97 protein-coding genes, 4 tRNA genes, 1 other RNA gene and 1 pseudogene (2 of these 103 running past the window's edge) are annotated in these 113,432 nt (G+C 73.5%); 56 read left to right on the plus strand and 47 right to left on the minus strand.

Annotated features, from left to right (window positions below):
- Window positions 1-637 carry the 5' end (the start) of a serine/threonine-protein kinase gene (locus AC07D6_RS15795; protein WP_479044768.1) on the minus strand. It extends 740 nt beyond the left edge of the window, so the window shows 637 of its 1,377 coding nt (coding positions 1-637); its start codon is at window positions 635-637; its stop codon lies beyond the left edge, outside the window.
- A 102-nt stretch (window positions 638-739) separates the two neighbouring features.
- Complete coding sequence (locus AC07D6_RS15800; protein WP_315877019.1) at window positions 740-1,288, minus strand: helix-turn-helix transcriptional regulator; 549 nt, start codon at window positions 1,286-1,288, stop codon at window positions 740-742.
- Window positions 1,289-1,437: 149 nt separating this feature from the next.
- Here AC07D6_RS15800 and AC07D6_RS15805 point away from each other — a divergent pair.
- The 3 genes from AC07D6_RS15805 (at window position 1,438) to AC07D6_RS15815 (ending at window position 3,788) form a co-directional block, all read left to right on the plus strand.
- Window positions 1,438-1,510, plus strand: a tRNA-Ala gene (locus AC07D6_RS15805).
- A gap of 332 nt (window positions 1,511-1,842) precedes the next feature.
- A complete protein-coding gene (locus tag AC07D6_RS15810; protein ID WP_479044771.1) occupies window positions 1,843-3,207 on the plus strand; it encodes a glycoside hydrolase family 26 protein in 1,365 nt (454 codons plus the stop codon).
- A gap of 176 nt (window positions 3,208-3,383) precedes the next feature.
- The gene (locus tag AC07D6_RS15815) at window positions 3,384-3,788 is read left to right on the plus strand and encodes a DUF6344 domain-containing protein (RefSeq protein WP_479044773.1); all 405 of its coding nucleotides are present in this window, start codon (window positions 3,384-3,386) and stop codon (window positions 3,786-3,788) included.
- A gap of 260 nt (window positions 3,789-4,048) precedes the next feature.
- Here the strand turns inward: AC07D6_RS15815 and AC07D6_RS15820 are convergent, their stop codons facing one another.
- Window positions 4,049-4,750: a DUF5324 family protein gene (locus AC07D6_RS15820; RefSeq protein WP_479044775.1), complete on the minus strand. Its 702-nt coding sequence runs from the start codon at window positions 4,748-4,750 to the stop codon at window positions 4,049-4,051.
- Between the two features lie 193 nt (window positions 4,751-4,943).
- On the opposite strand from AC07D6_RS15820, the gene AC07D6_RS15825 reads away from it, so the two are divergent.
- Together AC07D6_RS15825 and AC07D6_RS15830 are read left to right on the plus strand one after the other, a co-directional pair.
- Window positions 4,944-5,471, plus strand: a complete 528-nt coding sequence (locus AC07D6_RS15825; RefSeq protein ID WP_315877023.1) for a peptidylprolyl isomerase — start codon at window positions 4,944-4,946, stop codon at window positions 5,469-5,471.
- Between the two features lie 109 nt (window positions 5,472-5,580).
- Window positions 5,581-6,459 carry a rhomboid family intramembrane serine protease gene (locus AC07D6_RS15830; RefSeq protein ID WP_479044779.1) on the plus strand — a complete coding sequence of 293 codons (879 nt, stop codon included), beginning with the start codon at window positions 5,581-5,583 and terminating at the stop codon, window positions 6,457-6,459.
- 264 nt (window positions 6,460-6,723) lie between these two features.
- On the opposite strand, the gene crgA is transcribed toward AC07D6_RS15830, so the two are convergent.
- Window positions 6,724-6,981 (minus strand): cell division protein CrgA, encoded by a 258-nt coding sequence (crgA, locus tag AC07D6_RS15835; RefSeq protein WP_023587669.1) that lies wholly within the window; start codon window positions 6,979-6,981, stop codon window positions 6,724-6,726.
- Window positions 6,982-7,125: 144 nt separating this feature from the next.
- Between crgA and AC07D6_RS15840 the strand changes: the two genes are divergently transcribed.
- The 5 genes from AC07D6_RS15840 (at window position 7,126) to AC07D6_RS15860 (ending at window position 10,927) form a co-directional block, all read left to right on the plus strand.
- Complete coding sequence (locus tag AC07D6_RS15840; RefSeq protein ID WP_315877025.1) at window positions 7,126-7,893, plus strand: DUF881 domain-containing protein; 768 nt, start codon at window positions 7,126-7,128, stop codon at window positions 7,891-7,893.
- A 91-nt stretch (window positions 7,894-7,984) separates the two neighbouring features.
- Window positions 7,985-8,146 (plus strand): hypothetical protein, encoded by a 162-nt coding sequence (locus tag AC07D6_RS15845; RefSeq protein ID WP_315877026.1) that lies wholly within the window; start codon window positions 7,985-7,987, stop codon window positions 8,144-8,146.
- Window positions 8,143-8,781, plus strand: a complete 639-nt coding sequence (locus AC07D6_RS15850; RefSeq protein WP_315877027.1) for an aminodeoxychorismate/anthranilate synthase component II — start codon at window positions 8,143-8,145, stop codon at window positions 8,779-8,781. Before AC07D6_RS15845 ends, AC07D6_RS15850 begins: the two co-directional genes overlap by 4 nt.
- Window positions 8,778-10,226 (plus strand): class E sortase, encoded by a 1,449-nt coding sequence (locus tag AC07D6_RS15855; protein ID WP_479044783.1) that lies wholly within the window; start codon window positions 8,778-8,780, stop codon window positions 10,224-10,226. Before AC07D6_RS15850 ends, AC07D6_RS15855 begins: the two co-directional genes overlap by 4 nt.
- Window positions 10,227-10,249: 23 nt before the next feature.
- The gene (locus AC07D6_RS15860) at window positions 10,250-10,927 is read left to right on the plus strand and encodes a class E sortase (RefSeq protein WP_315877029.1); all 678 of its coding nucleotides are present in this window, start codon (window positions 10,250-10,252) and stop codon (window positions 10,925-10,927) included.
- Window positions 10,928-11,100: 173 nt separating this feature from the next.
- On the opposite strand, the gene pknB is transcribed toward AC07D6_RS15860, so the two are convergent.
- From pknB to AC07D6_RS15890, 6 genes are all read right to left on the minus strand, one after another.
- Complete coding sequence (pknB, locus tag AC07D6_RS15865; protein ID WP_479044786.1) at window positions 11,101-13,176, minus strand: Stk1 family PASTA domain-containing Ser/Thr kinase; 2,076 nt, start codon at window positions 13,174-13,176, stop codon at window positions 11,101-11,103.
- 145 nt (window positions 13,177-13,321) lie between these two features.
- Window positions 13,322-14,782, minus strand: a complete 1,461-nt coding sequence (locus tag AC07D6_RS15870; RefSeq protein WP_315877031.1) for a peptidoglycan D,D-transpeptidase FtsI family protein — start codon at window positions 14,780-14,782, stop codon at window positions 13,322-13,324.
- Window positions 14,779-16,221, minus strand: a complete 1,443-nt coding sequence (locus tag AC07D6_RS15875; protein WP_315877032.1) for an FtsW/RodA/SpoVE family cell cycle protein — start codon at window positions 16,219-16,221, stop codon at window positions 14,779-14,781. The genes AC07D6_RS15870 and AC07D6_RS15875 overlap by 4 nt, the downstream gene beginning before the upstream one ends.
- A gap of 28 nt (window positions 16,222-16,249) precedes the next feature.
- Window positions 16,250-17,746, minus strand: coding sequence for a Stp1/IreP family PP2C-type Ser/Thr phosphatase (locus AC07D6_RS15880; RefSeq protein WP_315877033.1), 1,497 nt, complete (start codon window positions 17,744-17,746; stop codon window positions 16,250-16,252).
- Between the two features lie 126 nt (window positions 17,747-17,872).
- Window positions 17,873-18,367, minus strand: coding sequence for an FHA domain-containing protein FhaB/FipA (locus AC07D6_RS15885; protein ID WP_315877034.1), 495 nt, complete (start codon window positions 18,365-18,367; stop codon window positions 17,873-17,875).
- Between the two features lie 10 nt (window positions 18,368-18,377).
- Complete coding sequence (locus tag AC07D6_RS15890; protein ID WP_479044792.1) at window positions 18,378-19,250, minus strand: FhaA domain-containing protein; 873 nt, start codon at window positions 19,248-19,250, stop codon at window positions 18,378-18,380.
- A 527-nt stretch (window positions 19,251-19,777) separates the two neighbouring features.
- On the opposite strand from AC07D6_RS15890, the gene AC07D6_RS15895 reads away from it, so the two are divergent.
- From AC07D6_RS15895 to AC07D6_RS15910, 4 genes are all read left to right on the plus strand, one after another.
- A tRNA-Leu gene (locus tag AC07D6_RS15895) sits at window positions 19,778-19,864 on the plus strand.
- 234 nt (window positions 19,865-20,098) lie between these two features.
- Entirely contained in the window at window positions 20,099-21,616 is a 1,518-nt protein-coding gene (locus tag AC07D6_RS15900) for a DUF2252 domain-containing protein (RefSeq protein WP_479044794.1), read from the plus strand.
- A gap of 34 nt (window positions 21,617-21,650) precedes the next feature.
- Entirely contained in the window at window positions 21,651-22,598 is a 948-nt protein-coding gene (locus AC07D6_RS15905) for a hypothetical protein (RefSeq protein ID WP_479044796.1), read from the plus strand.
- Window positions 22,599-22,603: 5 nt separating this feature from the next.
- Entirely contained in the window at window positions 22,604-22,948 is a 345-nt protein-coding gene (locus AC07D6_RS15910) for a rhodanese-like domain-containing protein (protein WP_315877037.1), read from the plus strand.
- A 141-nt stretch (window positions 22,949-23,089) separates the two neighbouring features.
- Here the strand turns inward: AC07D6_RS15910 and AC07D6_RS15915 are convergent, their stop codons facing one another.
- Genes AC07D6_RS15915 through paaA form a run of 5 tightly spaced genes read right to left on the minus strand, consistent with a single transcriptional unit; the run spans window position 23,090 to window position 26,653 of the window.
- Complete coding sequence (locus tag AC07D6_RS15915) at window positions 23,090-24,151, minus strand: 2Fe-2S iron-sulfur cluster-binding protein (protein WP_479044798.1); 1,062 nt, start codon at window positions 24,149-24,151, stop codon at window positions 23,090-23,092.
- Window positions 24,152-24,649 carry a 1,2-phenylacetyl-CoA epoxidase subunit PaaD gene (gene paaD / locus AC07D6_RS15920; RefSeq protein ID WP_315877039.1) on the minus strand — a complete coding sequence of 166 codons (498 nt, stop codon included), beginning with the start codon at window positions 24,647-24,649 and terminating at the stop codon, window positions 24,152-24,154.
- Window positions 24,643-25,383 carry a 1,2-phenylacetyl-CoA epoxidase subunit PaaC gene (gene paaC, locus AC07D6_RS15925; RefSeq protein WP_315877040.1) on the minus strand — a complete coding sequence of 247 codons (741 nt, stop codon included), beginning with the start codon at window positions 25,381-25,383 and terminating at the stop codon, window positions 24,643-24,645. Before paaC ends, paaD begins: the two co-directional genes overlap by 7 nt.
- Window positions 25,380-25,667, minus strand: a complete 288-nt coding sequence (gene paaB / locus AC07D6_RS15930) for a 1,2-phenylacetyl-CoA epoxidase subunit PaaB (protein WP_255138154.1) — start codon at window positions 25,665-25,667, stop codon at window positions 25,380-25,382. The genes paaC and paaB overlap by 4 nt, the downstream gene beginning before the upstream one ends.
- Entirely contained in the window at window positions 25,664-26,653 is a 990-nt protein-coding gene (gene paaA / locus AC07D6_RS15935) for a 1,2-phenylacetyl-CoA epoxidase subunit PaaA (protein WP_479044802.1), read from the minus strand. Before paaA ends, paaB begins: the two co-directional genes overlap by 4 nt.
- Before the next feature lie 112 nt (window positions 26,654-26,765).
- Here paaA and AC07D6_RS15940 point away from each other — a divergent pair, with 112 nt between their 5' ends.
- The 3 genes from AC07D6_RS15940 to AC07D6_RS15950 are packed head-to-tail and all read left to right on the plus strand — an operon-like array spanning window position 26,766 to window position 29,376.
- On the plus strand, window positions 26,766-27,491 hold the full coding sequence (locus tag AC07D6_RS15940) for a DUF5819 family protein (protein ID WP_479044804.1): 726 nt from the start codon (window positions 26,766-26,768) through the stop codon (window positions 27,489-27,491).
- Complete coding sequence (locus AC07D6_RS15945) at window positions 27,488-28,711, plus strand: HTTM domain-containing protein (protein WP_479044806.1); 1,224 nt, start codon at window positions 27,488-27,490, stop codon at window positions 28,709-28,711. Before AC07D6_RS15940 ends, AC07D6_RS15945 begins: the two co-directional genes overlap by 4 nt.
- Complete coding sequence (locus AC07D6_RS15950) at window positions 28,708-29,376, plus strand: TrmH family RNA methyltransferase (RefSeq protein ID WP_315877044.1); 669 nt, start codon at window positions 28,708-28,710, stop codon at window positions 29,374-29,376. Before AC07D6_RS15945 ends, AC07D6_RS15950 begins: the two co-directional genes overlap by 4 nt.
- 89 nt (window positions 29,377-29,465) lie before the next feature.
- Here the strand turns inward: AC07D6_RS15950 and paaN are convergent, their stop codons facing one another.
- Complete coding sequence (gene paaN, locus AC07D6_RS15955; protein WP_479044809.1) at window positions 29,466-31,160, minus strand: phenylacetic acid degradation protein PaaN; 1,695 nt, start codon at window positions 31,158-31,160, stop codon at window positions 29,466-29,468.
- Window positions 31,161-31,283: 123 nt separating this feature from the next.
- On the opposite strand from paaN, the gene AC07D6_RS15960 reads away from it, so the two are divergent.
- Entirely contained in the window at window positions 31,284-32,834 is a 1,551-nt protein-coding gene (locus AC07D6_RS15960; protein ID WP_479044811.1) for a 3-hydroxyacyl-CoA dehydrogenase, read from the plus strand.
- Window positions 32,831-33,430, plus strand: coding sequence for a TetR/AcrR family transcriptional regulator (locus AC07D6_RS15965; protein WP_315877047.1), 600 nt, complete (start codon window positions 32,831-32,833; stop codon window positions 33,428-33,430). The genes AC07D6_RS15960 and AC07D6_RS15965 overlap by 4 nt, the downstream gene beginning before the upstream one ends.
- A 144-nt stretch (window positions 33,431-33,574) precedes the next feature.
- Here the strand turns inward: AC07D6_RS15965 and AC07D6_RS15970 are convergent, their stop codons facing one another.
- Window positions 33,575-34,120, minus strand: coding sequence for an Lrp/AsnC family transcriptional regulator (locus AC07D6_RS15970; RefSeq protein WP_315877074.1), 546 nt, complete (start codon window positions 34,118-34,120; stop codon window positions 33,575-33,577).
- A 196-nt stretch (window positions 34,121-34,316) separates the two neighbouring features.
- Between AC07D6_RS15970 and pdhA (AC07D6_RS15975) the strand changes: the two genes are divergently transcribed.
- The 7 genes from pdhA (AC07D6_RS15975) (at window position 34,317) to AC07D6_RS16005 (ending at window position 42,247) form a co-directional block, all read left to right on the plus strand.
- Window positions 34,317-35,459 (plus strand): pyruvate dehydrogenase (acetyl-transferring) E1 component subunit alpha, encoded by a 1,143-nt coding sequence (gene pdhA, locus AC07D6_RS15975; RefSeq protein ID WP_479044815.1) that lies wholly within the window; start codon window positions 34,317-34,319, stop codon window positions 35,457-35,459.
- The gene (locus AC07D6_RS15980) at window positions 35,456-36,472 is read left to right on the plus strand and encodes an alpha-ketoacid dehydrogenase subunit beta (RefSeq protein ID WP_315877049.1); all 1,017 of its coding nucleotides are present in this window, start codon (window positions 35,456-35,458) and stop codon (window positions 36,470-36,472) included. Before pdhA (AC07D6_RS15975) ends, AC07D6_RS15980 begins: the two co-directional genes overlap by 4 nt.
- Window positions 36,472-37,851, plus strand: coding sequence for a dihydrolipoamide acetyltransferase family protein (locus AC07D6_RS15985; RefSeq protein ID WP_479044817.1), 1,380 nt, complete (start codon window positions 36,472-36,474; stop codon window positions 37,849-37,851). Before AC07D6_RS15980 ends, AC07D6_RS15985 begins: the two co-directional genes overlap by 1 nt.
- Before the next feature lie 92 nt (window positions 37,852-37,943).
- Entirely contained in the window at window positions 37,944-38,786 is an 843-nt protein-coding gene (locus AC07D6_RS15990) for an NTP transferase domain-containing protein (protein WP_479044820.1), read from the plus strand.
- Window positions 38,783-40,126, plus strand: a complete 1,344-nt coding sequence (locus tag AC07D6_RS15995; RefSeq protein WP_479044822.1) for a molybdopterin molybdotransferase MoeA — start codon at window positions 38,783-38,785, stop codon at window positions 40,124-40,126. The genes AC07D6_RS15990 and AC07D6_RS15995 overlap by 4 nt, the downstream gene beginning before the upstream one ends.
- Complete coding sequence (locus AC07D6_RS16000) at window positions 40,114-41,247, plus strand: potassium channel family protein (RefSeq protein ID WP_479044825.1); 1,134 nt, start codon at window positions 40,114-40,116, stop codon at window positions 41,245-41,247. Before AC07D6_RS15995 ends, AC07D6_RS16000 begins: the two co-directional genes overlap by 13 nt.
- 10 nt (window positions 41,248-41,257) lie before the next feature.
- Window positions 41,258-42,247, plus strand: coding sequence for an NAD(P)H-quinone oxidoreductase (locus tag AC07D6_RS16005; RefSeq protein WP_315877054.1), 990 nt, complete (start codon window positions 41,258-41,260; stop codon window positions 42,245-42,247).
- Between the two features lie 86 nt (window positions 42,248-42,333).
- On the opposite strand, the gene AC07D6_RS16010 is transcribed toward AC07D6_RS16005, so the two are convergent.
- The 6 genes from AC07D6_RS16010 to AC07D6_RS16035 form a co-directional block, all read right to left on the minus strand.
- Window positions 42,334-42,879 carry a bacterial proteasome activator family protein gene (locus AC07D6_RS16010; protein ID WP_315877055.1) on the minus strand — a complete coding sequence of 182 codons (546 nt, stop codon included), beginning with the start codon at window positions 42,877-42,879 and terminating at the stop codon, window positions 42,334-42,336.
- 96 nt (window positions 42,880-42,975) lie between these two features.
- Entirely contained in the window at window positions 42,976-45,852 is a 2,877-nt protein-coding gene (locus tag AC07D6_RS16015; RefSeq protein WP_479044828.1) for an FtsX-like permease family protein, read from the minus strand.
- Window positions 45,849-46,661, minus strand: coding sequence for an ABC transporter ATP-binding protein (locus AC07D6_RS16020; RefSeq protein ID WP_391653045.1), 813 nt, complete (start codon window positions 46,659-46,661; stop codon window positions 45,849-45,851). The genes AC07D6_RS16015 and AC07D6_RS16020 overlap by 4 nt, the downstream gene beginning before the upstream one ends.
- A 240-nt stretch (window positions 46,662-46,901) precedes the next feature.
- Window positions 46,902-47,522 (minus strand): PadR family transcriptional regulator, encoded by a 621-nt coding sequence (locus AC07D6_RS16025; protein ID WP_479044830.1) that lies wholly within the window; start codon window positions 47,520-47,522, stop codon window positions 46,902-46,904.
- Window positions 47,523-47,618: 96 nt separating this feature from the next.
- Window positions 47,619-47,819: a hypothetical protein gene (locus tag AC07D6_RS16030; RefSeq protein ID WP_479044832.1), complete on the minus strand. Its 201-nt coding sequence runs from the start codon at window positions 47,817-47,819 to the stop codon at window positions 47,619-47,621.
- Window positions 47,820-48,723: 904 nt separating this feature from the next.
- Entirely contained in the window at window positions 48,724-50,409 is a 1,686-nt protein-coding gene (locus AC07D6_RS16035) for a protein kinase domain-containing protein (RefSeq protein WP_479044834.1), read from the minus strand.
- A 311-nt stretch (window positions 50,410-50,720) separates the two neighbouring features.
- On the opposite strand from AC07D6_RS16035, the gene AC07D6_RS16040 reads away from it, so the two are divergent.
- A complete protein-coding gene (locus tag AC07D6_RS16040; RefSeq protein WP_479044837.1) occupies window positions 50,721-52,499 on the plus strand; it encodes a protein kinase domain-containing protein in 1,779 nt (592 codons plus the stop codon).
- Between the two features lie 159 nt (window positions 52,500-52,658).
- Here the strand turns inward: AC07D6_RS16040 and AC07D6_RS16045 are convergent, their stop codons facing one another.
- Entirely contained in the window at window positions 52,659-53,657 is a 999-nt protein-coding gene (locus tag AC07D6_RS16045) for a phosphotransferase (RefSeq protein WP_315877076.1), read from the minus strand.
- 586 nt (window positions 53,658-54,243) lie between these two features.
- On the opposite strand from AC07D6_RS16045, the gene pdhA (AC07D6_RS16050) reads away from it, so the two are divergent.
- From pdhA (AC07D6_RS16050) to AC07D6_RS16070, 5 genes are all read left to right on the plus strand, one after another.
- Complete coding sequence (pdhA, locus tag AC07D6_RS16050; protein ID WP_315877061.1) at window positions 54,244-55,446, plus strand: pyruvate dehydrogenase (acetyl-transferring) E1 component subunit alpha; 1,203 nt, start codon at window positions 54,244-54,246, stop codon at window positions 55,444-55,446.
- Between the two features lie 2 nt (window positions 55,447-55,448).
- Window positions 55,449-56,429 (plus strand): alpha-ketoacid dehydrogenase subunit beta, encoded by a 981-nt coding sequence (locus AC07D6_RS16055; protein ID WP_315877062.1) that lies wholly within the window; start codon window positions 55,449-55,451, stop codon window positions 56,427-56,429.
- A 29-nt stretch (window positions 56,430-56,458) separates the two neighbouring features.
- Window positions 56,459-57,907, plus strand: a complete 1,449-nt coding sequence (locus AC07D6_RS16060; RefSeq protein WP_479044971.1) for a dihydrolipoamide acetyltransferase family protein — start codon at window positions 56,459-56,461, stop codon at window positions 57,905-57,907.
- Window positions 57,908-58,152: 245 nt separating this feature from the next.
- On the plus strand, window positions 58,153-58,806 hold the full coding sequence (locus AC07D6_RS16065) for a GntR family transcriptional regulator (protein ID WP_479044840.1): 654 nt from the start codon (window positions 58,153-58,155) through the stop codon (window positions 58,804-58,806).
- Complete coding sequence (locus tag AC07D6_RS16070) at window positions 58,803-60,116, plus strand: MFS transporter (protein WP_479044842.1); 1,314 nt, start codon at window positions 58,803-58,805, stop codon at window positions 60,114-60,116. Before AC07D6_RS16065 ends, AC07D6_RS16070 begins: the two co-directional genes overlap by 4 nt.
- A gap of 158 nt (window positions 60,117-60,274) precedes the next feature.
- Here AC07D6_RS16070 and AC07D6_RS16075 read toward each other — a convergent pair whose 3' ends face one another.
- Window positions 60,275-61,099: a maleylpyruvate isomerase family mycothiol-dependent enzyme gene (locus AC07D6_RS16075; protein ID WP_315877065.1), complete on the minus strand. Its 825-nt coding sequence runs from the start codon at window positions 61,097-61,099 to the stop codon at window positions 60,275-60,277.
- A gap of 200 nt (window positions 61,100-61,299) precedes the next feature.
- Here AC07D6_RS16075 and AC07D6_RS16080 point away from each other — a divergent pair, with 200 nt between their 5' ends.
- Both AC07D6_RS16080 and AC07D6_RS16085 read left to right on the plus strand, forming a co-directional pair.
- Window positions 61,300-62,118: a carbon-nitrogen family hydrolase gene (locus tag AC07D6_RS16080; RefSeq protein ID WP_479044844.1), complete on the plus strand. Its 819-nt coding sequence runs from the start codon at window positions 61,300-61,302 to the stop codon at window positions 62,116-62,118.
- A gap of 59 nt (window positions 62,119-62,177) precedes the next feature.
- On the plus strand, window positions 62,178-64,004 hold the full coding sequence (locus AC07D6_RS16085) for an NHL domain-containing thioredoxin family protein (RefSeq protein WP_479044846.1): 1,827 nt from the start codon (window positions 62,178-62,180) through the stop codon (window positions 64,002-64,004).
- A 347-nt stretch (window positions 64,005-64,351) separates the two neighbouring features.
- On the opposite strand, the gene AC07D6_RS16090 is transcribed toward AC07D6_RS16085, so the two are convergent.
- Both AC07D6_RS16090 and AC07D6_RS16095 read right to left on the minus strand, forming a co-directional pair.
- The gene (locus AC07D6_RS16090) at window positions 64,352-64,585 is read right to left on the minus strand and encodes a hypothetical protein (protein WP_479044848.1); all 234 of its coding nucleotides are present in this window, start codon (window positions 64,583-64,585) and stop codon (window positions 64,352-64,354) included.
- 79 nt (window positions 64,586-64,664) lie between these two features.
- Complete coding sequence (locus tag AC07D6_RS16095; protein ID WP_479044850.1) at window positions 64,665-65,960, minus strand: M18 family aminopeptidase; 1,296 nt, start codon at window positions 65,958-65,960, stop codon at window positions 64,665-64,667.
- Between the two features lie 125 nt (window positions 65,961-66,085).
- Here AC07D6_RS16095 and AC07D6_RS16100 point away from each other — a divergent pair, with 125 nt between their 5' ends.
- Window positions 66,086-66,574: a DUF6083 domain-containing protein gene (locus AC07D6_RS16100; RefSeq protein ID WP_315877070.1), complete on the plus strand. Its 489-nt coding sequence runs from the start codon at window positions 66,086-66,088 to the stop codon at window positions 66,572-66,574.
- A 95-nt stretch (window positions 66,575-66,669) separates the two neighbouring features.
- Here the strand turns inward: AC07D6_RS16100 and AC07D6_RS16105 are convergent, their stop codons facing one another.
- Together AC07D6_RS16105 and AC07D6_RS16110 are read right to left on the minus strand one after the other, a co-directional pair.
- Window positions 66,670-68,499: an acyl-CoA dehydrogenase gene (locus AC07D6_RS16105; RefSeq protein WP_315879323.1), complete on the minus strand. Its 1,830-nt coding sequence runs from the start codon at window positions 68,497-68,499 to the stop codon at window positions 66,670-66,672.
- Window positions 68,500-68,616: 117 nt separating this feature from the next.
- Complete coding sequence (locus AC07D6_RS16110) at window positions 68,617-68,811, minus strand: hypothetical protein (RefSeq protein WP_479044853.1); 195 nt, start codon at window positions 68,809-68,811, stop codon at window positions 68,617-68,619.
- 113 nt (window positions 68,812-68,924) lie between these two features.
- On the opposite strand from AC07D6_RS16110, the gene AC07D6_RS16115 reads away from it, so the two are divergent.
- A complete protein-coding gene (locus AC07D6_RS16115; protein ID WP_479044855.1) occupies window positions 68,925-69,785 on the plus strand; it encodes a helix-turn-helix domain-containing protein in 861 nt (286 codons plus the stop codon).
- On the plus strand, window positions 69,766-70,044 hold the full coding sequence (locus AC07D6_RS16120; RefSeq protein WP_479044857.1) for a DUF397 domain-containing protein: 279 nt from the start codon (window positions 69,766-69,768) through the stop codon (window positions 70,042-70,044). The genes AC07D6_RS16115 and AC07D6_RS16120 overlap by 20 nt, the downstream gene beginning before the upstream one ends.
- Window positions 70,045-70,047: 3 nt before the next feature.
- Here AC07D6_RS16120 and AC07D6_RS16125 read toward each other — a convergent pair whose 3' ends face one another.
- Window positions 70,048-70,710 carry an SMI1/KNR4 family protein gene (locus tag AC07D6_RS16125; RefSeq protein WP_479044859.1) on the minus strand — a complete coding sequence of 221 codons (663 nt, stop codon included), beginning with the start codon at window positions 70,708-70,710 and terminating at the stop codon, window positions 70,048-70,050.
- Between the two features lie 55 nt (window positions 70,711-70,765).
- Here AC07D6_RS16125 and AC07D6_RS16130 point away from each other — a divergent pair, with 55 nt between their 5' ends.
- From AC07D6_RS16130 to AC07D6_RS16145, 4 genes are all read left to right on the plus strand, one after another.
- A complete protein-coding gene (locus AC07D6_RS16130; protein WP_479044861.1) occupies window positions 70,766-71,098 on the plus strand; it encodes a hypothetical protein in 333 nt (110 codons plus the stop codon).
- Between the two features lie 77 nt (window positions 71,099-71,175).
- Window positions 71,176-71,628, plus strand: a complete 453-nt coding sequence (locus tag AC07D6_RS16135; RefSeq protein WP_315879329.1) for an SseB family protein — start codon at window positions 71,176-71,178, stop codon at window positions 71,626-71,628.
- 843 nt (window positions 71,629-72,471) lie between these two features.
- Window positions 72,472-73,446, plus strand: a complete 975-nt coding sequence (locus tag AC07D6_RS16140; RefSeq protein WP_315879330.1) for a pirin family protein — start codon at window positions 72,472-72,474, stop codon at window positions 73,444-73,446.
- 76 nt (window positions 73,447-73,522) lie between these two features.
- Window positions 73,523-74,581, plus strand: coding sequence for an AI-2E family transporter (locus AC07D6_RS16145; RefSeq protein WP_479044865.1), 1,059 nt, complete (start codon window positions 73,523-73,525; stop codon window positions 74,579-74,581).
- On the opposite strand, the gene AC07D6_RS16150 is transcribed toward AC07D6_RS16145, so the two are convergent.
- Complete coding sequence (locus AC07D6_RS16150) at window positions 74,551-76,647, minus strand: SpoIIE family protein phosphatase (protein WP_479044867.1); 2,097 nt, start codon at window positions 76,645-76,647, stop codon at window positions 74,551-74,553. The genes AC07D6_RS16145 and AC07D6_RS16150 overlap by 31 nt on opposite strands.
- A 171-nt stretch (window positions 76,648-76,818) precedes the next feature.
- Here AC07D6_RS16150 and aspS point away from each other — a divergent pair, with 171 nt between their 5' ends.
- The 3 genes from aspS (at window position 76,819) to AC07D6_RS16165 (ending at window position 80,436) form a co-directional block, all read left to right on the plus strand.
- On the plus strand, window positions 76,819-78,585 hold the full coding sequence (aspS, locus tag AC07D6_RS16155; protein WP_315879333.1) for an aspartate--tRNA ligase: 1,767 nt from the start codon (window positions 76,819-76,821) through the stop codon (window positions 78,583-78,585).
- Between the two features lie 289 nt (window positions 78,586-78,874).
- A complete protein-coding gene (locus AC07D6_RS16160) occupies window positions 78,875-79,411 on the plus strand; it encodes a hypothetical protein (protein ID WP_315879334.1) in 537 nt (178 codons plus the stop codon).
- Between the two features lie 233 nt (window positions 79,412-79,644).
- The gene (locus tag AC07D6_RS16165; RefSeq protein ID WP_479044871.1) at window positions 79,645-80,436 is read left to right on the plus strand and encodes a L,D-transpeptidase family protein; all 792 of its coding nucleotides are present in this window, start codon (window positions 79,645-79,647) and stop codon (window positions 80,434-80,436) included.
- 165 nt (window positions 80,437-80,601) lie between these two features.
- On the opposite strand, the pseudogene AC07D6_RS16170 reads toward AC07D6_RS16165, so the two are convergent.
- The 3 genes and pseudogenes from AC07D6_RS16170 to AC07D6_RS16180 form a co-directional block, all read right to left on the minus strand.
- Window positions 80,602-81,492 (minus strand): annotated as a pseudogene (locus AC07D6_RS16170) (DMT family transporter); the annotation flags it as partial.
- A 438-nt stretch (window positions 81,493-81,930) separates the two neighbouring features.
- A complete protein-coding gene (gene metG, locus AC07D6_RS16175; protein ID WP_479044873.1) occupies window positions 81,931-83,550 on the minus strand; it encodes a methionine--tRNA ligase in 1,620 nt (539 codons plus the stop codon).
- A gap of 275 nt (window positions 83,551-83,825) precedes the next feature.
- Window positions 83,826-85,634: a VWA domain-containing protein gene (locus tag AC07D6_RS16180; protein WP_479044875.1), complete on the minus strand. Its 1,809-nt coding sequence runs from the start codon at window positions 85,632-85,634 to the stop codon at window positions 83,826-83,828.
- A 269-nt stretch (window positions 85,635-85,903) separates the two neighbouring features.
- On the opposite strand from AC07D6_RS16180, the gene AC07D6_RS16185 reads away from it, so the two are divergent.
- Complete coding sequence (locus AC07D6_RS16185; RefSeq protein ID WP_479044877.1) at window positions 85,904-87,955, plus strand: PhoX family protein; 2,052 nt, start codon at window positions 85,904-85,906, stop codon at window positions 87,953-87,955.
- 284 nt (window positions 87,956-88,239) lie between these two features.
- Here the strand turns inward: AC07D6_RS16185 and AC07D6_RS16190 are convergent, their stop codons facing one another.
- Both AC07D6_RS16190 and AC07D6_RS16195 read right to left on the minus strand, forming a co-directional pair.
- On the minus strand, window positions 88,240-89,232 hold the full coding sequence (locus AC07D6_RS16190) for a hypothetical protein (RefSeq protein ID WP_315879404.1): 993 nt from the start codon (window positions 89,230-89,232) through the stop codon (window positions 88,240-88,242).
- A 133-nt stretch (window positions 89,233-89,365) separates the two neighbouring features.
- Window positions 89,366-90,850 (minus strand): APC family permease, encoded by a 1,485-nt coding sequence (locus AC07D6_RS16195; protein ID WP_479044879.1) that lies wholly within the window; start codon window positions 90,848-90,850, stop codon window positions 89,366-89,368.
- A 705-nt stretch (window positions 90,851-91,555) separates the two neighbouring features.
- Here AC07D6_RS16195 and cbiE point away from each other — a divergent pair.
- The 4 genes from cbiE (at window position 91,556) to AC07D6_RS16215 (ending at window position 95,736) form a co-directional block, all read left to right on the plus strand.
- Window positions 91,556-92,761, plus strand: coding sequence for a precorrin-6y C5,15-methyltransferase (decarboxylating) subunit CbiE (gene cbiE / locus AC07D6_RS16200; protein WP_479044973.1), 1,206 nt, complete (start codon window positions 91,556-91,558; stop codon window positions 92,759-92,761).
- Window positions 92,758-93,510, plus strand: coding sequence for a precorrin-4 C(11)-methyltransferase (gene cobM / locus AC07D6_RS16205; RefSeq protein WP_479044880.1), 753 nt, complete (start codon window positions 92,758-92,760; stop codon window positions 93,508-93,510). Before cbiE ends, cobM begins: the two co-directional genes overlap by 4 nt.
- 208 nt (window positions 93,511-93,718) lie before the next feature.
- The gene (locus AC07D6_RS16210) at window positions 93,719-95,029 is read left to right on the plus strand and encodes an LPXTG cell wall anchor domain-containing protein (RefSeq protein ID WP_479044882.1); all 1,311 of its coding nucleotides are present in this window, start codon (window positions 93,719-93,721) and stop codon (window positions 95,027-95,029) included.
- A 212-nt stretch (window positions 95,030-95,241) separates the two neighbouring features.
- On the plus strand, window positions 95,242-95,736 hold the full coding sequence (locus AC07D6_RS16215) for a hypothetical protein (RefSeq protein WP_315879342.1): 495 nt from the start codon (window positions 95,242-95,244) through the stop codon (window positions 95,734-95,736).
- Between the two features lie 141 nt (window positions 95,737-95,877).
- On the opposite strand, the gene AC07D6_RS16220 is transcribed toward AC07D6_RS16215, so the two are convergent.
- From AC07D6_RS16220 to AC07D6_RS16240, 5 genes are all read right to left on the minus strand, one after another.
- Complete coding sequence (locus AC07D6_RS16220) at window positions 95,878-96,519, minus strand: response regulator (RefSeq protein ID WP_479044884.1); 642 nt, start codon at window positions 96,517-96,519, stop codon at window positions 95,878-95,880.
- Window positions 96,512-97,840 carry a sensor histidine kinase gene (locus AC07D6_RS16225; RefSeq protein ID WP_479044886.1) on the minus strand — a complete coding sequence of 443 codons (1,329 nt, stop codon included), beginning with the start codon at window positions 97,838-97,840 and terminating at the stop codon, window positions 96,512-96,514. Before AC07D6_RS16225 ends, AC07D6_RS16220 begins: the two co-directional genes overlap by 8 nt.
- Window positions 97,841-97,847: 7 nt before the next feature.
- Complete coding sequence (locus AC07D6_RS16230; RefSeq protein WP_315879345.1) at window positions 97,848-98,636, minus strand: ABC transporter permease; 789 nt, start codon at window positions 98,634-98,636, stop codon at window positions 97,848-97,850.
- Window positions 98,633-99,535: an ABC transporter ATP-binding protein gene (locus AC07D6_RS16235; protein WP_479044890.1), complete on the minus strand. Its 903-nt coding sequence runs from the start codon at window positions 99,533-99,535 to the stop codon at window positions 98,633-98,635. Before AC07D6_RS16235 ends, AC07D6_RS16230 begins: the two co-directional genes overlap by 4 nt.
- Before the next feature lie 107 nt (window positions 99,536-99,642).
- Window positions 99,643-100,092 carry a hypothetical protein gene (locus AC07D6_RS16240; RefSeq protein WP_315879347.1) on the minus strand — a complete coding sequence of 150 codons (450 nt, stop codon included), beginning with the start codon at window positions 100,090-100,092 and terminating at the stop codon, window positions 99,643-99,645.
- Window positions 100,093-100,508: 416 nt separating this feature from the next.
- Between AC07D6_RS16240 and AC07D6_RS16245 the strand changes: the two genes are divergently transcribed.
- Complete coding sequence (locus AC07D6_RS16245) at window positions 100,509-101,006, plus strand: MSMEG_6728 family protein (protein ID WP_479044892.1); 498 nt, start codon at window positions 100,509-100,511, stop codon at window positions 101,004-101,006.
- A gap of 368 nt (window positions 101,007-101,374) precedes the next feature.
- Here AC07D6_RS16245 and AC07D6_RS16250 read toward each other — a convergent pair whose 3' ends face one another.
- The 3 genes from AC07D6_RS16250 to AC07D6_RS16260 all read right to left on the minus strand — a co-directional run bounded on the left by AC07D6_RS16250 (window position 101,375) and on the right by AC07D6_RS16260 (window position 103,179).
- On the minus strand, window positions 101,375-101,722 hold the full coding sequence (locus tag AC07D6_RS16250; RefSeq protein WP_479044894.1) for a MerR family transcriptional regulator: 348 nt from the start codon (window positions 101,720-101,722) through the stop codon (window positions 101,375-101,377).
- Between the two features lie 689 nt (window positions 101,723-102,411).
- Window positions 102,412-102,591, minus strand: coding sequence for a hypothetical protein (locus tag AC07D6_RS16255; protein WP_315879350.1), 180 nt, complete (start codon window positions 102,589-102,591; stop codon window positions 102,412-102,414).
- A gap of 500 nt (window positions 102,592-103,091) precedes the next feature.
- Window positions 103,092-103,179: transfer RNA gene (locus AC07D6_RS16260), tRNA-Ser, on the minus strand.
- Window positions 103,180-103,251: 72 nt separating this feature from the next.
- Here AC07D6_RS16260 and ffs point away from each other — a divergent pair.
- The 6 genes from ffs (at window position 103,252) to AC07D6_RS16290 (ending at window position 112,555) form a co-directional block, all read left to right on the plus strand.
- Window positions 103,252-103,350: signal recognition particle sRNA small type (ffs, locus tag AC07D6_RS16265), an RNA gene on the plus strand.
- Window positions 103,351-103,404: 54 nt separating this feature from the next.
- The gene (locus AC07D6_RS16270; protein ID WP_479044897.1) at window positions 103,405-105,690 is read left to right on the plus strand and encodes a DNA polymerase III subunit gamma and tau; all 2,286 of its coding nucleotides are present in this window, start codon (window positions 103,405-103,407) and stop codon (window positions 105,688-105,690) included.
- Between the two features lie 61 nt (window positions 105,691-105,751).
- A complete protein-coding gene (gene purD, locus AC07D6_RS16275; RefSeq protein WP_315879352.1) occupies window positions 105,752-107,005 on the plus strand; it encodes a phosphoribosylamine--glycine ligase in 1,254 nt (417 codons plus the stop codon).
- A gap of 291 nt (window positions 107,006-107,296) precedes the next feature.
- Window positions 107,297-109,132 carry a M48 family metalloprotease gene (locus AC07D6_RS16280; RefSeq protein ID WP_479044975.1) on the plus strand — a complete coding sequence of 612 codons (1,836 nt, stop codon included), beginning with the start codon at window positions 107,297-107,299 and terminating at the stop codon, window positions 109,130-109,132.
- 864 nt (window positions 109,133-109,996) lie between these two features.
- The gene (locus tag AC07D6_RS16285; protein ID WP_479044900.1) at window positions 109,997-111,568 is read left to right on the plus strand and encodes a N,N-dimethylformamidase beta subunit family domain-containing protein; all 1,572 of its coding nucleotides are present in this window, start codon (window positions 109,997-109,999) and stop codon (window positions 111,566-111,568) included.
- A gap of 84 nt (window positions 111,569-111,652) precedes the next feature.
- Window positions 111,653-112,555 carry a phosphoribosylaminoimidazolesuccinocarboxamide synthase gene (locus AC07D6_RS16290; protein WP_315879354.1) on the plus strand — a complete coding sequence of 301 codons (903 nt, stop codon included), beginning with the start codon at window positions 111,653-111,655 and terminating at the stop codon, window positions 112,553-112,555.
- A gap of 145 nt (window positions 112,556-112,700) precedes the next feature.
- Here AC07D6_RS16290 and AC07D6_RS16295 read toward each other — a convergent pair.
- The 3 genes from AC07D6_RS16295 to AC07D6_RS16305 form a co-directional block, all read right to left on the minus strand.
- A tRNA-Gly gene (locus AC07D6_RS16295) sits at window positions 112,701-112,773 on the minus strand.
- Between the two features lie 22 nt (window positions 112,774-112,795).
- Window positions 112,796-113,404, minus strand: coding sequence for a response regulator (locus AC07D6_RS16300; RefSeq protein ID WP_315879355.1), 609 nt, complete (start codon window positions 113,402-113,404; stop codon window positions 112,796-112,798).
- A protein-coding gene (locus tag AC07D6_RS16305; RefSeq protein ID WP_479044903.1) for a sensor histidine kinase crosses the window boundary here: on the minus strand, window positions 113,401-113,432 show its end. 1,381 nt of this gene lie beyond the right edge of the window; the window shows 32 of its 1,413 coding nt (coding positions 1,382-1,413); its start codon lies beyond the right edge, outside the window; its stop codon occupies window positions 113,401-113,403. Before AC07D6_RS16305 ends, AC07D6_RS16300 begins: the two co-directional genes overlap by 4 nt.

Below are 113,432 nucleotides of genomic sequence, written 5' to 3' on the forward strand. Positions count from 1 at the left end.
CCACGAGCGCCTGGGAGTCCGGCTTCCGGCCCTGGAGCAGGTACAGGGCGACCAGGCCGACCGCGAACAGGTCGGCCGGGAAGTCCGGTTCGGCGCCCATGAGCTGCTCGGGTGCGAAGTAGCCGGGCGTGCCGACCACGTAGTCGGTCTCGGTCAGGCGCGGTTCGCCCTTGCGCATGGAGATGCCGAAGTCGGACAGCCGAAGGTGGGGCCGTCCCGTGCCGGTGGCCTCCAGCAGGATGTTCGCCGGCTTGATGTCGCGGTGCACGACCCCCTCGGCGTGCACGGCTGCCAGGCCGGACAGCAACTGGTCGAGCAGGGTGCAGACGAACCGCGTCGGCAGCGGGCCGTAGTCCCCGATCACGTGCGCCAGGGAGCCGCCGCCGACGAGGTCCATGGTGAACAGGACCTTGTCGTCGTCGGCGGCCCAGCTCGCCGGGGCGAGGACGTGGGGGTGGTCGATGCGCAGGGCCTGCTCGCGCACGAAGCGCAGCAGCGTGTGCGCGTCGCCCTGCTGGAGCACCTTCGCCGCCACGTACCGGCGGCGGCGCCGGTCCCAGGCGCGCCAGACGGCTCCCACGCCGCCCCGCCCGACCGGGTCGACCAGCTCGTACCGCCCCGCGAAGACCTCGCCCATCGCGCTGTACCGCTCCCCGTCCCGTGGCCGCGCCGCCGTCCGCCGCCGCGGCGGTCCGCCGCTGCCGCCGTGCCGTCGCCGCCCTCGCCCTGTCCGCCGCCGTCAGCTCTGGTGCGACTCGTAGTGCGCGACCGCGTCCGCGGTGCGGCCGGCGCCGTACACCCGGAGGAACTCTGCCAGTTCGGGGTGGGTGGGGGCGAGCGAGTCGGCGGCGTCGATGATGTCGCCGGCCGCCGCGACCGAGCGCAGCAGCGACTGGATCTCCCGGACGACGCGGCGCACCGTGGGCGCGCCCGAGCCGGCGGTGGCCTGGCCGGACGCCGTCAGCACCGAACCGCCCTGCGACTTCTTGATCTCCTCCATCCGGTCCGTCGCCTCGACGGCGCTGACGCTGCCGTCGGCGACCTGGCCGGCGAGTTCCTGGAGGGCCTGGACGCGCTGAACGACGGCCGGGTTGCCGATCTTCGCGCGCTGACCGCTCATCAGCTGCGACAGCATGGGGGCGGAGAGCCCCAGTATGGCGGCGAGGCGGGCCTGGTTGAGGCCGAGGTCGTCGATCAGCCGGCGGAAAAGCGCCCCCAGCGGTTCCCCGTACCAGTTGCGCTGGAGCTCTCTGGCTCTGGCGGTCGCTTCCTGCTGTGCAGCATCCATTGCGTCTCCCCATCGCTTCGGTTCGCTGCTGCGAACCTCGCGGAGCATCTTACGGAGGGCGGTTGCCGACGGGGAGTCCTTATCCTTTTGCGGTGCACCCCCCGCCACCCGGTACCCTGGTCTGCGACCGCCGGGGCCCGGCGGTCTCCGGGGCCTTAGCTCAGTTGGTAGAGCGCTGTCTTTGCATGGCAGATGTCAGGGGTTCGACTCCCCTAGGCTCCACAGGACAAGAGGCCCTCCGGCCTGCGGAAACGCGGCCGGGGGGCCTCTTTGTGCGAGTGGACGCGCGCACCGCGCGGGGCCCGGTCGGCGTGCTCGGCATTGCGTACACACAGGAGCGAATCCGCGCGGGGGGAGAGGGCTCGTGCCCCGTCCGGCGCGGGCGGGGGGTCCCGGGAGCGACGGCCCCGGAGGGAGCGCCGGTCCGGCGGCGGGCCCGTCCGCGACCCGCCACCGCCGCCCGCCGCGGACCCCACGGAGACCACAGCCCTGTCCCGGAAGTCGGCCCGGCCATAGCCTGGGGAAGATCCACTCCCTTCCTCGGAGGTCGAGCCTTGCGCAGGCGTACGTTCGTCACCGCCCTCGGCGCCGCAGCCGCCGCGTCCGCCGTACCGGGAGTGGCGCGGGCCGCCGCCCCGCTCATCGCGCCCACGCTGACGGGCCGGGACCCGGCGGCGTCGGCGAACGCGCGGGCGGTCTACCGCCACCTGGTGTCGCTGGAGAACGCCGCGCGCTCCGGGAACCGCCCGATGACGATCATCGGGCAGCACATCGAGACCCAGCAGGAGCTGTACAACGCGAGCTACGGGGACACGGGCGGCACGACGTTCTCCGGCTACTACTACAAGAAGGCCCGGGACATCACGGGCAAGCTGTCCGGCTTCATCGAGATCGACCTCGGACCCGGGTACGGCGCGACCGGCTGGGGGACGTACGGGGACCGCTCCTACCACCGGCCGCTGGGGCTGCCGACGGGGCAGCGGCAGTGGCAGTACGCGGACGACGCCGTCGACCTCGCCTTCGGCGTGTGGAAGGGGCTGCCGCGCGCGGCGGACGGCACGTACAACCCGGACGGCACCATGGTCCGGGCCGACGGCACCGCCGCGGCCCTCGCCAACGGCGGCGCGGCCTCCGGGATCGTGGGCATGAGCTTCCACCAGCCGTACCCGGGCTCCCCGACGAAGTCCTGGAGCCGGGTCCTCGCCCAGGTCGAGGGGGAGCACCCGGGCGGGAACGCCTCCCATCCGGTGGCCACGCTCACCACCGACCAGGCGTGGTTCGACCGCGTGGTCGACTGGGAGTCGGACACCCCCGAGTACCGGGCGCTCCTCGCGGACCTGCGCTTCCTCGCGGCGGCGCTCTCGTACTTCGCCGCGTGGGACGTTCCCGTGCTGCTCCGGCCGTACCACGAGATGAACGGCCGCTGGTTCTGGTGGGGAGGGAAGACGCCGGCCTCCTACAAGAAGCTGTGGCGCATCACGTACGACTACCTGGTGAAGACGAAGGGCCTGCACAACCTGGTCTTCGTCTGGTCGCCCAACGCCTGGAAGCCGCAGGGGGACGACGTGCCGTGGGACTACTACCCCGGGGCCGACCTCGTCGACGTCGTCGGCGTCGACGACTACGCGCCGGCCGCCTCGGACCTCACGCACACGTGCTACACGGGGCTGGCCGGCTACGCGAAGCCGCGGATGCTCGCGGAGACGTTCAACGTGCCGATCACGGCGGGCGGTTCGAACGCGCTGACCCGCAGCCCGTGGGTGATCTGGAGCACCTGGGGCTCCGCGCTGACCAAGACGGGGATCAACACGAACGCGGACGTGAAGGCGACGTACTACGCCACCGACCAGGTGTACACGGGAGGTTCGGGCACCGGGTTCGGGCAGAACTTCGCCTGGGGCTCGATCCACGCCCACTGACCGGCGCCATGGGGCCCGGCAGGCGGAAGCGCAAGCCGGGCTGGTCCGTACGGGTGGTGTTCATCGGAAGATCCGCGTGCGGACGGCGTCGCTCCCCCGGATCCCGAGATGCGTACACATCATGAGAAAGGTATGTAGATCGACCAATCCGCAACACGTCGGGAAAGCGAGGGGCCATGGCCGCCGGCAAGGTCAAGCAGTTCTGGACCGCGATCGTCTCCTTCTTCTGCGGGCTCCTCGCCTCCTTCAGGCCCGCGGCGCCCGTCACGCACCGGCGCCCCGGTGCCGGCGCCGAAACCGCCGCCGCCCGTACGGCCCGCACCGGTGCCGTGGCCCTGCCGCCGCAGCGGACCGCAGCGGCACCCGGGATCGGTGCCGGACGAGGACGACGGGCGCCGCGCGGGCGGGCCCTGCCACCCACGATCAAGCAGCGGATCCACGCCGAGGCGCACGGCACCTCCCCCGCCGTGCGGCGTCTGACCACCGTCGGCGCCCTGGCGGCGGACCACCGGGCCGACGGCGGGGGCACCGACGCGGAGGCCGAGGCGGCCGTCCCCGCGGGCGCGACCGCCGCGCGCTAGCCGGCAACCGGCGGCGGGACGGTCACGGACCGACCGCGTGCCGACCGACGACCGGCCGTGTCGACTGACGACCGACCGCGCGCCGACCGACGACCGACCGTACGCCGTCTGACCGCGCGCCGACCGACGACCGGCCGCACCGATCACCGACCGGCCGTACGCCGACCGACGACCGACCATACGCCGTCTGACCGCGCGCCGACCGGCCGTACGTCGACCGACGACCGGACGCGCCGACCGCCGTCCCTCGTCCGCCGGGGTCAACGGAGCTCGTCGCCGTCCTCCGGCTTCTCCCTCTCGATCGCCTCGACCGTGCCGTCCTCGATCATCTCGGTGCCGGCCTCCGCCCTCGCCGTGGCGGGCTCGCTGCCGTCGACCGACGTGAGCGTGGCGCCCTCGGAGACCTCCGTGGGGGGCTCGACCAGCCAGTCCGGGTTGGCCTGGTTGTCCCACCACTTCCACACGGCCACGGCACCGCCGAAGACCACGCCCAGGACCGCGATCCCCCGCACCGTCCGCCTGGTGCGGGCGCGGCGCTCGTGCCGGCGGACCAGCTTCCTGACCTCCTCCGCCGTCACCTGGCCGCGCAGCGCGGCGAGGGCGGCGGTCGAACGGGACACGGCCTCCTCCCGTACGGGACCCGCCGCGGCCCTCGCCAGCTCCAGCCGGGGCGCGGTGTAGTAGGCGGCCTGACGTGCGGCCCTGCGGGTGTGGTGCGCGGCGCGGTGCGCGGCCGCGTCGAGCTTCGGCGGTACGTGCGGCGCGACGTACACGCCGTACTGGACACGGGCCTGCTGGGTGGCCTTGGAGACCTTCGGCGCCATCCTGACGCGTGCTTCGCGCGCGTAATGCGCGGCCTGTTCCCTGGCCGCGCCGGCGTAGGGCGCCACCACGTCCGCGGCGTGCAGCACGCTCTCCTTGGCCGAATCGGTGGCGGCGCGCACGCTGTCCATGCGGGTCACGGGATCCTCCTCCTCGGTGGCGGTTCGATACCTCACCTTTCCGCCGTTTTGGAAATCATGCCCCGGTGGATCGCGGTCGGCATGCGGTGCGGGCATCCGGGGCATTCCCGTGCGACCCTCCCGGCTTTTGTCCCCCGCCGCGGCTTCCGTGCGAGGATCGGACGCGTAAGAGAAGACCTAAGGAAGGCACATCGTGGCCGAGCAGCTTTACGCCACCCTGAAGACGAACCACGGCGACATCGAGGTCCGGCTCTTCCCGGACCACGCGCCGGTCACGGTCCGGAACTTCGTCGAGCTCGCCAAGGGTGAGCGCGAGTGGACGAATCCGGCGACGGGCCAGAAGACCACCGCCCCGCTGTACGACGGCACGGTCTTCCACCGCGTCATCAGCGGCTTCATGATCCAGGGCGGCGACCCGCTGGGCAACGGCACGGGCGGCCCGGGGTACGAGTTCAAGGACGAGTTCCACCCGGACCTGGCGTTCACCAAGCCGTACCTGCTGGCCATGGCCAACGCCGGCCCGGGCACCAACGGCTCGCAGTTCTTCATCACCGTCTCGCCGACCACCTGGCTGACCGGCAAGCACACGATCTTCGGTGAGGTCACCGACGAGGCGAGCAAGAAGGTCGTCGACGCCATCGCCGGCACGCGGACGAACCCGCGCACGGACCGTCCGGTCCAGGACGTGGTCATCGAGTCCGTCGTGGTCGAGACGCGCTGACGCCCCGGGCGACCCGCGGTCGCCCCGGTTCCCCCGGGAACCTTTCCGCCCCGCCCGTCCGTAAGGATGGGCGGGGCGTTGGTACGCGCACGACGACGAGGGGATCCCCATGGAGCAGGGTCAGGCGCCGAACGGGTTGTCGAGCTGCTACCGCCACCCCGGGGTGGAGACCGGCGTCCGCTGCACGCGCTGCGAGCGGCCGATCTGCCCGGACTGCATGGTCGGGGCGTCGGTCGGCTTCCAGTGCCCCGAGTGCGTGCGGAACGGATCGGGCACGGGCCACGGGCCGGACGCCGCCCGACCGCGGAACATCGCGGGCGGAGCCATCGCCGGCGGCGACCGGCAGTTGGTCACCAAGGTCCTGATCGGGATCAACCTGCTGGTGTTCCTGGGCGGCCTGTTCTTCTCGGGCCTCGTCGACGAACTGGTGCTGATCGGGCTCGCCTTCGACCCGGAGCTGTTCCGGGTGGTCGGGGTGGCCGACGGGGAGTGGTACCGGCTGCTGACGGCGGTGTTCCTGCACCAGGAGGTGTGGCACGTCGGCTTCAACATGATCGGCCTGTGGGTGCTGGGCGGGCCGCTGGAGGCGGCTCTCGGCCGGGTCCGCTACCTCGCGCTGTACCTGCTCTCCGGGCTCGCGGGCAGCGCGCTCACCTATGCGATCGTGGCGCCGAACCAGCCCTCCCTGGGGGCGTCCGGGGCGGTCTTCGGACTGATGGGCGCGACGTTCGTGCTGTTCCGCCGGCTCCGGTACGACCTGCGGCCGGTGCTGGGCCTGATCGTGCTGAACGTGCTGATCACGGTCGTCTTCCGGGAGGTCATCGCCTGGGAGGCGCACCTGGGCGGCCTGGTCGCCGGGGCGGTCATCGCGTACGGCATGGTGAGCGGCCCGCGCGGGAAGCGCCCGCTGCTGCAGTGGGGGGCCTGCGCGCTGGTGCTGGCCGCGACGGTGGTGATGGCCGTCATGAGGACGACCGCGCTCGTCTGAGCAAAAGCTTTCCCCAGAGTTGTCCACAGCCGGTGACGACGCTGCTGCACGGCGTCGGGAACACCTGTGCCCCTCGTCGCTGACCTGGGTGTTTCCAGTGCGGCGAGGGGTCGGGGTGAAGGCTTGTGGAGGGGAGAGCGGTCACGACGCCATCAACATCATGTGAGTTATCCACAGATCGTCTGAACTTTTCCACGGCTGTGCACAACCTTGTGGATAACCCGGACGGGTGTGTGACGGCGCGAAGGGCCTTCCGCTACTCCGCTATTTCCACTGCGTCGAGACGGCGAAGCCGGCGGCGATGAAGCCGAAGCCGACGGCGACGTTCCAGTTCCTCAGCGACTCCATGGGGAGAGTGCCGTCGGTGACGAAGAAGACCACGATCCAGGCCAGCCCGATCGCGAACAGCGCCAGCATGACCGGAGCGACCCAGCTGCGGTTGGTCAGCTTGATGGCGGTCGCCTGCTTCGCGGCGGGGGGCGGCGTGAAGTCGGCCTTCTTGCGGATACGTGACTTCGGCACGAGGAACTCTCCTGTCGATGCGCTGCGTGACCGCGCGGAAACGGTGACTTTTGCTGGTACGGGCTGAGAGCGAGGTGGCCCGCCTCCTCGCCCAGGCGTCCGTTAGCGTAGTGCTTCCGCGACGCCTAAGGAGATAAGGGTACGTTGAGCAATTCCGCCGACTCCCCCGCGGAGCCGGCCCGGCGCGGTAGGTGGCGGCCGGTACGGCTGCTGACCGCTGCCGTCTTCGCGCTCGCGGGCCTGATCTTCGTCACCAGCTTCCACACCGCCAAGGGCACCAACATCCGCACGGACGACTCCCTGTTGAGGCTCTCCGACCTCGTCCGGGAGCGCAGCGACAAGAACGCCGAGCTGGAGGAGTCCACGGCGGCCGTACGCGACGAGGTCGACGGACTGGCCCGCCGCGACGACGGCTCCAACGGCGCCGAGGACGCGCGGCTCGGCGCCCTGGAGAAGGCCGCGGGCACCACGGAGGTCGCCGGCGACGGCCTCACGGTCACGCTCGACGACGCCCCGCCGGACGCCAGGGCGGCCCCCGGCTACCCCGAGCCGCACGCCAACGACCTGGTCATCCACCAGCAGGACCTCCAGGCCGTCGTCAACGCCCTCTGGCAGGGCGGCGCGCGCGGCATCCGGGTCATGGACCAGCGGCTGATCTCCACCAGCGCCGTGCGCTGCGTCGGCAACACCCTGATCCTCCAGGGCCGCGTCTACTCCCCGCCCTACAAGGTCACGGCCGTCGGCGACACGGGCAGGCTGCGCGAGGCCCTCGCCGCCTCCCCCGCGGTCCAGAACTACCAGCTCTACGTGAAGGCGTACGGCTTGGGCTGGAAGGTCGAGGAGCACGGGGCGATGACCCTGCCCGGCTACGCGGGCACGGTGGACCTGCGGTACGCGCGACCGGCCGCTTAGCACGGAGCGCCCGCGTTTTCCACAGGGGGCCCATCGGGAGGGGATCGCCCCGTACTCTGGTGCGGTATCGACGGAAGGGACGGCAGGCGTCATGTACGGCTGGATCTGGCGGCATCTCCCGGGCAACGCATGGGTGCGGGGGCTGATCTCGCTCGTGCTCGTCCTCGGGGCCGTCTTCCTGCTCTTCCAATACGTGTTCCCCTGGGCGGAGCCTCTGCTTCCGTTCAACGATGTGACGGTGGACGGTCAGTGAGCGCACGCATCCTCGTCGTCGACAACTACGACAGCTTCGTCTTCAACCTCGTCCAGTACCTCTACCAGCTCGGTGCCGAGTGCGAGGTGGTCCGCAACGACGCGGTCGAGCTGGGCCACGCCCAGGACGGCTTCGACGGCGTCCTCCTCTCGCCCGGCCCCGGCACGCCCGAGGAGGCCGGCGTCTGCGTGGACATGGTCCGGCACTGCGCCGCGACGGGCGTCCCCGTCTTCGGCGTCTGCCTCGGCATGCAGTCGATGGCCGTGGCGTACGGCGGTGTCGTCGACCGCGCGCCCGAGCTGCTGCACGGCAAGACGTCCCTCGTCGTCCACGGGGGGCAGGGGGTCTTCGCCGGGGTGCCGTCGCCGTTCACCGCGACCCGGTACCACTCGCTGGCCGCCGAACCGGCCACCCTGCCGGACGTCCTGGAGGTCACGGCGCGCACCGAGGACGGGATCATCATGGGGCTGCGGCACCGTGAGCACGCCGTGGAGGGCGTGCAGTTCCACCCCGAGTCGGTGCTCACCGAGCACGGCCACCTGATGCTCGCCAACTGGCTGGAGCGGTGCGGCGACACCGGTGCGGTCGGCCGCTCCGTGGGCCTCGCGCCGGTGGTGGGCAAGGCCGTCGCGTGACCCCCGTGCGCCCGGAGCACGACGCGACCGGGAGCGGCCCGGAGGGGTCGCCCTGGTTCCGGGCCACGAACCAGCCCCCGCGGCAGGAGGAGCCGGTGCCCGGATCCGTACCGGAGCCCCAGGAGTGGCAACAGCAGCCGTACGCGCCGCCCGGCGGACCTCCCGGGACGCCGGGACCGGCCGGGACGTACGAGCCGCCGTACGAGGCGTACGCGGCGCCCGAGGCGTACGCAGGGCACGGGGCGTACGGCGCCCAGGGCGGCCCGCAGGCCCCGTACGCCCGGGGCGGCCCGCAGGACCCCTACGCGGTGCCCCAGCAGTACGCCGAGCCCCGACCGCCCTTCGACGCCGTACCGCCGCACCAGGCTCCCCAGCCGTACGGCACCTCCCAGGCGTACGCGCGCCCGCAGGGGTACGACGAGCCGGGCCCTTACGAGCGGTCCTACGCCCCGCGCGGGGCGGCGGGCGGGGTGCCCGCCGGGGCCGACGCGGACGCGACGGCGGTGCTCCCCGTCACCGGCCCGGCCGCGCGCCGGACCCCCGGACCGGCCGGTGACACGGCCGGTGACGTGGCCGCCGACCCGATGGCCGTCCCCGCGCCGCGAGGCGCCGGGGAACCGCGGACCGGGGGCCGGGCCGAGAGGCGCCGCGCCGCGAAGGGCCGCGGCGGTCGCCGCCGCGCCCCCGGGTCCCCGCCCCCGACGGCCGCCCCGACCGGCGCGCCCCTGTCCCGGGTCGAGGCCCGCCGCGCCGCCCGCGCCGCGAAGGACGGCTTCGGCGTGATCGCCAGCCGCGTCATGGGGGAGGTCTTCATCACCTTCGGCGTGGTCATGCTGCTCTTCGTCGCGTACCAGCTGTGGTGGACGAACGTCCAGGCCGGTCTGGAGGTCGACAAGGCGAAGGACCGGATCGCGCAGAACTGGGCGAAGGGCGACTCCGACAGGGAGCCGGGCGTCTTCGAGGCCGGCGAGGGCTTCGCGATACTCCACATCCCCAAGCTCGACGTCGTCGTGCCCGTCGCCGAGGGCATCGACAAGGAGAAGGTCCTCGACAAGGGCATGGCCGGCCACTACGCCGAGGGCGCCCTCAAGACCGCCATGCCGTCCGACAAGGAGGGCAACTTCGCGGTCGCCGGGCACCGCAACACCCACGGCGAGCCGTTCCGCTACATCAACCGGCTGCGCCCCGGCGACCCCATCGTCGTCGAGACCCGCGAGGCGTACTACATCTACGAGATGGCCAGCATCCTGCCGCAGACCCCGCCGTCGAACGTCTCGGTGCTCAAGCCCGTCCCCGAGGGTTCGGGGTTCACCGGTCCGGGCCGGTACATCACGCTGACCACGTGCACCCCGGAGTTCACCAGTACCTACCGCATGATCGTGTGGGGCAAGATGGTCGAAGAACGGCCGCGCAGCAAGGGCGTACCGGACGCGCTCGCCGGCTGACACCTCAAGACGGGACAGATGTTGTGGCACGTGCGCGCAGCCGGATCGCCGGCGTCATCAGTGTCTTCGGCGAACTGCTGATCACCGCAGGCGTGCTGATGGGACTGTTCGTCGTCTACTCGCTGTGGTGGACGAACGTGCTGGCGGACCGCGAGGCGGACAAGCAGGGCGACGCCGTGCGCGACAGCTGGACCGACACGAGCCCCGGCGCCCTCGACACCCGGGGCGGCCTCGGCTTCCTCCACGTCCCGGCGATGGGCGGCGACGAGGTCCTGGTCAAGGAGGGCACCAGCCCGGACGTCCTCAACCACGGCGTCGCCGGGTACTACACCGATCCCGTCAAGTCGGCCCTCCCGCAGGACAAGACCGGCAACTTCACGCTGGCCGCGCACCGCGACGGGCACGGCGCCAAGTTCCACAACATCCACAAGCTGAAGACCGGCGACCCGATCGTCTTCGAGACGAAGGACACCTGGTACGTCTACAAGGTCTACGAGACCCTGCCGAAGACCTCCCGGTTCAACGTGGACGTGCTCCAGCCCGTCCCGAAGGAGTCCGGCAGGACCAAGCCGGGCCGGTACATCACGCTCACGACCTGCACACCGATCCTGACCTCCGACTTCCGGTACATCGTCTGGGGCGAGCTGGTCCGTACGGAGAAGGTCGACCACGAGCGGACCAAGCCGGCCGAGCTGCGTTGAACCCGTCGCGGCGGCGCGGAGCCGCCGCGGCACCCCGGCAACACCCGGGCCACACCCCGGCGGCGCCTCGGCGAAGGCCCGGCCGCCCGCGCCGGACACGGCGGAGGCCCGGCACCCCTCGGTGCCGGGCCTCCGCCGTGTCCTGTGGTGGCCGCGCCTTCGCTACGGCTCGTCTACGGCTCGGAGCGGAAGGCCGCGCCGGTCACGCCGCCGAACCAGCCGGCGTTGTCGCCGTCGCCGTCACCGCCCTGGTCGCCGCCGTTCCCGCCGTTGCCGTTCCCGTTGCCGTTGTCGCCGTTCCCGCCGTTGCCGCCCAGGCCCTGGGTCTTCACGGTGACCGACGTGCCGGGGTCGACCTTCTTGCCCGGCTTGGGGTCCTGGTCGACGACGAACACCGCGTCGTTGTCCGGGCCTTCGGAGACGGCCAGCTGGAGGCCCCGCTGCGCGAGGACCTGCTTCGCCTGACCCAGCAGCATGCCGGTGACGCGGGGCACCTCGACCTGCTGCTGCTGCGGCCCCTTCGACACCTTCAGGGTGACCGTGGTGCCCTCGGAGACCTGCTCGTCCGCCTGCGGGTTCTGGTCGACGACCTGGCCCGCCGGCTTGTCCGAGTCCACGTCCTCCCGCAGCACCCGGAACTTCAACGTCTCCAGCTGTGCCTTCGCGTTGTCGAACTGGCTGTCGATGACCCTCGGTACGGGCACCTTCCCCTTCACGGCGATGGTGATCGTGACCTCGGTGCCCTTCTCCTGCTCCGTGCCGCCCTCGGGGTTCTGCTCGATGACGGTGCCCTCGGGCTTCTCCGACTCCCGCGTCTCCACCTTGACGGTGAAGCCCTCACTCTTGAGGGTGGTCGTCGCCAGGTCCTCGGACTGCTCCAGGACGGTGGGCACCTTGACCTTCTCCGCGCCCGCCGACACCCAGACGCTGATGGTGCCGTTCTCGTCCATCTGCGCGGTGCCGTCCGCGACGGGGTCCTGGCGACAGACCGCGCCCTTGGGCTGGTCGCACTGCTCCCCGCCCGCGTTGGTCACCTTGACGCCGGAACTGACGGCCGTCTTCTCGGCGTCCGCGTACGTCTTCCCGACGAGGTTCGGGACGGTCACCTGGCGCGCGCCGTCGTCGCTGAAGACCGTCTTCCCGATGAGGATGGCGCCGACGAGCACGAGGACGCCCGCGAGGACCAGCAGGATCGTCGAGAGGTTCGACTTCTTCTGCGGCTGGCGGCGGCGCCCGGCGCCCCGGTCGTCGTACCCGTATCCGCCGTCGTCCGGGTTCATCGGCGGCAGCATCGACGTCTGCGCGCCCGGGTCCGCCGAGTGCATGGCCGCGGTCTGCTGGTCCGGGTGCGGATAGCCGTAGCCGCCGGGTGCGCCCATGGCGCCCATCGCGGCCGTCGCGGCGACCGGCTGGCCGTCCAGGCACGCCTCGATGTCGGCGCGCATCTCGTCGGCCGACTGGTAGCGGTAGTCCGGGTCCTTGACGAGCGCCTTCAGGACGATGGCGTCCATCTCCGGCGTGATCTCCGGGTCGAAGACGCTCGGCGGCTGCGGCTCCTCCCGCACGTGCTGGTAGGCGACCGCGACCGGGGAGTCGCCGACGAACGGCGGGCGGACGGTCAGCAGCTCGTACAGCAGGCAGCCGGTGGAGTACAGGTCGGAGCGGGCGTCGACGGTCTCGCCCTTCGCCTGCTCGGGGGAGAGGTACTGGGCGGTGCCGATCACGGCGGCCGTCTGCGTCATGGTCATGCCGGCGTCACCCATCGCGCGGGCGATGCCGAAGTCCATGACCTTGACCTGGCCCGTGCGCGTCAGCATGACGTTCGCCGGCTTGATGTCGCGGTGGACGATGCCCGCGCGGTGCGAGTACTCCAGGGCCTGGAGGATGCCGACCGTCATCTCCAGCGTGCGCTCGGGCAGCAGCTTGCGCCCGGAGTGGAGCAGCTCACGCAGGGTGGACCCGTCGACGTACTCCATCACGATGTACGGGATGGACACGCCGTCGACGTAGTCCTCGCCGGTGTCGTACACGGCGACGATCGCCGGATGGTTGAGCGAGGCGGCCGACTGGGCCTCACGGCGGAACCGGGCTTGGAAGGACGGGTCGCGGGCCAGGTCGGCCCGCAGCGTCTTCACGGCGACGGTGCGGCCGAGCCGGGTGTCGTGGGCGAGGTAGACCTCGGCCATGCCACCACGGCCGAGCACCGAGCCCAGCTCGTACCGGCCGCCGAGGCGACGCGGCTCATCCATAACTGTTCCAGCCCTCTCCGTCAGTCCCGGCCGCAACCGTCTGTGTGGTCCGGCGGTGTGCTGTTCGCGCAAAGGCTACCGGCCACGGGGAGCCGATCCGTCCGGTACCGGAAGCTGATACGGGACCGGTACACAGGCATCGCCGTCACCTCCGGCTGTCGAGTACCGCCTTCATCACGTCGCGCGCGATCGGCGCGGCCAGGCCGCCGCCGCTGATGTCGTCGCGGGTCGCGTCGGAGTCCTCCACGACCACGGCGACGGCGACCGGAGAGCCGCTGTCCGTCTTCGCGTAGGAGATGAACCAGGCGTACGGGCGTGCCTTGTTCTTCTCGCCGTGCTGCGCCGTACCGGTCTTGCCACCGACCGTGACGCCGCGGATGGCGGCCTTGCCGCCCGTGCCGTTCTCGACGACGTTCTCCATCATCTGCTGGACGAGCTGAGCGGTCTCCGGGGACATCGGGCGGCTCATCTCCTCGGGCTCGTTCTTCTCGATCACGTCGAGGTTCGGAGCCACGAGGTGGTCGACCATGTACGGCTTCATCAGCTTGCCGTCATTGGCGATCGCGGCGGTGACCATGGCCATCTGGAGCGGCGTCGTCGCCGTGTTGAACTGGCCGATGGACGACAGGGCGTTGCCGCCGCGGTCCATCTTCCGGTCGTAGACGGAGGCGGCCGCGCGGACCGGGGTGTCGATCTCCGGGTTGTTGAAGCCGAACTTCTCCGCCATCTCGGCCATCTTGTCGCGGCCGACCTCGTCGCCGAGCTTCGCGAAGACGGAGTTGCAGGACACCTCCATCGCGTAGTTCAGGGTGGCGTTCTCACAGCCGCTCGCGTGGTTCTTCATCGGCACCGTGGACAGCGGCAGGTAGTACGGCTCCGGCGTGTCCGTCGGCGCGTTGATGTCCTTGACCTTGCCGTTCTCGATCGCGGCGGCGGCCGTGAGGACCTTGAACGTCGAGCCGGGCGGGTAGATCTCGCGCAGCGCGCGGTTCAGCTTCGGCTTGTCCTTGTCCTTCTCCAGCGCCACCCACGCCTTCTCGTCGGCGGCCTGGTAGCCGGCGAAGGAGCCCGGGTCGTACGACGGGGTGGAGGCCAGCGCGAGGATCTTGCCCGTCTGCGGGTCGATCGCCGCGACGGCGCCCTTCTTCTTGCCGAGGCCCTCGTAGGCGGCCTTCTGCGCGGCGCCGCTGAGGGTCGTGACGACGTTGCCGCCCTTCTTCTGCTCGCCCGTGAACATCGAGAGCGTGCGGTCGAAGAACAGCCGGTCGTCGTTGCCGGTCAGGATCGAGTCGTTCAGCTTCTCCAGCTGGTTCGAGCCGTACGCCTGCGAGGCGTACCCGGTGACCGGGGCCCACATGGGGCCGTCGATGTAGGTGCGCTTGTACTGGTAGAGCGGGTCCTTCGAGTCGACGGAACCGGTGATCGGCTTGCCGTCGACGATGATGTCGCCGCGGACCGAGGCGTACCGCTCGATCGTCACCCGCCTGTTGCGCTCGTGCGAGTTCAGCTCGTCGGCGCGGACGAACTGGAGCCAGTTGTCCCGCAGGAGCAGCGCGAGCACCAGGAGGCCGCAGAAGATCGCGATATGGCGCAGGGGCTTGTTCACGGTCGGACCACCTGGGTCATCTCGGCGTCGGGACTGGGGGCGGGGGCGGGCGCGGGGCGGCGCGCGGTGTCGCTGATGCGGAGGAGGATCGCGATCAGCGCCCAGTTGGCGATCACGGACGAGCCGCCGTACGCGAGGAACGGCATCGTCATGCCGGTCAGCGGGATGAGGCCCATCACACCGCCGGCGACGACGAAGACCTGGAGGGCGAAGGCGCCGGAGAGGCCGGTCGCGAGGAGCTTGCCGAAGGGGTCGCGGGCCGCGAGGGCGGTGCGCAGGCCGCGCTCGACGATCAGGCCGTACAGGAGGATGAAGGCCATGGCACCGGCCAGACCCAGCTCCTCGCCGACGGTGGCGAAGATGAAGTCGGAGTTGACGGCGAACTTGATCAGGTCGGAGTTGCCCTGGCCGAGCCCGGTGCCGATGGTGCCGCCGGAGCCGAACGACATGAGGACCTGGGTCATCTGGTCGCAGGCCCAGGCCATGTTCGTGTCCGGGGGGGCCGTCTTCAGGCACTCGAAGGGGTCGAGCCAGGCGGCCACACGGGACTGGACGTGCGTCGCGAACGAGCCGACCGCCACCGCGCCGCCCACGGCCATCAGCAGGCCCATGACGATCCAACTGGTCCGCTCGGTCGCCACGTACAGCAGGACGACGAACATGCCGAAGAACAGCAGCGACGTGCCGAGGTCGTTCTCGAAGACCAGGATGGCCAGGCTGAGCGCCCAGATGGTGAGGATCGGGCCGAGGTCCCGGCCGCGGGGCAGGTAGAGGCCCATGAAGCGACGGCTGGCCAGGGCGAGCGCGTCGCGCTTCACCATCAGGTACCCGGCGAAGAAGACCGCCAGGACGATCTTGGCGAACTCACCGGGCTGGATGGAGAACGGACCGATCCTGATCCAGATCTTGGCGCCGAAGCTGTCCGTGCCGAGCCCGGGGACGAGCGGTAGCAGCAGCAGGACGATCGCCACGACCATGGAGATGTACGTGTAGCGCTGGAGCACCCGGTGGTCCTTGAGGAACACGAGTACCAGCAGGAACAGCGCCACGCCGATCGCCGAGTACATCAGCTGCTTCGGGGCGTCCCCGCTGTGGCTGCCGTACGCCCGGATCGAGTCGGCGATCAGCCGCGGCGACTGGTCGAGGCGCCAGATCAGCACCAGGCCCAGGCCGTTCAGCAGCGTCGCCAGCGGCAGCAGCAGCGGGTCGGCGTACTTGGCGAAGCGGCGCACCAGCAGGTGCGCGATGCCCGCGAGGAGACCCAGGCCCAGGCCGTAGCCCAGCATGCCCGCGGGGACCTCGCCGTCGAGGGCGAGGCCCACGTTCAGGTACGCGAAGACCGGGATCGCGACGGCGAAGCCGAGCAGCATCAGCTCGGTGTTGCGGCGGCTCGGCGCGTCGATCGCGCCGATGGTGGTCGTGTTGGTGACAGCGCTCATGGTGGTGAAAAGGCCCCCCTACGGGTGCTTACTGCTTGCCGCAGTTCGAGGCCAGCCTCTTCTCGTCCTCCGTGAGGGTGGGGCCCGGGGAGGGGACGGCTGTGGTGGGCGTGGGCTTGGGCTTGGTGGTGCCGGCGGAGCCCGTGGTGCCGCCGGCCTGCTCCTCGCTGGGAGGCGTCGTGGCGCGGGCCGTGCCGGCCGCGCGGGCCTGCTCCTGCTTCCTGCAGGCGGTCGCCTGGGCCCCCAGCTCCTTGATCTTGGCCTCGGCCTTCGCCAGGCTGCTGCCGGCGATCGTCTCCTCGACCTGCTTCTGCTGGTAGGCGGGGAGGTACTTGAGTTCGATGTCGGGGTGGTCCTTCTCCACCTTCGACAGCGACAGCCACGCCAGGTCCTGGCTGATGCCGCGGTACAGCGCGACGTGGCCGTCGTTCGCACCGACGTAGTACTGCGTCTGCGTCCAGCGGTAGCCGCCGTACGCACCGCCGCCGACGAGCGCGACCACCAGCAGCGCGAAGAAGATCCGCTTGGCCCACTTGCGGCCGGGGCGCGGCTTGCTGAGGTCGGCGTCGCCGTACGCGCCGTAGCCGCCGCCCTCGGGGGGCATGCCGCCGTAGCCGATGCCGTCGCCGCTGCCGGGCGGGCCGAAGCCGCCCGCCGGCGGTTGCCCGGACCGGCCGAGGCCGGACGCGCGGCCCGCCGGGGTCTGCATGGCGCCGCCGTCGTTGAGCTGCGGCTGGTTCTCGGCGACCGCGCCGACGACGACCGGGGAGTCGCTGAGCCGGCCGGCGAGGGTGTCGCCGCCGTCCACGTCGAGGACGTCCGCGACGATCACGGTGATGTTGTCGGGGCCGCCGCCGCGCAGGGCGAGCTGGATGAGCTCCTGGACGGTCTCCTGCGGGCCCTGGTAGCCGGCGAGCGTCTCCTCCATCGTCTGGTGGGAGACGACGCCCGACAGGCCGTCGGAGCAGATCAGGTACCGGTCGCCGGCGCGGACCTCGCGGATCGACAGGTCCGGCTCGACGTGGTCGCCGCTGCCCAGCGCGCGCATCAGGAGGGAGCGCTGCGGGTGGGTGGTGGCCTCTTCCTCGGTGATCCGGCCCTCGTCGACGAGGCGCTGGACCCAGGTGTGGTCCTGGGTGATCTGCGTGAGGACGCCGTCGCGGAGGAGGTACGCGCGCGAGTCGCCGACGTGGACGAGGCCGAGCCGCTGGCCGGTCCACAGCAGGGCGGTCAGGGTGGTCCCCATGCCTTCGAGCTGGGGGTCCTCCTCGACCATCATGCGCAACTGGTCGTTGGCGCGCTGGACCGCGGTGCCGAGGGAGGTGAGGATGTCCGAGCCGGGGACGTCGTCGTCGAGGGTGACGAGCGTGGAGATCACTTCGGAGGAGGCGACCTCGCCGGCGGCTTGGCCGCCCATGCCGTCGGCGATCGCGAGCAGGCGGGGTCCGGCGTAGCCCGAGTCCTCGTTGCCCTCGCGGATCATGCCCTTGTGCGACCCGGCGGCGAAACGCAGTGACAGACTCATGCGCACCTCACCCGTCGGCTCGGGGTACAGCCGGTCTCGAGCCACACTGCCCACCCTCCGGTCGGGAGCCCCTTCCGGTCCCCTGGGACCGCTGCGGCTCGCTCGCTCCGCTCGCTCATTGTCGTACTACTTCCGCAGCTCGATGACGGTCTTGCCGATGCGGATCGGCGCGCCCAGCGGAATCGGGGTCGGTGTGGTGAGTCGGGTCCGGTCGAGGTAGGTGCCGTTCGTGGACCCGAGATCCTCGACGATCCACTGGCCGTCACGGTCCGGGTAGATCCTGGCATGCCGACTGGAGGCGTAGTCGTCGTCCAACACGATCGTGGAGTCGTGGGCCCGGCCCAGCGTGATGGTCTGGCCCTGGAGCGCGACCGTCGTGCCGGCCAGCGTGCCCTCGGACACGACCAGCTTGGTCGGGGCGCCGCGGCGCTGCCGCTGCTGCGGCGGTGCCGCGCCCTGGCGGCCGCCCTGCTGCGGACGCGCGCCCTCGCGGCGCGAACCGCGCTGCGTGACCCGCGTCCCGAACAGGTCGCTGCGGATGACCTGGACGGCCACGATGACGAACAGCCACAGTACGGCGAGGAAACCCAACCGCATGACCGTGAGGGTCAGCTCTGACATTGCCCCCGCTTCACCCTTCGGCTTGCCGGTAAACGATGGTGGTACTGCCCACGACGATCCGCGAGCCGTCGCGGAGCGTAGCGCGGGTGGTGTGCTGCCCGTCGACCACGATGCCGTTGGTGGACCCGAGATCCTGGATCGTCGAGGGCGTTCCGGTCCGGATCTCGCAGTGGCGGCGGGACACGCCGGGGTCGTCGATCCGTACGTCGGCGTCGGTGCTGCGGCCCAGCACGAGGGTGGGGCGGGAGATCTGGTGGCGCGTGCCGTTGATCTCGATCCAGCGGCGCACCTGGCCGGCGCCCGGCACGTGACCGGAGGCGCCCGGCGGGCGGTGCGCGGCGGGACCGGGGCGGTGCGCGCCGCCGGGGGCGCCGGCGCCCGGCGGCGGGGCGGCGGGCATCGGCGGCGCGCCGGTCGACGGGTAGCCGTAACCGCCGGGGCGACCGCCCTGGCCGTGCGGCGGGCCGGCCGGGTGCGCGCCGTCGACGGGCTGCGCCGACTGCGAGGAGCTGGACGCCAGGGTGCGGCTGCGGACCCGGTACAGGCCGGTGTCGAGGTCGTCGGCCTTCTCCAGGTGGACCTTGATGGGGCCCATGAACGTGTACCGCTGCTGCTTGGCGTAGTCCCTGACGAGGCCGGCGAGCTCGTCGCCGAGCTGGCCCGAGTACGGGCTGAGACGCTCGTAGTCCGGCGCGCTCAGCTCGACGATGAAGTCGTTGGGGACGACCGTCCGCTCACGGTTCCAGATCGTCGCGTTGTTGTCGCACTCGCGCTGGAGGGCCCCGGCGATCTCGACGGGCTGGACCTCGGACTTGAAGACCTTGGCGAAGGTGCCGTTGACCAGGCCTTCGAGACGCTGCTCGAACCGCTTCAGGACTCCCATGGGGCACCTCCTCCGTCGTTGCCGTCCTGGTACTGCTTACTGATCGTATCCACGCGTCGGGAAATCGGCTGGTTCCCCTTCTCTGCCCTGTGGACGAGTGTCACCTCTCACATCTCCCGTACGGATCGTAGAGGCGGCCTGTGGACAGTGTCCCGCACCCGGGGCCCGGCCGGGATGAGCGGGGGGCGGGGCGTTCCGTTCCGTGCCGGTCCATTCCCGTCGTCCCGTGGCGGGGTGTCCATATGTACGTCTCCAGGGAGTGCGTGGCGTGTGCGGTCTGTGCGACGTGTGTGCTGCGCGTGGTGTGCGGTCGGGCGGGTGGACGGAACGTGTACCCGCTTCCGCGCGGTCCCGCGTGTGCCCGCTTCCGCGTGTGCCTGCTTCCGCCCGTGCCGCCGTCTCCCCCTCTTCCTTGTTTGCCCGCCGGGCCCCCGAAACAACGGATGTGAATCCACCCCGTGCGACGTGCTAATCTTCAGATGTCGCCAGGCGGTCGCACCGAACAAGGTGGGGCCCGAGGTGACGATGCGCGGGTGGCGGAATAGGCAGACGCGCTGGATTCAGGTTCCAGTGCCCGCAAGGGCGTGGGGGTTCAACTCCCCCCTCGCGCACCACAGGAGACAGGGTCTCCACCAGGACGAAGGTCCGGGTGGGGGCCCTTTCTCGTTGGGCGGTCCGCCGTGGCGGGAGCGGCGGCGCGGTGAACCGCCGTCTCGTGAGCAGTGGCAGGCCGGGGCGCGGCGGCGGGCGCCGGGGGTGTGTGCGGGTTGTCCACAGGGGGAGACGGGTGGGGGGCAGGGGGGTACGGTCGTCGCACGTTCGGTCTGTTTCACGTGAATGGGGGGCGTATGGACGAGAACCGGGCCGTGGTGCCCGCGCAGCGGACGGGTGGCGGCGCGGGCGCGGCCGGCGCGGGCGCGGGGCCGATTGGCGCGGGCGCGGCGGACGCGGGCGGCGACGCGGAGCGGATCCCGGTCGTGCCGGGATTCGCGCGGCACCCCGCCGGGACGCACGGACCGGGCGGGGCCGAAGGGCCCAAGGCGTACGGCAAGGCCCTGCGCGGGCGGGTGCCGCGCGCCGCGCACGGCACGCTGGTGCTGCGTGCCGGACGTCCCGACGCGGTGCGCGCGGTCGAGGAGTCGAGCCGCGACCGGGTGCCCGCACTGGCACCGATACGGGTCGGGCGCATGGCGGCGACGCCCTTCGCGTTCCTGCGCGGTGCGGCCGGGCTGATGGCGCACGACCTCGCGGGCACACCGGTGACGGGCGTGGGCGCGCAGATATGCGGCGACGCGCACGCGGCGAACTTCGGCCTGTACGGCGACGCGAGCGGCCGGCTGGTCATCGACCTGAACGACTTCGACGAGACCGTGGTCGGCCCCTGGGAGTGGGACGTCAAGCGGCTCGCGACGTCCCTGGTGCTGGCCGGTCGGGAGGCCGGAGCCGACGAGGACGTGTGCCGGGCGGCCGCGTACGACGCGGTGGGCGCCTACCGGCGGACCATGCGGCTGCTGGCGCGGATGCCGGTGCTGGACGCGTGGAACGCCATCGCCGACGAGGAACTCGTCTCGTACACGGACGCGCGGGACCTGCTCGGCACGCTGGAGCGGGTGTCGGAGAAGGCGCGCGGGAACACGAGCGCCCGGTTCGCCGCGAAGGCGACGGAGATCTGCGAGGACGGCTCGCGGCGGTTCGTGGACGCCCCGCCGGTGCTGTCGCGCGTGCCGGACGCCGAGGCCGCCGCGGTCGCCTCCGCCCTGGGATCGTACCTGGAGACGCTGCCGCCGGACCGGCTGCCGCTGCTCGCCCGGTACGCGATCCAGGACGTGGCGTTCCGCGTCGTCGGCACGGGCAGCGTGGGCACCCGGTCGTACGTGGTGCTGCTCCTGGACCACCGGGGGGAGCCGCTGGTGCTCCAGGTGAAGGAGGCCAGGCCCTCGGCGCTGGTGCCGTACCTGCCCGAGGCCGGGTTCGAGGCCGGGGCGGCCGGGCACGAGGGGCGCCGGGTCGTGCTGGGACAGAAGCGGATGCAGGTCGTCAGCGACAGCCTGCTCGGCTGGACGACCGTCGAGGGGCGGCCGTACCAGGTCCGGCAGTTCCGCAACCGGAAGGGCAGCGTCGACCCGGCGGCGCTGGCGGCCGACCAGATCGACGACTACGGGCGGATGACCGGCGCCCTGTTGGCGAGGGCGCACGCCCACAGCGCCGACCCGCGGATCGTAGCGGCGTACTGCGGCAAGAACGACGAGCTGGACACGGCCTTCGCCGCCTTCGCCGTGGCGTACGCGGACCGCACCGAGGCCGACCACGCCGACCTGGTCACGGCCGTCCGGGCCGGACGTGTCGCCGCCGAGCTGGGCGTATGACGGGTTGGGCGCCGGTCGCCCGTAGTCTGGACAGGTGACGACCCCGAGCGACGACCTGACCGGCGCCCCCGTGGAGGAGGCCGCTGCCGCCGAGCGGCACCGGAAGCCCGAGCAGCAGGGCCCCCCGCCCACGGAGGCCGGTACCGCCGCGCCCGGTGCCGCCGAGGCCGCCGGGCCGCAGGAGGCTCCGGAGGCGCGGCTCGCCCGTGCCGTGCGGGCGGCGGAGCAGGCGCTGATCGAGTTCGAGATCGCGGTGGAGAGCTTCCGGATCGAGGTGGAGAACTTCTCCCGGCTGCACCACCAGCGGCTCGGTCCGATGTACGCGCGCCTCGACGAGCTGGACGCGCTGATCGCGGAGGCGCGGGCGGCGCGCACCGGCGATCCGGAGGACCTGCGCAAGGCGCAGGAGGCCCGGGCCGTGGTGATGCCGATGCCTGGAGTCGACGAACTCTTCCACAGCTGGATCGACTCCGAGGGCCTGTCCCCGGAGGCCGCCGCGATGCTGAACGAACAGCCCGTGCAGGCGCCCCGGCGGGTGCGTCCCAGCGACGAGGCGCGCAAGCTCTACCGGGACCTCGTCCGCAAGGCGCATCCCGACCTGGCCGCCGAGGAGGCGGAGCGCAAACGGCGCGACGAGTTCATCACGCGCGTCAACACCGCGTACGCCCGCGGTGACGAGGCGCTGCTGCGGCAGCTCGCCGGCGAGTGGGAGGCGGGGCCGGCACCCGCCGAGCCGCCGGTCAGCGAGAGCGAGGAGCTGTACGCCCGTCTGGACTGGCTGGCGCAGCGCAAGGAACTGCTGACGGTCGTCGCGCGCGAGCTGGAGGAGAGCGCGATCGGTGCGATGCTGCGGATGGCGCCCGACGACCCCGACCGGCTCCTCGACGAGGTCGCCGAACAGTTGCTGGCCCAGGTCTCCGAGCGCGAGGCCGAGCTCGCGGCGCTGACGACCTCCCCGTACCTGCCCGAAGAAAAGGAATGACCCCCATGAACTTCGCACCGCTGCCCGTCGTGGACGCCGCGTCCGTGCCGGGTGACGCCCTGGTCCTCGACGTGAGGGAGGACGACGAGTGGGCCGCCGGGCACGTCGAGGGAGCCCTGCACGTGCCGATGAGCGAGTTCGTCGCCCGCTTCGGCGAGGTGACGGAGGCGGTGGCCGACGGGCGGCGCGCCTATGTGATGTGCCGGGTCGGCGGCCGGTCCGCGCAGGTCACGCAGTACCTGGTGCAGCAGGGGATCGACGCGGTGAACGTCGACGGCGGCATGCTCGCCTGGGAGAGCGCCGGACGCCCGATGGTGAGCGAGCACGGCGGTCCCGCGGCCGTCGCGTAACCGCCGGCTGCGAGGGGCCGGGCAACGGCGAGGGGCCGGGTGGCCGCGAGGTTTCGAACGGCGGCGGGGAGCCGAGCGGTCGTGAGGAACCGGGCGGCTGGGCCGGCGCGTGTCCGCCACCGTCACTGCCGCCCGCCCGTCTCACCGGTCGAAGTCGAGTTCGACCTCCGGTGTCATCGGGTGCGACTGGCACGCCAGTACGTAGCCGGCGTCCGTCTCTTCGGTCTCCAGCGCGTAGTTGCGGTCCATCCGCACCTCGCCCGAGACGAGGAAGGCCCGGCACGTACCGCAGACGCCGCCCTTGCAGGCGTACGGCGCGTCCGACCGGCCGCGCAGCACGGTCTCCAGCAGGGCCTCGCCCTCCCGCACCGGCCACGTCCCGGACCGGCCGTCCAGGGTCGCCGTCAGCGTGGCCGCCGGCGCCCCGCCCGAGGCCGGCCGGCGGACCGGCGACAAGCCGCCGTCCACGTGGAAGATCTCCTGGTGGACCCGGTCCCTCGGCACGCCGAGGCCCCGCAGCGCCCGCTCGGCACCCTGGACCAGCCCGAACGGCCCGCACAGGAACCAACCGTCCACGTCGTCCACCGCCAGCAGCGCCGGGAGGAGGCGGGACAGCCGCTCCTCGTCCAGCCGGCCGGACGGCAACCCGGTCTGCTGCTCCTCACGGGACAGCACCGTGACCAACTGGAAGCGGTCGGGGTAGCGGTCCTTCAGGTCGGCGACCTCGTCGAGGAACATCGTCGACGCGGCCGTGCGGTCGCTCCGTATGAGGCAGAAGCGGGCCCGCGGCTCCCGCGCCAGCAGCGTCGCCGCGATCGACAGCACGGGGGTGATGCCGCTGCCGCCGACGATCGCCGCGAAGTGCCCGGGCCGCGGCGGCAGGACGAACCTGCCCGTCGGCTCCATGACCTCCACCGTGTCCCCGACGGAGAGTTGCTTCAGGGCGTAGGTGGAGAACTCGCCGCCCTCGACGAGCCGGATGCCGACGCGCAGCACCGGGTCCTCTCCCGAACCGGCGGCGGGTGAGCAGATCGAGTACGTACGGCGGATCTCCTCATCGCCGGTGGAGGCCCGACGCATCGTCACGTGCTGGCCGGGGATGTGGCGGAACGCCTCCCGCAGCTCTGGCGGGACGGTGAAGGAGACGGCCACCGAATCGTCCGTGAGCCGCTCGACCCCGCTCACCCGGAGCGGATGGAACATCTACAACTCCTTGAAGTGGTCGAAGGGTTCGCGGCAGGAGGCGCAGCGACGCAGCGACTTGCACGCGGTCGAGGAGAACCTGCTCAGCAGCTCGGTGTCGGTCGAGCCGCAGTGCGGGCAGCGGATGGCGAGCGTGAGCGGCACGGGGCCGCCGGAATGCCACTGCGGCCGGGGCGGGGCTATGCCGAACTCGGCGAGCTTGCGCCGCCCCTCGTCGCTGATGTCGTCCGTGGACCAGGCGGGGGAGAGGACCGTGAGGACCGAGACCTCCACCATGCCTCGGTCGTGGAGGACCCGTTCGATGTCCGAGGTCATCGCCTCGATCGCCGGGCAGCCGGTGTACGTGGGGGTCAGCTCGACCTCGACCCTGCCGGGGCCGAGGACCCGCACGCCCCTCAGCACGCCCAACTCCTCCAGGGTGAGCACGGGCATCTCGGGATCGGGGACCGAACCGGCCAGGCGGCTCAGCTCCTCCTCGAGCGGCGTCATGGTCACCATGACGCCCCCGGGTGGCTGCGGTGCAGATGCTGCATCTCGGCGAGCATCCGCCCGAACGGCTCGGTGTGCACGCCCTGCCGTCCGGCGCCCGCGCTCCACGCCGTCGCCCGGGGCCCCTCGGGGAGGGGGAGGGTCGCCCGGTCCAGCACGGCGGAGACCGACGTCAGCCAGTCGGCCTCCAGCTCCCGCCAGTCGACGTCGACGCCCTCGACGGGCTGGAACAGCTCGCCGGTGAAGCGCCACAGCGCGGCACAGGCCGTCCGCATCCGGTCGTGGCTCTCGGGGGTGCCGTCACCGAGCCGGAGCGTCCACTGCTCGGCGTGGTCCTGGTGGTAGGCGACCTCCTTGACCGCCTTCGCGGCCAGGCCCCGCAGCGCCTCGTGGCCCTCGTCGCCCGGGCGCGCGTCGGTGGCCGCGAGCCGGCCGTACAGCAGGCGCTGGTAGGTGGAGAAGTACAGTTGGCGGGCGATGGTGTGGGCGAAGTCGCCGTTCGGCTGCTCGACGAGCTGGGCGTTGCGGAAGGCCCGCTCCTCCCGGAGGAAGGCCAGTTCGTCCTCGTCTGCGACGAGGGAGAGCAGGACGCGGGCCTGTCCGAGCAGGTCCAGCGCGATGTTGGCGAGGGCGACCTCCTCCTCCAGCACGGGCGCGTGGCCCGCCCACTCCCCCAGCCGGTGGGACAGCACCAGCGCGTCGTCGCCGAGGGCGAGGGCCGCGGTGTTCAGGGAGGTCGTCACAGGTGCTGCACCCCCTCGGGGATCTCGTAGAACGTCGGGTGCCGGTAGGGCTTGTCGGCGGACGGTTCGAAGAACGGGTCCTTCTCGTCCGGTGACGACGCGGTGATCGCGGTGGCGGGGACGACCCAGATGGAGACGCCCTCGCTGCGCCGGGTGTACAGGTCGCGGGCGTTGCGCAGGGCCATCTCGGCGTCCGGGGCGTGCAGGCTTCCCGCGTGCGTGTGGGACAGCCCGCGGCGCGAGCGGACGAACACCTCCCACAGCGGCCAGTCGCTGGTCGTCATGCCGTCGCCTCCCCGGTGTTCCCGGACTCGTCGCCCTTGTTCCGATCGCGCTGCTTCGCGGCGTACGCGGCCGCCGCCTCCCTGACCCAGGCTCCCTCTTCATGGGCGCGGCGGCGCTGGGTGATCCGCTGTTCGTTGCACGGACCGTTGCCCTTGAGGACCTCGCGGAACTCGGTCCAGTCGATCGCGCCGAAGTCGTAGTGGCCCCGCTCCTCGTTCCACCGGAGGTCGGGGTCGGGGAGGGTCAGGCCCAGGGACTCGGCCTGCGGGACGCAGATGTCGACGAAGCGCTGGCGCAGCTCGTCGTTGGAGTGGCGCTTGATCTTCCAGGCCATGGACTGCGCGGAGTGCGCCGATTCGTCGTCGGGCGGGCCGAACATCATCAGCGACGGCCACCACCAGCGGTTGACGGCGTCCTGCGCCATCTCGTGCTGCGCCGGCGTGCCCCGCGAGAGGGCGAGCAGCGCCTCGTACCCCTGGCGCTGGTGGAAGGACTCCTCCTTGCAGACCCGGATCATCGCGCGGGCGTACGGCCCGTAGGAGCAGCGGCACAGCGGCACCTGGTTGGTGATCGCGGCGCCGTCGACGAGCCAGCCGATCGCGCCGACGTCGGCCCAGGTCAGCGTGGGGTAGTTGAAGATCGACGAGTACTTCTGGCGGCCCGAGTGGAGCTTGTCCAGCAGCTCGTCCCGGCTGACGCCCAGGGTCTCGGCTGCGCTGTACAGGTACAGGCCGTGCCCCGCCTCGTCCTGGACCTTGGCCATCAGGATCGCCTTGCGGCGCAGGGAGGGCGCACGCGTGATCCAGTTCGCCTCGGGCTGCATGCCGATGATCTCGGAGTGGGCGTGTTGGGCGATCTGCCGGATCAGCGTGGTGCGGTACGCCTCCAGCATCCAGTCGCGCGGTTCGATGCGCTCGTCGGCGGCCACGGCGGCGTTGAACACCGCCTCGTACGCCTCCTGCGAGTCCGCCGTCACTGCCGTCATCGGGCCCCCTGCCGACCGATCGTTCGGTTGAATGACTTCAATGGTGAGTCGGCGGCCCGTATGGTGTCAACCCTGTGGAAAACCGGGGTGGAGAGACGCGGAACGGGGCGGGATGGAGTCGTACGACGAGCGGCGCGGACGCGCCGGGGGCGCTGTCGGCGGCGAAAGCCCTGATCACGCCGGGTTGGCGGCGCTCTCCCTGCCGTACCAGGTGGTGGGTGCCGTCGCCCTCGCGGTGATCGGTCTGGTCGCCTGCTTCCACGTGGGCGTGGTGTTCCTCCACGTCGCGCCGTCGAACACACTGACCAAACAGCACGGCGAAACCGTCGACGCCTGGGTCATGCCGGAGTTCGAGCAGAACTGGAAGCTCTTCGCGCCCAACCCGCTCCAGCAGAACATCGCGGTCCAGGTCCGCGCCGAGGTGGTCCGCGACGGCACCCGTCGGGTCACCCCGTGGATCGACCTGACCGCCGAGGACGCCGAGGCGATCCACGGCAACCCCTTCCCCAGCCACGTGCAGCAGAACGAGCTGCGCCGCGCCTGGGACTTCTACGCCAACCAGCACGGCGACGACGACCGGGCGAACAGTCTGCGCGCCGGCCTCTCCGAGCGCTACATACGCCGCATCGCCATGTCGCGGCTGGAGGACCACCGACTGGGCGGGAAGGTCGAGCGGATACAGATGCGCTCGTCGACCACGGGCGTCGCCGCCCCGCCGTGGAGCCGCGAGAAGACCGACACGCGGACGTACTACCGGCTCCTGCCCTGGTGGACCGTGACCGCCGCCGATCTGCCGGGCGGCGCGACGGGCGGACGCACAGCGGAGGAGGCCCGGTGAACCCGACCAGCACCTCCCGGCCCGCGGACCGCCGCGAGAGCCCCGACCGGCGCCTCGCCAGGGCCGTCCAGCGGCTCACGGGCACCGTCCTCGGCCCGTACCAGACCGCCGTCGTCCGGATCGGCTTCGCCGCGACCTGGCTGTTCTTCCTCCTCCGCGAGTTCCCCCATCGCCACGAGCTGTACGGGCCCGACAGCCCGTGGGGCTGGCACATGGCGCGGCAACTGATCGCGGACAACCACTCCTTCACCGTCCTGATGTGGACGGACTCCGCCCTGTGGTTCGAGGTCGTCTACGCGGTCGCCGTGCTGTCCAGCGCCCTGCTGCTGGTCGGCTGGCGCACCCGGGCCACGTCGGCGCTGTTCATGGTGGGCGTCCTCTCGCTGCAGAATCGCTCCGTCTTCATGGGTGACGGCGGTGACAACGTCATCCACCTCATGGCGATCTACCTCGTCCTCACCCGCTGCGGACGCGTCTGGTCGCTGGACGCGCGCCGCCGGGCCCGCCGCCCCGCCGGGGCGGGCTCCGACCCGACCGGGGTGGCGCTGTGGACGGTGCTGGGCCTCGGCCTCGTGGCGGTCCTGCTGTTCCGCGACAGGAGCGGCGAGCCGTGGATCGTCGTGCTGCTGGGGCTGCTGTGGCTCGCCCAGGGAGCGTGGTGGCTGGTGTGCCGCTTCGCCCCCGGCCAGCCGCGCGTCCTGCTCGACGTCCTCGCCAACCTGCTGCACAACGCCACCCTCGCGGTGATCATGGCCGAGGTGTGCCTGATCTACGCGACGGCCGGCTGGTACAAGATCCAGGGCTCGCGCTGGCAGGACGGCACCGCCCTGTACTACCCGCTGAAGCTGGACTACTTCAGCCCGTGGCCCGTCCTGTCCGACCTGCTGGCCGGCGCCAGCCTGGTGGTCATGGTCATCACCTACGGCACGGTGATCGTGCAGGTGGCCTTCCCGTTCACCCTCTTCAACCGCCGGGTCAAGAACGTGCTGCTCGCGGCGATGATGCTGGAGCACGCGGGGATCGCGCTGCTGCTCGGGCTGCCGTTCTTCTCCCTCGCCATGATCACCGCGGACGCCGTCTTCCTGCCGACGGCCTTCCTGTTGTGGCTGGAGGGCCGGGCCCGTCGCGCCGGGGGGCGGCTGCGCCCCGGCCGGGCGGCGGGGGCGGGGGAACGGGGCCCCGTACCGGACGTGCCGGCTCCCCGTACCCTCGTCGGGTGAGCAGCGAGACCCAGGCGGACACCCCCCTCCAGTACGACGACGGCTACGGCCCCGAGGTCGGCGTCGGGCCGCATCCCCTGCCCTGGCCGCGGGACGAGCGGTACGACCCCGAGCTGCTCGCCGGGGGCGACCGGCGCAACGTCGTCGACCGCTACCGGTACTGGACGCGCGAGGCGATCGTCGCCGACCTGGACACCCGCCGCCACGACTTCCACGTGGCGGTGGAGAACTGGGGCCACGACTTCAACATCGGGTCGGTCGTCCGGACCGCCAACGCCTTCCTGGCGAAGGAGGTCCACATCGTCGGGCGCCGCCGCTGGAACCGGCGCGGCGCGATGGTCACCGACCGGTACCAGCACGTGCGCCACCACCCCGACACCGAGTCGCTGACGGCCTGGGCCGCGGCGGAGGGCCTGCCGATCATCGGCATCGACAACCTGCCGGGCGCGGTGCCCCTGGAGCGCACCGAGCTGCCCCGCCGCTGCGTGCTGCTGTTCGGGCAGGAGGGGCCGGGCCTCACCGAGGAGGCCCGGAAGCACGCCCGGATGGTGTGCTCCATCGCCCAGTTCGGCTCGACCCGCTCCATCAACGCGGGAGCCGCCGCGGCGATCGCCATGCACGCCTGGATCCAGCGGTACGCCGAGATCGGTGGCTCCCCCGCCTGAGAGCGGGGTCCCGGCACCCGGACACGCCGGGCACCGGATCGTCCCGAGTGCCCGGTCACGCAGGGCGCCGGGTCACGCCGGGCTTCGGGTCACGCCGGGCGGCGGACCTCCACCACCCGGAAGCGGTTCGCCACGAAGGCACTGTCGCACAGGGCGGCGTTCGCGGCGGGGTTGCCGCCCGAACCGTGGAAGTCGGAGAACGCGGCGGTCTGGTTGACGTAGACGCCGCCCGTCAGGTTCAGCGAGAGCTGCGCCGACTCCTCCAGGCAGACCTCCTCGACCGCGCGCTCCACCTCCTGCGAGGTCGTGTATGCGCCGACCGCCATCGCGCCCTTCTCGCGGATCGTGTGCCGCAGCAGCTCCAGCGCACCGGCCGTGGAGTCCACGGCCACGGCGAACGAGACGGGGCCGAAGCACTCCGACATGTAGGCGGCCTCCGCGTCCGGCTTGGAGCCGTCCAGCTTGACCAGGAGCGGCGTGCGCACGACGGCGTCCGGGAAGTCCGGGTTGACGACCTCGCGGGACGGCAGGGCGACCTCGCCCAGTCCCGCGGCCGCTTCCAGGCGGGCCTTCACGTCGGGGTTGACCAGCGCGCCCAGCAGCCCGTTCGCCCTCGCGTCGTCGCCCAGCAGGCCCTCCACGGCGGCGGCGAGGTCGGTGACCACCTCGTCGTACGACTTCGGGCCGGCGTCGGTCGTGATGCCGTCGCGCGGGATCAGCAGGTTCTGCGGGGTCGTGCACATCTGGCCGCTGTACAGGGAGAGGGAGAAGGCCAGGTTGGCCAGCATCCCCCGGTAGTCGTCGGTGGAGTCCACGACGATCGTGTTGACGCCGGCCTTCTCCGTGTAGACCTGTGCCTGGCGGGCGTTGGCCTCCAGCCAGTCGCCGAACGCCGTCGAGCCCGTGTAGTCGATGATCCGGATCTCGGGGCGGACGGCCAGCGTCTTGGCGATGCCCTCGCCGGGGCGCTCGGCGGCCAGCGCCACCAGGTTCGGGTCGAAGCCCGCCTCGGCCAGTACGTCGCGCGCGATCCGCACGGTCAGGGCGAGCGGCAGGACCGCGCGCGGGTGCGGTTTGACCAGGACGGCGTTGCCGGTCGCCAGGGAGGCGAACAGGCCCGGGTAGCCGTTCCACGTCGGGAAGGTGTTGCAGCCGATCAGCAGGGCGATGCCGCGGCCGACCGGGGTGAACGTCTTGCGCAGCTCCAGCGGGCCCCGCTTGCCCTGCGGCTTGGACCACTCGGCCTCCCGCGGCGTCCGGACCTGCTCCTCGTACGCGTACGCCACCGCCTCCAGGCCGCGGTCCTGCGCGTGCGAGCCGCCCGCCTGGAACGCCATCACGAACGCCTGCCCGCTCGTGTGCATCACCGCGTGCGCGAACTCGTGCGTCCGGGCGCTGATGCGGGCCAGGATCTCCAGGCAGACCAGCGCGCGCGTCTCCGGGCCGGCGTCCCGCCAGGCGCCCAGGCCGGCGCGCATCGCCGGCAACAGCACGTCCACGTCCACGTGCGGGTACTCCACGCCGAGCGCCGGGCCGTACGGGGACACCTCCCCGCCCGTCCAGCCGTCCGTGCCCGGCTGGTCCAGGTCGAAGCGGGAGCCGAGGGTCGCCCGGTGGGCGGCGAGGCCGTCCTCGGCGCTCAGCGAGCCGTTCTCCCCGTACGCCTTCGGGTGCTCCGGGTGCGGCGACCAGTAGGCGCGCGTACGGATCGCCTCCAGGGCCTGGTCGAGCGTGGGCCGGTGCCTCTCGGACAGGTGGGCGGGGGTCAGCTGCGCGGCGGCCATGGCGGACCAACTCCTCGGTGAGCTGGGCAGGAACAGGCGGACAGAGCTAGAGTAACCGAACGATCGGTCGGGACAAGGGGGTCTCCCGAACCTGTGGACAACGCATCGGGGAGGATCACTGGCATGACCGACACTGAGGCCACCACACGGGCCGCCGGGACCGCCGTCGAACGCGATCGGACCGTCGCCGTCGTCGGGGCGGGGACCATGGGCCAGGGCATCGCACAGGTCGCGCTCGTCGCCGGCCACCGCGTACGCCTCCACGACGCCGCGCCCGGCCGTGCCGAGCAGGCCGCCGAGTCCCTCCTCGGGCGGCTGGACCGGCTGGTCGCCAAGGGGCGCCTCGCCCAGGAGGAGCGGGACGCGGCCGCCGCGCGCCTCCACCCGGCCGCCGACCTCGACGAGCTGGCCGACGCCGCGCTCGTGGTCGAGGCGGTCGTGGAGCGCCTCACGGTCAAGCAGGAGCTCTTCACCGCGCTGGAGAAGATCGTCGACGACGACTGCCTCCTCGCCACCAACACCTCCTCGCTCTCCGTCACCGCCATCGGCGGCGCGCTGCGCCTCCCCGGCCGCTTCGTCGGCATGCACTTCTTCAACCCGGCGCCGCTGCTGCCCCTCGTCGAGGTCGTCAGCGGCTTCGCGACGGACATCGCGTCCGCCACGCGCGCGTACGAGACCGCCCGCGCCTGGGGCAAGACCCCGGTCGCCTGCGCCGACACGCCGGGCTTCATCGTCAACCGCATCGCCCGCCCCTTCTACGCCGAGGCGTTCGCGGTCTACGAGGAGCAGGGCGCCGACCCGGCCACCATCGACGCCGTCCTGCGCGAGTCCGGCGGCTTCCGCATGGGGGCCTTCGAGCTGACCGACCTCATCGGCCAGGACGTCAACGAGGCGGTGACCACGTCGGTCTGGGAGGCGTTCTTCCAGGATCCCCGGTTCCGCCCCTCGCTCGCCCAGCGGCGCCTCGTCGAGGCCGGGATGCTCGGCCGCAAGACCGGCCGCGGCTGGTACGCGTACGACGACCGGGGCGTCCACCGTCCCGAGCCGCACACCGCCGAGCCTGCCGACCCGCCCGCGTACGTCGTCGTCGAGGGCGACCTCGCCCCCTTCGGTGAGCTGCTCGACATGATCCGGGAGGCCGGGATCCCCCTCCGCGAAGAGGAGGAGGACCGGGGCACGCGCCTCGAACTGCCCGGCGGGGGCCAGCTGGCACCGGCCGACGGCCAGACGTCCGTCGAGTTCCGCGACGTCGTCTACTTCGACCTCGCCCTCGACTACCGCGAGGCGACCCGCATCGCGCTGGCCGCCGGCCCGGACACGTCCCAGGAGACCCTCGACCAGGCGATCGGCCTCTTCCAGGCCCTGGGCAAGAAGGTCAGCGTCATCGGCGACGTGCCGGGCATGATCGTCGCCCGGACCGTGGCGCGGCTCATCGACCTCGCGCACGAGGCGGTCGCCAAGGGCGTCGCCACGGAGGAGGACGTCGACACCGCGATGCGGCTCGGCGTCAACTACCCGCTCGGGCCCTTCGAGTGGAGTCGCAAGATCGGCAGGAGCTGGGCGTACGGCATCCTGGAGGAGCTCCACCAGCGCGACCCCTCGGGACGCTACGCGCCCTCCCTGGCGCTCTACCGCCACTCCTACGCCGACGACGAGCGGGAGACCGGACGATGACGAGCACCAGGCGCGACACCTACACGCCCGAGACGCTCCTCTCGGTCGCCGTCCAGGTCTTCAACGAACGCGGCTACGACGGCACGTCCATGGAGCACCTCTCCAAGGCCGCCGGGATCTCCAAGTCCTCGATCTACCACCACGTCACGGGCAAGGAGGAACTGCTGCGGCGGGCGGTCAGCCGCGCCCTGGACGGGCTGTTCGCCGTCCTCGACGAGGGGCCCGCCACCCGCGGCCGGGCCGTCGAGCGGGTCGAGTACGTCACCCGGCGCACGGTCGAGGTGCTGGTCGACGAACTGCCGTACGTGACGCTGCTGCTGAGGGTGCGCGGCAACACGCGGACCGAGCGCTGGGCGCTGGAGCGGCGCCGCGAGTTCGACCACCGCGTCGCCGACCTGATGAAGGCGGCGGCGGCGGACGGGGACCTCCGCTCCGACATGGACATAAAGATCGCGACCCGGCTGCTGTTCGGCATGGTCAACTCGCTCGTCGAGTGGTACCGCCCGCAGCCCGGGGGCGGGGACGGCGCCGACCGCCGGCAGGTGGCGGACACGGTGGTCCGCCTGGCCTTCGACGGCCTGCGCACCGGGCACTGAGCCCTCCGCCTGCGCACCGGGCAGCCCTCCGCCGGGTGGCGCGGGACCCGGTCCCGGTGGCGCGGGTCCCGGCGGTGGCCCGCGCCCCGGCCTTCCCCGCCCGCGTCGTCGGCGCCCCGGCCCGCGCCGCCGGTCGGCGTCCCCTCACACCCCGGTCGCCGGTCTCCGCACCCCACCCGCCGCCCCGTCGGCCGCGAACTTGCGGTGGACGTCCGTCTCCTCGAACACCAGCAGCGTGCGCGTGGACAGCACCTCCGGGATCGCCTGGAGCTTGGTCAGGACCAGCTCGCGCAGGCTGCGGTTGTCCGGCGTGTGCACCAGCAGCAGCACGTCGAAGTCCCCGCTCACCAGGGCGATGTGCGCCGCGCCCGGCAGCGCCTGGAGCTGCTCGCGGACCGTGCGCCACGAATTCTGCACGATCTTGAGCGTGATGTACGCGGACGCGCCCTGCCCCGCCCGCTCGTGGTTGACGCGCGCGCTGAAGCCGCGGATCACCCCGTCGTCGATGAGCCGGTTGATCCGCGCGTACGCGTTCGCCCGCGACACGTGGACCCGCTCGGCCACCGACCGTACCGACGCCCGCCCATCCGTTTGGAGGATCCGCAGGATGTCGCGGTCGATGGCGTCGAGCGGGCGCGGCGGCGGAGTGCGGTCACCGCCCTGCGGCGCCTGCTCCCAACCGTCGGCCATTCGTTCAGCCCCCATGTCCCCCCGCCTCTCTCCTCTGGACGACCTGCCCCTATCCCAGGCTGTGCAAAACCGTTTGTCCACAGGCTTGGGGTGCCCGTAGCCAAATTTGCTCCACGACCGAACAATCGGTAGGTGAGGCGCGCCACATCCGCGCCGCCCCCGGGTGTTATGCCCGCTCCCACGAGGAGGTGCTGTCATGACGGTCCAAGAGCTGCCCGGCGCGGCCTCTTACCAGCCCACTCCGCCGCCGGCATGGAAGCCGCGCACGGATCCCGCGCCGCTGCTCCCGGACCCCGAGCCGTACCGGGTGCTGGGCACGGATGCCGCGGCCGACTTCGCCCCCGCCGTACTGCGCCGGCTCTACACCGAGTTGGTGCGGGGCCGCCGGTACAACACGCAGGCGACGGCGCTCACCAAGCAGGGCCGGCTGGCCGTGTACCCGTCCAGCACGGGCCAGGAGGCCTGTGAGGTGACCGCCGCGCTCGTCCTGGAGGACCGGGACTGGCTGTTCCCGTCGTACCGGGACACCTTGGCCGCCGTGGCGCGCGGACTGGACCCCGTCGAGGCGCTGACGCTCCTGCGGGGCGACTGGCACACCGGGTACGACCCGCGCGAGCACCGCATCGCCCCCCTGTGCACCCCGCTCGCCACGCAGCTCCCGCACGCCGTGGGCCTGGCCCACGCCGCCCGGCTCAAGGGCGACGACGTCGTGGCGCTGGCGATGGTCGGCGACGGCGGAACCAGCGAGGGCGACTTCCACGAGGCGCTGAACTTCGCCGCCGTGTGGCGGGCCCCCGTCGTCTTCCTCGTGCAGAACAACGGCTTCGCGATCTCCGTGCCGCTCGCCAAGCAGACCGCGGCCCCGTCGCTCGCCCACAAGGCCGTCGGCTACGGCATGCCGGGCCGGCTCGTCGACGGGAACGACGCGGCGGCCCTCCACCAGGTGCTCTCCGAGGCGGTGGCCCGCGCCCGGCGCGGCGGCGGACCCACGCTCGTCGAGGCCGTGACGTACCGCGTCGATGCCCACACCAACGCCGACGACGCGACCCGGTACCGCGAGGCCGCCGAGGTCGAGGCGTGGCGGCGGCACGACCCGGTCAAGCTCCTGGAGCGGGAACTGACGGAGCGTGGCCTCATCGACGAGAGCGGCATCCGCGAGGCCGCCGAGCAGGCGGAGGCGATGGCCGCGCGGTTGCGCGAGCGGATGAACGCCGACGCCGAGCTCGACCCGATGGACCTGTTCGCCCACGTCTACGCGGAGCCGACCGCGCAGCTCGTGGAGCAGGCCGCGCAGCTGCGGGCCGAGTTGGACGCCGAAGCGGAAGGCGACGAGCGATGACCACCGTGGCAGCCGGGCGGGCGACCAAGCCCGCCACCATGGCACAGGCCCTCCAGCGGGCCATGCGCGACGCGATGGCCGAGGACCCGGCCGTGCACGTCATGGGTGAGGACGTCGGCACGCTGGGCGGGGTCTTCCGCGTCACCGACGGGCTCGCCAAGGAGTTCGGCGAGGACCGGTGCACGGACACGCCGCTCGCCGAGGCCGGCATCCTCGGCACGGCCGTGGGCATGGCGATGTACGGGCTGCGGCCGGTCGTCGAGATGCAGTTCGACGCGTTCGCCTACCCCGCCTTCGAGCAGCTGGTCAGCCACGTCTCCCGGATGCGGAACCGCACGCGCGGCGCGATGCCGATGCCGCTGGTCGTTCGCGTCCCGTACGGCGGCGGGATCGGCGGCGTCGAGCACCACAGCGACTCCTCCGAGGTGTACTACATGGCGACTCCGGGGCTCCACGTCGTCACCCCCGCGACGGTCGCCGACGCGTACGGCCTGCTCCGCGCCGCCATCGCCTCCGACGACCCGGTCGTCTTCCTGGAGCCGAAGCGGCTGTACTGGTCGAAGTCCGACTGGTCGCCCGACGACCCGGCCGCGGTGGAGCCGATCGGCCGCGCCGTGGTGCGCCGCAGCGGTCGCAGCGCCACGCTCATCACCTACGGCCCGTCCGTGCCGGTCTGCCTGGAGGCGGCCGAGGCGGCGCGGGCGGAGGGTTGGGACCTGGAGGTCGTGGACCTGCGCTCGCTGGTCCCGTTCGACGACGAGACCGTCTGCGCGTCGGTGCGGCGCACGGGGCGCGCGATCGTCGTGCACGAGGCCACCGGCTTCGCCGGGCCGGGTGCGGAGATCGCCGCGCGGGTCACCGAGCGGTGCTTCCACCATCTGGAGGCGCCGGTGCTGCGGGTGGCCGGGTTCGACATCCCGTACCCGCCGCCGATGCTGGAGCGGCACCATCTGCCGGGTGTCGACCGGATCCTGGACGCGGTCGCCCGGCTCCAGTGGGAGGCGGAGAGCTGATGGCCCAGGTACTGGAGTTCACGCTGCCGGACCTCGGTGAGGGCCTCACCGAGGCGGAGATCGTGCGGTGGCTCGTCTCGGTGGGGGACGTCGTCGCCGTCGACCAGCCTGTCGTGGAGGTCGAGACGGCCAAGGCGATGGTGGAGGTCCCCTGCCCGTACGGCGGTGTCGTCACCGCCCGCTTCGGCGAGGAGGGCGAGGAACTGCCGGTGGGCGCCCCTCTGCTGACCGTCGCCGTCGGCGCCGCGGAGGCGCCGGACGGTTCCGGGACCGCGTCCGCCGGTCAGCCGGCCGCGGCCCCGCCCGCGGATGGGTCCGGAGCCTCCGCCGCTTCCGCCGAGGAGGGCTCGGGGAACGTGCTGGTCGGCTACGGCACGAGTGCGGCCTCCGCCCGCAGGCGGCGCGTCCGCCCGGTGGTGCCGATCGCCGTGTCCGCGCCCCGGGCCGTCGCGCCCGCGCCCTCTCCCGCGCCGGCGCCCGCCGCGCCCGCGGAGGGGCCGGTCCCGGTGATCTCGCCGCTCGTGCGGAAGCTCGCCCGGGAGCGCGGTGTCGACCTGCGGCGGCTGCGCGGCTCCGGCCCGGACGGGCTGATCCTGCGGGCCGACGTCGAACGGGCCGTCGCCGAAGCGCCGGCCCCGGAGGACACCGCTCCGGCGCGTCCCGTACCGGCCGGGGCCGTGGCGGCGGGGGCCGCCGAGCGGGTGCCGCTGCGCGGGGTGCGCGGCGCCGTCGCCGACAAGCTGACCCGCAGCCGCCAGGAGATCCCCGACGCCACCTGTTGGGTGGACGCCGACGCGACGGAGCTCATGGCGGCACGGGCCGCGATGAACGCCGCCGGCGGGGAGAAGGTCTCCCTGCTGGCGCTGCTGGCCCGGATCTGCACGGCCGCGCTCGCCCGCCATCCGGAGCTGAACTCCCGCGTCGACCTCGCGGCCCGCGAGATCGTCCGGTCGCCCGAAGTGCACCTGGGCTTCGCCGCCCAGACCGAGCGCGGACTGGTCGTGCCCGTCGTCCGCGACGCGCACACCCGCTCGGCCGAGGGCCTCACGGCGGAGTTCGCCCGACTCACCGAGGCGGCGCGCGCGGGCACGCTGTCTCCGGCCGACCTGACGGGCGGCACGTTCACGCTGAACAACTACGGCGTGTTCGGCGTCGACGGTTCCACACCGATCATCAACCACCCCGAAGCGGCCATGCTCGGCGTCGGCCGGATCGTCCCGAAGCCGTGGGTCCACCACGGCGAGCTGGCGGTCCGCCAGGTCGTCCAGCTCTCCCTCACGTTCGACCACCGGGTCTGCGACGGCGGTACGGCGGGCGGGTTCCTGCGGTACGTGGCCGACTGCGTCGAACACCCCGCGGTGCTGCTGCGCACCCTGTAGAGCCGGGGTCCCGATCTCCTCCCCCGGGTCGGGACCCCACCGAGCGGCCGGGGCGCTGTCCGCTCCGCCACGGCGGCGACCATACTGGGCGCGTGACCCGATTTGACGCCGTCGTGCTGGCAGGAGGCGCCGCGAGGCGACTCGGTGGCGCGGACAAACCCGGCCTGAGCGTCGGTGGACGCACCCTGCTCGACCGGGTGCTGCACGTCTGTCGCGACGCCGGACGGGCCGTGGTGGTCGGCGGTCGCCGTCCGACCGCTCGGCCCGTCGTCTGGGCGCGGGAGGAGCCGCCGGGAGGCGGCCCCGTCGCCGCACTGGCCGCCGGGGTGCGACACGTCGACGCGGACACGGTCGTCGTCCTCGGCGGCGACCTGCCGTTCCTGGACCGCGCGGCCGTACGGAACCTCGTCGACGCGCTCGCCGCGTCGACCGCGGAGGCCGTCCTGGCCGTCGACGCGGACGGCCGGGACCAGCCGCTCGTCGCCGCGTACCGCACCGAGCCGCTGCGCCGCGAGATCGCCCTCCTCGCCACCGAGCACGGCCCTCTCTCCGGGTTGCCCCTGCGTCTGCTGACGCAGGAACTGGACCTCGCCCGGGTCCCCGCCCAGCCGCTCGCCTCCTTCGACTGCGACACCTGGGAAGACCTCGCCACGGCCCGGGCCCGCATCAGGGAGCATGGGAACGTGCTGGACGAATGGATCACCGCGGTCAAGGCCGAACTCGGCATCGAGCTCGACGTCGACACCGCCCTGCTGCTCGACCTGGCCCGTGACGCCGCCCACGGCGTCGCCCGGCCCGCGGCGCCGCTCACCACGTTCCTCGTGGGGTACGCGGCGGCCAAGGCGGAGGGTGACGGCCCGCAGGCGGTGGCGGAGGCGGCCCGCAAGGCGGCCGCGCTCGCGAACCGCTGGGCGAGCGAGGCCGAAGCGGAATGACCGAGCCGGACGTCGACGGCGTCGACGAAGCCCTCGCCCTGGTCGGCGGAGCGCCGACCCACCTCGCCGCGTCCAGCCCGCCCGGGCACCGCGGCACGCCCTGGCCCCAGGCGCGCGCCATCGCCGCCCGGGCCGGCCGCGGCGTGACCCCCCGCACCCGCCGCGTGCCCCTCGGCGAGGCGCTCGGGCGGGTCCTCGCCGAGCCGCTGACCGCCCTCACCGACCTGCCGTCGTTCGACACCTCCGCCATGGACGGCTGGGCGGTCGCCGGACCCGGGCCGTGGGAGATCCGCACCGGGGACGCCGTACTCGCCGGCCACGGCGCGATCCCCGCCCTGCCCGACGGTGTCGCGGTGCGCATCGCGACGGGCGCCCGCGTCCCCGCCGACACCACCGCCGTCATCCGCTCCGAGCACGCCCGCGCCGAACCCGGCCGCGGCGACCGCTCCGGTGCGGGGCCGGGCGGCGGACACCTGTACGCGCGGCACGAGGTGGTGCCCGGCCAGGACATCCGCCCGCGCGGCCAGGAGTGCCGTACGGGCGACGAGCTCCTCCCCGCCACCACGGTCGTCACCCCGGCCGTACTGGGCCTGGCCGCCGCCGCCGGGTACGACGAGCTGGCCATCGTCGAGCCGCCCCGCGTCGAGGTCCTCGTCCTCGGCGATGAACTGCTCACCTCCGGTGTCCCGCACGACGGGCTCATCCGGGACGCCCTCGGCCCGATGCTCGACCCCTGGCTGCGCGCCCTGGGGGCCGAGGTCGTGGCCGTGCGGCGCGTCGGGGACGACGCCGAGGCGCTGTACGAGGCCGTCACCGGCACCGGCGCCGACCTCGTCGTCACCACCGGGGGCACCGCCGCCGGACCGGTCGACCACGTCCACCCCGTCCTGCGCGGGGCGGGCGCCGAACTCCTCGTCGACGGCGTACAGGCACGGCCGGGGCATCCCATGCTGCTGGCCCGCCTCACCCCGTCCCAGTACCTCGTCGGACTGCCCGGCAACCCGCTGGCGGCCGTGTCCGGACTGCTGTCCCTCGCCGAGCCGCTGCTGCGCGGCCTCGCCGGGTGCCGCGCCCCCGAGCCGTACTGGGCGTCCGTACGGGACGGGGTGCAGGGCCATCCGCACGACACCCGCCTCGTGCCCGTCGTCCGCCGCGCCGGAGAGGCCGTTCCCCTCCACTACGCCGGTCCCGCCATGCTGCGCGGGCTCGCCGCCGCCGACGGGCTCGCCGTCGTCCCGCCCGGCGGTGCCCGGCCCGGCGACGCGCTGGAGGTCCTCGACCTGCCGTGGACGGCGCCCGTCTCGGCTTCGGTCCCGGCCCAAGGCGGGTGTTTCACGTGAAACATCCCAGTCGGCAGGTCCGCGCGCGTCAGGACGAGGACCAACTGGCCACCGGCCGGGTCAGTCTGCCGAGGCCGATCGTCGAGCATCCGCTGAGGCAGGTCGGCCAGCGGCTGGCCCTCGCCCTGTTCGTCCTGCTCGTGACGGTGCTGATCGTCATGGCGGACCACAACGGGTACAAGGACAACGTCGACGGGCACGTCAGCCTGCTCGACGCCGTCTACTACGCGACGGTGACGCTCTCGACGACCGGGTACGGCGACATCGTGCCGGCGAGCGACACCGCCCGGCTGGTCAACGTGCTGATCGTGACCCCGCTGCGCGTGCTGTTCCTGATCATCTTGGTCGGCACCACCCTGGAGGTGCTCGCCGAGCGCACCCGCGAGGAGTGGCGCCAGAAGCGTTGGAGGTTGGCCTTGCGAGACCACACCGTCGTCGTCGGCTTCGGCACGAAGGGCCGCTCCGCGCTGGAGACCCTGATGGCCACGGGGCTGAAGAAGCAACAGGTCGTGGTGGTCGACCCGAGCAGCAAGGTGATCGAGATGGTCAATGCGGAGGGGCTGACCGGGGTCGTCGGCGACGGCACCCGCAGCGATGTGCTGCTCCGTGCCGAGGCCCAGAGGGCCCGCCAGATCATCGTCGCCACCCAGCGGGACGACACCGCGGTCCTCGTCACGCTCACGGCGCGCCAGCTGAACAAGGGCGTCAAGATCATCGCTGCGGTGCGCGAGGAGGAGAACGCCCCGCTGCTGCGCCAGTCCGGTGCGGACGCCGTCATCACCAGTGCCAGCGCCGCGGGACGGCTGCTCGGCCTGTCCGTGCTGAGCCCCAGCGCGGGCACGGTGCTGGAGGACCTGATCCACCAGGGCACCGGCCTGGACCTCGTGGAACGGCCCGTCACCAAGGCGGAGGCGGGCCGGAGCGTCCGGGACACCGAGGACCTGGTGGTGAGCGTGTTGCGCGGGCACCGGCTGATCGGCTACGACGACCCGGAGGCCAGTCCGCTCCAGCTGACCGACCGGGTCATCGCCATCAAGCGGTCGAAGGGCGTCAGCGGCGCGGTGAGCCCGTTGAAGGGCACGGCGTGGAACGGCACCTCGACGGGCACGTCGGCGGAGTAGCCTCACGACCATGCGTGCGATCACGATTCCCGAACCCGGTGGCCCCGAAGCGCTCGTCTGGTCCGAGGTCCCCGATCCCGTACCCGGCGAGGGCGAGGTGCTCGTCGACGTGACGGCAGGAGCCGTCAACCGCGCCGATCTGCTCCAGCGGCAGGGCTTCTACGACCCCCCGCCGGGCGCGTCCCCCTACCCCGGTCTCGAATGCTCGGGCCGGATCTCCGCGCTGGGCCCCGGAGTCTCCGGCTGGGCCATCGGCGACGAGGTGTGCGCGCTGCTCGCGGGTGGCGGCTACGCCGAGAAGGTGGCCGTCCCGGCCGGCCAGCTATTGCCCGTACCGAAGGGACTCGACCTGGTGACGGCGGCGGCGCTGCCGGAGGTCACCGCGACCGTCTGGTCGAACGTCTTCATGGTGGCGCACCTGCGGCCCGGCGAGACCCTGCTGGTGCACGGGGGTGCCAGCGGCATCGGGACGATGGCGATCCAGCTCGGCAAGGCGGTCGGCGCCCGGGTCGCGGTGACCGCGGGCGGCCCGGAGAAACTGGCGCGCTGCGCCGAGCTCGGCGCCGACATCCTGATCGACTACCGCACCCAGGACTTCGTCGACGAGCTGCGCCGGGCGACGGACGGGGCGGGCGCGGACGTCATCCTCGACATCATGGGCGCCAAGTACCTGGAGCCGAACGTCAAGGCGCTGGCGATGAACGGCCGGCTCGCGGTCATCGGCCTCCAGGGCGGTGCCAAGGGAGAGCTGAACCTGGGCGCCCTGCTCAGCAAGCGGGCCGCCGTGACGGCGACCTCGTTGCGGCAGCGACCGCTGGAGGAGAAGGCGACCATCATCGCGGCCGTACGGGAACACGTCTGGCCGCTGATCGAGGCGGGCACGGTCCGCCCCGTCGTGCACCGCACGTTCCCCCTGGCGGAGGCCGCGGAGGCCCACCGGGTGCTGGAGGAGAGCACCCACGTCGGCAAGGTGCTGCTGACCACGGGTGCGGCGGACTGACGCCCCCTCAACGAGCAGGAGCCACGCCGAACGGCCCGGCACACACCGCGTGTGCCGGGCCGTTCGCCTCTCGTGTGCGTACGGGTCTACAGGTACGGGCCGCCCGTCCGGGCGCGCCCGCGCCCCTGGTCGTCGTCGTCCTGCGAGACCATGCCCGGGGGAAGGGCTCGGCGCATCTGCTCCAACTGGGCGCGGGCCGCCATCTGCTGGGCGAACAGCGCCGTCTGGATGCCGTGGAAGAGGCCCTCCAGCCATCCGACCAACTGGGCCTGGGCGATGCGCAGCTCCGCCTCGGACGGAATCGCCTCGTCGGTGAACGGGAGGGACAACCGCTCCAGTTCCTCGACGAGCTCGGGGGCCAGCCCCTCCTCCAGCTCCTTCACCGAGCTGTGGTGGATCTCCTTCAGCCGGACGCGGCTGGCCTCGTCGAGAGGTGCCGCGCGCACCTCCTCCAGCAGCTGTTTGATCATGCTGCCGATCCGCATGACCTTGGCCGGCTGCTCGACCATCTCCGTCACCGGGATCTCGCGCGACTCGTCGTCACCCTCGCCGCCGCCGAGCGCCATACCGTCCTGCCCGACGATGAGGACCTGCGGGGTCTCCTGCGACCGTTCATTCCTCGGCATCTCCATGCCGCCATTCTCTCGTACAGATGCGTCATCACACGGTGTGCCCCCGTGCGCGGGTGATCCACCCTCGCACGGGGGCACGAACCGGTGCGACCGGCACTAAGCGGCCGTGCGCCGGGCCACGGCGGTACGGGACCGGGTGAGCAGGGCGGCGAGCAGCGCCGCGCCCAGCGGTACGGCGACCAGCAGCGCGCCGAACGTCTCCCACGGGATCACGATCGGCACGTGCGGCAGGTCGGCGACACCGGTCCAGCCGGCGTCGCGGCCCTCCTGGTACCACCGCTCCTGCTGGCGGCGCTCGGTCAGCCGCAGACCGATCGCGGGGAGCACGCCCGCGGCCGTACCGAGCAGGACGCCCATCACGGCGACCACCCCGCACTGGAAGCCGCTGAGGGTGCGGCGCACCCGCGGCGGCGCCCCGACCGCGGCGAGGGTCTTCAGGTCCGCCTCGGCGTCGGCCTGGGCCAGACCGGTGGCGATACCGGCCGCACCGATCGTGATCAGCCCGGCGAAGACGGTCAGGGCGAGCAGCACGATGCTGTTCTCGCTGTCGTAACCCGTCTCGACGTGGAGGTGGACCTCGCTGCCGACCTTCGCGAGGTCGTCGTCGAGGCGCTGCCGCTGCTCGCTGCCGGGCAGGTGGTCGGTGCTGTAGTACGAGCCCATCGGCACCGTCCCGAGGCCGGCCGCCTCGGCGGCGGCCGGGGTGAGGACGCCGGCGACGCCGTACGAGGCGGTGCCGTCGGGGACCTGGTACGCCGGGAGGGCCTTCACCTCGCCGGGTACGGGCTCGTTCCGCTCGACGGCCTCGTCGGCGGCCTTCGCGTCGGTGACCACCCGCAGGGAGATCCTGCCGGCCGCGTCGACCTGCTTCTTGTGGAACGAGACGATCCGACCCTCGGCGAGCGCCTTCTCCGCGGCGGGGTCGTCGACCCCGAGCACCTTCAGCAGCGCCGCGTCGGCGACGAGCAGGCCGTCGGCCGTCGGAACGTAGCCGCCGCCCCCGGGCCGGCAGCGCCAGTCGTCGGCCAGCCTGCGGCGCTCCTCCTTGGAGAACCGCTCCGCCGGGTCCACGCCGGGCGGCGCGGACTCCGGCCACAGCGGGCACTCGTTGGCCTTCGGGATGACGATCTCGGTCCGGCCGCAGCCCGCTTCCGCCGAGAAGGGATCGCACCCGGCCCTGCCGACCACGATGCGGGCGACGTCGGCCCGCACCTCGACCGGGACGTGCCGCTGCACGGCCTCGCGGATCGCCGGCACGTCCCGGCCGCCGTCCTCGACGGTCAGGGCGGAGACGGCGCCGTAGGGAAGCTGGGCCTCGTACTCGGCCCTCCACTGGGCGTCCTCGCTGGTGGCGTACGTGGCGACGGCGACCGTGCCGGCGACGGCGGCCAGGACCGCGGCCACGGCGGGCGCCGTACGGCCCCGGTTGCGGACGGAGTCCCGCAGTGCCAGGCGCGGCGACAGCGGAAGCCAGCGGCCGACCCGGCCGAACATCCCCACCAGGGCCGGGGTCATCGCGACGACGCCCAGCTCCGCGAGGGCGCTGCCGCCCGCGACGATCACGAACTGGTCGGAGAACACCGACCCGTACAGGGCGATCGAGGCACCCAGCAGCGCGGCCACCAGGCCGATGACGGGCAGGACACGGTTGCTCCTGCGAATCCCCCGGCGGCCGGTCAGCGACGCCAGGACCGTCTCGCGGGACGCGGTGACGGCGGGCACGACCGCGGCGAGCAGACCGGTCAGCACGGCGAGCGCGCCGATGCCCAGCAACTCCAGCGGGCGCACGTCGAAGGCGCCGAACCGCTGGCCGAAGGAGTCCTCCAGGACCGGCTGGAGCACGAAGGTGAGGATCAGCCCGAGGACCGTGCCCACGACCGCCGCGGCGACCCCGATCACCAGGCCGCCCGCCAGGACGATGGCGCGGATGTGGCGGCGGTCGCCGCCGTTGGCGCCGACGAGGCCGAGCTGGCGCCGCGAGCGGCGGGCGCCGACCGCGAAGGCAGGGCCGGCCAGCAGGCAGATCTCCAGCATAGCGAGGCCGACGACGGTGGCCACGGCGACCAGCGCCGACTTGTCGGCGCTCAGGCTCTGGTCGAACGGGGTGTAGCCCTCGCGCTGGAAGATCGGCACGTCGGCGTTGGCGGGCGGGTCGACGAGGACCGCGCGCGAGACGACGACCGCGCCCTTGGCGTTGGTCTCCTGGACCATGTTCCACGTGAAACCGTGCCCGCCGTCCGCCGGGAGCTTCACCAGGTGCTCGGTGCTGATGTCGGGCGCGGCCATGCCGGACGCTTCGAGACCCTTGCGGAGCGGCTCCAGGAACGCCCCCGGGAGGGCGTTGACCTGGAGCGCCCGCAGGTCGTCGGGGACCTCGTACGAGCCGACGATCCGGTACTCGCGCTCCAGGCCGCGGGCGGTGAGCGTGCCGCCGATCTCCAGGCCGCTCTCCTCCAGGAAGCGGGACGAGGCGGCGACCTCGTCGGGGCGCTGCGGGAAGCGGCCGTCCAGGGGTGTCAGGATCCCCTCGGCGAGGGGGTCGGCGGCCTTCAGCTCGCGGATCCCGGTGTGGAGCAGACCGTGGGCGGTGCGGAGCTTCCCGTAGCCGTTGGTGTCCTCCAGGAGGGTGGCTCCGGCGGGGAGCGCCTTCTTCACGTCGGTGTGGCCCTCGGGCACCGGTTGGGTGTCGTACTTCTTGTCGGCCGGGGTGGTCATCTGGCCGTCCGGCGACTGCTGGACGGGCACGCCGCCGTACCCGGGGTCGGAGACGCGGGCGTCGGCGGCGCCGAGGAGGCGCGTCGCCCTCTCCTGCGGGGACAGCTCGGCGCTGCGCAGCGTCAGGTCGGCGGCGCTCACTCCGAGGATGGGCAGCGCGATCATCGCGAGGACGAGGAAGCTGCGGCCCTTGGAGCGCCAGGCGTCGCGGCGGGCGATCCGCACCGCGGCGCGCCAGGAGTGGAACCAGCCGTTCACCGCTCGCCCGCCTGGCCCGAGAGCAGGGACTCGGCGCCGGTGCGCACGGTCTGGTCGACGACCGCGCCGTCGCGGAGGAACACGACCCGGTCGGCCCACGCGGCGAACCGCGGCTCGTGGGTGACGAGCACCCCGGCGGCGCCCGCGTCGCAGCGGGAGCGCAGCAGGGCGAGGACGGACTCGCCGGTCTCGGAGTCGAGGGCGCCGGTCGGTTCGTCGGCCAGGACCAGCCGGCGGTCGCCGACCAGGGCGCGGGCGATGGCGACGCGCTGCTGCTGGCCGCCGGACATCTCGTCGGGGAAGCGGTCGGCGAGGTGGCCGAGGCCCATCTCCTCCAGCGCGGCGACGGCCTCGCCGCGCGCCTTGCGGGCGGACGTGCCGTCCAGTTCGCGCGGCAGGGCGACGTTCTCGGCGGCGGTGAGGGCCGGGATGAGGTTGTAGTCCTGGAAGACGTAGCCGATGCTGCGGCGGCGCAGTGCGGCGAGGGTCCGGCGGTCGGCGGTCGTGATGTCGGTGTCCTCGACGACGACCCGCCCGGAGGTGGGGGTGTCGAGGCCGCCGGCGATGGTGAGGAGCGTGGACTTCCCGGAGCCGGAGGGGCCCATGACGGCGACCAGTTCGCCGGGGTACACGTCGAGGTCGATGCCGCGCAGGGCGTGCACCTCGGTGGCGCCGGTGCCGTGGACGCGGGTGAGCTGCTGGAGCCGCAGCACGGGCTGCCGGCCCGCGGCCGAGAACTCGGGCCGCTGGGGCGCCGAGGGCCGCTGGGACGGCTGCGGCGTCGGTGATGACGGCGTCGGTGATGACATGGAGAGGTCCCCCCTTGGGCGTGCGCGGGGACGCGGTGGGCGTACGCGCACGGAAGTGGTCGTTCGGTTCTCGGGTGGTCGGTGTGGCCGCGGGGCGGTCGGCGGACGCCCGGGGCGGTACCCGGCCGGTACCGGAGCGACGCGGCCGGGCGGTGTCCGCTCGGGGCGCCCGGGTGGCGGCCGGTCGGCGGCCGGTGGCGGTCGGCGCCGACGAAAACAGCGGTGGGCGGCCGGCGGTGGTCAGCCGCGCCGTGCGGTGCGTGCGACGGGTGGTGCCGCCGGGGCCTCGGGCGGTGGCGGGTCCTGCGGGGCCGTGGCGGCCGACAGGCGGATCAGCCGGGCCTCGCAATGGTCCAGCCAGCGCGCCTCGGCCTCCGTCTGGAAGATCAGCTGTTCCAGTACGAGGAGCCAGGCCACGTCGTCGCGCCGCTGCTCGCCGCCGCTCTCCAGGGCGCTCACCGCCCGGGCCTTGAGGCGCGTGTAGTCCTGCATCGCCCTGACCGTGTGGTGGCGCTGGGCCTGGATCACGGCGCGGATGTCCACGCCCGGCGCCCCGACCGCCATGGCGAGCTTGATGGCCAGCTCGTCACGGGCGGGGCTGGTGCGGTCGACGGGCCGCTCGAACCAGGTGCGGAGCTCGGCGCGCCCCGCGTCGGTGATGACGTAGAGGGGGTGGCCCGCCCCGTCCTCGCCGTCCTGGGTGACCATGCCGTCCCGCTCCAGGCGGCTGAGGGTCGTGTAGACCTGGCCGACGTTGAGCGGCCAGGTGGAACCGGTGCGGGACTCGAACTCCGTACGGAGCTGGGAGCCGTAGCGCGGGCCGCGTTCGAGGAGGGCGAGGAGCCCGTGGCGGATCGACATACTCAGTATGTATACCGAGTATGTTCACCGGCACAACCGACTCCCGGGGGAGCGTCGGCGTCCCCCTTGAGGGGGACGCGGCGGCGGGCGGGACGGTCAGGCGCGGCGGACGCGGAGCCCGATGAAGCCGAGGCCGAGTCCCATCAGGGTGAGCCCCACGCCCAGCGTCAGCACGGGAACGCGCCGGTCGACGCCGGTTTCGGCGGCCCGGCCGTGCGGTTCCCACGCGGCGGCGGAGGGGCTGCCGTGCGGCGGTACGGCGGCGGGGGAGTCCTCCTCCGGTACGGCCTCCGGCACGGGGTCCCAGTCGTCGTGGTGGCCGTGGTCCGGTGCCGTTCTGTTACGTACGGGGTCTTCCGCGGCCGGAGAGGCGGACGGGGACGGGGTGGGGGAGGGGCTCGGCGACGGCGGCGTGGACCGGCCGGGCCGCTGGAGCCCGGCCCCGGCGGGTCGCCCGGCGAGCGAGGGCTCCGGGCTGCCGGTGCCCGGCCGGGACGGGGGTTCGGCCTCGGGGCCGCCACCGGAACCGGGGGGCGAGGAGACGGGAGGGGTGCCCGGCGCGGAGCCGGTCGGGGTGCCCGGCGGCGTGGTGGCTCCCGGGCCGGGCCGGCCGTCCGGGCCGGGCCGGCTGTCCGGGCCGGTCGTGGTGGGGCCCGGGGAGGTCCCCCCGCCGGGGCCGGGGCCGGGACGGGGGCCGGGAGAGGACCCGGAGCCGGTGTCGGAGCCGGGGCCGGTGTGGGCGTCGAAGTCGGAGTGGGTGTCGGAGCCGGGGCCGGGGGAGGAACCAGAGCCGGAGGGGGAGCCGGGGCCGGGTGCGGAGCCGGGAGTGGGGGAGGAGCCGGGGGCGGCCGACCCGCTGGGCCCGTTCCCACTGGACCCGTTCCCACTGGGCCCGTTCCCACTGGACCCGTTCCCGCCGGGTCCGTCCGCCGTGCTCGTCCGCGGTGGCGGCGACGCGCTGCCGTCCGCGTACGCGGTGGGGACCGGCCCGAACGCCGCGCACAGGAGGAGGGTTCCCAGCGCGACCGTCCGACTCGTGTGGGGACCTGGAGCCATCGGGTGACTCCCTTCCGCGCGGCGGTTGCTCGTTCCCGCCCACGATCACACACGGCATCACGCGGGGCCTCCCGGAGCAGCCGAATGGCTCAGTGCGCGCGGGCGAACGCGGGGCGAACGGCGGGGAAACGCCGTGGCCGGGCCGTTACTGCTGGCCGCGCCCCGTGGAGACCTCCAGGGTGAAACCGGCCTCGTCCGCGCTGATCTCGGTGTCCTTCGGCGGGTACTGGGTGAGGACCGTGCCGTCGCCGTAGACGTTCTCGTTGACCGAGACCTCCTTGAGGATCTTCCAGCCGGCCGCCTGGATGCACTCCTTGACCGAGGTGATGTTCTTGTACCGGAAGTCCGGGACCTTGAACTTCTCCGGGTCGTCGCCCTCACCGGGCTCCGTGCACTTCTCGGTGTCGATGCGCTTGCTGAGGTCGGGGCCCTTGTAGTCGCCGCCCTCGGAGCCGGAGCCGGAGCCGGAGCCGGTGTCGGAGCCGGTTCCGGCGCTCGTCTGCGTGCCCGTCACCGTCGTCTTCGGGTCGTCCTCCTTGGCGAGGTTGACCGCGGTGATCACACCGCCGACGGCGATCAGCGCGACCACGATCGCGCCCACCAGCAGCGGCGTGTTCCGCCGGCCGCCGCCCCTCCCGCCGCCGGTCGCCGGCTGGTACGGGGCCGGCGTCTGGTAGGCGGGGGGCGGTGACGGCGCCTGGGGCTGGTGCGGATAGCCGTACGCCGCCGGGGCCGGGGTCGGCGCGGGGGTCGGAGCCGGGGTCGGCGGGCCGTACGGGCTCGGCGCCGGGGCCTGGTACGGCGTCTGGACGCCCTGCGGCCCGCCGGGGCCCGCGTACGACTGGTCCAGCGGCGGGAACACGGTCGAGCCGACGCCCGCGCCGCTGTTCGCCGGCGTGCCCGGGACGATCACCGGCGCGCCGGTCTGTCCGGCGGACAGCACCCGCAGGCACTCGTCGCGCATGGCGGCGGCGCTGGGGAACCGCTCGTTCGGGTTCTTCTTCAGTGCCCGTGCCACGAGCGCGTCCATCGCCGGCGTGATCGACCGGTTCACGGAGGACGGCGGGACCGGCTCCTCCTGCACGTGCGCGTACGCGATGGCGAGCGGCGAGTCCGCGTCGAACGGCAGCCGCCCGGTCAGGAGCTGGAACAGCATGATGCCGACCGAGTACAGGTCGGAGCGGGCGTCGACGCCGCGGCCGAGGGCCTGCTCCGGCGACAGGTACTGGGGCGTGCCGACGACCATGCCGGTCTGCGTCATCGACGTGACGCCCGACTGCATGGCGCGGGCGATGCCGAAGTCCATGACCTTGACCACACCGCGCTTGGTCATCATCACGTTGCCCGGCTTGATGTCACGGTGGACCAGGCCCATCTCGTGGCTGGTCTCCAGCGCGGCCAGCACGTCCGAGGTCACCTTCAGGGCCTTGTCGGCCGGCATCGCGCCGTACTGTCGGATGTCGGCCGCCAGCACCGAGCCGAGCGGCTGGCCCTCCACGTACTCCATGACGATGTACGGCATGACGCCGCCGTCGCCCATCGAGGGGTCGTTGAAGGTGACCGTGTCCTCACCGGTGTCGAAGACCGACACGATGTTGGTGTGCTGGAGCTTCGCGACGGACTGGGCCTCGCGCCGGAACCGCTCGCGGAACGACTGTTCCCGGCCGAGTTCCGTGTGCAGCGTCTTGATGGCGACCTGCCGGTCCAGGGCGCTGTCGTACGCCAGGTACACCGAGGCCATGCCGCCCTCGCCGAGCAGGTCGCGCAGCTGGTACCGGCCGTTCGCCACCGAGCCGCCCGCATAGCGGCCGTGTGCGCCGTCCTGGCTCATCGTGCTTCCCCCTACGCGCGCGTGCCCGCGGTGATCTCCCGTTTTACGGGCCAAGTCTGCCCCAGGCCACTGACACGTCAAGCCGGGTGCCCGTTCCGTGACCGTACGCGCCGGAAGCGTCTCGGAAGCGTTACGTGACCCGCATCGGATTTGCACAGGTGTACGCGGAACCGATTGGATGGCCGGTCCAGCCCGAACCGGCGCGTCGCGCGGAGGCTGTAGCGTGACGTGGCGAAGTACCCCTGGGAAGACGGCGGCACACCGCTCGCGGGCACAGCGCGCGGACAGCAACGGAAATGACGGCGAGGACGATGGCACCCGGATCCGGAGCAGGTGGCGGCGGAGCGTCGGACGACGGAGCGTCGGGGCGCGGGGACGCCGTCGAGTTCGGTGTCGGCGGCCTGGTCGGCGACGGCCGCTACCGGCTGACGCACCGCCTCGGCCGCGGCGGCATGGCCGAGGTGTTCGCGGCGGAGGACGTGCGGCTGGGCCGGACGGTCGCGGTGAAGCTGCTGCGGGCCGACCTGGCGGAGGACCCGGTCTCCAAGGCCCGCTTCACGCGCGAGGCGCAGTCCGTCGCGGGGCTGAACCACCACGCGATCGTGGCGGTGTACGACTCCGGCGAGGACGAGGTGAACGGCCAGTCCGTGCCGTACATCGTCATGGAGTTGGTCGAGGGCCGCACCATCCGGGAGCTGCTGGTCAGCGCGGAGGCCCCGCCGCCCGAGCAGGCCCTGATCATCGTGTCGGGCGTGCTGGAGGCGCTGGCCTACTCGCACCAGCACGGCATCGTGCACCGCGACATCAAGCCGGCGAACGTCATCATCACCCACGGCGGTGCCGTCAAGGTCATGGACTTCGGCATCGCCCGCGCCCTGCACGGGGCGTCCACGACGATGACGCAGACCGGCATGGTCATGGGCACGCCCCAGTACCTCTCGCCCGAGCAGGCGCTCGGCAAGGCCGTCGACCACCGCTCCGACCTGTACGCCACGGGCTGCCTGCTGTACGAACTGCTGGCGCTGCGGCCCCCGTTCGTCGGCGAGACGCCGCTGTCCGTCGTGTACCAACACGTCCAGGACGTGCCGGTGCCGCCGTCCCAGGTGTCCGACGTGGCCCCGCCGGAGCTGGACGGGCTGGCGATGCGGGCGCTGGCGAAGGACCCGGACGACCGGTTCCAGAGCGCCGAGGAGATGCGGGGCCTGATCCAGTACGGGCTGCGCATGCTCCAGGAGCAGGGCGGCCACACCGGGACGTGGAACACGGGCCCGGTCGGTCCGCACGACGGCGGCCTCCCCCCGCACGGCGGTGTCGCGGCGACCGCCGTGATGGGCGTGCCGACGGGCATGGGCACGGGCCCGTCGACCCCGGCCCGCCCCGGCCGTCCGCTGCCGACGCACGGCGACACCTCGCAGGGCCCGATCCTGCCGCCGAGGAACCCCGACGACGGTGCCTACGCGGTCGCGTACGACAACGGGCACGGCGGTGGGGGCCGCGGCAGGGTGCTGCTGTTCGTGGCGCTCGCGCTGGTCGCGATCGTGGCGGGCGTCGTGTACGCGGTGAAGGCGAGCGACACGCCGACCGGTACGGACACGAAGCCGACGCCCACCCCGTCGCCGTCCGCCTCGCGCAGCGCCAGCCCCTCGCCGTCCGCCTCGGAGTCCGAGCGGGAGACGCGGCAGCCCGACACGTCGACGGGCGGGGGCAGCGGCTGGGACCGCCCGTCGTGGTCCCCGCGGCCGCCGTCGTACAGCCAGGACCCGACGCCGTCCACGAGCGGCGGCACCGGCGGCACGGGGACGACGGACGGCTCCACCGACCAGGGCACGACCGGTGACACCACGGACGGCGGCACGTCCGAGGGCGGCGACGGGGGCGCGACCGAGGGCGGTACGACCAGCCAGGGCACGACCAGCCAGGGCACCACGAGCCAGGGCGCGACCGGAACGACCGACGGCAGCGGCAGCGGCAGTGGCAGCGGCAGCGGTGGGGGCAGCGGCGGCGACAGCGGCGGAGCGACCACCTCCGGCCAGCAGGGCGGTACGACGGCGGGCACCGCGACGACCGGCGGTTCCACGACCGGCGACTGAGCACGCGCCGGCCCGGCCGGTCCATCGCCGGCCCCCCGTCGGCCCGCGCCGGTCCACCGTCGGCCCGGCCGATCCATCGCCGGCCCCCCCCGTCGGTCCGCGCCGGCCCGCCGTCGGCTCGGCCGGCCCGCGCCGGCCACCGCGGCCCTCCCGGCCGTCTCAGTCCGTGAACGCGTCGCACACCGCGTCGTACTCGCGGGTCCACCACACCGCCAGGGCCGACACCGCGGGGAACTGCGGGTCGGCCCTGCTGTCGTGCCGCTGGTAGCGCCACCGCAGTATCCAGAAGTCGTTGAGCCGCTCCCACCACACGCGGTGCACCGCGGCGGCCAGCTCCGCCGCGTCGACCCCGGCGGCCCGCCGGTACGCGCGCGCGTAGGCCCGGACCTTCGCCAGGTCCAGCCGCCCGGCCGGCTGCACGTAGAAGATCATCGCGGCCCGGACCGCCTCCTCGGCGCGCGGCTGGACGCCCAGCCGGTCCCAGTCGACGATCGCGGCCGGCTCGGCCCCCCGGTACAGCAGGTTCAGGGGGTGGAAGTCCCCGTGCACCCAGCCGCCCGCCGCGGGCGCCGCCGCGGCCGGGCGCCGGTGCGCGTGCGCGGCCAGCAGGCGGCGGCGCTCCACCAGCCGGTGCTCGGCCAGCTCGTCGAAGGCGACCCGGTGCCGCCGCGCCCTGGCCAGCGCCAGCAGCTCGTCGATCAGCCGGAAGGTGTCCTCCGGGTCGGCGCTGCCGTACTCGCGCGCCGCCGGGTGCACCCCGGCCACGCCCAGGACGCGGTCCAGGCACGTGTGGACGAAGCCGAGCAGGGCGCCGAGCCGCCGGGAGCCGTCCTCCGTGAGCTGGGCGCCGTCGCGGTGGCGCCCGTCGACCCAGGGGTGCAGGGCGTAGCAGTCGCCGCCGAGCTGGGCGACCGTACGGCCCTCGGCGTCCGGCAGCGCGGGCGCGACCGGGACGCCGAGGGCGTGCAGTCGCTCGGTCGCGCGGTGCTGGCGGGCGATGGTGGCGTGGTCGGAGGTGGGGGCGTCCAGGTGCTGCTTGAGGAAGAACGTGCCGCGCGTGGTGGTGAGGCGGTAGCCCCGGTTGAGGAGGCCCTGGGTGACCGGTACGCAGGAGAGCGGTTCGCCGTACGGGGGGTAGCGGCGCAGCAGGGCGGCCACGGGCGGGGCGGGCGGTGCCGGCGGGGCCCCGGTGGCGGGGGCGGCGGAGGCGGCCGCGGGGCCCGGGGAGGGCTGTGAGGCGGTGCGGCCGGGGCGCGGCCGGGGGACGAGGGGCACGTGGGGAGCGGCGGGCGGAGCCGTTACAGATGAGCGCGGCACCTGTCAGATGTTAGATCACGGCGGGATGACCCGCGTCACATCGCGCTTCCGCGAACCCTTCCCGAGGCCGGGGTGGGCGGGATAACGTGCCGGTGTTCCGGTGGCCCACGAGGCCGTCACCAGTGCGTTGGCCCCGACCGCGCCAACGGCGTGACCAGGCGTTGTCCCCGCATTTCTCGATTTACTTGGAAATCCAAGCAAAATCGCAGGTCAGATGGGGTTTCGCAGGATTGCTGCGCACTAGGTAACGTGCCTATCACAGGGCGCTCGCCGGGGCACCTGTCACGCCTGTCTCCGGCCGAGGGCACCCACCCCGTGCACCGCGTACGGACCAGGCGAGCCGCTTCCCCCAGCTCCAGAGGAGCCCGGGGGGACCCCAGGCCACCCGGCGGACCCCGGGAGCCCGGACAGACGGAGGAGCACGCACGTGACCGTGGACAGCACTGCCGCGCGCCAGCCGCGACGCAGCAGCGGCACCAGCAGCAGCGGCACCAGAGCCGCCGCGGGCGGTGCCACCAAGCGCGCCGCGCGCGCGAAGAAGCCGCGGAGTTCCGACTCCGAGCCGCCGCTCGTACAGCTGCTGACGCCAGAGGGCGAGCGGGTCCAGCACCCCGAGTACGACGTCGACCTCACCCCCGAGGAGCTGCGCGGCCTGTACCGCGACATGGTGATGACCCGCCGTTTCGACGGTGAGGCCACCGCCCTCCAGCGCCAGGGCGAGCTGGGCCTGTGGGCCTCGCTGCTCGGTCAGGAGGCGGCGCAGATCGGTTCGGGCCGGGCCCTGCGCGACGACGACTACGTCTTCCCGACCTACCGCGAACACGGCGTCGCCTGGTGCCGCGGGGTCGACCCGACGAACCTGCTCGGCATGTTCCGCGGGGTGAACCACGGGGGCTGGGACCCGAACGGCAACAACTTCCACCTGTACACGATCGTGATCGGCTCGCAGACCCTGCACGCCACCGGCTACGCCATGGGCGTGGCCAAGGACGGCGCGGACTCGGCGGTCATCGCGTACTTCGGCGACGGCGCGTCCAGCCAGGGCGACGTCGCGGAGGCCTTCACGTTCTCGGCCGTGTACAACGCCCCCGTCGTGTTCTTCTGCCAGAACAACCAGTGGGCCATCTCCGAGCCCACCGAGAAGCAGACCCGCGTGCCGCTGTACCAGCGCGCGCAGGGCTTCGGCTTCCCCGGCGTCCGCGTCGACGGCAACGACGTCCTCGCCTGCCTGGCCGTGACCCGCTGGGCCCTGGAGCGCGCCCGCCGCGGCGAGGGCCCGACGCTGGTCGAGGCGTTCACGTACCGCATGGGCGCCCACACGACGTCCGACGACCCCACCCGCTACCGCCACGACGACGAGCGGGCGGCCTGGGAGGCGAAGGACCCGATCCTGCGCCTGCGCCGCCACCTGGAGGCCCAGGGCCACGCCGACGCGGCCTGGTTCGAGGAGCTGGAGGCGGAGAGCGAGGCGCTCGGCAGGCGCGTCCGCGAGGCCGTGCGCGCCATGCCGGACCCCGATGACATGGCGATGTTCGACCATGTGTACGCCGACGGGCACGCGCTCGTCGACGAGGAGCGCGCGCAGTTCGCCGCGTACCAGGCGTCGTTCGCGGATGGCGAGGTCGAGTGATCATGGCGGTGCAGAAGCTTCCCCTCGCGAAGGCGCTCAACGAGTCGCTCCGCAAGGCCCTGGAGACCGACCCCAAGGTCCTCGTCATGGGCGAGGACGTCGGCAAGCTCGGCGGGGTGTTCCGGGTGACCGACGGCCTGCAGAAGGACTTCGGCGAGGAGCGGGTCATCGACACCCCGCTCGCCGAGTCCGGCATCGTCGGCACCGCGATCGGCCTGGCCCTGCGCGGCTACCGCCCGGTCGTGGAGATCCAGTTCGACGGTTTCGTCTTCCCCGCGTACGACCAGATCGTCACGCAGCTCGCGAAGATGCACGCGCGGGCGCTCGGCAAGGTCAAGCTGCCGGTCGTCGTCCGCATCCCGTACGGCGGCGGCATCGGCGCGGTCGAGCACCACAGCGAGTCGCCGGAGGCGCTCTTCGCGCACGTGGCGGGCTTGAAGGTGGTCTCGCCCTCGACGCCGTCGGACGCGTACTGGATGCTCCAGCAGGCGATCCAGAGCGACGACCCGGTGGTCTTCTTCGAGCCGAAGCGGCGCTACTGGGACAAGGGCGAGGTCGACACGGAGGCCATCCCCGGCGAGCTGCACCGGGCCCGCGTCGCGCGCGAGGGCACGGACCTGACGCTGGCGGCGTACGGCCCGATGGTGAAGGTGTGCCTGGAGGCCGCCGCGGCCGCCGCCGAGGAGGGCAGGTCGCTGGAGGTCGTCGACCTGCGCTCGGTCTCCCCGATCGACTTCGACACCGTGCAGGCGTCGGTGGAGAGGACGCGGCGGCTCGTCGTCGTGCACGAGGCGCCGGTGTTCTTCGGCTCGGGCGCGGAGATCGCCGCCCGGATCACCGAGCGGTGCTTCTACCACCTGGAGGCCCCGGTGCTGCGGGTGGGCGGGTACCACGCGCCGTACCCGCCGGCCAGGCTGGAGGAGGAGTACCTGCCGGGTCTGGACCGGGTGCTCGACGCCGTCGACCGCGCGCTGGCGTACTGAGGAGGACACCCGTGATCCGCGAGTTCAAGATGCCGGACGTCGGTGAGGGCCTCACCGAGGCCGAGATCCTCAAGTGGTACGTCCAGCCCGGCGACACCGTCACGGACGGCCAGGTCGTCTGCGAGGTCGAGACGGCGAAGGCGGCCGTGGAGCTGCCGTGCCCGTTCGACGGGGTGGTGCACGAGCTGCGCTTCCCCGAGGGCACGACGGTCGACGTCGGCGAGGTCATCATCTCCGTGAACGTGGCGCCGGACGGCGCCGCGCCGGAGGCCCCCGAGGCGCCCGGGGCCGCCGCGCCGGAGGCCCCCGCCGCCCCCGCGCCGGAGCCCGGAGCCGAGGCGGAGGCCGAACCGCAGGGCCGCCAGCCGGTCCTCGTCGGGTACGGCGTGGCCGCGTCGTCCACGAAGCGGCGCCCGCGCAAGCAGGCGGCGGCCACCGGTGCCGCCCCGGCCGCCCGCGCGGCGGTCCAGGGCGAGCTGAACGGCCGGGCCCCCGCCCCGGTGTCGCCGGTGCCGCAGGCCCGCCCGCTGGCCAAGCCGCCCGTGCGGAAGCTGGCCAAGGACCTGGGCGTGGACCTGGCAGTGGTGGTCCCGACCGGCCCGGACGGGATCATCACGCGCGAGGACGTGCACAGGGCGGCGGCCCCGGCGCCGGCCCCGGCCGTACCGGCGCCGTCCCAGCCCCGGCCCCAGCCGCAGGCCCCCGCGCCGGCCGCCGCCCCGGAGACCGCCGCCCCGGCGGCCGGGCCGGTCGCGGCCGGGGCGGTCGCGGCCGGGGCGCGGGAGACCCGCGTCCCGATCAAGGGCGTACGGAAGGCCACGGCGCAGGCCATGGTCGGTTCGGCGTTCACCGCGCCGCACGTCACCGAGTTCGTCACGGTCGACGTGACCCGCACCATGCGGCTCGTCGAGGAGCTGAAGGCGGACAAGGACATGGTGGGGCTGCGGGTGAACCCGTTGCTGCTGGTCGCCAAGGCCCTGCTCGTCGCGATCCGGCGCCACCCGGAGATCAACGCCTCCTGGGACGAGGCCGCCCAGGAGATCGTGGTCAAGCACTACGTCAACCTGGGCATCGCCGCCGCCACCCCGCGCGGCCTGATCGTGCCGAACATCAAGGACGCCCACGCCAAGACCCTCCCGGAGCTGGCGGCGGCGCTCGGCGAGCTGGTCGCCACCGCCCGCGAGGGCAGGACGACCCCGGCGGCCATGCAGGGCGGCACGGTGACGATCACCAACGTCGGCGTCTTCGGCGTCGACACGGGCACGCCCATCCTCAACCCCGGCGAGTCGGCGATCCTCGCGGTCGGCGCGATCAAGCTCCAGCCGTGGGTGCACAAGGGCAAGGTCAAGCCGCGGCACGTCACGACGCTGGCGCTCTCCTTCGACCACCGGCTCGTCGACGGCGAGCTGGGCTCGAAGGTGCTGGCCGACGTGGCGGCCGTCCTGGAGCACCCCAAGCGCCTGATCACCTGGGCGTGACGTCCGTCCGGGGATGAGCGGGGGCCTCCTGCGCTCCCCCCGGTGGAGGGCCGGGCGCGACACCGCGCCCGGCCCTCCGCCGTACCGGGGCGGGCACGGGCACCGGCACGGCGCGGAGGGGCACCCCGGAGGGCACCGGCCAGGGGCCGCCGCCCAGGGGGTCGCCCAGGGGGTCGCCCAGGGGGCGCACGTCCACATGCTGGACGTGCCCCCTGTTGCACCCCACTTGTATCTATGCTGTGCCCATGTCATCCGCCGCGCCTCTGCCCCCGCCCGCCGCCGAACGGGTCTACGCCCACGTCAAGGAGGCGGTCCTGGACCGCCGTTTCGAGGGCGGGACGCTCCTCACCGAAGGGGAGTTGGCGCAGGCCGTCGGGGTGTCCCGCACGCCGGTGCGGGAGGCGCTGCTGAAGCTGGAGATGGAGGGGCTGCTCAAGCTCTACCCCAAGAAGGGCGCCCTGGTCCTGGCCGTCTCCGCGCAGGAGATCTCGGACGTCGTGGAGACGCGGCTGCTGGTCGAGGAGTTCGCGGTCCGCAAGGCCGTGCCGCTGTCCGCGCCGCTCCTGGCGCGGCTGGAGGAGCTGCTCGACGAGCAGCGCCGCCACGCGCGCGCGGGGGACCTGCGCGCGGTCGCCGTGTCGGACCGCTGCTTCCACGCGGAGATCGTCCGCCACGCCGGGAACCAGATCCTGTCGAAGCTGTACGACCAACTGAGGGACCGTCAACTGCGCATGGGCGTCGCCGTCATGGAGGCGCATCCCGACCGCATCGCGAAGAACATCGCCGAGCACGCCGAGATCCTGGCGGCGCTGCGCGACGGTGACGCCGAGGGCGCGGCGCGCTGTGTGCGCGCCCACGTCAGCCGCGTGAAGGTGCTGGTCCGGGGTGAGGACCGGTGAGTTCGCCCACCCCTCCGGCCGCCTCCGCCCTCCCCGCCGACCCGCCCGGTGGCCGCCGGGCGGCCCTCGTGTGGGGCGTCGGCGTCTGCGTGTACCTCGTCGCGGTCGTCTTCCGCACGTCGCTGGGCGTGGCCGGGCTCGACGCGGCCGAACGCTTCCACGTCAACGCCTCCGCGCTGTCGGCGTTCTCGATACTCCAACTGCTGGTCTACGCGGGCATGCAGATACCCGTCGGCCTGCTGGTGGACCGGCTCGGCACCCGGAAGGTCCTGACCCTGGGCATCGTGCTGTTCACGGTCGGCCAACTGGGCTTCGCGCTCTCCCCGTCGTACGGGACGGCGCTGGCGGCCCGGGCGCTGCTGGGGTGCGGTGACGCGATGACGTTCATCTCCGTGCTGCGGCTGGGCAGCCGCTGGTTCCCGGCCCGGCGCGGTCCGTTGATCGTGCAGGTCGCCGGGTTGTTCGGGGTCGTCGGCAACCTGCTGTCGACGATCGTGCTGGCGCGGACGCTGGACGGGCTGGGCTGGACGGCCACGTTCGCGGGCAGCTCGGTGGCGGGGCTGGTCGTGCTGGTGCTGGTGGTCGCGTTCCTGGAGGACCACCCGAAGGGCTTCGAGCCGGAGCAGGTGCGGCACGCGGGGGCCGCGTACGTACGGCACCAGATAGCCCGCGCCTGGCGGGAGCCGGGCACGCGGCTCGGGATGTGGGTGCACTTCACGACGCAGTTCCCCGCCATGGTGTTCCTGCTGCTGTGGGGGATGCCGTTCCTGGTGGAGGCGCAGGGCCTGTCGCGGGGGCGGGCCGGCGAGCTGCTGACGGTGGTGGTGCTCTCCAACATGGTGGTGGGCCTCGTGTACGGGCAACTGATCGCCCGCCACCACGCGGCCCGCGCGCCCCTGGCGCTGGGCACCATAGGCGTGACGGCCCTGATGTGGGCGGCCACCGTGGCGTACCCGGCGGACCGGGCGCCGATGTGGCTGCTGGTCTCGCTGTGCGCCGTCCTGGGCGCGTGCGGACCGGCGTCGATGATCGGCTTCGACTTCGCGCGGCCCGCGAACCCGCCGGAGCGGCAGGGCACGGCGTCCGGGATCGTCAACATCGGGGGGTTCACCGCGTCGATGACGACGCTGCTGGCGGTCGGCGTCCTGCTGGACGCGACCGGGGGCAGCTACCGGGTGGCGTTCTCGTCGGTGTTCGTCCTCCAGGCGCTCGGGGTCGCCCAGATCCTCCGGCTCCGGTCCCGCACGGTCCGGCTGGAGCGCGAACGGCTGGTCGCCAGCCGTGTGGAGGCGGTCCACGTCCCGGTGTGACGGCCCGGCGCGCGGCGGTGCCCGCCTCGCGGCGCGCGGACCGCGCCCGGTGGCCCGTCAGGCATCACGGCGTCAGGCATCACGGCGTGAGGCGACACGGCACGACGGGATCCCGGGGGCCCGGGGTCACGGCGCGGAGGGGGCCCGGTGTGACGGGGTCACGGCGTGACGGCGAAGTGGGCGAGGATGGCGCCGGCCAGGTCCTCGTCGCCCTCCACCTTGATCCGGTCGGCGACGGCGGCGGGCCGCACCCGGCCGCAGGCGAGGCGCACGTACGTCTCCCAGTCCGTCGCGAGGGTCACGGCCGGCCCCAGTGACGGCGTCCCGTCGATCGTGCCGCGCCCCTCCGCGTCGACGCGGACCGTCCGCAGGAACTCGACGGGTCCGCTCACGTCGAAGACGACCGCCGTGTTCGGCGGCGCGCCCGCGTCCTTCGCGACGACCCTCGGCAGGACGGCGAGCAGGCTGTCCCGCGTGACGTACGCGCCGGGCGAGTCGAGGTTGCCGGGCCTGCCGAGCGCCGTGCGCAGGTCCTGCTCGTGCACCCACACGTCGAAGGCGCGCATCCGGTACGCCACTTCGAGGCTCTGCTCGGCCCCCAGCGGGGCGCGCACCAACGTGTCGGGGGAGCGGCTCTCGTTGCGCAGCATGCGGGCGCGGCGGATGAGGACGTACTCCAGCTCGGCCGTCATCTCCGGTGCCGTGTGGTGCCGCCGCACATCGACCTGCACCTCCATGTAGCGCGCGAAGTCACTGCGCACGTGGTAGAGGTCGCGGGGCAGGGAGTGAATCGGCCGCGGGTCGCCCAGCATCTCGCACTCCATGCCGATGACGTGGGAGACGATGTCCCGGACCGACCAGCCGGGACACGGGGTGGCGCGGTTCCACTCGCCCTCGACGAGCGGCTGCACCAGCTCGGATATGGCTTCGACGGAGTGGGTCCAGGCGTCGGCGTAGTTCTGGAGGCTGGGATGGACGGTCACGGGACCCCTCGTGCGGCTTGGTACGCGGGCTGGGTGCAGTGGCATCTGCCGGGGAGCCCCGGGGGTCCCCCCTGGACGCGGTCCTCGGGGGAGAGATCCCCCGGGAGAGAACAGTACGCTCCCCTCAAGCCCCTCGGCAGTTCTTTCGTATGACGATCGTAGGCCCGTATGGACGGCTTCAAGGCCAGGACGGTGGTAGTGTGCGCGCCTCTCTGATCCAGATTGCGGTCAACCCGGACGAAACGGTGGACGCGCGGCGGCGGCGCGCTGCCGCGCTCGTGCGCGACGAGTCGGCCTCGGACCTGGTGGTCCTGCCGGAGCTGTGGCCGGTCGGCGCGTTCGCGTACGAGGCGTTCGCGACGGACGCGGAGCCGCTGCGCGGGCCGACGTACGAGGCGATGGCCGCCGCGGCGGCGGACGCGCGGGTGTGGCTGCACGCCGGCTCCTTCGTCGAGCGCGACGGGGACGCGCTGTACAACACGTCGCTCGTCTTCTCCCCGGACGGGGAGCTGGCCCGGACGTACCGCAAGATCCACCGGTTCGGCTTCGACCAGGGCGAGGCGGTGCTGATGTCGGCGGGCGGCGAGCTGGCGGTCGCGCCGTGTCCGGAGCTGCCCTTCGGCCTGGCGACCTGCTACGACCTGCGGTTCCCCGAGCTGTTCCGGGGGCTGGTGGACGCGGGGGCGGCGGCGTTCGTCGTCCCGGCGGGGTGGCCCGCCCGGCGGCGCGAGCACTGGTCGCTGCTGGCGCGGGCGCGGGCGGTGGAGAACCAGGCGTACGTGCTGGCGTGCGGGACGGCGGGGACGCACGCGGGGGTCGAGCAGGCGGGGCACAGCGTGGTCGTGGACCCGTGGGGCGAGGTGCTCGGGGAGGCGGGCCGGGGCGAGGAGGTGCTGGTCGTGGAGCTCGACCCCGCGCGGGTCGGGTCGACGCGGGAGCAGTTCCCGGCCCTGAAGGACCGCGTGCTGGGCGTCACGGCGCCGCGGCGCCCGGGGGCCGGTCCGGGCGGGCCCCGGTAGCGAGTGCCGGTGGCGGGCGCCGCGGCGGGGCGGTCGTCCGGGGATGGCACCCTTGAAGGATGAACGAAAGCGTTTCCGCGTCTCGGCGCGTTCGGGTACGGGCTCCTGAGTTGGTGGGCGAGGGGGGCTGGCTCAACACGGGCGGAGCCTCGTACAGCCTCGCCGACCTGCGGGGACGTATCGTCATCCTCGACTTCTGGACCTTCTGCTGCATCAACTGCCTGCACGTCCTGGACGAGCTGCGGGAGCTGGAGGAGAAGCACCGGGACACCGTCGTGATCATCGGTGTGCACTCGCCGAAGTTCGTGCACGAGGCCGAGCACCAGGCCGTCGTCGACGCCGTCGAGCGGTACGGGGTCGAGCACCCCGTGCTGGACGACCCGAAGCTGGTGACCTGGAAGCAGTACGCCGTGCGGGCCTGGCCGACGCTGGTCGTGATCGACCCGGAGGGGTACGTCGTCGCCCAGCACGCGGGCGAGGGCCACGCCAAGGCCATCGGGACGCTCGTCGCGGAGCTGGAGGCCGAGCACGGGGCGAAGGGCACGCTGCGGCGCGGCGACGGCCCGTACGTACCGCCGGAGCCGGTCGCCACGCACCTGCGCTTCCCCGGCAAGGCCCTCGCCCTGGACTCCGGCGGCCTCCTGGTCTCCGACACGACCCGCCACCAGCTCGTCGAGCTGGCCGCGGACGGCGAGACCGTGGTGCGCCGGTACGGGGACGGGCGGCGCGGCCTGGTCGACGGCCCGGCCGCGTCGGCGCGGTTCAGCGAGCCGCAGGGGCTGTGCGCGCTGCCGGACGGGCGGATCGTCGTCGCGGACACGGTGAACCACGCGCTGCGCGCCCTGGACCCGGCGACCGGCGGGGTGACGACGCTCGCGGGGACCGGCGCCCAGTGGATGCAGGGCTCCCCCACCTCGGGCCCGGCCCGCGAGGTCGCCCTGTCGTCGCCGTGGGACGTGGCGTGGTGGCGGGGCCGCGTGTGGATCGCGATGGCCGGCGTCCACCAGCTCTGGGCGTACGACCCGGAGGCGGGGACCGTGGAGGTCGCCGCCGGCACGACCAACGAGGGCCTCGTCGACGGCCCGGCCGCCGAGGCGTGGTTCGCGCAGCCGTCCGGGCTCGCCGCGGCCGGGGACCGGCTGTGGGTCGCGGACTCGGAGACGAGCGCCGTGCGGTGGGTCGACCCCGAGGGCACCGTCCACACGGCCGTCGGCACCGGCCTGTTCGACTTCGGGCACCGGGACGGCGCCGCGGACCAGGCGCTGCTCCAGCACCCGCTGGGCGTCACGGCCCTGCCGGACGGCTCGGTCGCGGTCTGCGACACGTACAACCACGCGCTGCGCCGCTACGACCCGGCGACCGGCGAGGTCACGACCCTCGCGACGGACCTGCGGGAACCGAGCGACGCGGTCCTCGTCGGCGACGACCTGGTGGTCGTCGAGTCGGCGCGGCACCGGCTGACCCGGCTGCGGCTCCCGGAGGAGGCCGTGCAGGTCGCGGCGGTGGCGCACCGCACGCAGCGGGAGGCGACGGCGATCGCGCCCGGCACGCTCCGGCTGGACGTGGTCTTCCGCGCGCCGACCGGGCAGAAGCTCGACGACCGGTACGGGCCGTCGACGCGGTTGCTGGTCTCGGCGACGCCGCCGGAGCTGCTGGCGGACGGCGCGGGCAGCGGCACGGACCTGTTCCGCGAGCTGAAGCTGGACCCGGCGGTCACGGAGGGCGTCCTGCACGTCTCCGCGATGGCCGCGTCCTGCGACGACGACCCGGAGAACGAGTACCCGGCCTGCCACGTCCACCAGCAGGACTGGGGCGTTCCGGTGAAGGTCGAGGAGGGCGGCGTCGCCCGTCTCCCCCTGATCCTGGCAGGCCTCGACGAGGCGTAGCCCGGCACCGGCGCGAACGCCCTCCGGCACGGGCCTGTCGGGCCGTACCGGAGGGCGTTCCGGTAAGTCGCCGGTGGCGGGCCGGGGGTGCCGTACGCGGCGTCCGGGCGGCCCCGGACCAGCGGGCGCGGGACGTGACCGCGGCCCCCGCCGCACCGACCGTCATCGCTCTCGCCGCGCCGACCGTCCTCGCCCCGCCGCGTCGACCGCGTCGTACGCCGGCGGGGCCCGCCGCGACGGGCCCCGCCGGTGCGGCGTACGAGGGGCGGGCCCTCATCCGGCAGGACCCGACACGGCGTCACCCCGCGTCCACCGCGGGCGCTTGCGCCGTTCGCGGGGGACCGGCGTCAGAGCGTGCGGCCGTCGTCGCGGAGCGGGTCGGGCTCCATGACCGGGGCCACGGGCGGGACGACCGCCCTGCGCCGGCGCGCGATGCTCGTGTACGCGGCGACGCCGATCAGGCCGACCGCCATCATGATCAGGCCGGCTACGTCCAGGTTGAATCCGCTGATGTCCCAGTCGGTCGCGAACGTGAGGATCGCGCCTCCGGCGATGAGCAGCAGGCATCCGCCCAGGCCCATGGTGTGCCTCCTCGGTGTGAACTCGTCCGGAGTACTGCGGGTACCCGCTGCGGGCCCCGCAACGCCTCCGGGCGCGCGGTCACTTGAGGAAGGCGGTCAGGGCGTTGGCGAGCAGGTACGGGTCGTCGGCGCCGCACAGCTCGCGCGCGCTGTGCATGGACAGGCAGGCGACGCCGATGTCGACGGTGCGGATGCCGTGCCGGGCGGCGGTGATCGGGCCGATCGTCGTACCGCACGGCAGGTCGTTGTTGGAGACGAACGACTGCCACGGCACGCCGGCCTCCTCGCACGCCGCCGCGAACACCGCGCGGCCACCGCCGTCCGTCGCGTACCGCTGGTTGACGTTCACCTTGAGGATGGGGCCGCCGTTGGGGCGCGGGTGGTGCGAAGGGTCGTGCCGCTCCGCGTAGTTGGGGTGCACGGCGTGGCCCACGTCGGACGAGAGGCAGACCGTGCCGGCGAAGGCGCGGGCGCGGTCCTCGTACGTGCCGCCGCGCGCGTAGACGGATCGTTCCAGCACCGTGCCGAGGAGCGGGCCCTGCGCGCCCGTGTCGGACTCGGAGCCGTTCTCCTCGTGGTCGAACGCGGCCATGACGGGGATGTGCGCGGGCGGGGCGCCGGCGGTGGCGACGGCGGCGAGCGCGGCGGTGCAGGCGTGCACGGACAGCAGGTTGTCCAGGCGCGGCGCGGCGAGCAGCTCCCGGTCGCGGCCCAGGTAGGCGGGGGGCTCCACGGAGTGGACCATGAGGTCCCAGCCGGCGACGTCCTCCGCGTCGAGCCCGGCCTCGTCGGCGAGGAAACGGATCAGGTCGCCCTCGCGGACGTCGTCGTCGAGGCCCCAGACGGGCTGCATGTGGCGCTGCCGGTCCAGCTTCAGGCCCTCGTTGGCCTGCCGGTCCAGGTGGATGGCGAGCTGCGGGACGCGCAGCAGCGGCCGGTCGACGTTCACCAGGCGGTGGGTGCCGTCGCGGAGGGTGAGCCGCCCGGCGAGGCCCAGGTCGCGGTCGAGCCACGAGTTCAGCAGGGGCCCGCCGTAGATCTCGACGGCGACCTGCCGCCAGCCGTGCGCGCCGCTGTCGGGCCGCGGCTTGACGCGCAGGTTCGGCGAGTCGGTGTGCGCGCCCACGATCCGGAACGGGGTGTGGGGGGCGGCGCCCTCCGGCACGTACCACGCGATGATCGCGCCGCCCCGGACCACGTACCTGCCGCCGGCCGTGCCGTCCCACGCGGCGGTCTCCTCGACCCGGCGGAAGCCGGCCTCCTCCAGCCGCTCGGCGGCGGTCGCCACGGCGTGGTACGGGGACGGCGAGGCCGTGAGGAACGTCATCAGGTCGTCGGTGTGGCCGCGGTCGAAGCGGGTGGGAGAGCTGCTCATGCCCACACCATACGGGCGGCCGCCCGGCCGGGCGCAGGGGTTGGGGACGCGGCGTTGTCAGTGGTGGCTGCGAGTATCGACGGAGAGGAAACACCGTTGACCGACGCGTGACCGGAGGTGCACTGGTGGAGACGACGACTTCGGCGGCCCTGTCCGGGGCCGCGCCCGCCCGCCCGGCGGCGGCGCCCGCCTGCGCGGCCTGCGAGGCCCCCGGCGCGCAGTGGAACCTTTCGCTGATGATGCCGCTCTGCCCGGCCTGTACGAGGGCGGGCACGGGCTCGGCGGACCGCGACCCGGTACGGCTGGGGGACGTGCTGCCGGTGACCGAGGCGGCCCTGCGCGCCTCCGGCCGCGGCCCCGGGCGGGCACCGACGCCGCGCGCGGGCTCGCCCATGACGTGCCGGCGCTGCGGGGGCCGGGCTCGCTGGCACCGCACGGCGGGCGACCGGTGGGTGGCGATCGAGCCGGGGGTGCGCCCGGTGGCGGGGGTGCCGCGCGGCAGACGCTGGTACATAGCGGGGGACGGCACGGCGGTGCACCTGCACGGCGCCGCCCCGGTGGACACGTGCCGGGTGAGCCACTTCGACGTGTGCCCGGGACGGCTCCGGAGCTGAAGGCCCCGGCGGCGGGGGCGGACGTGCGGACGGCCCGCTCCCCCGGACCGGACCGTCCGGGGGAGCGGGCCGTCAGGCCGCGGGTGGGGCGCCGGTCAGAAGGCGGCCTCGTCCAGCTCCATCAGGGAGTTGTCGACGCCTTCGGCGATCAGGCGCTCGGTGGCGACGCCGGGCAGGACGTTGGCCGCGAAGAACTTCGCCGCCGCGATCTTGCCCCGGTAGAAGGCGGCGTCCTTCGCGGAGGCGCCGGCGGCCAGCTTCTCGGCGGCGACGGCGGCACCGCGCAGCAGCAGGTAGCCGACGACGACGTCACCGGAGGCCATGAGCAGGCGCGTGGTGTTCAGGCCGACCTTGTAGATGTTCTTGACGTCCTCACCGGTCGCGGTGAGGTCGGTGAGCATCTTGCCGACGATCCCCTCCAGGTCGACGGCCGCCTTGGCGAGCGCCTCGCGGGCGCCGGCCAGCTCGTCGCCGCCGGTGCCCAGCGCGAGGAACTTCTTGATCTCCTCGGAGAGGGCGTTCAGCGAGGCGCCCTGGTCGCGGACGATCTTCCGGAAGAAGAAGTCCTGGCCCTGGATGGCCGTGGTGCCCTCGTAGAGGGTGTCGATCTTGGCGTCGCGGATGTACTGCTCGATCGGGTACTCCTGGAGGTACCCGGAGCCGCCGAACGTCTGGAGGGACTGGGCGAGCTGCTCGTACGACTTCTCGGAGCCGTAGCCCTTCACGATCGGCAGCAGCAGGTCGTTCAGGCCGTGCAGCGCCTTGGCGTCCTCGCCGGCCGCCTCCTTGACCTGGATCTCGTCCTGGATCGCGGCGGTGTACATGACGAGGGCGCGCATGCCCTCCGCGTACGCCTTCTGCGTCATGAGCGAGCGGCGCACGTCGGGGTGGTGCGTGATGGTGACCTTCGGCGCGGTCTTGTCCATGAAGTTCGCCAGGTCGGGGCCCTGGACGCGCTCCTTGGCGTACTCCAGCGCGTTGAGGTAGCCCGTCGACAGGGTGGCGATGGCCTTCGTGCCGACCATCATGCGGGCGAACTCGATGATGCGGAACATCTGGCGGATGCCGTCGTGCTTGTCGCCGATCAGCCAGCCCTTGGCGGGGTGCTTGTCGCCGAAGGTCATCTCGCACGTGTTGGACGCCTTGAGGCCCATCTTGTGCTCGACGTTCGTCGCGTAGACGCCGTTGCGCTCGCCCAGCTCGCCGGTCTCCCAGTCGAAGTGGTACTTCGGGACGAGGAACAGCGACAGGCCCTTGGTGCCCGGACCGGCACCCTCGGGACGGGCGAGGACGTAGTGGAGGATGTTCTCCGACATGTCGTGCTCACCGGAGGTGATGAAGCGCTTCACGCCCTCGATGTGCCACGAGCCGTCCTCCTGCTGGACGGCCTTGGTGCGGCCGGCGCCCACGTCCGAGCCGGCGTCCGGCTCGGTCAGCACCATGGTGGAGCCCCACTGCCTCTCGACCGCGATCTCGGCGATCTTCTTCTGCGCCTCGTTGCCCTCCTCGAAGAGGACGCCGGCGAAGGCCGGGCCGGAGGAGTACATCCAGACGGCCGGGTTCGAGCCGAGGATCAGCTCCGCGTACGCCCAGATGAGCGAGCGGGGCGAGGTCGTGCCGCCGATCTCCTCCGGCAGGCCGAGCCGCCAGTACTCGGAGTCCATGAACGCCTTGTAGGACTTCTTGAACGACTCCGGGATCGGCGCGGTGTTCGTCTCCGGGTCGAAGACCGGCGGGTTGCGGTCCGCGTCGGCGAAGGACTCGGCGAACTCGTTCTCCGCGAGCCGGCGGAGCTCGTCCAGGACGCTCTTGGCGGTCTCGACGTCCATCTCCTCGAACGGACCGGTGCCGTACACCTTGTCGCGGCCGAGGACCTCGAAGAGGTTGAACTCGATGTCGCGGAGATTCGACTTGTAGTGCCCCATGGCGACGGCTCCGTAAGGGATCGGGAGGCAGGTTCCTCGTGCATCTACCAGTTGGTAGCTACGATGATGCTACCCGTGGGTAATAAGGGCAACCCCTGCCGCCCGAACTGTGACGCGTTACGCCTGCCGAAGGGCGTCCACCAGGGCCTTGGCGGTCGCCAGGTTGCAGTTCCCGAGCGTGATGAGCGGCGGATCGCCGTAGTCCCGCCCGAGCGACGGCAGCTTGATCCCGTGCGTTCCGAGGACGGTCCGCAGGTCGCTCACGAGGCTGCGGGCCTCCTGGTCCCGCTCCGGGTCGTAGTGCGCGGTCATCGGGTTCACCCTTTCTGTGCGTGCTGTGACGAAGCAGTCACACAATGGCGCGCCGGTGCGTACGGTGGAAGGCGTTCGCCCACCACGGCGCGAGGTGTGAAAGGTGATCTCCGATGGCGCGAGGGCAGCGCAAGGACATCGACGGGTCGGAGAGCGTCCCGTGCTTCTACGGCAAGGAACTGCGCTTCCAGCGCGAGCGTGCGGCGCTCACGCTGGAGCAGCTGGTGGAGGGCAGCTTCTACGGGGCGACGTACCTGAGCGAGATCGAGCGCGGCCAGCGCCGCATGCCGGTCGACCTGGCCCGCCACGTGGACCGCGTCCTGAAGACGGACGGGTACTTCGAGCGGTGCTGCGACGACGTGCGGCGGGCCCGCCTGCGGGGCCACGCCGAGTACTTCGAGCGCATCTTGGAGGCGGAGAAGCATGCGCTGACCATCGAGGAGTGGTGCCCGACGGTTTTCCCGGGGCTGCTCCAGACCAGGGCGTACGCATGGGCGGTGGTGCGGGCGACGCATCCACTGGAGACCGATGAGGAGACTCAGGCCAAGGTCGAAGCACGGTTGGAGCGGTCGCGTCTCTTCGAAGAAGACCACAAGAAGCCTCAGTACTGGGTGGTGCTGCACGAGTCCCTGTTGCGCCAACCGGTGCTACGACCTGAGCTCATGGCAGAACAACTGGACCGTGTCGCCGACCTGGTCAGGCGGAGGCGCGTCTTTACGCAGGTGCTTCCGTGGAGTTCGGGTGCGCACCCCTTCATGTTCGGCACCGCCATGATCATGACCTTTGCCGACGCTCCGCCGCTGGTTTACACCGAGTCGCTGCACACGGGGCACACAATCGACGATACGGCCCTCGTGGCGGCGTATCGCAGGTCGTACGATCTGCTGAGGGCCGCCGCGCTTCCGCCAGAGGCGTCCCTCGCCAGGATCGAATCAACGGCCGAGGAATTCCGAAATGGCAAGCAGCCGGGTTGACTTGAGTGACGCCGTTTGGCGGAAGAGCAGCTACAGCAACGGGTCGGGCGGGAACTGCGTCGAAGTGGCGGACGGCTTCCTCGGTGCCGCGCGCTGGCGCAAGAGCAGCTACAGCAATGGGGACGGCGGCAACTGCGTCGAGGTCTCCGACAGTCTCCCCGGTGTCGTCCCCGTCCGGGACTCCAAGGTGCCGGACGGGGACGTGCTCGTGGTGTCCGCTCGCGCCTGGGTGCCGTTCGTCGAGGCGCTGAAGGGCTGAGCCCTACGCCGCTCCCGCCGTTCGGGTCGCGTCGTCCAGCCAGTTCAGGTACCACTCCGCGAACGTGACGCCCATCGGCTCCAGGTCGGCGTCGTCGCAGCGCGGGTCGTCCCACATGTTGCCGCGTTCGGGGCCGGACACGACCAGCCACTGGCGCTGGGCACACCCCGTGGTGGACAGGCAGATCGCTCCGACCGTCGACTCGTCCGTCCACAGGAGGGCTTCCATGCGCTCCTCCCATGCCTCGTGCGCCGCGTCGAACGCGTCCTCGTCGTCGTACTCCTCCTCGTCCGGCTGCTCGGCCACCAGGGCGTCGAGGACCTCGGGGTCCACCCGGTCCACCGGGAACGGCTCCGCGAGGCGCCGCGGCAGCGTCATGTCGGCGCCGTCCCCGTGCCACTGCCACGTGCCGTCCGGGCGCCCTCGGACCGGGTACACGCCGTACGCGGGGCCCGCGCCGCCCGCGCCGACGTGCAGCAGGAAGTCGCGGTACTCCTCCGGCAGCCGTACCCCGGCGTACCGCTCCAGGTCCGCCAACTCCCCCTCCGTCAAGGGGTCCTCCAGCGGCGGACCGCCCCGGGGGAACCCGAACACCGCCGCCACGCCAGGCGCCCCGGCCAGCGCCGTGACCCGCTCGCGGACTCCCGCCCATCTCTGCGCACTCATGGGGTGACCCTAGGCCCCGCCACCGACACGCCCCGCCCCCTGGAAGACTGGGCCGATGCGGAAGTGGCTGGCGGTGGGCGTGGGGCTGAACGTGTTCCTCGGGATTCCCGGGGTCGTACCGTTCTGGCTGGTCTGGTACTGGGCGTCGAACTGGCCGCTCGCGGGGCTCGGGTGGACGCAGCGGGAGCCGACCGAGAACGACGGCATGCTGCCGTGGTTCATCGTCGCCACGCCGGTCCTGGTGCTGTTCGGGCTCGTGTGGTGGCTCGCCAACCGGCCCGTGCGGCGCAGGGCCGGGGGGTCCGGGCGGCTGTACTGGTCGGTGGGCGCGGTGGCGGCGTTCGCGCCCACCGGCGCGCTGTTCGTCTCCAGTGCGGTGCGCGGCTGAGGCACCCCGCGGTGGCGGCGGCGCGAACTCGCCGGGCGCGCGCCACGGGGCCCCGGGCACTCAGTACCCTTGCGTGCATGTACGGCTACGAGCAGAACCCGGGCGCCCAGCAGCAGTACGCCCCGCCCCAGCAGGGGTACGGGCAGCAGCCGCCGCTGTACCCGGAGCCGTCCCCGCCGTCCCTCGCGGACGCCGTACGCGCGTTCACCACGGGCTCGCTGTCCGCCGAGGACTTCCAGCAGATCTTCGCCACGTCGAAGGTGTACTGCCCGCGCGGCGACAACCCCGGCTTCCTCGCGCTGCACAACACGCAGCAGCCGGTCATCCCGATGTTCACCTCGCTGAAGCAGCTCCGCCGGTACGCCGGCAAGGAGTCCAAGTACTTCGTGATCACCGGTGCGGAGGTCCTGGACCTCCTCCCGACCGGGTACGGCTTCGTCCTCGACATGGAGGGCGACCACCGGATCGTGTTCGACGCGAAGGCCGTCGAGGAGATGGTCGACTTCGCGATGCGCCGGATGTACGGATAGGGCCGGTTCGGACACCGACCGGTCGTACGCGGTCGCCGCACCGTTTCGTCCTTCGGCCCCCCGTGGTCGGCAGGGAGGGCAGTCGGCCTCCAGGCGGACGGTCGACCCTCCAGGGTCCGCCCGGTGTTCGAGGGGCGAGTGGCCCGCCGACAGCGCGTCCGCGCGCCACGTGGCCGCCGGGCCCGACGTCCTCCAGGGGCGCCGTCCCCGCGTGCCGTCCCGGCCGGCCGGGGAGCCGCCGAGCACGCTGCTGATCCGCGAATTCGCCCTGTACGCCCTGTGCCCTGGTGGACCTGGTGCCGCGAGTGGGCGGTGAAGTCCCGGACCGGGCCCGTTCGGCACGGCGGACCGCCGTCTTCCGGCGGGGCGAACCGATCATCCCGGCCGCCACCGCACGCGTGCCCACGGGCCCGCCGACGCGGCGGGCGTCCCCGCACTCGACCGGGTGGAGGCCCGGCCACCACCGCACGCGTGCCCACGGGCTCGTGACGCGCCCCGGACGGCTCGCCGCGAGCCGCGGCGGCGCCACCCTGGACGCGCCCGGCGCCCGGGGCGCGGCGCTGTCCGGCCCCGTCGGTGCGGTGACCGGCGATCGGCGCGGCGGGACGGCCCTCACCCGTACGGCTTGTCCGGCGACCGTGGCGGGCACGGCCGGGGGAGGCCGCGGCGTCCCCGCTCGCCCGGGGCGGGGAGGGGTGCGCGCCGTCGAGGAGGCCCCTCCCGCACCCCGCCGGCGCGGCCGGCCCGGGAACAAGGGGGCCCGGTGCGGTGTTCCACTGGCAGGAAGTTCAACCTTCAACTAAAGTGGGCGCACGCCGCCCCGCCGACACCCGGAGGTCCGCAATGCCCGCCGTCACCGTCGAGAACCCGCTCACCCTGCCCCGCGTCACCGCACCGGCGGACGCCCAGGCCCGCAAGGTCCTCACCGTGGTCACCGCGCCGAGCGGCTTCGAGGGCGAGGGCTTCCCGGTCCGCCGCGCGTTCGCCGGGATCAACTACCGCCACCTCGACCCGTTCATCATGATGGACCAGATGGGCGAGGTGGAGTACGCGCCGGGCGAGCCCAAGGGCACCCCCTGGCACCCGCACCGCGGCTTCGAGACCGTCACGTACCTGATCGACGGCACCTTCGTCCACCAGGACTCCAACGGCGGCGGCGGCACCATCACCAACGGCGACACCCAGTGGATGACCGCCGGGTCGGGGCTCCTGCACATCGAGGCGCCCCCGGAGTCGCTCGTCATGTCCGGCGGCCTCTTCCACGGCCTCCAGCTGTGGGTGAACCTCCCCGCCAAGGACAAGATGAAGGACCCCCGCTACCAGGACATCCGCGGCGGCTCCGTCAAGCTCCTCACCTCCTCCGACGGCGGCGCGCTCCTGCGCGTCATCGCCGGCGAGCTGGACGGGCACGAGGGCCCGGGCATCACCCACACGCCCATCACCATGGTCCACGCCACGCTGCGCCCCGGCTCCGAGGTCACGCTGCCCTGGCGCTCCGACTTCAACGCCCTCGCGTACGTCCTCGCCGGGCGCGGCACGGTCGGCACGGAACGGCGTCCCGTCCACACGGGCCAGACCGCCGTCTTCGGCGACGGGGGCGCGGTCACCGTACGGGCCGACGAGAAGCAGGACGGCAACACGCCCGACCTGGAGGTCGTGCTCCTCGGCGGGCGGCCCATCCGGGAGCCCATGGCGCACTACGGGCCGTTCGTCATGAACACCCGCGACGAGCTGCTCCAGGCGTTCGAGGACTTCCAGGCCGGCCGTCTCGGCCGCGTCCCCGCCGTCCACGGCATGGGCGAGGACCAGCCCCTCTGACCGTCTTCTGACGGTACGTCACCCGCGTGGGTCCCGCCGGAGTGCGGGGCCCGCGCGCGCGTGGTGCGCTGGGGGCGTGCCGCCGTCCCCGCTGCCCGAACCCGTCCGTCGCCTCGCCGCCTGGTGCGCCGTCGCCCTCCTCGTCACGGGCGCCGCGGCCGTCGCCGTCTGGCTGTGCGTCACCTTCCGGACCGCCGTCGTCCCGGTCCTCCTCGCCCTCCTCGGCACCGCCCTGCTCGGCCCCCTCCACCGCCGGCTCGTCGCGATGCGCCTCAACCGCTCCCTCGCCGCCGGGCTGACCTGCACCGCCGTCGTCGCCGTCTGCGGCGGCGCCACCTACGTCGTCGTCGCCGCGCTCATCGACACCGGCGACCAGATCGTCGTGTCCCTGCGCCGCGCCGCCCGGGACCTCGCCGGCCCCCTCGGGGCTGCCGGCACCTCCCTCGACGACCTCGCCGCCAATGCCAGGGGCCTCCTCGGCCGGTTCGGCTCGACCGCCGCGTCCGGCGTGCTCAGCGGGATCAGCGTCGTCGGCGAGGTGATCGCCATGGCGGTCCTCGCCCTGTTCCTCGTCTTCTTCTTCCTGCGGGACTCCGGCCGCGCCGTCGGCGCGCTGCGCTCGCTCGCACCGGCGTCGACCGGCGACATGGTGGAGGCCATGGCGCGGCGCGCGTTCGAAGCCGTCGAGGGGTTCATGCGCGGCACCACCCTGATCGCGCTGATCGACGCCGCGTTCATCACCGCCGGACTGCTCGTGCTGCGCGTGCCGGGCGCGGTGGGGCTGGGCGCGCTCGTCTTCGTCGGCGCCTACGTCCCGTACCTCGGCGCGTTCCTCTCCGGGGCCGTCGCCGTGCTCGTCGCCTTCGCGGACCGGGGCCTGGCCATCGCCCTGTGGGCGCTGGGGGTCCTCCTGGCCGTGCAGGTGCTGGAGGGGAACGTCCTCCAGCCGCTGATCCAGAGCCGTACCGTCCAGATGCACCCGGCCGTCGTCATGATCGCCATCACCGCGGGCGCGTCCGTCGCCGGCATCCTCGGCATGCTGCTCGCCGTGCCCCTCGCCGCCGCCGCGTTCGGCGTCCTCGGCGAGGTGCGGCGGCACTACGGTCACCCGGCGGCCGGCGCCCCGCCCTCGTAGAGCTCGAACCAGATCGACTTGCCCTCGCCCCGCGGGTCCACGCCCCACGCGTGCGCCAGCGTCTCCATCAGCACCAGCCCCCGCCCCGACGAGGCCATCTCGCCCGGCCGCCGGCGGTGCGGCAGCTCGTCGCTCGCGTCCGCGACCTCCACCCGCAGCCGCCGCCCGCCCCGCTCCCCGCGCGCCTCCGCCACCAGCAGCGCGTCCCCGTCCGTGTGGACCAGCACGTTCGTGACCATCTCCGACACCATCAGCACCGCCGAGTCGACCTGGTCCTCGTCCGCCCAGTCGTGCAGCAGCTCCCGCAGCTGACGCCGCGCCCCCGCGATCCGCTCCGGCTCCGCCTGCGCGACCGTCAGCGCCGTGCGCCGCGGCGGTGCCAGCCGCCCGCCCGGCTCGCCCGTACGGGACAGCAGCAGCAGCGCGATGTCGTCCTCGCGCCGGTCCGCGAGCGGGCCCGTCGTGTGGTGCGAACCCGGCCCGTGCACCGCCTGCACCAGCGAGTCCGCCAGTTCCTCCAGCGACTCCCGGCCCGGCTCGTGCTCCTCCAGCAGCTTGCGGACCCGCAGCCAGCCCGTCTCCATGTCGTGCCCGCCGGTCTCCAGCAGGCCGTCCGTGCAGATCATCAGCGTCTCGCCCGGCTCCAGCGTCATCCGCGTCGTCGGGTAGTCCGTGTCCGGGACGATCCCCAGCGGCAGCCCGCCGTCCGTCGGCCGGATCATCACCGTGCCGTCCGCCATCAGCACCGCCGGGTCCGGGTGCCCGGCGCGGGCGATGTCCAGCGTGCCCGTCGCCGGATCGACCTCCAGGTACAGGCAGGTCGCGAACCGCGCCCCGTCGGCGTCGACTCCGCCGTTGCCGCCCTCCGTGATCCCGTACAGGAACCGCGACGCCCGCGACAGCACCGCGTCCGGCCGGTGCCCCTCCGAGGCGTACGCGCGCAGGGCGATCCGCAACTGGCCCATCAGCCCCGCCGCCCGCACGTCGTGCCCCTGCACGTCGCCGATCACGAACGCGGCCCGCCCGCCGGGGAGCTGGATCATGTCGTACCAGTCGCCGCCCACCTGGAGCCCGCCGCCCGTCGGCACGTACCGCGCGGCCACCTCCATGCCGGGGACCGCCGGGCCCAGCACCGGCAGCATCGTCCGCTGCAACCCCAGCGACAGCTCCCGCTCCGACTCCGCGACCCCCGCCCTGGCCAGCGCCTGCGCCAGCATCCGCGCCACCGTCGTCAGCACCGACCGCTCGTCCGGGGTGAACCCGACCCGGTACGTGAAGGCCGCCAGCCACGCGCCCATCGTCCGGCCCGCGACGGTCAGCGGCAGGAACGCCCACGACTCCCGGCCGAACCGCCGCGCCAGCGGCCACGTCGTCGGGAACCGCTCCCGGTACTCGTCCGGCGTCGACAGGTAGATCGCCCGCCCGGTGCGGACCACCTCCGCCGCCGGGTAGTCCGTGTCCAGCGGCATCTCCGAGAACGGCTCCTCGTCACCGGGGCCGTACCCGTGCTGCCCGATGATCGTCAGCCGGTCGCCCGCGACCCCGAACACCGCGAGCCCGTCCGGCGAGAACCCCGGCATCGACAGCGACGCCGCGACCCGCAGCACCTCCGCCGTCGACCGCGCCTCCGCCAGCGCCCGCCCCGCGTCCAGCAGGAACGCCTCCCGCGACCGCCGCCAGTCACCCGTCACCGGCGAGCGCGCGGCCCTCCCCGGCTCCGGCTCCGCGACCTCCTGCACCGTGCCGACCAGCCGCAGCCCGGTCCTGTCCACCGACGGCTTCGCCCGCGACCGCACCGTACGGACCACCCGGCCGCTCTCGTCCATCACCCGCAGTCGCGACTCCGCGAGGGTGCCCTCCGCGAGCGCCAGGTTGACCACGCCGTCGATCTCGTTCCAGTCGACCGGGTGGAACCGGGAGCGCACGGCGCCCTCCGTCAGCTCCACGGGCTCGGCGGGCAGCCCGAGCAGCCGGGCCGCCTCGGCGTCGAGCTGGACGATTCCGGTCGCGTTGTCCCAACGCCACAGACCGGTCAGGATCGCGGCCAGGACGTCCTCGGTGCGCATTGCCCCACTTTATGGAGAGGGCCCGAAGCGCCGCCACTGTGCGGCCCGAAGCACCACCACCGTGCGAAGGCACCGAACGGCCGCCCGGTCGTCCAGGGAGGCGGCGAGGGGACGGACGGTAACCTTGACGGGTCGAGCCCTACCCGCCCACCCAAGACTGGATGAACGACGATGCATCGGTACAGGTCCCACACCTGCGGCGAGCTCCGCGCTTCTGACGTCGGCACCGACGTCCGGCTCAGCGGCTGGCTGCACAATCGGCGCGACCTGGGCGGCATCCTCTTCATCGATCTGCGCGACCACTACGGGATCACGCAGCTCGTCGCCCGGCCCGGCACCCCCGCGTACGAGGCCCTCGACAAGCAGACCAAGGAGTCCGTCGTCCGCGTGGACGGCAAGGTCGTCTCGCGCGGCGCCGAGAACGTCAACGCGGACCTGCCGACCGGCGAGGTCGAGGTCGAGGTCTCCGAGGTCGAGGTGCTGGGCGCCGCCGGCCCGCTGCCCTTCACCATCAACACGGACGACGGCGTCAACGAGGAGCGCCGCCTGGAGTACCGCTTCCTCGACCTGCGCCGCGAGCGCATGCACCGCAACATCATGCTGCGCACGGCCGTGATCTCCGCGATCCGGCAGAAGATGGTCGCCCTCGGCTTCAACGAGATGGCCACGCCGATCCTCACCGCGACCTCCCCCGAGGGCGCCCGCGACTTCGTCGTGCCCTCCCGCCTCAACCCGGGCAAGTTCTACGCGCTGCCGCAGGCGCCGCAGCAGTTCAAGCAGCTGCTCATGGTCTCCGGCTTCGACCGCTACTTCCAGATCGCGCCCTGCTTCCGCGACGAGGACGCCCGCGCCGACCGCTCGCCGGGCGAGTTCTACCAGCTCGACGTGGAGATGTCCTTCGTCGAGCAGGAGGACGTCTTCCAGCCGATCGAGAAGCTCATGACCGAGCTGTTCGAGGAGTTCGGCGGCGGTCGCCACGTCACGTCGCCGTTCCCGCGGATCCCGTTCCGCGAGGCGATGCTGAAGTACGGCTCCGACAAGCCGGACCTGCGCGCCCGGCTGGAGCTCGTCGACCTCACGGACGTCTTCGCGGACTCCGGGTTCAAGGCGTTCGCCGGCAAGCACGTCCGCGCCCTGCCGGTCCCGGCCGTGCAGGACCAGCCGCGCAAGTTCTTCGACTCGATGGGCGACTTCGCCGTCGAGCACGGCGCGAAGGGCCTCGCCTGGATCCGCGTCGGCGAGGACATGACGCTCAGCGGCCCGATCGCGAAGTTCCTCACCGAGGAGGACGTGAAGACGCTCGTCGACCGCCTCGGCCTGAAGCCCGGCCACGCCGTGTTCTTCGGCGCCGGCGAGTTCGACGAGGTCTCCAAGATCATGGGCGCCGTGCGCGTCGAAGCCGCCAAGCGCGCCGGCCACTTCGAGGAGAACGTCTTCCGCTTCTGCTGGATCGTCGACTTCCCGATGTACGAGAAGGACGAGGAGACCGGCAAGATCGACTTCTCGCACAACCCCTTCTCGATGCCCCAGGGCGGCATGAAGGACCTGGAGGAGAAGGACCCGCTCGACATCCTGGCCTGGCAGTACGACATCGTCTGCAACGGCGTCGAGCTCTCCTCCGGCGCGATCCGGAACCACGAGCCGGAGATCATGATCAAGGCGTTCGAGATCGCCGGGTACGACCGCGAGACCGTCGAGCAGGAGTTCGCGGGCATGCTCCGCGCGTTCCGCTTCGGCGCCCCGCCGCACGGCGGCATCGCCCCCGGTGTCGACCGCATCGTCATGCTGCTGGCCGACGAGCCGAACATCCGCGAGACGATCGCCTTCCCGCTCAACGGCAACGCCCAGGACCTGATGATGGGCGCCCCGACGGAGCTGGACGAGGCGCGCCTGCGGGAGCTGAACATCGCGCTGCGCAAGCCGGTGTCGGACAAGTAGGCACGGCGCGGACGGGCTGAAGGCCCCGGGACCCCACGGTCCCGGGGCCTTTCCCGTGCCCGGCCCGCCGGGGTCCGGCGCTGACTTCCCTCTTGTACGGGCTGTCTCTGCCACGCTGACCGGCCCGTGCCGAGGGCGTGCGAAAGCTGGGGGAGCACGTCAGTAGTACATCCACTCAAATCGTATTGTCCGATTAAATCCCTCTTCACTCGTTCGGGTGACTGCTTCCCTCGTGCACCCTTTCCTACCGTGGCGGAACCGCCCATCGGGCTCGAGTCCGGGAGGAAGCATGCAATCCGTCCGCACCCGTTCCGCCGCCGTCGTCGCGGCCCTCCTCCTCTGCCTGGCCGCCGTGCTCGCCACGCAGAGCCACACCACCCCAGCCGCCGCCCAGGGCCCCGACGGGGGCGTCGCGCACCTGCAGCAGGGCAACGTGAACCTACAGCCGACCGCGTCGGGCACCTGGGTCAACACGTCCCTGCGGGTCACGTTGCCCCGGCCCGGAACGTACCTCCTGGACGCGGACGTCCGCGGGCGCATCGCGGCCGACGACCGCCTCCTCGCGTCCATCCAGGCCCGGCTCTGGAACGTCACCGAGAACGAGGCGGTGCCGCTGAGCGAGCGCCTGGTCACCCACATGAACATCCCCGCCCTGGGCATCGTCGCCAAGCAGTCGACGGCGCCGATCAGCGAGCGCATCACGGTGACCGAGGAGACCACGATCCGACTGCAGGTGAGGCGGGTCAACAGCGTCGGCGAGACGATCCGGGCCGACATCTTCTCGGACGGCTCCGGCCGCACGGCGCTCCGCTACCAGCGAGTCTGACCCCCGGTGGTCCCCGATCGCGGGGGACGACCCGCGGCCCCGGGTTCCCGGCCCTCCGGAGCCCGGGGCCGCGGCCGTCCCGGGCGGCCCCGCGCCGCGGGAACCCGACCGGGCGGGGTCGCGCGTACGGGGGCGTTCTACGGGCAGGGGCGTTCTGGGCGGGGCCCGCCGTGGGAGCTGTGAAGGGGAGGCCCCTCGCGGCCTCCGAAGCCGCCACCACCGAAAGGCCCGACATGCCCGTCCTGCGACGCCCCCGCCGCCGCCTCCTCGCCGCGACGCTGCTGCTCGCGCTCCTGCCGCTGTCCGCCTGCGCCGCCGGCGGCGACGGCGCCGGAGCCGGCGGTCGCGACAGGGGTCCCGGCGCGGCCACCGCCACCCGGAGCCAGGAGGGCCACGCGCCCCCGCGCGCCGTGCCCGGACCGCCCGCCGCGCCCGCCAGCATCCCCGGCCTCGGCCCGGCCACCCGCGCCGCCATCCCGCACGACAGCCGCCAGGCCCTCGTCGTCCAGGGCCACGGCCGGGACGTGAACACGGGCACGGCCACCCTGTACGAACGCCGCCCCGGCACCGGCTGGACCGCCGTCTCCGAACCGTGGCCCGCGCACAACGGCGTGCGGGGCTGGACCGACCACCACGTCCAGGACGACCTGCGCTCCCCGATCGGCGTCTTCGACCTCACCGACGCGGGCGGCCTCCTCCCGGACCCGGGCGCGAAGCTCCCGTACGACCAGAACGCCGATTTCACCGCCACCGGCAGCGGCTCCCTGGGCGAACCGCTGGAGGGGTCGTTCGACTACGTCGTCGCCATCAACTACAACCGCGTCTCCGGTACGACCCCCCTCGACCTGACCCGCCCGCTCGGCGAGGAGCGCGGCGGCGGCATCTGGATCCACGTCGACCACGACGGGCCCACGCAGGGCTGCGTGTCGCTGGGCCGCGCCCACATGCGGGAGCTGCTGAGGTGGCTGGACCCGGCGCACAAGCCGGTGGTGGTGATGGGCGACGTGCAGAGCCTGGGCCTCTGATCAGGGCACCGGCGCCCGTTCCGGGGCGCCGCCCGGACCACCGGGCCGGGCACCCCCGCCGACGACCGTCCCCCGGTCCGCGTCCCGCCTCCGCTGCCCGCTCCGGTCCCCGTCCTGGTCCCCGCTCCGGCCCCTACTCCGGTCCCCGCTCCGGTCCCCGTCTCGGTCGGCGGCGGCGCGTCCCCACGCCGTACCGCCCAGGACCAGCACGACGCCCGCGAACCCCAGCCAGTCCGGCCGGTCGCCCGCCAGCGCGATGCCGACCACGGCCGCCCACACCGGCTCCGTACCGAGCAGGAGGCTCACCCGCGACGGGGACGTGCGCCGTACGGCCCACATCTGGACGAAGAACGCGAACAGTGTGCAGAACACCGACAGGTACAGCAGCCCCAGCCACTCGCCCGCCCCGAACCCGGAGGCCACCGCCCACGGCGCGCCGCCCCCGCCGGATCCCACCGCCAGCAGCGCGAACACCAACACCGCCCCGCCCAACTGGACGGTCGTCAGCGACAGGGAGTCCGCGCCCCGCACCGACCCCATCCGCGCCATCGCCAGCACGTGCGCCGTACGGGCCACGGCGGCGCCCAGCATCAGCAGGTCCCCGCCGGACGGGGCGCTGAACCCGGCGCCCTGCGTCAGCAGCACCACCCCGAGCACCGACGTCCCGGCCGCCGCCGCGAACGCCCCGGACAGTCGGGTCCGGCGCACCAGGCTCTCCGCGACCGGGGTGAGGACCATGGTGAGGCTGATGATCAGCCCGGCGTTGGTCGCGGAGGTGTGGACGACGCCGTACGTCTCCAGGACGAAGATCCCCGCGAGGATCACCCCCAGCACCCCGGCCCCCCGCACCTGCGCCCGGCTCATCCCCCGCAGCCTCCGCCACCCGGCGACGACCAGCACGGGCACCACGACCGCGAACCGCAGCACGAGCACGGCGAGCACCGTCCCGGCGGTGGTGATCCCCTTGGCGGCCAGGTAACTGGACCCCCACACGACGGCGACCAGCAGTACGGGCAGGTCGGTCAGCCAGGGCCGGCGGGCGACGGCAGCGGACACGGGAGGCTCCTCGGCGGCGGTATGGGCGCACGGGCACGCGGGGGTCGGGCCGGGGACCTCGTCGTCGCCGGACGGTCACCGGACGGCCGCGCCGCGCCCCGACCGGGTGGCCGCCGGGCGGGTCGTACCGCCGAACGATCGTCCCGCAGCCAGCCGGTCGCCGGTCGGGTGGGTGGTGCCTGCCGTGCGGTGGGCGGGTGGTCGTCGGGCGGGTGGTGCCGTGGCGGGGTGGCCGCCGGACGGTCACCGGGCGGGTCGTGCCGTGGCGGAGTGGCCGCCGGGCGAGCCGTGCCGCGCCGCCGTCGGGCGGGTCGCCCCGCCGTCGGGCGGGTGGTGTCCCTGTCGGACGGTCACGGCCGTCTCGCCGTCGGGCGGGTGGGTGCCGGACGCACGGGACCGCCGCCCCGCGGGTGGGGCGGCGGTCCTCGCGGAGAGCCGTCAGGCGTCCTTCTTGGGCTCCTCCAGGCGCGGGAACAGGACCGCGCCCTTCGTCACCGTCGCGCCGGGCGGGAGCTGACCCCACCTGCCGGCATCGGCGAGCGGCTGGTCGGCGAGGGCGCCCAGGGCGGGCTCCGCGCCGAGGGACTCCCACAGCTTCCCGGACGTCTCCGGCATCACCGGGTTCAGCAGGACGGCCACCGCGCGGAGCGACTCGGCCGCCGTGTACAGGATCGTCGCCAGGCGGGCACGGCCCTCCGGCGACGTGTCCTTCGCGACCTTCCAGGGCTCCTGCTCCGTGATGTAGCCGTTGACCTGCTTCACGAAGTCGAAGACCGCCAGGATGCCGCCCTGGAAGTCCAGCTCCTCGCCGATCTTCCGGTCGGCCTCCGCGACCGCCTTCGCCAGGCCGTCCCGGACGGCCCACTCGGCGTCACCGGCGGCCGTGGCCTCCGGCAGGGCGCCGTCGAAGTACTTGCCGACCATCGCCGCGACGCGCGAGGCGAGGTTGCCGTAGTCGTTGGCCAGCTCGGAGGTGTAGCGGGCGGTGAAGTCCTCCCACGAGAACGAGCCGTCGCTGCCGAACGCGATCGCCCGCAGGAAGTACCAGCGGTAGGCGTCCACGCCGAAGTGCGAGGTCAGGTCCTGCGGCTTGATGCCGGTCAGGTTCGACTTCGACATCTTCTCGCCGCCGACCATCAGCCAGCCGTTCGCCGCGACCTTCCCCGGCAGGGGCAGGCCCTGCGCCATCAGCATCGCGGGCCAGATCACCGCGTGGAAGCGCAGGATGTCCTTGCCGACCAGGTGCACGTCGGCGGGGAACGTCGACTCGAACTTCGCCTGGTCGGAGCCGTAGCCGACGGCCGTCGCGTAGTTCAGGAGCGCGTCCACCCACACGTAGATGACGTGCTTCTCGTCCCACGGGATCGGGATGCCCCAGTCGAAGGTCGAGCGGGAGATCGACAGGTCCTGGAGGCCCTGCTTGACGAAGTTCACGACCTCGTTGCGGGCCGACTCGGGCTGGATGAAGCCCGGGTTCGCCTCGTAGAACTCCAGGAGCTTCGGGCCGTACGCGGAGAGCTTGAAGAAGTAGTTCTCCTCCTTGAGGATCTCCACCGGCTTCTTGTGGATCGGGCAGAGCTTCGTGCCCTGCTCGTCCTCGATCAGGTCGCCGGGGAGCTTGTACTCCTCGCAGCCCACGCAGTACGGGCCCTCGTAGCCGCCCTTGTAGATCTCGCCCTTGTCGTACAGGTCCTGCACGAACTCCTGGACGCGGTCCGTGTGCCGCTTCTCCGTGGTGCGGATGAAGTCGTCGTTCGCGATGTCCAGGTGCTGCCAGAGGGGCTTCCACGCCTCCTCGACGAGCTTGTCGCACCACTCCTGGGGGGTGACCCCGTTCGCGTCGGCCGTGCGCATGATCTTCTGACCGTGCTCGTCCGTGCCGGTGAGGTACCACACCTTCTCGCCGCGCTGACGGTGCCAGCGCGTGAGCACGTCGCCTGCGACGGTCGTGTAGGCGTGGCCCAGGTGAGGAGCGTCGTTGACGTAGTAAATGGGGGTCGATACGTAGAAGGCCTTCACGCCTTCGTCCCCCTGCTTCTCGGATCCAGTGGCCGCCATGGTCGAAATCCTATCGGTCGGCCGAAGCCCCCCTCACCTCCATTCGCCTCCGCCCGCCTCCGGGGCGCGGCGGTCCGGGTCGGCCCGGACGGGGACGGGCCGCCGTCCCCCGAGCCGCTCGCCGCCCTCGCGGGTCCTGGCGGGAGCGGTGGGCCCGGCGGGGCCGGTGGGGCCGGTGAGCCCGGTGGGATCGGCGGGGGCCCGGTCGTGACGGTGGACCCGGCCCCCGCGCCGGCGGCGGCGCCTCGGACCGGCCGGGGGCGGGACGGCCGGGGTCAGGCCGGCCAGGAGGCGAGGAGCTCGCGGTAGAAGCGGGCGTGCGGGACGTCCCGGGGGGCGGGGCCGGCGTGGAAGAAGGCGGCGTTGTCGACGTCCAGCTTGCGCAGGTAGTCGAACGCCTTGGCGTCCTCCTCGCCGAACGCGACGAACTGCCAGAACACCGGCCGCCCGGTCGCGGCGGCCTCCGCGAGGGCCTGCGTGGCGGCGGTCTTCGACTCGGGGGCGCCGTCCGTCTGGAAGATCACCAGCGCGGGGCGGCCGGGGTCGGCCTTCTCGTGGTGGGAGAGCACCTCTCGGACGGCGCGGTCGTAGTTGGTGCGACCCATGCGTCCGAGGCCGTCGTGCAGGGTGTCGATCCGTCCCTCGACGTTGTCGAGGGTGACGTCGCCGGTGCCGTCGACCTCGGTGGAGAAGAACACGACGGGCACGGTCGCGTTCTCGTCGAGGTGCGCGGCGAGGGCGAGCGCCTGCTCGCCGAGGTGCTGGGCGCTGCCGTCCTTGTAGTACGGGCGCATGGACCCCGACCGGTCGAGCACGAGGTACACGGTGGCCCGCTTCCCGGCGAGGCCCCGCTTGCGCAGCGCGGCGCCGGCGGCCTTGTACGCCTCGACGACGTTCTCGGGCGCCACGGCCTTGACCCGCCGCAGCGCGACGGCGGGCTCACCGCTCTTGGCCTCCGGGGCCTCCGCTTCCGGGGCCTCGGCTTCTGGAGCCTTGGCTTCTGAAGCCTTGGCCTCCGGGGCCTTGGTCTCAGGGGTCTTCGTTTCCGAGGCGCCGGCTTCCGGGGTCCCGCCGCCCGGGGCCTCCGGAGCGGCTCCACCGTCCGGGCCGGTGGTGACCGCACCGGTGGCGGTGTCCGTCTCCGTGGTGTCCGTGGTGTCCGCGTCAGCGGTGTCCGTCTCGGTGGTGTCCGTGGTGTCCGCGGCGGGGGCGTTCCCGGTCTCGGGCTCCTGCGGCGCGTCGACGGCCCCGGCTTCCGGGGCGGTCGTGTCCGGTGCTGCTTCCACGGAGTCGGCGGCCGTACCGTCCGCGTCGGAGGCCGTCGTGGCACCGGGCTCCTGCGGTGCGGTGTCGGTGGTGGGTTCGACGGTGTCCACGGCGGCGGGTTCAGCCACCGTTTCGGCGGATTCCACCGGGGGCTGCTCGGCTGTCGTGGCCTCGGGCTCGGAGGTGGCGGCAGTGTCCGCGCTGTCCGCGTCGGGGGCGTCCTCGGGCCGGGGCTCTTGCGGTGCGGTGTCGGCGGTGGGTTCGGCGGTCTCCACGGCGGCGGGCTCGGCCACCGGGGTGGTGGTGTCCACCGGGGGCTGCTCGGCTGTCGTGGCCTCGGGCTCGGGCTCGGCGGCGGCGTCCGGCCGGTCCGCGTCCAGGGCGTCCACGGCCTCGGGCGCATGCGCGGTCGGCTCCACGGCAGTCGGCTCCGAGGCGGTCGGCTCCGCAGCGGCCGTGGCCACGGGGTCCGGGTCCGAGGCGGCCGTGGCCACGGGGTCCGGGTCCGAGGCGACCGGCTTCGTGGTGGCCGGATCCGCAGTGGCCGGGGGCTCGGCGGCCGGGGGTTCCGAGGAATCGGCCCGGGCCGTCGGGATCGTGGGCTTCGGGTTGTCGAAGGAGGCCGCCACCAGCTCCGCCGCGACCTCCTCCGGGGTCGGGGCCTGCCGTTCCGCCTGGGACGGGACCGTCGCCGGCGGCTCGTCCCCGGGCACCGTGCGTTCCGCCTGGGGCGGGACGGAGGGAGTGTCCGTCGACTCGTCGCGCTCCGCGTCGCGGTCGCGTCCGAACACCTTGCGCAGCAAGCTCCGAATGCCCATGAGCCGTGGCCTTTCGCATAGAGGGTGCCGTATATGTCCGTACTGCTGGGAATACCTAGGAATCATCCCTGGCCAGGGCGGACACGTAAGGTTAGCCGCCCGGAGTGGCGTGTACCGGTGCCGTCCATTCGCGTCAAGACCGCCTTTGACGCCCCCCATTCACCACGCGTTCACTCCCGCGCCGCCGCCCTGCTCGGGGGCCCGCCTAACGTCGCCGCCGGACGATCACGACACGACGTCGGCGCGGTGCGCGCCGAAGGAGGAACACCGTGCGCAAGCTGCTGCCGCTGCTCACCACGACCCCGCACGCCGGCGGCCGGTCCGCCCTGACCTGCCGCTACCGCTGCGGCGACGCCTGCTTCCACGAGGTGCCCAACACCAGCGACAACGAGTACGTCGGCGACGTCATCGCCGGTGCCCTCTCCCGCCGTTCGGTGATGCGCGCCGCCGCCGTGGTGACCGTCGCCACCGCCGCGGGTGGCGCCGTCCTCGGCTCGGGCGCCCAGGAGGCCCACGCCGCGCAGGCGGCGGCGCACCGCACCGGTACGCCGTCGGGTGCGCGCGGCCTGCGCTTCACGCCCGTCGCGCCGAACACCGCCGACAAGGTCACCGTCCCGCGCGGCTACACCCAGAACGTCGTCATCCGCTGGGGCGAGCCGATCCTGCGCGGCGCGCCGGCCTTCGACCCGGACCGGCAGACCGCCAAGGCGCAGGCGGGGCAGTTCGGTTACAACAACGACTTCCTCTCCCTGCTGCCCCTGCGGGGCGAGCCGGGCCGCCAGGTCCTCGTCGCGAACCACGAGTACACCGACGAGGTCCTGATGTTCCGCGGGTACGACCCGGAGAACCCGACCCGCGAGCAGGTCGAGATCGCCTGGGCCGCGCACGGCCTGTCCGTCGTCGTCGTGCAGGAGGAGCACCGCACCGGCCGGTTGACCCCGGTCACCCGGCACCCGCTCAACCGCCGCCTCACCGCGACCAGCGTGTTCGAGCTGACCGGCCCGGCCGCCGGCAGCGACCTGCTGAAGACGTCCGCCGACCCGTCGGGCCGCAAGGTCCTCGGCACGCTGAACAACTGCGCCGGCGGCACCACCCCGTGGGGCACCACCCTCCACGGCGAGGAGAACTTCAACCAGTACTTCGCGAACGGCTCCTCCGCCACCGACAAGCGCTACGGCCTCGTCTCCGGCGCCACCGAGCGCAAGTGGGAGCGGTTCGACAAGCGCTTCGACGCGAAGCAGGAGCCCAACGAGTCGCACCGCTTCGGTTGGGTCGTCGAACTCGACCCGTACGACTCCGACTCCACGCCCCGCAAGCGCACCGCGCTCGGCCGGTTCAAGCACGAGGCCGCGCAGCCCCGGCTCACCGACGACGGCCGCCCGGTCGTGTACATGGGCGACGACGAGCGCTTCGACTACTTCTACAAGTTCGTCTCGTCCAAGCGGATGATGAAGGGCTCCTCCCGCGCCGCCCGCGCGCACAACCTGACCCTCCTCGACGAGGGCACCCTGTACGTCGCGAAGCTGACCGGCGACTCGCCCGCCGCCGAGTTCGACGGCACCGGCAAGCTCCCGAACGACGGCGAGTTCGACGGTTCCGGCGTGTGGATCCCGCTGGCCACGGGCGACGTGTCGCACGTCCCCGGCATGACCGCCGAGGAGGTGTACGTCTTCACGCGGCTCGCCGCGGACAAGGTCGGCGCCACCAAGATGGACCGCCCCGAGGACGTCGAGCCGTCGCCCCGCACGGGCCGCGTGTACGTCGCCCTGACCAACAACTCGCAGCGCGGCACGGACGGGAAGCCCGGCGTCGACGAGGCGAACCCGCGCGCGAGGAACAAGCACGGCCAGATCCTGGAGCTGGCCGAGCACTGGGACGACCCGGCGTCGGACGGCTTCGCGTGGCGGCTGTTCCTCGTCGCGGGCGACCCGGACGACCCGTCGACGTACTTCGCCGGGTACCCGAAGGAGAAGGTGTCGCCGATCTCCTGCCCCGACAACGTCGCCTTCGACGCGTACGGCAACCTGTGGATCTCCACGGACGGTAACGCGCTCGGCACCCACGACGGCCTGTTCGGCGTGGCCACGCACGGCGAGCGGCGCGGTGAGCTGAAGCAGTTCCTGACCGTCCCGGTGGGCGCTGAGACGTGCGGGCCGGTCATCCAGAACCGCCGGGTGCTCGTCGCCGTGCAGCACCCGGGCGAGGTCGACGGCGCGTCCGTCGAGAAGCCGGCCTCGTCGTGGCCCGACGGCCCGGGCCGGCTGGTCCGCCCGTCCGTCGTCGCCGTCTACCGCGAGGACGGCCGCCCGATCGGCGTCTGACCGCGACCTCCGGCTGGCGCCCGACGGCGCCCCGTGGCGCCCGACGGCGGCCGGCCGGTGCCCGGCGACGGCCGGGGCCGCGACCGGGCGGGCGTCCCCACGGAGCCGGACGCCCGCCCCCCGCGGCGGCCCCCGGGCCGGGACCGGACCCGGACCTGAACCCCGGGCGGGACCCGAACCCCGGCCGGGACCCGGAACACCAGGCCCGGACCTGGGCTACCGGGCCCGGACCCGGACCCCCGGGCCGGGACCGTACGGCAGCCGGACCGGCCCGGGGCGGGGCTTCACGGGGTGGCGCGGGCCTGTGCGCGCCACCTCGTGAACTGCTCCGCCGGATCGCCCGTGTACGACCACGGGACCCGTGACACCCGCGCCCCCAGCAGCCCGAACAGGTCGTTCGCCACCTCCAGCCGCCCCGCGTAGCACGCCGCGTGCGTCAGGTAGTTCAGCAGCTCCACCTCCTCCGGCCGGACCGGCCCCGGCGCGCGGTCGCCGATCCAGCGCTCCCAGGTGCGCCGTACCTCCACCACCGCCAGCTCGTGCTTCCAGTGCTGGTCGAAGCCCCGCACCGAGCCCGGCCCCCGGCCCCGCCCCAGCGCCCCGTCGACCACGTACCGGTACTCCTCGACGCGGGCGATCTGCACCAGCACCGGCAGCGGGCAGCCGGGGGGCGCCGCGCCGGCCGCGTCCCGCGCGAAGTCGTACATCGAGCCGTGCGTGCCGTGCCACCGCGCCGACCAGTAGCGCAGCAGTTGCACGTGGCCCTCCGCGTTGTGCGGGTCGCGCCGGCGCAGCTCGTCCCACCAGCGGCGCAGCTCCGCCCGGCACACCCCGCCCTCGTACAGCCGGGCCACCGTCAACAGCGACACCCACGGCATCGGGTCCGCGGGCCGGGCGTCCGCCGCGGACAGGCAGGCCAGGACCGTGGAATCGAGCCGGGCCCGGTCCACGGAGCGGCTGCGGCCCGCCGCGATCGCCGCGTCGAAGACCCGTACCACCTCGGTCGCGGCCCGCAGCACCGCCGCGTCCGGGTCGTCGGGCTCGGCGGCCCGCCAGCACTCGACGACCGACGTGCCGGCCGCCGCGTGGGCGAGGAGCCGGATGCGGTGGGTGCGCCGCGGCCAGTCGTCCCCGGTGGCGCGCAGCAGGTCCCGTACGCCCTGCCAGCGGCCGATGGCGATGTCGTGGCGCACGTCGCCGAGCGCCTCGTCCCCGAAGTACGGGTCCGGCTCGGGGACGAAACGGTTCTCGCGCGCGGCGCGGGCCGCGCGGCCCATGAGCCCGACGCGTCTCGTGACGCGCCCGTGCCGGAACTTCCCGGCGCCCGCGTTCCGGTCCGGGCGTCCCCCTCCGGTGGCGCGGTGACGTGCGGCCATGCCTTCTCCCCCGTTCGCGTGGTCGGTCGCGTGGTCAGAAGTCGGTCGCCAGGTCCTCGTCGGCGGCCGGCCGGTGCTGCCGCGGTACGTCGCCGTGCGGCACGTCCGCCTCCGCCGCCAGGTTCCGTACCGCGTCCAGCTTCGCCGGACGGTAGTACGAACTGCCCCGCCGCCAATACCAGATCATCGGAATGAGTCCTGTCGCGAGCCCTCCGAGGCCGATGACGAGCGACGCGGTGGACAGCTCCGCCAGCGACTCGTAGAAGATCCACAGCATGAACGCGGCCCCCGCCAGCGGCCACACCCCGCCCAGCAGGAACTCCCGCACCGACGACAGCAGTACGCGACGGTACGCGACGACGGCGGCGATCCCGGCGAGGCCGTAGTAGAACGCGACCTGCAAGCCCATCGCGCCGACCGCGCCGGACAGGACGTCGCCGACCGAGCCGAGCGCGTTCGACGCGACGAACAGCGCCAGCGCGACCCCGCCGACGACGGCGACGGCCACCCACGGGGTGTTCCAGCGGCGGTGCACCAGCCCGAACGCGGCCGGCACCGTACGGTCCCGGCCCATCGCGAACAGCGTCCGCGTCACCTGGATCAGCGTCGTCTCCAGCGTCGCGACGGTCGACAGCATCACCGCCACGACCAGCAACTTCCCGCCGATCCCCGGCCAGACCGCGTCGCCGAGCAGGGCGAGGGTGCCGATGTCGCCGCGCGTGCTGATCCCCTCCGTCGTCAGGACGACGTTGACCGCGACGGTGAACGCCTCGAACAGCAGGAAGACGATCCCCACCCCGACGAGCGCCGACAGCCCGGCCGTGCGCCGGCCGTCGCGCGTCTCCTCGCTGAGGTTGCCGGTGACGTCCCAGCCCCAGTAGGAGAACGCCGCTATCAGCGCGCCCGTCGCGAAGCCCGACACCCCGTCGAAGTGCCCGAACCCCAGCCACGACCAGTCGAACGCGGCCGCCGCGCCGCCGTGCGCCACCGCGCCGAGCACGAACAGCAGGAGGAGCACCAGCTCGACCCCGGTGATGACCAGTTGCGTCCGTACGGACAGCCGCACCCCGCCCAGCACCACCAGCAGCATCACCACGAACCAGCCCGCCCCGACCGCCGTCGCCGACCACGTGTCCTTCGCCGCCTCCGGGGCGAACAGGGCCAGCGTCAGCGCCCCCGCCGGCAGCGTCCCCGCCACCATGAACAGCGTCGCCGACACGACCAGCGCCCACCCGCACAGGAAGCCGAGGAACGGGTGCAGGGTCCGCCCCACCCACGAGTAGGCGGCGCCCGCGTTCGCGTCGAGCCGCCCGAGCCTCCCGTAGGCCAGCACGATGCCCAGCACGGGCAGCGCGCAGTACAGCAGCGCGGCGGGGGCGGCGAGCCCGACGGCCCCGACGAGCACGGCGGTCGTCGCCGCCAGCGAGTAGGCGGGGGCGCTTCCCGCGACCGCCATCACGACGGTGTCGAACGTGCCCAGCGCGTTGGGCCGGAGCCCTCTGCCGGAAGAGTTGCGCATGCCGAACGTCCTTGTCTGGCAGGGGAAATGGCGCGGGGACAGCCGCATCGTAATCTCGCTCCCGGAGCCCGGAGCCCGGAGCCCGGAGCCCGGAGCCCGGAGCCCGGAGCCCGGAGCCCGGAGCCCGGAGCCCGGTCACCGGACCCGGCCGGTACGCGGATGCCGTGGGCCGCACCACCGCGGGGCCGCCCGGACTCCCCGCGGAACCACGGAACGCCCCGGGGGCGGGGAACACCGGGCTCCCTCCGGAGGGCGAAGGCCCCCCGCCGAACCCCGGACCGGTCCGTGGACTTCCGGCCCGGCCCGTGGTCCGGTGTGCTGCCGGGCCCTTCACGGCCCCCCGCCGCCCACCCGCCCTCCGACCGGCCGGTAGGGTTCCGGCCCGTGAGCAGGCCCGCGAGCAGTCCAGCGCCCCGTCCGGCCGGCGGCCCGACAGGCGGCCCCGCCGGCGGCCAGGACGACCCCCGCCCCGACCACGGCACCCGCCCCGGAACCGGAACCGGCCTCCGTCCCGACCACGGCACCCGCCCCGACGGCACCGGCAACCGCCCCGGAACCGGGACCGACCCCCGCCCCGGCACCGGCACCGACCCCGGAATCCACTTCGGCCCCGGCACCGGCACCGGCCCCGGCACCGGCACCGACCCCGGCACCGGCACCGACGCCGGCACCCGCCCCCGACCCGGCACCGTCGCCGTCGTCGGCATCGGCGCCGACGGTTGGGCCGGCCTGCCCGAGCCGTCCCGCGCGGCCCTCCGCGCCGCCGACGTGGTCATCGGCGGCGGCGCCCGCCAGTTGGACCTCCTCCCGGCCGAGGTGACCGCCGAGCGCGTGCCGTGGCCCAGCCCCCTCCGTCTCGCCGTCCCCACCCTCCTCGCGGCGCACGCCGACCGGGCCGTCGCGGTCCTGGCCAGCGGCGACCCCCTGTTCCACGGCGTCGGGCGCGCCCTCGCGGAGGTCCTCGGACCGGACCGGTTGCGCGTCCTGCCGCACCCGTCCTCCGTCGCGTACGCCTGCGCCCGCCTGGGCTGGCCGCAGGAGGACACCGAGACGGTCACCCTCGTCGGCCGCCCCCTCGACACCCTGACCGCCGCCCTCCACGACGGCCGCCGCCTGATCGTGCTCAGCGCCGGCGCGGCGACCCCCGCCGAGGTGGCCGCCCTGCTGCGCGCCCGCGGCTACGGCCCGAGCCGCCTGCGGGTCCTGGAGCAGCTCGGCCACCCGGACCGCGAGCGCGCCCTGCACGGCACCGCCGACGACTGGCCGCACCCGCCGGGCGACCCCCTGAACCTCGTCGCCGTCGAGTGCGTCCGCGCCCCCGGCGCCCCGCGCCTCGGCGCCGTACCGGGCCTTCCCGACGAGGCGTACGAGCACGACGGGCAGCTCACCAAGCGCCACGTCCGCGCCGCGACGCTCGCCGCGCTGGCACCCGCGCCGGGCGAGCTGCTGTGGGACGTCGGCGGCGGCTCCGGCTCCATCGGCATCGAGTGGATGCGCGTCCACCGCACGTGCCGCGCGATCACCGTCGAGCGGGACCCGGCGCGTGCGGAGCGGATCGCCCGCAACGCCGCCGCCCTCGGCGTGCCCGGCCTGCGCGTGGTCACCGCCGCCGCGCCGGACGGCCTCGCGGGCCTCGACGCGCCGGACGCCGTCTTCGTCGGCGGCGGCCTCACCGCGCCCGGCCTGCTCGACGCGTGTTGGGCGGCGCTGCGCCCCGGCGGACGCCTCGTCGCGAACACGGTGACGCTGGAGTCGGAGGCGCTCCTCGCGGAGCGGTACCGGCGGTACGGCGGCGAACTCGTACGGCTGGCGGTCGCCCACGCCGTGCCGGTGGGCGGCTTCACCGGCTGGCGACAGGCGATGCCGGTCACGCAGTGGTCCGTAACGAAGGCGGGAGCAGAGGAACAATGACGGTCTACTTCATCGGCGCGGGCCCCGGTGCCGCCGACCTGATCACGGTGCGGGGCGCCCGCACCCTCGCCTCCTGCCGGGTGTGCCTGTACGCCGGCTCGTTGGTGCCGAAGGATCTGCTCGCCGAGTGCCCGCCGGACGCGCGCCTCGTCGACACGGCCCGCATGGACCTGGACGCCATCACGGAGGAGCTGGTCCGCGCCCACGAGGCCGGCCACGACGTGGCCCGGCTGCACTCCGGCGACCCGTCCGTGTTCAGCGCGGTCGCGGAGCAGATGCGGCGCCTCGACGCGGCCGGGGTGCCGTACGAGGTGGTCCCCGGCGTCCCGGCGTTCGCCGCGGCGGCGGCGGCGCTGAAGCGGGAGCTGACCGTGCCGACCGTCGGGCAGACCGTCATCCTCACGCGCGTCGCGCAGCAGGCCACGCCCATGCCCGAGGGCGAGGACCTGGCGACCCTCGGCCGCAGCGGCGCCCTGCTGGTGCTGCACCTGGCGGCCCGGTACGTCGACCGCGTCGTCGCCGAACTCGTCCCGCACTACGGCGAGGACTGCCCGGCCGCCGTCGTCGCGATGGCGAGCCGCCCCGACGAGCTGGTGCTGCGCGGCACCCTCGCGGACATCGCCGGGCAGACGAAGGCCGCGGGCGTCACGCGCACGGCGGTGATCCTCGTCGGCCGCACCCTCGCGGCGACGCAGTTCCGCGACAGCCACCTGTACTCCCCGGAGCGGGACCGGCACGTCTGCGACTGATGAGAATCCCCACACGGGAAATCGGAGGTGAGGGGGCAACTGTGTCGATTGCCCGACTTCGCCCGGTGGTGGAGAGGTTCGTTGCGTGACCGGGCGGGCCGGGGCGGGACCGTCCGCCTTCGCCGTGACGGAAACCGCTCCCTACGATCGACCGATCATCGACGTGCTCCGACGCGTTCACGACGTCCGCTCCCGAGAAAGAGCATCCGTGAAGAACAGACGTACTCTCGCAACGGCCGTCGCCGCTGCCGTCACCGCGCCCGTACTCCTCCTCGCCGCGGGCCCCGCGTCCGCCGCGACCGTGACCCCGCCGCCCACGCCCCCGGCCGTGTCGGCGTCCCCGTCCCCGTCGCCCGGCACCCTCGCGAAGGGCCCGTCCATCGAGGACCTGGAGAAGGCCGTCGAGGAGGCCCGCAAGGCGTACGAGGCGGCCGTGGCCGCCAAGCAGGCCGCCTACGAGGAGCTGAAGGAGGACCTCTACGACAGCGACCTGCCGGAAGCCGTCGCGTACGCCACCGCCCAGAAGGAAGCCGCCGCCGCCACCGCCGCGCACACCGCCGCCGTGAAGGCCCTGGACGAGGCCAAGGCGAAGCTGGCCGGGCTGGACGGCACCGCGACGCCCGAGGACCGGAAGGCCGCCGAAAAGGTCGTCCAGGACGCGCAGGCCGTCGCCGACGCCGCCGCGACCGAGAAGGCCGCCGCCGACAAGAAGTTGGCCGACGCCGGCGAGGCCTACACCGACGCGCGCGTCGCCGCCGTGCGGGCGTACAGCCTGCTGCAGGAAGCCGTGGAGAAGGCCCGCGCCGAGCTCGCCGCCGCCGAGAAGGCGCTCGCGGACGCGAAGGAGGCGGGCAAGGACGACGACAACGGCATGTGCGCCCGAGACGACGCCCTCGTCGCCGAGCTGACCGGCCTGCCGGAGAAGGTCACCGCCGGGACCGCCGTCGACCTCACCGTCCGCGTCACCAACAACACGGACGAGAAGGTGGACCGCGCGTACGGGCAGGTCACCCTGGCGCCCGGCGGCAAGAACCTCGTCGACCTCTTCAAGCCCCAGTACGCGACGGCCGCCTCCTCGAAGTGGCGCGACTGGAGCTCCTGGGGGATCGGCGTCAACGTCGGCGCGCTGGAGCCCGGCGCCCACGCGGACCTGAAGCTGCGGCTGAACCCCGCCGCCTCGCTCAAGGACTGGTCGGGCCGGGTCGAGGTGTACGGCTGGTACGAGCGCGGCGACGACTGCGGCGCCAACACCACGCTCAAGGCCCACAAGTTCCAGGTCGTCGCGGCCACCGGCGCCAGCCCGTCGCCGGGCCCGTCCGCGCAGGGCGGCGGCACGACCACCCCGGTCGGGACGGCCACGCCGACCACCACGGCCACCACCACGACGACGGGCGGGACGCTCGCGAAGACCGGCTCCTCCGACTCCCTGGACGGCCTCGCCCTCGCGGGCGGCGCCGCCGTGGCGCTCGGCGCGGGCGCGGTGTTCGCCGTCCGCCGCCGCCGTACGACGGACGCCTGACACCCCGTACCACCGCGAAGGCCCCGGCCGCCCCGACCCCCGGGTCGTCGCCGCCGGGGCCTTCGGCGCACCGAACCGCGCGCCGTCCACCACCCCCGCCCCTGCCGTACGCCCCCGCGCCCCCCTTCCGTTCCCCCCGGCGACCTGTGTTCACTGGCGGACGCCCACCACGGACGAACGGGAGGCACCATGGCCGGAGAGCGAGCCGCGAGGTGATCGCGGTGGTCGGGCACACCGACCTGACCCCCGAGACGCTGACCCTGGTCGAGGCGGAACTGCACACCCGCCTGGTACGCCAGGCGGACGGCGCGAAGGGCGTCGTGCGCGTCGGGGCGGGCCTGCCGCTGGCGTTCGGCCGCGCGGCTCGGGAGGCGGGCCGGCCCCTGGTGGTGGTGCTCCCGGCGCAGGGCTCGGTACCGGCGGTGCTGCCGCACCGCGACCGCCGCGCGGCGGGCGAACTGCTGCGGCTGGCCGCGCAGACGCGGCTCGTGCCGTACGACCCGGAGGGCCGCGACGCGTGCGTCGGCGCCGACGAGCGCATGATCACCACGAGCCGCCTGCTCCTGGCGGTCTGGGACGGCTCCCCCACGGACGCCCGCGACGCGACGGCCCACCTGGTCGCCTTCGCCCGGGCCCGGAACGTCCCGGTGGAGATCGTCTGGCCCCCGGGCGCCACCCGCCGCCCGGCCACCCCTCCCGGCCGCTGATCCGCCCCGTACGTCACTCCTCCGGGTCCGGCCCGGCGCGCACGCCGTTTCTTCGGTCGTGCCTGGCCGGGCCCGTACGTCGCTCCCCTCCGGGCCCGGTCCGGCCCGAACCGGGCGGCCCGGCCCGTCGTCCGCCCCGGCTCAGCCCAGGATGCCGCGGTCGTACGCGACCGCCACCGCGGCCGCGCGGTCCTTCACGCCGAGCTTGCCGTACAGGTGGGTCAGATGGGTCTTCACCGTCGCCTCGCTGATGAAGAGTTCGCGGGCGATCTCGCGGTTGGACGTGCCCTTGGCGACCAGCCCGAGGACCTCGCGCTCACGGGCCGACAGCGCCTCGCCCGCGGGCACGGCGGGCCTCCGGACGGCGGAGACCAGGCGGGAGGCGACGGCGGGCGACAGGACGGTGCGTCCCTCGGCAGCCGCCCGGACCGCCGCGAACAGGTCCTCGCGGGGCGCGTCCTTGAGCAGGTAGCCGGTGGCGCCCGCCTCGATCGCGGGGATCGTGTCGGAGTCCGTGTCGTACGTGGTGAGGACGAGGACCTTGGAACGGGCGCCGAGCCGGGTGAGTTCGGCGATGGCCTCCACCCCGCTGCCGGCCGGCATGCGCAGGTCCATGAGGACGACGTCCGGGTCGAGGCGCAGGGCGAGTTCGACGCCCTCGATCCCGCCCGCCGCCTCGCCGAGGACGTCGAAACCGGGGTCGGAGGCGAACATGCCGCGCAGACCGTCCCGTACGACGGGGTGGTCGTCGACGATCAGCAGGGTGATGACGCGGTCAGTCATGGCGCACCAACGGTACGCGGGCGCCGATCGCGGTGCCGTGGCCGGGTTCCGACTCGACGGTGACGGTGCCCGCGATGCGTTCGGCGCGGGCGCGCATGCCGTCGAGGCCGAAGCCGCCGGCGCCGGTGCGCGGCGGCACGGCGAGGGGGTCGAAGCCGCGCCCGTCGTCCCGTACGTCCAGGGTGACCTCGTCGCCCATGTAGGAGAGGGTGACGCCGGCGCGGGTGGCGCCGGCGTGCCGGTGCGCGTTGGCGAGGGCCTCCTGGGCGATCCGCAGGAGGGTCGCGGCGACCTCGTCGTGCAGCGGCTCCTCGGTGCCGGTGACCGTGAACCGGGCGTCCACGCCGGTGCGTTCGGCCCACTCGGCGACGGTCTTCTTCAGCGCCTCGGGAAGCGCGTCGTGCTCCAGGGCGGACGGGGAGAGGTTCTGCACGGAGCGCCGGGCCTCGCCCAAGGACCGGCGGGCGAGCGCCTGGGCGCGGTCCAGGTGCTCGCGGGCCAGGTCCGGGTCGGCGGTGGTGGCGACCGCCTGGAGCTGGGCGATGACGCCGGTCAGACCCTGGGCGATCGTGTCGTGGATCTCGGCGGCGAGACGGCGGCGCTCGTCGGCGACCCCCGCCTCCCGTGCCTGGACGACGAGTTGGGCGTGAAGGGCGGCGTTCTCGGCGAGGGCTTCCTCCAGGGCGGTGATGGTCCCGGCCCGCTCGGCGGCCTTCTCCGCCTCCTTGGTCTCCAGGTGGTCCATGACCATGGTGAGGACCGCGTTGAGCGCGAACAGCACGCCGAAGGCGGCCCAGTTCATCGGGGAGGCGGGCGGGAGGCCGCCGGACTGGGAGCCCGCCATCGTGACGGCGGTGACGACCAGCCCGGCCCGGGCGGCACGCGTCGGCAGCAGGCGCCTGGCCTCGAAGTAGCCGAGACAGGCGTAGATCGCGAAGAAGGGGTTGAGCCAGGTGAGGGCGAAGGCGAGGACGGTACGCAGGGTGAAGTAGACGCGCCCCGCGACGCTCCCCCCGGACGGCACCGGCACGGCGGGCCCCGCGCCGACGCCGCTCTCCGCCGTCCGCCCCTCCGGCTTGCGGCCTTCCGGCTTCCCCTTCTCCTGCTTCTCCGGCGTCCCGCCGTCCGGCCGGGGCGCGGCCCGGCTCCACCACACCTGGAGGACCAGCGACGCGAGGAGCAGGGCCGCCGCGACGCGCACTTCACGCGGGGTCATCAGCAGGTCGGCGGTGGCGGCGGAGATGAGCGTGGCGAGCCCGAGCAGCAGGTACGGGCCGTACCGGAAGAACTGCGCCCACCGCTCCTCGAGCGTCGTCGTCATGCGTGTCCTACTCCCACCTGAACCAGCGTTGGGCCGCGACCGTCAGCAGCACCGCCCACAGGGCCATGATCGCCAAGAGCGTCCCGTCGGGCCAGCCCCCCGCGGCGGCCTGGTCGAGGGCCCGTGCGGCGGCGCCCAGAGGCGTGAGGAGCACGATGCGCTGGAGGGCGTCCGGCATGGCCGCGACCGGCAGCCAGACCCCCGAGGTGAACATCGCGGGGAAGAACACCGCCGACCCCACCGCCTGGGTGATCTTGGTGGTGCGGCTGACGGCGGAGACGGTGCCGCCGAGCGCCAGGGCGGCCGACGCGGCGAGTACGAAGGCCACGAGGTACCCGGGCACGTGACCGGGCAGGGCCACGCCGAAGACGATCCGGCCCACGGCGAGGGCGAGCAGCGCGGAGACCGCGACGGCGGCGCCGTGCAGCGCGATCTGCGCGCCGACGAGGGCGACGGGCCGCACGGGCGTGGTCGACATGCGGCGCAGGATGCCGCGCTCGCGGTAACCGGTGAGGACGGGCGGCATGGACTGGATGCCGGCCGTGATCAGGGCGAGCAGGAGGGCGATGGGGACGTACAGGTCCACGACGCGCAGGCCGCCCAGATCGGGCGACGGTTCCCGGAACGAGGGGATCGCGCCCAGGACGCACAGCAGGGCCGTGGGGAAGACGAGGATCCAGAAGAGGGCGGCGGGCTCCCGCAGGAAGAGGCGCGCCTCGGCCTTGAGGACGGCGGTGGCGCCGCCTCTGGCGGTGACGGGGCGGGCGGCGGGGCGGGGGCGGGTGGTGGTGGTCATGCGTCCTGTCCCGTCAGGTCGAGGTAGGCGTCGTCGAGGGTCGCTTCGGTGACGCGGAGTTGGTGGGCGGTGACGCCCCGACCGGCGAGCAGCGACAGTACGGCGCCCGCGGTCTCGTCGGTGCCGCGGACGAGGATCCGGCCGTCCCGCTCCGTCACGGACGCGACGGACGGCAGGGCCGCCAGGTCCCGGGTGTCCAGCGGGGCGGAGGGCCGGAAGGAGACCTCCGTACCGCCCGTGCCGCGCCCGATGAGCCCGGCCGGGGTGTCCAGCGCGGTGATCCGGCCCTTGTCGATCAGGGCGATCCGGTCGCACAGGCGCTGGGCCTCCTCCATGAAGTGCGTGACCAGCAGCACGGTGACCCCGCTGTCGCGCACGTCCTCGACGAGTCGCCAGGTGTCGCGGCGGGCGCGCGGGTCGAGCCCGGTGGTCAGCTCGTCGAGGACGACGATCCGGGGGTTGCCGACCAGGGCGAGCGCGATGAACAGGCGCTGCTTCTGGCCGCCGGACAACCGCGCGAACCGCGTGCCGAGCTTGTCGGCGAGCCCGAGGCGCTCGGCGAGGGCACGCCAGTCGGCGGGGTCCGGGTAGCAGGCGGCGTACAGTTCGAGCGCCTCCCGGACAGTGATCTTCGGTTGGAGTTCGCTCTCCTGCAACTGCGCGCCGAGGATCTGGGTGACGGGGCCGCGGTCGGCGGCGGGGTCGTACCCGGCGACGCGCACGGTGCCGGCGTCGGGCCGCCGCAGCCCCTCCACGCACTCGACGGTGGTGGTCTTGCCGGCGCCGTTGGGGCCGAGGATCCCGAAGACCTCGCCCTCCTCGACGGCGAAGGACACCCCGTCGACGACCGCCCTGCCCCCGTAGACCTTCCGGAGGCCGCTGACTTCGATGATTGCCATGTCCATGAGCCTGCCGGGGCGGGGCGGGCCCGGACATCGGCCATCGCGCTCGACCCGCCATCAACCGATCGGTCGATGTCCGGGTACGACCTTCCCGGCGCGCCCCGTCACGCGGTGGTGTCGGGGCGGGCGGTGTGGGCAGGGTGACCGGGGGTGCGGCGGGCTTCCTTCATCTCCGCCTCGTACAGGTGGGCGCGGCCCTCGGCCAGCTCGTCCACCGCGGCGCGTTCGAGGTCCTTGAACGGCTGGTAGTACGTGTCGTCATAGGCCTCGACGATCTGGAAGGTCCAGTGGCCGGGGATGACGTTGCGGCCCAGGATCTCCTTGCGCACCTTCTCGGCCCACTCCGGGTGGCCGGCCTCGCGCAGCAGTGCCACGGCCCGGTCCAGCTCCAGGTCCGCCGTGCCGGTCAGCTGGTGGAAGCCGTAGAGGTGCCCCCGTGCCCGTTCCGTCGTCTCCAGTGCTTTCGACAGCGCCCCCAGCGCCTCCACCAGTGTGTCGCTGACACCTTCGGGGCGCTGGTGGGCCCGGTCGGGGCCGTCGTGGTGCGTGTTCATGTTCCTGCCGTCCAGCCGGTGGGGGAGGACGGGCGGGTGCCCGCCCCGTGGGGCCGCGGCGGGCACCCGCCGCGGCCCACTCCTGAGCGTGCCCCGCCCCCGTACGGGAACACGCACCGGACCGCCGTGGGACGGGCGGCCGGGCCGGACCGTTGTGGGGCGGGTGGCTGGGCCGGACCGGTGTGGGGTGGTCGGCCGGACCGGATCACCGGGGGACGGAAGACCAGCCGGATCACCATGGGACGGGCGACCAGGCCGGATCGCCAGGGGAAGGGCGGCCGGCCGGACGACCGGGGGCGGGTGACCAGGCCGAGGACGGCGGCGGGGGAGGTGCGGCCCGCGCCCCACGTGGTACCCGCGTGGTACCCGCGTGGGGACCGGCACCGGGCTTCCGCACGCCGTACGAGGGGCGACAGATGCAGACCTTCCTCCCCTACCCCGACTTCCGGGCCTCCGCGCTGGCCCTGGACCGCCGCCGGCTCGGCAAGCAACGGGTGGAGGCGCTGCAGGTCCTGCGGGGCCTCACGGTGCCCGGTTACGGGTGGCGCCGGCACCCGGCGGTGCGGATGTGGGCCGGGTACGAGGAGGCGCTGGTCCGGTACGGCCTGGAGGTGTGCGGGGTGTGGCGCGGCCTGGGCCACCAGGACGGCTGCGCGGCCTCGCTCGTCTCCGGTTTCGCCGCGCTCCACCCCCACGCGCCGGTACGCGACCAGGCGGCCCTGGCCGCCGCGGGGGAGCTGCCGCCCTGGCTCGGCGACGACACCTTCCACCGCAGCCACCGGTCGGCCCTCGTCCGCAAGGAACCGGCCGCCTACGGCCACCTCTTTCCCGGCGTGCCCGACGACCTGCCGTACGTCTGGCCGGCGTCGGACCGTCCGAGCGTCCCGCTCCCCGACCGACCGCCGCCCCGCTGACCCCGCGCACCCCACCGGACCACCGGACCACCGAGCCATCGGGTCACCAGGCATCGGGCCGCCGGACCACCAGGCCACCAGACCACCGGGTCCCGGCCGGCCCGTGGACGACCGCACCGGCCCCCGCGGCCCCCGCGGCGCCGAGGCCCGGGACGCGCACCCGCGAGGGGTCACCCCGCTCTCCAACGTGGTTCGCCCAAGGCCGTTCCGACCCGCGGCAGAGGGGACGGCCGGACGGACGGCGAGCGGGGCCGGAGGGACGGCGGACGGGGCCTGACAGCCGGCACACACGCCCTCACCTGCGCGTCTTCACCCGTGCGCCTTCCGGAGCCGTACGCGCTCGGGCCGACCCGCCCGCGCCCGCGGGATCAGCTCGAACCGGTACGGGAGCCGCCGGACGCCTCGCTCGCGGCGCGGCGGTACTCGGCGTTGATGCGCTGGGCTTCCTCGAGTTGGTCCTCGAGGATGACGATGCGGCAGGCAGCCTCGATCGGGGTTCCCCGGTCCACGAGCTCGCGGGCGCGGGCGGCGATCCGCAACTGGTAGCGGGAGTACCGGCGGTGTCCGCCCTCCGAGCGCAGCGGAGTGATCAGACGGGCCTCGCCGATGGCTCGGAGGAAACCGGGGGTGGTGCCGAGCATCTCGGCGGCCCGGCCCATGGTGTACGCGGGGTAGTCGTCGTCCAGACGATCGCTGAGCGGAGTGTCTGCTGCCATGTCACCTCGTTGTGCAACGCGTCGAGGGGCCCTGGTGCCGTACGGCACCAGGGCCCCGAAGGAAATTCAACACCATCTGTCGGCCCTCTTGCTGTGCCGACCTTCTGTTTCCGCTACCCGTCCCGACGAGGGGAGGGGTGCGGGGATCGCGGCTGCGTGACCGGGGACCACCATCCAATCCAGGGGTCTTGCGGTACCCGGGCCGAGGGCTCCTCGGGCCGGGCGATCCTGATGGCGTCTGCTCCTCCGTCCTTCCTCTGAACCAACCACTGGGTGAATGCGTACTGCGGTACCACTACCCGCCAGTTCGTCTCTGCCGGGTCTCTCTCGACTCTGTCAACGAGAAAAAGCCTAACCGTGCAAGGAGCCAATGTCTACTCTGGCGAGAGTAGATTTTGATGCGCAGGGATCTCAGGCTTCCTGCGGTTCACGCTGACGAACGAGATCCCACGGCAGTCCTGGGAAGCCCGGGGCCGGGAGCGGAAACGGATCGCGGCCGGTGCGCGCACGTCACCGGGCCGTTGCTCCGGAAGGTCGTACAGCAGGCCGGAGGAGCCTTGCGGGGTCGACCAACGGATGACCGGGCCGGACGAAGCCGGAGGCCCCGATTCCCCATGGGCCGGGGCCTCCGACCGCCCGGACGAGCAGGCGGAGGGAGAGCGATGCCGAAAGCCGTGTCCCCGCGTCTGTCAACGGGTGGCGGCCACGAGCAGGGCCATCAGCGCCACCATCGCCGCGACGCCGCCCATCGCGGTCTGGACCGGCGCCGTCAGCGCGGGCCGCGAGAGCACCAGCAGACCGAGCGCCAAGGCCAGGAGCAGCGTCAGGAGGATGACCACTACGAGGAGCACGAGCATGATCAGGGACATCGAGAAACATCCTTTTGAGTAGGCGAGTGACTCGCACGTACGAAGCGGAGCGCATGAGCTCCACCCCTTCCGTGGGCTGCGGAGGTCCCCGGCAGCACGGTGAGGATGAGTGATGTGCGGGTTAGCGCCGCAACCCCTGTCTGAGCTGCGTCTTCGCTCTTCACGCGTACTGATCCGCAGGGTCGTACACCCTCGGGCGGTCAGGTGCGCGACACCCGGTCGGTGTCCTTCGACCCCCGGATGCGGGGTGCCTGTGCGCTGACCGGCCATGCTCCAGCCGTTGTTGGTAACAGGCCGACGCGACCGGACTTGCCTGGCAGGAGGGCCGCTCTGCGCGCGTCGGGGTCGTCCCGGACATGACCGTCGGCAAGAGCCCGGGGAGGTCCTGGACGCGGTCCCAACACCCGTTCCGAGGCCTACTGAGGTGGAAATGGCCGGACAACGTCGAAGGGCCCCACCGCGAACGGTGGGGCCCTTCGACATCGTGCCCGGTGAGGCACTGGCGGAGGATACGAGATTCGAACTCGTGAGGGGTTGCCCCCAACACGCTTTCCAAGCGTGCGCCCTAGGCCTCTAGGCGAATCCTCCGCCGGAAACATTACATGACGTTGAGCCGTGCTCGCGAACTCGTTCCCCGGGCGAAGGATCGGGTACGCTGGGCGCAGCCCCTCACGTGGCGCTATCTGACTGAACTCCCCCAGGGCCGGAAGGCAGCAAGGGTAGGTCGGCTCTGGCGGGTGCGTGGGGGGCGCTTGCGTTGGTGGGGATCTTGGGGCGGGCCGTTTGTCGGTGGGGCCCGATATCGTCGTAAGCGTGTCGTCCCTCGCGCTGTACCGCCGCTATCGACCCGAGTCCTTCGCCGAGGTCATCGGGCAGGAGCATGTCACCGACCCGCTGCAGCAGGCGCTGCGGAACAACCGGGTCAATCACGCGTACCTCTTCAGCGGGCCGCGCGGCTGCGGCAAGACGACCAGCGCCCGCATCCTCGCGCGGTGCCTGAACTGCGAGGAGGGGCCCACGCCGACCCCGTGCGGCGCGTGCCAGTCGTGCCGGGACCTCGCGCGCAACGGGCCGGGCTCCATCGACGTGATCGAGATCGACGCCGCGTCGCACGGCGGTGTGGACGACGCCCGCGACCTGCGCGAGAAGGCGTTCTTCGGGCCCGCCTCCAGCCGGTACAAGATCTACATCATCGACGAGGCGCACATGGTCACCCCGGCGGGCTTCAACGCCCTGCTGAAGGTGGTCGAGGAGCCGCCCGAGCACCTCAAGTTCATCTTCGCGACGACCGAGCCCGAGAAGGTCATCGGGACCATCCGGTCGCGGACCCACCACTACCCGTTCCGGCTCGTGCCGCCCGGGACGCTGCGGGACTACCTCGCCGAGGTGTGCGGGCGGGAGGGGATCCCCGTCGAGGACGGCGTGCTGCCGCTCGTCGTGCGGGCCGGCGCCGGGTCCGTGCGCGACTCGATGTCCGTCATGGACCAGCTCCTCGCCGGCGCCGGCGAGGAGGGCGTGACGTACGCCATGGCCACGTCCCTCCTCGGGTACACCGACGGGTCGCTGCTCGACGCGGTCGTCGAGGCGTTCGCGACCGGTGACGGCGCGGCCGCGTTCGAGGTGGTCGACCGGGTCGTCGAGGGCGGCAACGACCCCCGCCGGTTCGTCGCCGACCTGCTGGAGCGGCTGCGTGACCTCGTGATCCTCGCGGCCGTGCCCGACGCCGCCGACAAGGGGCTCGTCGACGGGCCCGCCGACGTCGTCGAGCGCATGCAGGCCCAGGCGTCCACGTTCGGCGCCGCCGAGCTCAGCCGCGCCGCCGACATCGTCAACACCGGGCTGACCGAGATGCGCGGCGCCACCTCGCCCCGCCTCCAGCTGGAGCTGATCTGCGCGCGCGTGCTGCTGCCCGCCGCGTTCGACGACGAGCGGTCGGTGCAGGCCCGCCTGGAGCGCCTGGAGCGCGGCGCGCGCTTCCAGCCCGCCGGGCCCGGACCCGCCGTGGGGTACGTGCCGGGGCCCGGCGCCCACGCGCCCGACGCCGTCGCGGCGCCGGGTGCCGCGTACGCGGGCGCGCCGGACGGCGGCGGGGCCGCCGCCGCGCGTGCCGCCGTGCGGGGCGGCGACCCGCAGGCGGGGGGCGGAGCGGGTGCTCCGGCCGCGCCGCCGCCCGCTCCCGCGCAGCCCGTGGCCCCCGCCGCGTCGGCTCCGGTGACCCCGACGGCTCCGACGACCCCGGTGACCGCGACGGCTCCGGCGGCTCCTGTGGGGCCGCCCGCCGTGCCCCCGACCGCCGCGCCCGCGTCCCGCGCCCCCGGTGCCTGGCCCACCGCCGCCGCACCCGGTGCCGGTGGCGGCGGTGGCGCGCGGCAGCCCGGCGCCTGGCCCTCCGCCGCCGCGCCCGGCCAGGGCCGCCCCGCCGCGCCCGCCCAGCCGCCGCAGCCCCAGGCACCCGCCCCCGCCGCGCCCCCGGCCGCCCCCACCCCCGCCGCCGGCGTCTCCGCCGACATGGCGCAGGGCGCCGCCCAGGCGCGCGCCATGTGGCCCGGCGTCCTGGAGGCCGTCAAGAACAGGCGCCGCTTCACGTGGATCCTGCTCAGCCAGAACGCCCAGGTCGCCGGGTTCGACGGCACCACCCTCCAGCTCGGCTTCCTCAACGCCGGCGCCCGCGACAACTTCGCGAGCAGCGGCAGCGAGGAGGTCCTGAGACAGGCCCTCGCCGAGCAGTTCCACGTCGACTGGAAGATCGAGGCGATCGTCGACCCGTCCGGCGGCGCCGGGCAGGCCCCCTCCCACCAAGGAGGACACGGCCGCCCCGCCGGCATGCCCGCGCCCGGCCCGCAGCCCCCCCAGGCCCCGCCCCGCCCCGCGCAGCAGCCCCCGGCCGCCCCCGCACCGCACCGGCCGCCGCAGGGCGGACCCGGCGCCGGACCGGCCGGCCACGAGGCCCGGCGCCCCACCACGCCCCCGCCGGTCGCGCCCGAGGACGACGTACCGGAGGAGGACGACCCGGACCTCGTCGACTCCGCGCTCTCCGGCCACGACCTGATCGTCCGCGAGCTCGGCGCGACCGTGGTGGAGGAATACACGAACGAGTAGGGGCCGTCCACTCGGCGGCCCGCACAAAGACCAGGTCGCTCGCCGGGCTACCCTGACTGGCGTGAAGGTCCTCGTCATCGGCGGCGGCGCCCGCGAACACGCCCTGTGCCGCTCCCTCTCCCTCGATCCCGACGTCACCGCTCTGCACTGCGCGCCCGGCAACGCCGGAATCGCGGAGGTCGCCGAGCTCCACCAGGTCGACGCCCTCGACGGCGCGGCCGTGGCCCGCCTCGCCGGTGACCTGGAAGCCGACCTGGTCGTCATCGGCCCGGAGGCGCCGCTCGTCGCCGGCGTCGCCGACGCCGTGCGCGCGGCCGGCATCCCCTGCTTCGGCCCCTCCAAGGAGGCGGCGCAACTGGAGGGCTCGAAGGCGTTCGCCAAGGACGTGATGGCGTCCGCGGGCGTGCCCACGGCCCGCAGCTACGTGTGCGCCACGCCAGCCGAGATCGACGAGGCGCTCGACGCGTTCGGCCCCCCGTACGTCGTCAAGGACGACGGCCTCGCCGCAGGCAAGGGCGTCGTCGTCACCGGCGACCTGGAGCAGGCCCGCGCCCACGCCCTGTCCTGCGAGCGCGTGGTCATCGAGGAGTACCTCGACGGCCCCGAGGTCTCCCTCTTCGCGATCACCGACGGCACGACCGTCCTCCCCCTCACCCCGGCCCAGGACTTCAAGCGCGCCCTCGACGGCGACGAAGGCCCCAACACGGGCGGCATGGGTGCCTACTCGCCGCTGCCGTGGGCCGACCCGAAGCTCGTCGACGAGGTCATGACGACGGTCCTCCAGCCGACCGTCGACGAACTGCGCCGCCGGGGCACGCCGTTCTCCGGACTGCTGTACGCGGGCCTCGCGATCACGTCGCGCGGAGTGCGGGTCATCGAGTTCAACGCCCGCTTCGGCGACCCCGAGACGCAGGTCGTCCTCGCCCGGCTGCGTACCCCGCTCGCCGGTGTCCTGCTGCACGCGGCGAACGGCACGCTCGACACCGAGCCGCCGCTGACCTGGCGCGACGAGGCCGCCGTCACCGTGGTCGTCGCCGCGCACAACTACCCCGGCACGCCCCGCACCGGCGACCCGATCACCGGCCTGGACGAGGTGGCGGAGCTGGACGCCCCGCACGCGTACGTCCTGCACGCCGGTACGAAGCAGGACGGCGACGCGGTCGTGAGCGCCGGCGGGCGGGTCCTGTCGGTCACCGCGACCGGCGAGGACCTGGCGCAGGCGCGGGAGCGGGCGTACGCGGCGGTCGGGCGCATCCGGCTGGACGGCTCCCAGCACCGTACGGACATCGCGCGCGCGGCAGCGGAACAGCAGTAGGCGGGGGCGGGCCCGGGGCGGACGTTCCGGGCCCTCCGTACACCCGCGAGCGCCCCGAACGGCCCCAGTCCTGCCCAAGCCATTCCATCGAGTGACGGCTCACTCATCTGAATGACGCCTGCCGACACCCCAACTAGGGTGCCGCGCAGGCGTTCCGGCACTTGGCCCACCGGCATTGCGATGTCAGTGGCGAGTGTCACAGTGGGGGAGTGAGCAAAACCGTCGCAGGGGTGGAGGGGGTGACGTACGGCCGTGTTCGGACCCGGATCCGACGGTGGCGGCCGGAGCGCGATGCGCGCCCCGGGCGCCTTGGGTGAGGAGCGGGGCGCGCGGACCGCGCGCGCCCGGGCCCTGGCCGTGCTGCGCGTGCGCGGCAGGGCCCTCGCCGTCGCGCTCCTGCCGGCGGCGGTGGCCGTCGTCCTGCTGGCCGGCGGGGCGACGGAGCGGTGGGAGGGCCCCGGCTGGGACGCCGCCCGGTGGGCGGTGTCCGTCGCCGCGGTGGCCGTGCTGCTGGGCGCGGCGGGCATCGGCGCGGTGATCGCGCGGGCCCGGCCGGCGCTCACGCCGACGGTGGAGATCGCGGAGGCGTCCGCGCCCGACCTGTACCGGATGGTGCGGGACCTGGCGGCGCGGCTGGCGGTTCCGGCGCCGTCCGCGGTGGCGCTCACACCGGACTGCGACAGCTGGCTGGAGGACCGTACGCACCCGGCGCACCGCATCTCCGGCGGCGGGGCGCACGAGGCGCCGGGCACCGCTCCGGTGCTGGTCATAGGGTCGCCGTTCCTGTGGTGGATGCGGGTCGGCGAACTCCGGGCGGTGCTGGCGCCGGTCGTGGCCGGCACGGGGCCGTCCGCCGACCCCGACATAGCCGCCGCGCGGCGGTTCGTACGGGGGCTGGACGCGGCGGTGGCGCTGCCCGGCCGGCCGGACCTCGGGGTGGTACGGCGCCTGGGCGCGCGCGTCGCGGGCGCGGTGGCCCGGCGGATGCTGCGGGCCGTGCGGGAGCACGCCGCCGAGATGGAGCGGGGCGTCGCGGTCGCCGCGTCGGAGCGGGCCCAGGCCGTGGACTACGGGCTGCGGATCGTCGCCCAGGAGCAGGTCGGCCTCGCGTACGCGGGGTGGGACCGGCTGCTGACCCGGGTGGCGCTGCCCGCGTGGCGCATGGGGCGGTGGCCGTCCCGGCTGGACGCGGGCGTCGTCTCGGCGCTCACGGAGCTGTCCCGGCGCGACCGGCTCGCCGAGGGGTTCACGTCGCGGCTCGGCGAGCGGCCGGCGTGCGACCTGCTGGAGGAGCCGGGACTCGTCGACGAGGCCACGTCCCTGCTGGCCGCGCGCCTCTTCCACGGCGGGCCCGCCGAGCCGGGGCCGGACTGGGCGCCGGTGGACTGGCAGCACTACCCGGAGGAGGTCGTCGACCGGAAGTGGCGCACCGAGGCCGCGCGCCTCCACCGCGTCCTGGACCGCCTGGGCGCCCGCGCCACCCCGGAGGGACCGACGCTCACCCGGGTCCTGGACCACTTCTCGACGGCCGAGGACGGGGAGGCGCTGGCGGCGGCGCTGAGCGCGGAGCTCTGCCGCGAGGAGCGGTCACCCCGCGGGGACGGAACGGCGGAGGGGCATCCGGCCACCGCGCCGCCCTCCGTACGGGAGCCGGCCGCCGCACACGGACCCGCCGCCGTGCACGGGTCGGCCGCCGCGTACGGGCCGGCCGGGGACACCGCCCCGGTCACGGTCGACGGCCGCGCGGACGCCACCGGCCGGAGCGCGGACGGCACCGCCCCGGCCCCCGGCGGGGGCACCGTCACGCCCACCGGGCCCGCCCCCTTCGTCCGGGGGGCCGACGAGTTGCCCCTGCTGCCGCTCCAGCCGCCGCGCAGCGGCCGGGAGCTGCTGGCGGACCACGTGCTGGCCATGGTGTGCTGCTCCGCCGTCGACACGGCCGGCGCGGCGCCCGGGCTCGATTGGCTGGACGGCCCCGTGCTGCTCGTCGGTGACGGCGGCGGAAGGCGGCGGGCCGAGGTGGCCCCCGGTGTGCTCGCCCTGATCGAGGACGCCGACCCCGAGCCGCTGCGCACCTGGCTCGCCTCCGTCGGCGCCCGCCCCGAGAAGCCCGTGCGCCTCGTCTGACGACCCGCGGCGCCCCCGCACCTGCTCGTCCCCCGTGACCTTCCGTGTCCCTGTGACCTTCCGTGATCTTCCGTGACGCTGCGCCCGCCCGTACCTCCGAGTCTGCTTGCGCTTTCTTGTACTTCGGCGCTTTGCGCCCCGCGCCCGTGACTTCCCGCGCCCCGCGCCCGCCCGCGTCCCCGTACTTGCCCGTGCCGCCCGGGGCTTCCCGCTCCCCGTGCTCGCTCGTGCCGCCCACGACTTCCCGTCCTTGTGCCCGCTCGTGCCGCCCGTGATTTTCCGCCCCCGTGTCCCGCCCGCGCCCGCTCGTGCCGCCCACGGCGTCCCGCTCCCCGCGCCCGCCCGCGCCCGTGGCTTCCCGCTCCCCGTGACCCGCCTCCGCCCCGCGTCCGCCCACGGCTTCCCGCCCCCCGTGCTCGCTCGTGCCACCCACGGCTTCCCGCCCCCGTGTCCCGCCCGCGCCCGCTCGTGCCACCCGTGGCTTCCCGCCCCCGTGGCCCGCCTCCGCCTGGCTTCCCACCCTCCGTGACCCGCCCTGCTCCGCCTCACCACGCCTCTGGCCCCCGCGCTCCCGCACCCCTGCCTACGCCTCTTCACCTCCGACGCGCCTCCCTCGCGCCCGTCCGCGACCTTCCGCGCCCCGCTGCGCCCTCGCGACCCTTTCCGCGCCCCCGCAGCCCACACCGTTTCCGGCCACGCCCCGCGCGTGGTTTCCCGCCTCATTCCCGTGGAATGGGCGTGTACCACCCCTTCCGTTCACGTCAATTCGCGACGACGGGTGACGGAGTGGGTGCGTAATGTGATGTGCTGGGGACCGGCGATGAACGTGTCGGGACACCGGGGGAGCCGAGGGAGGGGCGCAGCATGGGGGCGGAGCAGGTACGGCGGTGGGAGTCGGGGGCCCTGGCCCATGCCGCGGACGACCCGTTCGGCCTGGGCCCCTTGCCCTGGTTGCGCGGTGCCGAGCGGTACGTGGGCGAGGACGGCCGGTTCACGCCCTGGTACGCCGAGCCCCACCGGCACCGCCCCGGAGCGGGCCACGGACCGGACAACGGCCTGGGCCACGGACCGGATGGCACCCGGGGCGGCACCAAGGACGGCACCAAGGACGGTGGCCGGAGCGAGGGCAGGGGCGGCGGCCGGAGCGGTGGCCCCCGCGCCGCCGACGACGTCCACCTCCAGATCAAGGGCTTCGCCTCGACCGGCGTCGTCGCCCCCGGCGAGGCGATCGATTTCCACATCACCGTGAACCCGCCGCAGCAGTTCTCGGTCGACATCTATCGCATCGGCCACTACGGCGGGGACGGCGCCACCAAGATCATCACCAGTCCGCGCCTCTCCGGCATCGTCCAGCCGCCCCCGCTCACCGCAGACCGCACGGTCTCCTGCCACCACTGGTGGCTCTCCTGGCGGCTTCAGGTCCCGTCGTACTGGTCGACCGGCGCGTACGTCGCCGTCCTCACGACCGTCGACGGCTACCGCTCCCACATCCCCTTCACCGTCCGCGACGGCCACCCCGCCGACCTGCTGCTCGTCCTGCCCGACATGACCTGGCAGGCGTACAACCTGTACCCGGAGGACGGCCGCACGGGCGCGAGCCTGTACCACGCGTGGGACGAGGACGGCCGCCTCCTGGGCGAGTCGCACGCCGCGGTCACGATCTCCTTCGACCGCCCGTACGCCGGCCAGGGCCTGCCCCTGCACATCGGCCACGCGTACGACGTCATCCGCTGGGCCGAGCGCTACGGCTACGACCTCGCCTACGCGAACGCCACCGACCTCCACTCCGGCCGCGTCGACCCCACCCGCTACCGGGGCCTGATCTTCCCCGGCCACGACGAGTACTGGTCCGCGCCGCTGCGCCGCGCCGTCGAGGAGGCCCGCGACAGCGGCACGTCCCTGGTCTTCCTCTCCGCCAACACCCTGTACTGGCAGGTCGAGCTGGCCCCGTCCCCCTCGGGCGTGCCCGACCGCCTCCTGACCTGCCGGAAGCGCCGGGGCCCCGGCCGACCGGCGCTGTGGCGGGAGGCGGGCCGGCCGGAGCAGCAACTGCTCGGCATCCAGTACGCGGGCCGCGTCCCGGAGCCGTCCCCCCTCGTCGTGCGGAACGCCGGGCACTGGTTCTGGGAGGCGACGGGCGCCGGCGAGGGCGACGGGCTGCCGGGGCTCGTCGCGGGCGAGGCCGACCGGTACTTCCCGCGCACGGCGCTGCCCGCGCACCAGCGCCGCATCCTCCTCGCGCACTCCCCCTACCGGGACGCGGACGGGGCCGTACGCCACCAGGAGACGTCGCTGTACCGGTCCCCGTCCGGGGCGCTGGTCTTCGCGTCCGGCACGTTCGGCTGGTCCCCGGCTCTGGACCGGCCGGGTCATGTCGACCCCCGCGTCCAGCGCGCCACGGCGAACCTGCTGGACCGCATCTGCAAACACGACTAGAACCTTCCTGCACCCCTGGCCACGGCCCGCCTCCCCACGTGCGGGAGAATCGGAGTCGATGGGACAGATCCACGGGGAGGAACCGTGTCCGGATTCGTAGAAAAGCCCGAGCCCCTTCAGGTGCCGGGCCTGGTGCATCTGCACACCGGGAAGGTGCGCGAGCTGTACCAGAACGAGGCGGGCGACCTCGTGATGGTCGCCAGCGACCGCATGTCCGCGTACGACTGGGTGCTGCCCACGGAGATCCCGGACAAGGGGCGGGTCCTCACCCAGCTCTCCCTGTGGTGGTTCGACCAGCTCGCCGACCTGATCCCCAACCACGTGATCTCGACCGAGGTGCCCGAGGGCGCCCCCGACGACTGGGCGGGCCGCACGCTGGTCTGCAAGCGGCTGCGGATGATCCCGGTCGAGTGCGTGGCCCGCGGCTACCTCACCGGCTCGGGACTGGTCGAGTACGACGAGAACCGCACGGTCTGCGGCCTCGCCCTCCCCGAGGGCCTCGCCGACGGCTCGGAACTTCCCGCTCCGATCTTCACACCCGCGACGAAGGCCGAGGTCGGCGAGCACGACGAGAACGTCTCGTACGAGGAGGTCGCCCGCCAGGTCGGCGCGGAGACCGCCGCGCAGCTGCGCCAGTCGACGCTCGCCGTGTACAGCCGCGCGCGGGACGTGGCGCGGGACCGGGGGATCATCCTGGCGGACACGAAGCTCGAGTTCGGTTACGACGAGAAGGGCGGGCTGTTCCTCGCGGACGAGGCGCTGACCCCGGACTCGTCGCGGTTCTGGCCGGCCGCCGAGTGGCAGCCGGGACGCGCGCAGCCGTCGTACGACAAGCAGTACGTGCGGGACTGGCTGACGTCCCCGGAGTCCGGTTGGGACCGGCACGGCGAGCAGCCGCCCCCGCCGCTGCCGCAGGAGGTCGTCGACGCCACGCGCGCGAAGTACGTCGAGGCGTACGAGCTGCTGACGGGCACGGCCTGGTCGTAGGGACCGGTCCGGCAGGCCGGTGGGCCCGCCCCGGGTGCGCGACGCGACGCGTGCCCGGGGCGGCCCCGCGGTGACCGGCCCTTGCCCCGGCCCCGCTTCGGGAACGCCGAAGGCCCCGGTCTGATGACCGGGGCCTTCGCTCACGAGCGGACGACGAGATTCGAACTCGCGACCCTCACCTTGGCAAGGTGATGCTCTACCAACTGAGCCACGTCCGCCTGCGCCGTAGCGCGAGACCTACTATACCCAACCTCGCTCGCGCGCGAGACGCACCGCGGTGTGCCGGTTCTCGGCGCCGAGCTTCGAGACGGCGGACGAGAGGTAGTTGCGGACCGTTCCGGGAGAGAGGGACGCGCGCCGGGCGATCTCCGCCACGGGGGCGCCGTCGGCGGCCAGTTCCAGCACCTCGGCCTCGCGGGCGGTCAGCGGCGAGTCGCCCGCGGAGATGGCGTCGGCCGCCAACTCGGGGTCCACGTAGCGGCTTCCGGCGTGGACGGCGCGGATGATCTCGGCGAGCCGCTGGGCGCTGACGGTCTTCGGCACGAAGCCGCGCACCCCGGCGGCGAGGGCCCGCTTGAGGTGCCCGGGGCGACCGTGACCGGTCACGATCATGGTGTGGCAGCCGGGGAGTTCGGCCCGGAGGGCTGTGGCGACCCTCACACCGTCGGCACCCGGCATCTGGAGGTCGAGCACGGCCACGTCGGGGCGGTGCGCGCGGGCCATGGCGATCGCCTCGGGGCCGGACGCGGCCTCGGCGACGACCTCCAGGTCGTCCTCCAGCCCGAGGAGCGCGGCGAGCGCGCCCCGGATGAGGTGCTCGTCGTCGGCGAGCAGGACGCGTACGGTCACGACAGCCCCCTCCCGGCCGGTTCGCCCA

It is taken from the genome of Streptomyces sp. NPDC045287, from assembly GCF_056432325.1.

Coding starts and splice junctions, on each gene's coding strand:
- AC07D6_RS16120 (WP_479044857.1), top strand. CDS start 69,766: ATGGCAAGCAGCCGGGTTGACTTGAGTGACGCCGTTTGGCGGAAGAGC.
- AC07D6_RS16025 (WP_479044830.1), bottom strand. CDS start 47,522: ATGTCGATCCGCCACGGGCTCCTCGCCCTCCTCGAACGCGGCCCGCGC.
- AC07D6_RS15965 (WP_315877047.1), top strand. CDS start 32,831: ATGACGAGCACCAGGCGCGACACCTACACGCCCGAGACGCTCCTCTCG.
- AC07D6_RS16180 (WP_479044875.1), bottom strand. CDS start 85,634: ATGGGCATTCGGAGCTTGCTGCGCAAGGTGTTCGGACGCGACCGCGAC.
- AC07D6_RS15970 (WP_315877074.1), bottom strand. CDS start 34,120: ATGGCCGACGGTTGGGAGCAGGCGCCGCAGGGCGGTGACCGCACTCCG.
- AC07D6_RS15885 (WP_315877034.1), bottom strand. CDS start 18,367: ATGTCAGAGCTGACCCTCACGGTCATGCGGTTGGGTTTCCTCGCCGTA.
- AC07D6_RS16130 (WP_479044861.1), top strand. CDS start 70,766: ATGCGGAAGTGGCTGGCGGTGGGCGTGGGGCTGAACGTGTTCCTCGGG.
- AC07D6_RS15960 (WP_479044811.1), top strand. CDS start 31,284: ATGACCGACACTGAGGCCACCACACGGGCCGCCGGGACCGCCGTCGAA.
- AC07D6_RS16065 (WP_479044840.1), top strand. CDS start 58,153: ATGTCATCCGCCGCGCCTCTGCCCCCGCCCGCCGCCGAACGGGTCTAC.
- AC07D6_RS16020 (WP_391653045.1), bottom strand. CDS start 46,661: ATGTCATCACCGACGCCGTCATCACCGACGCCGCAGCCGTCCCAGCGG.
- AC07D6_RS16280 (WP_479044975.1), top strand. CDS start 107,297: ATGCGCGCCCCGGGCGCCTTGGGTGAGGAGCGGGGCGCGCGGACCGCG.
- AC07D6_RS16085 (WP_479044846.1), top strand. CDS start 62,178: ATGAACGAAAGCGTTTCCGCGTCTCGGCGCGTTCGGGTACGGGCTCCT.
- AC07D6_RS16005 (WP_315877054.1), top strand. CDS start 41,258: ATGCGTGCGATCACGATTCCCGAACCCGGTGGCCCCGAAGCGCTCGTC.
- AC07D6_RS16235 (WP_479044890.1), bottom strand. CDS start 99,535: ATGGCAATCATCGAAGTCAGCGGCCTCCGGAAGGTCTACGGGGGCAGG.
- AC07D6_RS15845 (WP_315877026.1), top strand. CDS start 7,985: ATGTACGGCTGGATCTGGCGGCATCTCCCGGGCAACGCATGGGTGCGG.
- AC07D6_RS15800 (WP_315877019.1), bottom strand. CDS start 1,288: ATGGATGCTGCACAGCAGGAAGCGACCGCCAGAGCCAGAGAGCTCCAG.
- pdhA (WP_479044815.1), top strand. CDS start 34,317: ATGACGGTCCAAGAGCTGCCCGGCGCGGCCTCTTACCAGCCCACTCCG.
- AC07D6_RS16040 (WP_479044837.1), top strand. CDS start 50,721: ATGGCACCCGGATCCGGAGCAGGTGGCGGCGGAGCGTCGGACGACGGA.
- AC07D6_RS16230 (WP_315879345.1), bottom strand. CDS start 98,636: ATGACCACCACCACCCGCCCCCGCCCCGCCGCCCGCCCCGTCACCGCC.
- AC07D6_RS16150 (WP_479044867.1), bottom strand. CDS start 76,647: ATGCGCACCGAGGACGTCCTGGCCGCGATCCTGACCGGTCTGTGGCGT.
- AC07D6_RS15995 (WP_479044822.1), top strand. CDS start 38,783: ATGACCGAGCCGGACGTCGACGGCGTCGACGAAGCCCTCGCCCTGGTC.
- AC07D6_RS16190 (WP_315879404.1), bottom strand. CDS start 89,232: ATGGGCCGCGCGGCCCGCGCCGCGCGCGAGAACCGTTTCGTCCCCGAG.
- AC07D6_RS15910 (WP_315877037.1), top strand. CDS start 22,604: ATGAACTTCGCACCGCTGCCCGTCGTGGACGCCGCGTCCGTGCCGGGT.
- AC07D6_RS16225 (WP_479044886.1), bottom strand. CDS start 97,840: ATGACGACGACGCTCGAGGAGCGGTGGGCGCAGTTCTTCCGGTACGGC.
- AC07D6_RS16255 (WP_315879350.1), bottom strand. CDS start 102,591: ATGTCCCTGATCATGCTCGTGCTCCTCGTAGTGGTCATCCTCCTGACG.
- metG (WP_479044873.1), bottom strand. CDS start 83,550: ATGGCGGCCACTGGATCCGAGAAGCAGGGGGACGAAGGCGTGAAGGCC.
- AC07D6_RS16140 (WP_315879330.1), top strand. CDS start 72,472: ATGCCCGCCGTCACCGTCGAGAACCCGCTCACCCTGCCCCGCGTCACC.
- AC07D6_RS15830 (WP_479044779.1), top strand. CDS start 5,581: ATGGAGCAGGGTCAGGCGCCGAACGGGTTGTCGAGCTGCTACCGCCAC.
- paaB (WP_255138154.1), bottom strand. CDS start 25,667: ATGACGACCAGCGACTGGCCGCTGTGGGAGGTGTTCGTCCGCTCGCGC.
- AC07D6_RS16285 (WP_479044900.1), top strand. CDS start 109,997: ATGGGGGCGGAGCAGGTACGGCGGTGGGAGTCGGGGGCCCTGGCCCAT.
- AC07D6_RS15890 (WP_479044792.1), bottom strand. CDS start 19,250: ATGGGAGTCCTGAAGCGGTTCGAGCAGCGTCTCGAAGGCCTGGTCAAC.
- AC07D6_RS16110 (WP_479044853.1), bottom strand. CDS start 68,811: ATGACCGCGCACTACGACCCGGAGCGGGACCAGGAGGCCCGCAGCCTC.
- AC07D6_RS15880 (WP_315877033.1), bottom strand. CDS start 17,746: ATGAGTCTGTCACTGCGTTTCGCCGCCGGGTCGCACAAGGGCATGATC.
- AC07D6_RS15815 (WP_479044773.1), top strand. CDS start 3,384: ATGGCCGCCGGCAAGGTCAAGCAGTTCTGGACCGCGATCGTCTCCTTC.
- AC07D6_RS16035 (WP_479044834.1), bottom strand. CDS start 50,409: ATGAGCCAGGACGGCGCACACGGCCGCTATGCGGGCGGCTCGGTGGCG.
- aspS (WP_315879333.1), top strand. CDS start 76,819: ATGCATCGGTACAGGTCCCACACCTGCGGCGAGCTCCGCGCTTCTGAC.
- AC07D6_RS16250 (WP_479044894.1), bottom strand. CDS start 101,722: ATGGCAGCAGACACTCCGCTCAGCGATCGTCTGGACGACGACTACCCC.
- paaN (WP_479044809.1), bottom strand. CDS start 31,160: ATGGCCGCCGCGCAGCTGACCCCCGCCCACCTGTCCGAGAGGCACCGG.
- AC07D6_RS16095 (WP_479044850.1), bottom strand. CDS start 65,960: ATGAGCAGCTCTCCCACCCGCTTCGACCGCGGCCACACCGACGACCTG.
- AC07D6_RS16060 (WP_479044971.1), top strand. CDS start 56,459: ATGCCGGACGTCGGTGAGGGCCTCACCGAGGCCGAGATCCTCAAGTGG.
- AC07D6_RS15900 (WP_479044794.1), top strand. CDS start 20,099: ATGGACGAGAACCGGGCCGTGGTGCCCGCGCAGCGGACGGGTGGCGGC.
- AC07D6_RS16220 (WP_479044884.1), bottom strand. CDS start 96,519: ATGACTGACCGCGTCATCACCCTGCTGATCGTCGACGACCACCCCGTC.
- AC07D6_RS15980 (WP_315877049.1), top strand. CDS start 35,456: ATGACCACCGTGGCAGCCGGGCGGGCGACCAAGCCCGCCACCATGGCA.
- AC07D6_RS16115 (WP_479044855.1), top strand. CDS start 68,925: ATGGCGCGAGGGCAGCGCAAGGACATCGACGGGTCGGAGAGCGTCCCG.
- cobM (WP_479044880.1), top strand. CDS start 92,758: ATGACGGTCTACTTCATCGGCGCGGGCCCCGGTGCCGCCGACCTGATC.
- AC07D6_RS16125 (WP_479044859.1), bottom strand. CDS start 70,710: ATGAGTGCGCAGAGATGGGCGGGAGTCCGCGAGCGGGTCACGGCGCTG.
- AC07D6_RS15940 (WP_479044804.1), top strand. CDS start 26,766: ATGGAGTCGTACGACGAGCGGCGCGGACGCGCCGGGGGCGCTGTCGGC.
- paaA (WP_479044802.1), bottom strand. CDS start 26,653: ATGACGGCAGTGACGGCGGACTCGCAGGAGGCGTACGAGGCGGTGTTC.
- AC07D6_RS15985 (WP_479044817.1), top strand. CDS start 36,472: ATGGCCCAGGTACTGGAGTTCACGCTGCCGGACCTCGGTGAGGGCCTC.
- AC07D6_RS16160 (WP_315879334.1), top strand. CDS start 78,875: ATGCAATCCGTCCGCACCCGTTCCGCCGCCGTCGTCGCGGCCCTCCTC.
- AC07D6_RS16105 (WP_315879323.1), bottom strand. CDS start 68,499: ATGGGGCACTACAAGTCGAATCTCCGCGACATCGAGTTCAACCTCTTC.
- AC07D6_RS16195 (WP_479044879.1), bottom strand. CDS start 90,850: ATGCGCAACTCTTCCGGCAGAGGGCTCCGGCCCAACGCGCTGGGCACG.
- AC07D6_RS16135 (WP_315879329.1), top strand. CDS start 71,176: ATGTACGGCTACGAGCAGAACCCGGGCGCCCAGCAGCAGTACGCCCCG.
- AC07D6_RS16010 (WP_315877055.1), bottom strand. CDS start 42,879: ATGGAGATGCCGAGGAATGAACGGTCGCAGGAGACCCCGCAGGTCCTC.
- AC07D6_RS16165 (WP_479044871.1), top strand. CDS start 79,645: ATGCCCGTCCTGCGACGCCCCCGCCGCCGCCTCCTCGCCGCGACGCTG.
- AC07D6_RS15915 (WP_479044798.1), bottom strand. CDS start 24,151: ATGTTCCATCCGCTCCGGGTGAGCGGGGTCGAGCGGCTCACGGACGAT.
- AC07D6_RS15875 (WP_315877032.1), bottom strand. CDS start 16,221: ATGAGCGCTGTCACCAACACGACCACCATCGGCGCGATCGACGCGCCG.
- AC07D6_RS16055 (WP_315877062.1), top strand. CDS start 55,449: ATGGCGGTGCAGAAGCTTCCCCTCGCGAAGGCGCTCAACGAGTCGCTC.
- AC07D6_RS16090 (WP_479044848.1), bottom strand. CDS start 64,585: ATGGGCCTGGGCGGATGCCTGCTGCTCATCGCCGGAGGCGCGATCCTC.
- paaD (WP_315877039.1), bottom strand. CDS start 24,649: ATGGTGACCATGACGCCGCTCGAGGAGGAGCTGAGCCGCCTGGCCGGT.
- AC07D6_RS16240 (WP_315879347.1), bottom strand. CDS start 100,092: ATGAACACGCACCACGACGGCCCCGACCGGGCCCACCAGCGCCCCGAA.
- AC07D6_RS16245 (WP_479044892.1), top strand. CDS start 100,509: ATGCAGACCTTCCTCCCCTACCCCGACTTCCGGGCCTCCGCGCTGGCC.
- pknB (WP_479044786.1), bottom strand. CDS start 13,176: ATGGATGAGCCGCGTCGCCTCGGCGGCCGGTACGAGCTGGGCTCGGTG.